Source organism: Herpetosiphonaceae bacterium (genome assembly GCA_036374795.1).
In the GTDB taxonomy this organism is placed as follows: Bacteria; Chloroflexota; Chloroflexia; order Chloroflexales; family Kallotenuaceae; genus LB3-1.
Map to the genome: position 1 here is coordinate 1 of DASUTC010000265.1, position 106,055 is coordinate 106,055.

At 63.0% G+C, this 106,055-nt stretch carries 82 protein-coding genes and 1 tRNA gene; 39 read left to right on the plus strand and 44 right to left on the minus strand.

Annotated features, from left to right (window positions below):
* Nucleotides 1-106 precede the first annotated feature (106 nt).
* Nucleotides 107-394 carry a redoxin domain-containing protein gene (locus VFZ66_19915; GenBank protein HEX6291460.1) on the minus strand — a complete coding sequence of 96 codons (288 nt, stop codon included), beginning with the start codon at nt 392-394 and terminating at the stop codon, nt 107-109.
* Between the two features lie 9 nt (nt 395-403).
* The gene (locus VFZ66_19920; protein ID HEX6291461.1) at nt 404-1,630 is read right to left on the minus strand and encodes a serine/threonine-protein kinase; all 1,227 of its coding nucleotides are present in this window, start codon (nt 1,628-1,630) and stop codon (nt 404-406) included.
* Nucleotides 1,631-1,891: 261 nt separating this feature from the next.
* On the opposite strand from VFZ66_19920, the gene VFZ66_19925 reads away from it, so the two are divergent.
* On the plus strand, nt 1,892-4,066 hold the full coding sequence (locus tag VFZ66_19925) for a DUF5107 domain-containing protein (protein ID HEX6291462.1): 2,175 nt from the start codon (nt 1,892-1,894) through the stop codon (nt 4,064-4,066).
* Between the two features lie 315 nt (nt 4,067-4,381).
* On the opposite strand, the gene VFZ66_19930 is transcribed toward VFZ66_19925, so the two are convergent.
* Nucleotides 4,382-4,456, minus strand: a tRNA-Gly gene (locus VFZ66_19930).
* Between the two features lie 188 nt (nt 4,457-4,644).
* Between VFZ66_19930 and VFZ66_19935 the strand changes: the two genes are divergently transcribed.
* Nucleotides 4,645-4,956 (plus strand): HU family DNA-binding protein, encoded by a 312-nt coding sequence (locus VFZ66_19935; GenBank protein HEX6291463.1) that lies wholly within the window; start codon nt 4,645-4,647, stop codon nt 4,954-4,956.
* 48 nt (nt 4,957-5,004) lie between these two features.
* Nucleotides 5,005-5,529 (plus strand): peptidylprolyl isomerase, encoded by a 525-nt coding sequence (locus VFZ66_19940; GenBank protein ID HEX6291464.1) that lies wholly within the window; start codon nt 5,005-5,007, stop codon nt 5,527-5,529.
* Nucleotides 5,530-5,606: 77 nt separating this feature from the next.
* On the opposite strand, the gene clpB is transcribed toward VFZ66_19940, so the two are convergent.
* Nucleotides 5,607-8,213 carry an ATP-dependent chaperone ClpB gene (gene clpB, locus VFZ66_19945; protein ID HEX6291465.1) on the minus strand — a complete coding sequence of 869 codons (2,607 nt, stop codon included), beginning with the start codon at nt 8,211-8,213 and terminating at the stop codon, nt 5,607-5,609.
* Nucleotides 8,214-8,516: 303 nt separating this feature from the next.
* On the opposite strand from clpB, the gene VFZ66_19950 reads away from it, so the two are divergent.
* From VFZ66_19950 to tyrS, 4 genes are all read left to right on the plus strand, one after another.
* Complete coding sequence (locus tag VFZ66_19950; GenBank protein HEX6291466.1) at nt 8,517-8,786, plus strand: hypothetical protein; 270 nt, start codon at nt 8,517-8,519, stop codon at nt 8,784-8,786.
* Nucleotides 8,787-9,040: 254 nt separating this feature from the next.
* A complete protein-coding gene (locus VFZ66_19955) occupies nt 9,041-11,944 on the plus strand; it encodes a transglycosylase domain-containing protein (GenBank protein ID HEX6291467.1) in 2,904 nt (967 codons plus the stop codon).
* 233 nt (nt 11,945-12,177) lie between these two features.
* The gene (topA, locus tag VFZ66_19960; GenBank protein HEX6291468.1) at nt 12,178-14,790 is read left to right on the plus strand and encodes a type I DNA topoisomerase; all 2,613 of its coding nucleotides are present in this window, start codon (nt 12,178-12,180) and stop codon (nt 14,788-14,790) included.
* 225 nt (nt 14,791-15,015) lie between these two features.
* Nucleotides 15,016-16,188, plus strand: coding sequence for a tyrosine--tRNA ligase (gene tyrS, locus VFZ66_19965; protein ID HEX6291469.1), 1,173 nt, complete (start codon nt 15,016-15,018; stop codon nt 16,186-16,188).
* A gap of 61 nt (nt 16,189-16,249) precedes the next feature.
* On the opposite strand, the gene VFZ66_19970 is transcribed toward tyrS, so the two are convergent.
* The 8 genes from VFZ66_19970 to VFZ66_20005 form a co-directional block, all read right to left on the minus strand.
* Nucleotides 16,250-16,651, minus strand: coding sequence for a DUF4342 domain-containing protein (locus VFZ66_19970; protein ID HEX6291470.1), 402 nt, complete (start codon nt 16,649-16,651; stop codon nt 16,250-16,252).
* A gap of 99 nt (nt 16,652-16,750) precedes the next feature.
* Nucleotides 16,751-17,038, minus strand: coding sequence for a DUF507 family protein (locus VFZ66_19975; GenBank protein ID HEX6291471.1), 288 nt, complete (start codon nt 17,036-17,038; stop codon nt 16,751-16,753).
* A 261-nt stretch (nt 17,039-17,299) separates the two neighbouring features.
* The gene (locus tag VFZ66_19980) at nt 17,300-18,346 is read right to left on the minus strand and encodes a sigma-70 family RNA polymerase sigma factor (protein ID HEX6291472.1); all 1,047 of its coding nucleotides are present in this window, start codon (nt 18,344-18,346) and stop codon (nt 17,300-17,302) included.
* Between the two features lie 605 nt (nt 18,347-18,951).
* On the minus strand, nt 18,952-19,698 hold the full coding sequence (locus VFZ66_19985) for an ABC transporter ATP-binding protein (GenBank protein ID HEX6291473.1): 747 nt from the start codon (nt 19,696-19,698) through the stop codon (nt 18,952-18,954).
* 47 nt (nt 19,699-19,745) lie between these two features.
* Nucleotides 19,746-20,582: an ABC transporter ATP-binding protein gene (locus VFZ66_19990; protein HEX6291474.1), complete on the minus strand. Its 837-nt coding sequence runs from the start codon at nt 20,580-20,582 to the stop codon at nt 19,746-19,748.
* Nucleotides 20,583-20,729: 147 nt separating this feature from the next.
* The gene (locus VFZ66_19995) at nt 20,730-21,698 is read right to left on the minus strand and encodes a branched-chain amino acid ABC transporter permease (protein HEX6291475.1); all 969 of its coding nucleotides are present in this window, start codon (nt 21,696-21,698) and stop codon (nt 20,730-20,732) included.
* Nucleotides 21,699-21,921: 223 nt separating this feature from the next.
* Nucleotides 21,922-22,872, minus strand: a complete 951-nt coding sequence (locus tag VFZ66_20000; GenBank protein ID HEX6291476.1) for a branched-chain amino acid ABC transporter permease — start codon at nt 22,870-22,872, stop codon at nt 21,922-21,924.
* A gap of 92 nt (nt 22,873-22,964) precedes the next feature.
* Nucleotides 22,965-24,293 carry an ABC transporter substrate-binding protein gene (locus VFZ66_20005; GenBank protein ID HEX6291477.1) on the minus strand — a complete coding sequence of 443 codons (1,329 nt, stop codon included), beginning with the start codon at nt 24,291-24,293 and terminating at the stop codon, nt 22,965-22,967.
* 148 nt (nt 24,294-24,441) lie between these two features.
* Between VFZ66_20005 and VFZ66_20010 the strand changes: the two genes are divergently transcribed.
* Nucleotides 24,442-24,984, plus strand: a complete 543-nt coding sequence (locus VFZ66_20010) for a CBS domain-containing protein (protein HEX6291478.1) — start codon at nt 24,442-24,444, stop codon at nt 24,982-24,984.
* 154 nt (nt 24,985-25,138) lie between these two features.
* On the opposite strand, the gene VFZ66_20015 is transcribed toward VFZ66_20010, so the two are convergent.
* The 6 genes from VFZ66_20015 to nth all read right to left on the minus strand — a co-directional run bounded on the left by VFZ66_20015 (nt 25,139) and on the right by nth (nt 34,355).
* Nucleotides 25,139-25,951 carry a universal stress protein gene (locus VFZ66_20015; GenBank protein ID HEX6291479.1) on the minus strand — a complete coding sequence of 271 codons (813 nt, stop codon included), beginning with the start codon at nt 25,949-25,951 and terminating at the stop codon, nt 25,139-25,141.
* Nucleotides 25,952-26,112: 161 nt separating this feature from the next.
* The gene (locus VFZ66_20020) at nt 26,113-27,246 is read right to left on the minus strand and encodes a hypothetical protein (protein HEX6291480.1); all 1,134 of its coding nucleotides are present in this window, start codon (nt 27,244-27,246) and stop codon (nt 26,113-26,115) included.
* Nucleotides 27,247-27,646: 400 nt separating this feature from the next.
* Entirely contained in the window at nt 27,647-28,993 is a 1,347-nt protein-coding gene (glyA, locus tag VFZ66_20025; protein ID HEX6291481.1) for a serine hydroxymethyltransferase, read from the minus strand.
* 127 nt (nt 28,994-29,120) lie between these two features.
* Nucleotides 29,121-32,936, minus strand: a complete 3,816-nt coding sequence (locus tag VFZ66_20030) for a GAF domain-containing protein (protein ID HEX6291482.1) — start codon at nt 32,934-32,936, stop codon at nt 29,121-29,123.
* A 299-nt stretch (nt 32,937-33,235) separates the two neighbouring features.
* Nucleotides 33,236-33,610: a hypothetical protein gene (locus VFZ66_20035; GenBank protein HEX6291483.1), complete on the minus strand. Its 375-nt coding sequence runs from the start codon at nt 33,608-33,610 to the stop codon at nt 33,236-33,238.
* Between the two features lie 25 nt (nt 33,611-33,635).
* Nucleotides 33,636-34,355 (minus strand): endonuclease III, encoded by a 720-nt coding sequence (gene nth, locus VFZ66_20040; protein HEX6291484.1) that lies wholly within the window; start codon nt 34,353-34,355, stop codon nt 33,636-33,638.
* A gap of 808 nt (nt 34,356-35,163) precedes the next feature.
* Between nth and VFZ66_20045 the strand changes: the two genes are divergently transcribed.
* Nucleotides 35,164-37,209, plus strand: a complete 2,046-nt coding sequence (locus VFZ66_20045; GenBank protein ID HEX6291485.1) for a S8 family peptidase — start codon at nt 35,164-35,166, stop codon at nt 37,207-37,209.
* Between the two features lie 228 nt (nt 37,210-37,437).
* Here the strand turns inward: VFZ66_20045 and VFZ66_20050 are convergent, their stop codons facing one another.
* Nucleotides 37,438-37,920 (minus strand): SH3 domain-containing protein, encoded by a 483-nt coding sequence (locus tag VFZ66_20050; protein HEX6291486.1) that lies wholly within the window; start codon nt 37,918-37,920, stop codon nt 37,438-37,440.
* A 206-nt stretch (nt 37,921-38,126) separates the two neighbouring features.
* Between VFZ66_20050 and VFZ66_20055 the strand changes: the two genes are divergently transcribed.
* The 7 genes from VFZ66_20055 to VFZ66_20085 all read left to right on the plus strand — a co-directional run bounded on the left by VFZ66_20055 (nt 38,127) and on the right by VFZ66_20085 (nt 47,457).
* Nucleotides 38,127-41,069: an O-antigen ligase family protein gene (locus VFZ66_20055; protein ID HEX6291487.1), complete on the plus strand. Its 2,943-nt coding sequence runs from the start codon at nt 38,127-38,129 to the stop codon at nt 41,067-41,069.
* A 19-nt stretch (nt 41,070-41,088) separates the two neighbouring features.
* Nucleotides 41,089-43,806, plus strand: a complete 2,718-nt coding sequence (locus VFZ66_20060; GenBank protein HEX6291488.1) for a tetratricopeptide repeat-containing protein — start codon at nt 41,089-41,091, stop codon at nt 43,804-43,806.
* A 111-nt stretch (nt 43,807-43,917) separates the two neighbouring features.
* Nucleotides 43,918-44,331, plus strand: a complete 414-nt coding sequence (gene mgsA, locus VFZ66_20065) for a methylglyoxal synthase (protein HEX6291489.1) — start codon at nt 43,918-43,920, stop codon at nt 44,329-44,331.
* A gap of 82 nt (nt 44,332-44,413) precedes the next feature.
* Entirely contained in the window at nt 44,414-45,694 is a 1,281-nt protein-coding gene (locus VFZ66_20070; GenBank protein ID HEX6291490.1) for an MFS transporter, read from the plus strand.
* Complete coding sequence (locus VFZ66_20075) at nt 45,691-46,101, plus strand: hypothetical protein (protein ID HEX6291491.1); 411 nt, start codon at nt 45,691-45,693, stop codon at nt 46,099-46,101. Before VFZ66_20070 ends, VFZ66_20075 begins: the two co-directional genes overlap by 4 nt.
* Before the next feature lie 131 nt (nt 46,102-46,232).
* Nucleotides 46,233-46,901, plus strand: a complete 669-nt coding sequence (locus VFZ66_20080; GenBank protein ID HEX6291492.1) for a class I SAM-dependent methyltransferase — start codon at nt 46,233-46,235, stop codon at nt 46,899-46,901.
* Between the two features lie 46 nt (nt 46,902-46,947).
* Nucleotides 46,948-47,457, plus strand: a complete 510-nt coding sequence (locus VFZ66_20085; protein HEX6291493.1) for a DinB family protein — start codon at nt 46,948-46,950, stop codon at nt 47,455-47,457.
* Between the two features lie 179 nt (nt 47,458-47,636).
* Here VFZ66_20085 and VFZ66_20090 read toward each other — a convergent pair whose 3' ends face one another.
* From VFZ66_20090 to VFZ66_20105, 4 genes are all read right to left on the minus strand, one after another.
* Nucleotides 47,637-48,419 (minus strand): alpha/beta hydrolase, encoded by a 783-nt coding sequence (locus tag VFZ66_20090; protein ID HEX6291494.1) that lies wholly within the window; start codon nt 48,417-48,419, stop codon nt 47,637-47,639.
* On the minus strand, nt 48,400-49,275 hold the full coding sequence (locus VFZ66_20095) for an alpha/beta hydrolase (GenBank protein HEX6291495.1): 876 nt from the start codon (nt 49,273-49,275) through the stop codon (nt 48,400-48,402). The genes VFZ66_20090 and VFZ66_20095 overlap by 20 nt, the downstream gene beginning before the upstream one ends.
* A 174-nt stretch (nt 49,276-49,449) precedes the next feature.
* The gene (locus VFZ66_20100) at nt 49,450-49,710 is read right to left on the minus strand and encodes a hypothetical protein (protein ID HEX6291496.1); all 261 of its coding nucleotides are present in this window, start codon (nt 49,708-49,710) and stop codon (nt 49,450-49,452) included.
* A gap of 152 nt (nt 49,711-49,862) precedes the next feature.
* Entirely contained in the window at nt 49,863-52,025 is a 2,163-nt protein-coding gene (locus VFZ66_20105) for a hypothetical protein (GenBank protein HEX6291497.1), read from the minus strand.
* 372 nt (nt 52,026-52,397) lie between these two features.
* Here VFZ66_20105 and VFZ66_20110 point away from each other — a divergent pair, with 372 nt between their 5' ends.
* The 4 genes from VFZ66_20110 to acs all read left to right on the plus strand — a co-directional run bounded on the left by VFZ66_20110 (nt 52,398) and on the right by acs (nt 59,593).
* Nucleotides 52,398-55,055, plus strand: a complete 2,658-nt coding sequence (locus VFZ66_20110) for a CHAT domain-containing protein (protein HEX6291498.1) — start codon at nt 52,398-52,400, stop codon at nt 55,053-55,055.
* Between the two features lie 234 nt (nt 55,056-55,289).
* Entirely contained in the window at nt 55,290-56,768 is a 1,479-nt protein-coding gene (locus VFZ66_20115) for an MFS transporter (protein HEX6291499.1), read from the plus strand.
* Between the two features lie 126 nt (nt 56,769-56,894).
* Nucleotides 56,895-57,311 (plus strand): DUF3830 family protein, encoded by a 417-nt coding sequence (locus tag VFZ66_20120; GenBank protein HEX6291500.1) that lies wholly within the window; start codon nt 56,895-56,897, stop codon nt 57,309-57,311.
* A 314-nt stretch (nt 57,312-57,625) separates the two neighbouring features.
* Nucleotides 57,626-59,593, plus strand: coding sequence for an acetate--CoA ligase (gene acs, locus VFZ66_20125; GenBank protein ID HEX6291501.1), 1,968 nt, complete (start codon nt 57,626-57,628; stop codon nt 59,591-59,593).
* Between the two features lie 175 nt (nt 59,594-59,768).
* Here acs and VFZ66_20130 read toward each other — a convergent pair whose 3' ends face one another.
* On the minus strand, nt 59,769-60,362 hold the full coding sequence (locus VFZ66_20130; protein ID HEX6291502.1) for a protein-S-isoprenylcysteine O-methyltransferase: 594 nt from the start codon (nt 60,360-60,362) through the stop codon (nt 59,769-59,771).
* A gap of 314 nt (nt 60,363-60,676) precedes the next feature.
* Between VFZ66_20130 and VFZ66_20135 the strand changes: the two genes are divergently transcribed.
* Nucleotides 60,677-61,264 carry an RNA polymerase sigma factor gene (locus VFZ66_20135; GenBank protein ID HEX6291503.1) on the plus strand — a complete coding sequence of 196 codons (588 nt, stop codon included), beginning with the start codon at nt 60,677-60,679 and terminating at the stop codon, nt 61,262-61,264.
* Nucleotides 61,265-61,329: 65 nt separating this feature from the next.
* Here the strand turns inward: VFZ66_20135 and VFZ66_20140 are convergent, their stop codons facing one another.
* Nucleotides 61,330-62,805 carry a hypothetical protein gene (locus tag VFZ66_20140; GenBank protein HEX6291504.1) on the minus strand — a complete coding sequence of 492 codons (1,476 nt, stop codon included), beginning with the start codon at nt 62,803-62,805 and terminating at the stop codon, nt 61,330-61,332.
* Between the two features lie 253 nt (nt 62,806-63,058).
* Between VFZ66_20140 and VFZ66_20145 the strand changes: the two genes are divergently transcribed.
* Entirely contained in the window at nt 63,059-64,483 is a 1,425-nt protein-coding gene (locus VFZ66_20145; GenBank protein ID HEX6291505.1) for a beta-galactosidase, read from the plus strand.
* Between the two features lie 28 nt (nt 64,484-64,511).
* Here VFZ66_20145 and VFZ66_20150 read toward each other — a convergent pair whose 3' ends face one another.
* The 3 genes from VFZ66_20150 to VFZ66_20160 form a co-directional block, all read right to left on the minus strand.
* Nucleotides 64,512-64,826 carry a hypothetical protein gene (locus VFZ66_20150; GenBank protein HEX6291506.1) on the minus strand — a complete coding sequence of 105 codons (315 nt, stop codon included), beginning with the start codon at nt 64,824-64,826 and terminating at the stop codon, nt 64,512-64,514.
* Between the two features lie 90 nt (nt 64,827-64,916).
* Nucleotides 64,917-65,660, minus strand: coding sequence for a polyphosphate kinase (locus tag VFZ66_20155; protein ID HEX6291507.1), 744 nt, complete (start codon nt 65,658-65,660; stop codon nt 64,917-64,919).
* A gap of 115 nt (nt 65,661-65,775) precedes the next feature.
* Nucleotides 65,776-66,342, minus strand: a complete 567-nt coding sequence (locus tag VFZ66_20160; GenBank protein ID HEX6291508.1) for a type 1 glutamine amidotransferase domain-containing protein — start codon at nt 66,340-66,342, stop codon at nt 65,776-65,778.
* Between the two features lie 100 nt (nt 66,343-66,442).
* Between VFZ66_20160 and VFZ66_20165 the strand changes: the two genes are divergently transcribed.
* Nucleotides 66,443-67,225: a ScpA family protein gene (locus VFZ66_20165; protein HEX6291509.1), complete on the plus strand. Its 783-nt coding sequence runs from the start codon at nt 66,443-66,445 to the stop codon at nt 67,223-67,225.
* A gap of 98 nt (nt 67,226-67,323) precedes the next feature.
* Here the strand turns inward: VFZ66_20165 and VFZ66_20170 are convergent, their stop codons facing one another.
* Nucleotides 67,324-68,841, minus strand: coding sequence for a hypothetical protein (locus VFZ66_20170; GenBank protein HEX6291510.1), 1,518 nt, complete (start codon nt 68,839-68,841; stop codon nt 67,324-67,326).
* A 525-nt stretch (nt 68,842-69,366) separates the two neighbouring features.
* Here VFZ66_20170 and recA point away from each other — a divergent pair.
* From recA to VFZ66_20200, 6 genes are all read left to right on the plus strand, one after another.
* Entirely contained in the window at nt 69,367-70,434 is a 1,068-nt protein-coding gene (recA, locus tag VFZ66_20175) for a recombinase RecA (protein ID HEX6291511.1), read from the plus strand.
* 160 nt (nt 70,435-70,594) lie between these two features.
* Entirely contained in the window at nt 70,595-71,257 is a 663-nt protein-coding gene (locus VFZ66_20180; protein ID HEX6291512.1) for a RecX family transcriptional regulator, read from the plus strand.
* A 47-nt stretch (nt 71,258-71,304) separates the two neighbouring features.
* Nucleotides 71,305-71,826, plus strand: coding sequence for a hypothetical protein (locus VFZ66_20185; GenBank protein ID HEX6291513.1), 522 nt, complete (start codon nt 71,305-71,307; stop codon nt 71,824-71,826).
* Nucleotides 71,827-71,928: 102 nt separating this feature from the next.
* Nucleotides 71,929-72,567, plus strand: coding sequence for an MBL fold metallo-hydrolase (locus tag VFZ66_20190; protein ID HEX6291514.1), 639 nt, complete (start codon nt 71,929-71,931; stop codon nt 72,565-72,567).
* A 395-nt stretch (nt 72,568-72,962) separates the two neighbouring features.
* On the plus strand, nt 72,963-74,642 hold the full coding sequence (locus VFZ66_20195) for a CTP synthase (GenBank protein HEX6291515.1): 1,680 nt from the start codon (nt 72,963-72,965) through the stop codon (nt 74,640-74,642).
* 132 nt (nt 74,643-74,774) lie between these two features.
* Nucleotides 74,775-75,032 carry a hypothetical protein gene (locus VFZ66_20200; GenBank protein HEX6291516.1) on the plus strand — a complete coding sequence of 86 codons (258 nt, stop codon included), beginning with the start codon at nt 74,775-74,777 and terminating at the stop codon, nt 75,030-75,032.
* A gap of 6 nt (nt 75,033-75,038) precedes the next feature.
* Here VFZ66_20200 and VFZ66_20205 read toward each other — a convergent pair whose 3' ends face one another.
* The gene (locus tag VFZ66_20205; protein ID HEX6291517.1) at nt 75,039-75,872 is read right to left on the minus strand and encodes an FRG domain-containing protein; all 834 of its coding nucleotides are present in this window, start codon (nt 75,870-75,872) and stop codon (nt 75,039-75,041) included.
* 244 nt (nt 75,873-76,116) lie between these two features.
* Complete coding sequence (locus VFZ66_20210; GenBank protein ID HEX6291518.1) at nt 76,117-79,830, minus strand: S8 family serine peptidase; 3,714 nt, start codon at nt 79,828-79,830, stop codon at nt 76,117-76,119.
* Between the two features lie 362 nt (nt 79,831-80,192).
* Here VFZ66_20210 and VFZ66_20215 point away from each other — a divergent pair, with 362 nt between their 5' ends.
* The 4 genes from VFZ66_20215 to VFZ66_20230 all read left to right on the plus strand — a co-directional run bounded on the left by VFZ66_20215 (nt 80,193) and on the right by VFZ66_20230 (nt 82,200).
* A complete protein-coding gene (locus VFZ66_20215; protein ID HEX6291519.1) occupies nt 80,193-80,405 on the plus strand; it encodes a hypothetical protein in 213 nt (70 codons plus the stop codon).
* A 622-nt stretch (nt 80,406-81,027) separates the two neighbouring features.
* Entirely contained in the window at nt 81,028-81,255 is a 228-nt protein-coding gene (locus tag VFZ66_20220) for a hypothetical protein (protein ID HEX6291520.1), read from the plus strand.
* Nucleotides 81,252-81,458, plus strand: coding sequence for a type II toxin-antitoxin system VapC family toxin (locus VFZ66_20225; GenBank protein HEX6291521.1), 207 nt, complete (start codon nt 81,252-81,254; stop codon nt 81,456-81,458). The genes VFZ66_20220 and VFZ66_20225 overlap by 4 nt, the downstream gene beginning before the upstream one ends.
* Before the next feature lie 211 nt (nt 81,459-81,669).
* Entirely contained in the window at nt 81,670-82,200 is a 531-nt protein-coding gene (locus VFZ66_20230; GenBank protein ID HEX6291522.1) for a GNAT family N-acetyltransferase, read from the plus strand.
* A gap of 63 nt (nt 82,201-82,263) precedes the next feature.
* Here VFZ66_20230 and VFZ66_20235 read toward each other — a convergent pair whose 3' ends face one another.
* The 3 genes from VFZ66_20235 to dprA all read right to left on the minus strand — a co-directional run bounded on the left by VFZ66_20235 (nt 82,264) and on the right by dprA (nt 87,208).
* Nucleotides 82,264-82,956: a hypothetical protein gene (locus VFZ66_20235; protein ID HEX6291523.1), complete on the minus strand. Its 693-nt coding sequence runs from the start codon at nt 82,954-82,956 to the stop codon at nt 82,264-82,266.
* A gap of 284 nt (nt 82,957-83,240) precedes the next feature.
* The gene (locus tag VFZ66_20240) at nt 83,241-85,979 is read right to left on the minus strand and encodes a GAF domain-containing protein (protein ID HEX6291524.1); all 2,739 of its coding nucleotides are present in this window, start codon (nt 85,977-85,979) and stop codon (nt 83,241-83,243) included.
* 89 nt (nt 85,980-86,068) lie between these two features.
* Nucleotides 86,069-87,208 carry a DNA-processing protein DprA gene (gene dprA, locus VFZ66_20245; GenBank protein ID HEX6291525.1) on the minus strand — a complete coding sequence of 380 codons (1,140 nt, stop codon included), beginning with the start codon at nt 87,206-87,208 and terminating at the stop codon, nt 86,069-86,071.
* Nucleotides 87,209-87,371: 163 nt separating this feature from the next.
* On the opposite strand from dprA, the gene VFZ66_20250 reads away from it, so the two are divergent.
* A complete protein-coding gene (locus VFZ66_20250) occupies nt 87,372-87,911 on the plus strand; it encodes a CAP domain-containing protein (protein HEX6291526.1) in 540 nt (179 codons plus the stop codon).
* Between the two features lie 147 nt (nt 87,912-88,058).
* Here VFZ66_20250 and VFZ66_20255 read toward each other — a convergent pair whose 3' ends face one another.
* Together VFZ66_20255 and VFZ66_20260 are read right to left on the minus strand one after the other, a co-directional pair.
* Entirely contained in the window at nt 88,059-88,466 is a 408-nt protein-coding gene (locus VFZ66_20255; GenBank protein HEX6291527.1) for a transcriptional repressor, read from the minus strand.
* 155 nt (nt 88,467-88,621) lie between these two features.
* Nucleotides 88,622-91,381, minus strand: coding sequence for a transglycosylase domain-containing protein (locus VFZ66_20260; protein HEX6291528.1), 2,760 nt, complete (start codon nt 91,379-91,381; stop codon nt 88,622-88,624).
* A gap of 220 nt (nt 91,382-91,601) precedes the next feature.
* Between VFZ66_20260 and VFZ66_20265 the strand changes: the two genes are divergently transcribed.
* Nucleotides 91,602-92,885 carry a trypsin-like peptidase domain-containing protein gene (locus VFZ66_20265; GenBank protein HEX6291529.1) on the plus strand — a complete coding sequence of 428 codons (1,284 nt, stop codon included), beginning with the start codon at nt 91,602-91,604 and terminating at the stop codon, nt 92,883-92,885.
* Nucleotides 92,886-93,001: 116 nt separating this feature from the next.
* Here the strand turns inward: VFZ66_20265 and VFZ66_20270 are convergent, their stop codons facing one another.
* From VFZ66_20270 to VFZ66_20285, 4 genes are all read right to left on the minus strand, one after another.
* Entirely contained in the window at nt 93,002-93,586 is a 585-nt protein-coding gene (locus VFZ66_20270; protein HEX6291530.1) for an SCO family protein, read from the minus strand.
* Between the two features lie 92 nt (nt 93,587-93,678).
* Entirely contained in the window at nt 93,679-95,028 is a 1,350-nt protein-coding gene (gene folP, locus VFZ66_20275) for a dihydropteroate synthase (protein HEX6291531.1), read from the minus strand.
* A 92-nt stretch (nt 95,029-95,120) separates the two neighbouring features.
* Nucleotides 95,121-95,429, minus strand: coding sequence for a hypothetical protein (locus VFZ66_20280; protein HEX6291532.1), 309 nt, complete (start codon nt 95,427-95,429; stop codon nt 95,121-95,123).
* Nucleotides 95,430-95,513: 84 nt separating this feature from the next.
* Entirely contained in the window at nt 95,514-96,167 is a 654-nt protein-coding gene (locus VFZ66_20285; protein HEX6291533.1) for a DedA family protein, read from the minus strand.
* A 125-nt stretch (nt 96,168-96,292) separates the two neighbouring features.
* On the opposite strand from VFZ66_20285, the gene VFZ66_20290 reads away from it, so the two are divergent.
* From VFZ66_20290 to VFZ66_20300, 3 genes are all read left to right on the plus strand, one after another.
* Nucleotides 96,293-96,478 carry a BrnT family toxin gene (locus VFZ66_20290; protein ID HEX6291534.1) on the plus strand — a complete coding sequence of 62 codons (186 nt, stop codon included), beginning with the start codon at nt 96,293-96,295 and terminating at the stop codon, nt 96,476-96,478.
* Nucleotides 96,479-96,571: 93 nt separating this feature from the next.
* Nucleotides 96,572-96,865, plus strand: a complete 294-nt coding sequence (locus VFZ66_20295) for a hypothetical protein (protein HEX6291535.1) — start codon at nt 96,572-96,574, stop codon at nt 96,863-96,865.
* A 109-nt stretch (nt 96,866-96,974) separates the two neighbouring features.
* On the plus strand, nt 96,975-97,211 hold the full coding sequence (locus VFZ66_20300) for a hypothetical protein (GenBank protein HEX6291536.1): 237 nt from the start codon (nt 96,975-96,977) through the stop codon (nt 97,209-97,211).
* A 113-nt stretch (nt 97,212-97,324) separates the two neighbouring features.
* On the opposite strand, the gene VFZ66_20305 is transcribed toward VFZ66_20300, so the two are convergent.
* From VFZ66_20305 to VFZ66_20315, 3 genes are all read right to left on the minus strand, one after another.
* Nucleotides 97,325-98,344 carry an ATP-binding cassette domain-containing protein gene (locus tag VFZ66_20305; GenBank protein HEX6291537.1) on the minus strand — a complete coding sequence of 340 codons (1,020 nt, stop codon included), beginning with the start codon at nt 98,342-98,344 and terminating at the stop codon, nt 97,325-97,327.
* Nucleotides 98,345-98,601: 257 nt separating this feature from the next.
* Entirely contained in the window at nt 98,602-101,226 is a 2,625-nt protein-coding gene (locus VFZ66_20310; protein ID HEX6291538.1) for a GAF domain-containing protein, read from the minus strand.
* Nucleotides 101,227-101,603: 377 nt separating this feature from the next.
* Nucleotides 101,604-102,581, minus strand: coding sequence for a DUF4349 domain-containing protein (locus tag VFZ66_20315; protein ID HEX6291539.1), 978 nt, complete (start codon nt 102,579-102,581; stop codon nt 101,604-101,606).
* A gap of 173 nt (nt 102,582-102,754) precedes the next feature.
* On the opposite strand from VFZ66_20315, the gene VFZ66_20320 reads away from it, so the two are divergent.
* Nucleotides 102,755-104,935, plus strand: coding sequence for a DUF2298 domain-containing protein (locus VFZ66_20320; protein HEX6291540.1), 2,181 nt, complete (start codon nt 102,755-102,757; stop codon nt 104,933-104,935).
* 57 nt (nt 104,936-104,992) lie between these two features.
* Here VFZ66_20320 and VFZ66_20325 read toward each other — a convergent pair.
* Nucleotides 104,993-106,055 (minus strand): amylo-alpha-1,6-glucosidase (locus VFZ66_20325; GenBank protein ID HEX6291541.1); only part of this gene is annotated, 1,063 nt, incomplete at its 5' end.

Below are 106,055 nucleotides of genomic sequence, written 5' to 3' on the forward strand. Positions count from 1 at the left end.
CGTCGCGCCGCGCCGTTACGGGCGCTGCCATAGCATCATCCGGGAACCTGTGGGACATCCCCTGAGCGAGGGCGTGAGTCATATGGCGGTTTTCAGGCATCTTGTGCTACGGAATATGGCTTAAGAGATTAGAAATCGAAGGTCGATCATCCGAATGCTCGCCCTCATACGACCAAACAATATTGCCATCTTGATCGAGAATGAACACCGACGGCGCGCTCCCGAACTTGGAAATCACCGCTCCACTCGGATCTGCAAGGACTGGAAAGCTGACTCCTGTTTTCTCAACGGTTGCCTGTGCTTCGAAGATGTCCTGTTGGGCAACAGCCACGATCTCAGCGCCCTTTTCTCTAAAAACATCGTAATAATCTTCCAACTCACCGAGTTGGTTAATGCATGCGGCTCAAGTATGTCCAACATACATCACTAACACGACGCTGTTATTTTCCAATACAGAAGCCAGATCGACGGTACTGCCGCTGCTGTCCTCCAATGTAAAATCCAGCGCAAGCTCGTTCGGCGCTGGCTCCTCCGGCGTTGGCTCCTCCGACGACTCAAACGGACTCGGACTAAAGAACGGGCTGGGATTAGAAACGGGTGGGAATTGACTCTGTTGTATTCCATAGCCAGGATTGTCGATAACATTGCCTAAAACGGCAACCACAGCCGCCATAATGGTACAAATACCACCAATCATCGCAACAAGCACGGCGGTTCTGTTCTGAGCCCTGAATCGGATCGTCGTCTTGGAGCCAGGCATTGGGGTAGCGGGTGGCGGGGCTGGTAGAGCAGCGGTGAGCAATTGGAGCGCCTCGTGTGCATCGCTTGGCCGCTTATCCCGATCCAGCTCAAGCAGCGCGAGCAAGGTCTTTTCCAGAGCCGCTGGCACGCCGATCCTGATTTGGCTTGGCGGCGTCAGCGCTACCCCGGCCTGCCGAGCATAGGCGGGCGTGCCAAGCTGGCCCGTCAGCAGATGATAGGCAGTTGCAGCCAGGCTATACAGATCGGAGCGCGCATCGGTCCCCTTTCCCTGAATTTGTTCCGGCGAGGCATACGCAAGCGATCCCATGCTGGCCGCCATGGTCATCGTTGAGGCGCCGTGCTTGGCAATGCCAAAATCAACTAATACATAGCGTCCGCGCGGTGTGCAGATGATATTCCCCGGCTTTATATCACGATGCACGATCGAAACTGCGTGGAGCTGCGACAAACACGCAAGCATGATTCGGAGAAAATCCTCAACCTGGCTGACGGACCAGGGCTGTCCCAGTAATTGCTCCAGGGTTTGGCCTTGGATATATTCCATAGCCAGATAGGTTCTTGCATTATCGCTCCAACGATCGAAAATGCTGGGAATGAAGGGTAATTCGGTTGAGTAGTGGGCTAGAATGCCCGCTTCGATCTCTAGCTGCTTCTGCTCAGCAGGCGTGGCAGATGAAACCTCTTTGATCGCGCATGGCCGACCAACATTAAGATCGAAGGCCTCATAAACTATGCCGCCTCCGCCACGTCCGAGCTCTCGTACCAATCGATAGCGATCACGAAGAACGACCTGTCTCCCGCAGCCAGTACAAAACCGAGAGTTGGGGTTGAGAATCGCATTGCAGGAGAGGCACCGTGATACAGTCATACCCGCCCCCTAGACAGCGCTACGTTGAAGATTCGGATTGATGATTGAGAATGGTTATAAGTAAGGATGAAGGAATGTCTTTTTTATTCTACTATCCTCGTCAAGCAGTGCCGCTCTTGGTCGGCTTTGGCAGCGGCGAGGCTGACAGCATGCTCCTCCAGCGTCGAACGTGTGGCACGATAGTGGCGAGCTGCTAAAATATGAGGAACGACGCCATCGATTTGCCGTTGATCTGAGCGGCTTATCTAGAGAGATCATACCATGCACATCCGAATCGTCCTGCTCCTCCTGCTCGTCCTGCTTGCCGCGACGCAAGCGCTGCCCATGTCGGCCCAGAGCACGAGCAGCAGCGGCTTTGCCGCTAGCGAGTTCCGCAACCTGTGGGTCCGCACCGATCAGCCGGTCGCCAGCGGCAGCGCGGGCCGCTCCTGGGTCTGGGGCGCGGCTCCCGCAGACCGCCGCTACGAGCGCTACGCCGACGCGCCCGGCGGCACGCGCCTGGTGCAATACTTCGACAAGGCGCGCATGGAGATTACCAATCCCGGCGCCAACCGCAGCTCGCCCTGGTTCGTCACCAACGGCCTGCTCGTCGTCGAGATGATCAGCGGGCGGATGCAGGTAGGCGCGAACGTGTTCGCGCAGGCCGGGCCTGCCGATGCGCCGATCGCCGGCGATCCTGTCGGCAGCCCATCCGCGCCATCGTACCGCCAGCTCGCGCCCTTTACCACGATCGAGGGCAGCAATCGCGCGCCGTCACGGATCGGCCAGCGCATCAGCGCGGTCTTCAATGCGGGCAGCATCGGCGATGACCCGGCCCGCGCGCTGCCCGAAACGACGATCGTGCGCTACGAAGCCGCCACCGGCCACAACGTGCCGCGCGTCTTCCACGAGTTTATGAACGCCAGCGGACCCGTGATCGAGGGCGGGCGCACGGTGCGCCGACAGGTGATCGATCCGCTGTTCGCCTTCGGCTACCCGATCACCGAGCCGTACTGGGCGCGGGTGTCGGTCGGCGGCCAGGCCAGAGATGTCCTGTTTCAGGCATTCGAGCGCCGCGTGCTGACGTACACGCCCGCCAACCCGGCGGCGTTCCGCGTGGAGATGGGCAACGTCGGGCTGCACTACTACCGCTGGCGCTACGGGCAATCGTTGACTTATGCTCAGCCGCCCTTCACGCTCGGCGTTGCTACCCGCGAGACATCGATCACCATCCCGACCTACGATCTGTCGGCGGCGCTGGTGCCCACCGCGCCCGGCGATCCGATCTACCCCTATCCGCGTCTGGATCGCAGCAAGATCGGCCCGCTTCAGCCGCGATCGTATCGCGCGGTGATCGTCGAGAATCGCTTTATGGAGCTGACATTCCTGCCTGAGCTAGGCGGGCGGCTCTACCAGGCGATCGACAAGGCCACACGGCAAAATATCTTCTACCGCAACCCGGTCGTCAAGCCCAGCCCCTTTGGGCAGCGCGGCTGGTGGCTTGGCGTGGGCGGCCTGGAGTGGGCCGCGCCGACCGAGGAGCACGGCTATCTGGAAAACGTGCCCTGGGATCTTGCGCTCAGCCGCCGGGACGGCGCGGTCACGGCGCGTCTGACGACGACCGAGCGACAGACTGGGCTGGGCGTCGCGGGCAGCATCACGCTACGGCCCGACGAGGGTCGCTTCGCCGCGCGAATGAGTGTGTCGAATCCTACGGGCGAGGCAAAGCCGCTGCAAATGTGGACCAACGCCACGCTGAGTCCCGGCGGCACGAATACGATCGGCCCCGGATTACGCTTCAGCGCGCCGACAGACAGCATGATCGTCCACGCCACGCAGGACCGCGATCTGCCGGGGCCGCGCGGCGTGATCGGCTGGCCGCTGCACAACGGTCGCGATCTGAGCCGCCCGGCCAACTGGAGCGGCTACCTGGGCGGCTTCACGCCGTCGCCGGTCGGCTACCTCGGCGCGTACGACACCGCGCTGGATTCCGGTGCCGTGGTGCTGCATGGCACCGGCACCGTCGGCGGCAAGTTCTTCGGCTTTAGCCGCAGCTTCGATAAGCAGCTCTACACCGACGGCGACAGCGAGTACGTCGAGCTGTGGAGCGGCGCGCAGCCGACGTTCTGGGACTATCCGCCGCTCGCGCCGGGCACGAGCCGAACGTTTGACACCGCCTGGCAGCCGCTCTTCGGCATCGGCGATCTCAGCCAGGCTACGGGCGACGGCGCGGTTGGTGTGGTGGCACGGCCCGACGGCGGACGAACGGTGACAGTTCAGGCCAGCCGCATCGTCGCGAACGCAACGGTTGTGATACGGCGGGACGGACAGGAGATCTTCCGTAGCGCGGCGCTGGATCTGCGTCCGGATCAACCGCTGGCGATCGAGCTGCCGGCGAGCGCGGCGACAGGCAGGTTGCAGATCGAGGCACCCGGCATCGACATCGTGGTGCCGTAGTCTGCGGGAAAGGACGAGGCTAGGGCCTGACAGCCGGAGCAACAGCAGAAGGATGAATCTGCGCGCCTCGTCCGTTTCGTCATTCGCGCCGGGGGAGAAGGAACAAAGAACCGGGATGATCCTCTCCCCCTCTCCTGTCACAAAAGGAGAGGCGGGTGCCATGCCCAAAGGCCGCCCTGTCTGGCACCGGCGTGGGTGAGGGCCTCGCCGAGAGCCGAGATCCGGAAGCGTGGAGCTCAGAACATCGGTCTTGATTGCGCAATGAGGTAAAGAAAAAGGACGAGACATATGATCTCGTCCTTTTCTTTGTGTGATTGGAGCGGGAAACGGGACTCGAACCCGCAACCCTCTGCTTGGGAAGCAGATGCGCTACCATTGCGCCATTCCCGCGAGATGTAGCGCGATTATAGCAAGTCGGCTGCTCCTTGTCAATCTGCGACGCGCCAGGCTCGTGTCGTGCGCTGTTTTGCGATTTGCATGTTTGCAATGCCCTATTTACCCTTGACACGATCTGGCACGCGCTTATAATGAGCCTATGGCGCGACGGCGTGTGCGTAGCAAGTGCAAGGAGTAGTAACATGCAAAAGACTCAGTTCATCGCCGAGGTCGCAGAGCGCGCAGGCATTTCTAAAAAACAAGCCAAACAAATTGTCGATACCGCGCTCACCATTATTGCCGAAGAGCTTCAGCAAGGTGAGCGCGTTGTCCTGACCGGCTTCGGCACCTTCGAGGTCCGTGATCGCCGCGAGCGGCAGGGCGTCAATCCGCAGACCAAGGAGCCGATGACCATCGGCGCGACGCGAACGCCAGGCTTTTCCGCCAGCAACAGCTTCAAGAGCGTGATCCGGGGCACCAAGTCAACCCAGGATCTGCAACGCGAGATGGAATAGCCGCGCACGCTCTGGCCGTAAGCTTTTATGTTACGAGAAGGGGGATCTATGGCAACTTCACAACGCTGGGACAAACACCCGGAGATGGCGCTCGACTCAAGCAAAGACTACTATGCGACGTTCCACACCGAGAAAGGCACGATCCGGATCAAGCTCTTTGCCCAAGAAGCGCCGATCACCGTCAATAACTTTGTCTTCCTGGCGCGGCAGGGCTACTACAACGGCACCACCTTCCACCGCGTGATCAAAAACTTCATGATCCAGGGCGGCGATCCCACCGGCACCGGCACCGGCGGCCCCGGCTACCGCATCAAAGACGAGTTCCATCCCAGGCTGCGCCACGACAAGCCCGGCATCCTGTCGATGGCGAACGCAGGCCCGAATACCGGCGGCTCGCAGTTCTTCATCACCCACACGCCGACGCCGCACCTCGACAACCGGCACGCGGTCTTTGGCGAGGTCGTCGAGGGCATGGACGTGGTCAATGCCATCCGCGAGCGCGATCCCTCGCGCGACCCGAAGCCGGGCGATACGATCGAGCGCATCGAGATCGAAGAGGTAGCGCGCGGCTAATCAGCGTCGCCGATTACACCCAGGGTTGAGCGTCATGCTCAGCCCTGTCGTTTATGGGAGCCGCTCGGATTGCTCGATCACGAATCGGCAGCGCTAGACGTGCCCAGCGCCTCGAACGTCAGCTCGCCGCGCTCGGCGTCGATCAGCACGGTATCGCCGGAGCGGAAGCGCCTGTCGAGCAGCTCAAGCGCCAGAATATCCAGAATCTCGCGCTGGATCGCCCGCTTGAGCGGTCGCGCGCCGTAGCGCGGATCGTAGCCGATCTTGACCAGATGCCGCAGCGCCGCGTCGGTCAGCTCGATCGTAATCTTCTGGTCGCTCAGCCGACTCGTCACGCGCTCGAGCTGGAGCCTGACGATCTCGCCGATCTGCGCCTGGCTGAGCGGATGGAAGATCGTTACGTCGTCGACGCGGTTCAGGAATTCGGGCGGGAAGAAGCTCTGAAGCGCCTCCAGCACCTCGTCGCGCATCGTTTCGGGATCGTCGAGCGTCTGCTGGATCGCGTGCGAGCCCAGGTTGCTGGTCATGATCACCACGGTATTCTGAAAGTTCACCACGCGGCCCTGTCCATCGGTCAGGCGTCCGTCGTCGAGCACTTGCAGCAGAATATTGAACACATCGGCGTGCGCTTTCTCGACCTCGTCCAGCAGCACCACCGAGAAGGGCTTGCGCCGGACCGCCTCGGTCAGTTGGCCGCCCTCGGTATAGCCGATGTAGCCCGGAGGCGCGCCGATCAGCCGCGCCACGGAGTGCTTCTCCATGTACTCCGACATATCCAGGCGGATCAGCGCGTGATCGTCGTCGAAAAGAAACTCGGCCAGCGCCCGCGCCAGCTCGGTCTTGCCGACGCCGGTCGGGCCGAGAAAGAGGAACGAGCCGAGCGGACGATCGGGATCGTGCAGCCGGGCGCGTGCCCGACGCACCGCGCTCGACACGGCTCGGATCGCCTCATCCTGCCCGACGACGCGCTGGTGCAGGTTTTGCTCCATGTTGCGCAGCCGCTCGACCTCGTCCAGCAGCAGCTTCGAGACGGGCACGCCCGTCCACTTGGCAACCACCTCGGCGATGTCTTCGGCGCTGACCTCTTCGCGCAGCAGCGCGCCGCGCTCCTGCTGCTGATCGAGCGCCTGCACCTCGGCATCGAGATCGCGCTGAAGCTGAAGCAGCGTGCCGTACTGTAGCTCGGCCAGCCGGTTGTAGTCGTACTCACGCTGCGCCTGCTCGATCGCCACCCTGGTCTGCTCGATCTGCTCCTTGAGCTGCGAGATCCGCCCGATCGCCGCGCGCTCCGCCGCCAGACGGAGCTGAAGATTGGCCTGCGTCTCGCCCAGTCCAGTCAGCAGATGCTCGATCCGCTCCAGACGCGCCTGAGCGTCGCGGTTCGTCTCGCGCCTGAGCGCCTGCCGCTCGATCTCAAGCTGCATGATCCGCCGCCTGAGATCGTCAAGCTCGGCGGGATCGCTGGTGATCGCCATGCGCAGTTGCGCCGCCGCCTCGTCGATCAGATCGATCGCTTTGTCGGGCAAGAACCGATCGGCGATATAGCGGTCGCTGAGCTGCGCCGCCGCGACGATCGCATCGTCGGTGATGCGCACCTTATGATGCGTCTCGTAGCGCTCCTTGAGGCCCCGCAGGATCGAGATCGTCGCCTCGATGCCGGGCTCGTCGACCGTCACCGGCTGGAAGCGCCGCTCCAGCGCCGGATCACGCTCGATGTGCTTGCGATACTCGTCCATCGTCGTCGCGCCGATCGCGTGCAGCTCGCCACGGGCCAGCGCGGGCTTGAGCATATTGCCCGCGTCCATCACGCCGCCCTCCGCCGCGCCCGCGCCGACGACCGTATGCAGCTCGTCGATGAAGAGGATGATATAGCCGTTGGAGCCGATCGCCTCGTTGATCACCGCCTTCATGCGCTCCTCGAACTCGCCGCGATACTTGGTGCCCGCCACCATCGAGCTAAGATCGAGCGCCACGATCTTCTTATTCTTGAGCGCCTCCGGCACGTCGCCGCGCACCACGCGCTGCGCCAGCCCCTCGACGATCGCGGTCTTGCCCACGCCCGGATCGCCGATCAGCACCGGATTATTCTTGGTGCGGCGGCTCAAGACCTGGATCGTGCGGCGAATCTCCTCGTCGCGGCCAATCACCGGGTCGAGCTTATTCAGCAGCGCCAGCGCGGTGAGATCGCGGCCAAATCGTTCGAGCGACGGATACTGCCGGTCGGGCACGATGCTGTTCACCACGAAGCTGCCCCGCAGCGAGTTGATCACCTGCATCACTTTGTCGCGTGCCAGGTTGAGCTGGAGCAGCAGACTACCCGCCGGACCCCGGCTCTCGATCAGCGCGATCAGTTGATGCTCGGTCGAAACGAGTTGATCGCCCATGCGCCGCGCCTCGGCCTCGGCAAAGTTAAGCACCTGGGTCAGCCGTGAGCTTAGGGCTGGCTTGATGTTCGAGCCATACGCCTTGGGCAGCCGATCCAGCTCGGCCTCGACATCGCGGCGGAGCTGAATCAGATCGGTTCCCGTGCGGAGCACCACTTCGGGCACGATCCCATCGTTCTGGCGCAATAATGCCAGCAGCAGATGCTCCGGCGCGATCTGCGGATGCCCGTACTCAGTCGCCAGCTTTTGCGCCTCGACGATCGCCTCGCGCGCCTTATCGTTGTACTGATGGATATTCACCAAGACGTTCCTTTCCCATCTCGTGCTGCACTATCGAGAACAAAGAACAACGGAACAGCGAACAAAGGCTCAGGAGCCGGTTGTTCTTTGTCGATCTATTTTTTCGATTGGCCCGCGCTTCGGCAGCGGCGCAGCGTCACTTAGACGCTCGCATAGCGCCGTAGGTTGCTTTACTTTATGGTAACTTAATCGAGCAACCTGTGCCGACGCAAAACGCGGTCCGTGGCATTGTTCCTGCATGACACAGGCCAGCGACACGACAGGACGTTGTACGCCAGGCCAGGTTTGTAGAAGGAGAAGGACATGCAGGATCAGAAGAATCCGCAAAACGCGATCTTCCAAGTTGTCGATCAGATCCCCGGCCAGCTCTGGTACACACTGGGTATCGTCTCGATCTTATTGTCGGCGGGCCTCCAGCTGGCAGGCAAGAAGAACTGGGCGGATTTTGTCGGCAAGTGGCCGCCGACCTTCTTTGCCGTCGGGCTGTATCACAAGCTGGTGCGTCCCGGCAGCGAAGACGCGCTAGGCCAGATCCAGCAGGCCGGCCAGCAGATGCAGGAGCGCTATCGCTAAGGCAGCGCGTCGGGCAGATCCGCCGGGCGAGGGGCTTGCTCCTCGTCCGTTTCTATGCGTCGTGCAACCGAGTTTCAGGTTTCAAGTTCCAGGTCTGCCGAACGTTGAACGTTATTTATCAGGAGTTTATAAGCCTGGGCTGGCGGTCGGCTGCAAAATACTTGGTAGAATAGTGCATAAGCAAGCCGTTGGAGCGTCGTCGGCGCGACAGCAGGATCGCTTTTGCATACAACAATGTTTTGTAGGATAGATACATGGCATCACACTCTAATCGCAGAAATGGACATGGCAACGGACACGGGCCGTATCGCGGCCCGGCGATGCGTCGCGCCGCAAACGGCGGGAACGGGCAGCGGCGGTATAAAGCGCCGCCACACGTGCTGCGGAACGTGGGCAGCCCGTACAGGCGCGGTGCTCGCATCTTCGTCTACCTGCTGAGCGCGCTGCTCTTGATCGCGGTGCTCGTCCCGTCGATTGGAGCGGCTGGCGGCGGCGTCTACTACGCGCAGACCGCCGACGAGCTCAAGCCTCGGCTGGATAAGATCAACGAGTACAAGCCGTTCCAGACGTCGCGGATCTTCGATCGGAACGGCACCCTGCTGTATGAGTTTATCTCGACAGGCCGCCGCGATCCGGTCAAGCTCGACCAGATCGCCGACGATCTGAAGAACGCGACGATTGCGATTGAGGATAAAAACTTCTGGACCAATCCGGGCGTCGATTATATGGGCATCGCCAAGGCGTTCTACCGCAACTACGTCAGCGGCGAAACCGTATCGGGCGCTTCGACGATCACGCAGCAGTTCATCAAGCTGGTGGTGCTGACCGAGGCCGAGCGCCAGGAGGGCTACCAGCGCAAGATCAAAGAGGCCGTCCTCGCGCAGCAGCTTACCGATCAGTACTCCAAAGAGCAGATCTTAGAGATGTATCTCAACGAAATTCCCTACGGCAACCTGGCCTACGGTATTCAGGCCGCAGCCAAGGGGTATTTCGGCGTGGATGCCAAAGATCTGAATCTGAACCAGGCGTCACTGCTGGCGGGCATTCCGCAGCTTCCGACGCTCTACAACCCGATGCAGTATCTTGAGAACGGTCGCGTGCTCAAGGGCGTCCAGCTCAAGAGCGGCTGGCTCGACCCGGAAAGCCCGCTGCCGCGCGGCATCACTCCCACCCGTGCCCGCCAGGTGGACGTGCTGCGCCAGATGGTGCGCAACGGCATGGTCAAAGAAGACGAGGCGCGCCGCGCCATCGCTCAGGATCTTGAGTTCGCCGACCAGCAGGTCAGTCTGCGCGCGCCGCACTTTGTGTTCCATGTGCGCCAGGCATTGGAGAACGATCCTAAGATCGGCCCGCTGCTCGCCAACCAGGGCGGCCTGAACATTACCACGACGCTCGATCTGAACATTCAGGAGATCGCCGAGCGCGAGGCCAAGAAGCGCATCGAGGAGCTCGAGGCCGAAGAGCGCAACATTCATAACGCCGCCGTGGTGATCCAGCAGCCCGGCACCGGGCAAATCCTGAGCATGGTCGGCTCGATCGACTACAACGCGGTGAAGAAGACCGAGACTGAGGGCGAAGAGGGCAACGTGCTCGACGGCAACGTCAACGTCGCCACGCGCGAGCGGCAGCCGGGGTCGGCGCTCAAGCCCTTCACCTACCTGTCGGCGCTGGTCCAGGGCACGCTCACGCCCGGCTCGATCTTGTGGGATGTGGAAACCAGATTCCCGATCCGAGGCGGTGCCAGCGATCGAAACCTCAAGAAGTGCGCGCCCGGCGCGGATGCCTTCTGGTTCTGTCCCAAGAACTTCGACCAGAAGTGGCACGGCCCGCTGCGCATGCGCGAGGCGCTGGCGAACTCGCTGAATATTCCGGCAGTGCTTGCGCTGAAGCAGGCCAGCATCAGGCCGACGCTCGATCTGCTGCACAAGCTGGGCATCGGCGGCCTCCAGCGCGAAGAGGGCTACTACGGCCTGGCGCTGACGCTCGGCGGCGGCGAGGTGACGCTGCTGGATCTGACCACCGCCTACAACACGCTGGCAAACGACGGGCGCTACGTCAAGGCCGAGTCGATCCTCAAGATCACCGACCGCGACGGCAAGGTGCTGCGCGATTTCCAGGCCGCGCCGAACGAGCAGGTAGTTGATCCCCGGCTGGTGGCGATCGTGCGCGACTTCATGGGCGATAACACCGCGCGAACGCCAATGTTTGGCCGCAACAATCCGCTCAAGCTGTCGCGACCGGTGCACGCCAAGACCGGCACTACCGATGATTTCCGCGATGCCTGGGCGCTCGGCTACACGCCCTATGTCACCGTCGGCGTCTGGACCGGCAACAACAACAACGAGAAGACCGAGCGCGTCGAAAGTACGCAGGGCGGCGGTATCATCTGGAACCGGATCATGGAGGCGCTCTTTGCCGATCCCAAGATCGACCGCTTCCTGCGCGGCGAGGATCTCAGCAAGCCGCTAGAGTTTCCCAGCCCGGAAACCTATGGCGCGGTCGAGCGCAAGGTCTGCAAGATCGGCGGGACGTTCGGGCAGCGCACCACCGAGTGGTTCACGCCCGAAATGCTCGACGGAGACAAGGGCGCCGAGTGCGATCTGTACCGCACCGTCAAAGTCGTGCGCACCACCGACGGCGGCTACTGCCTGCCGCAATCCGGCGTAAGCTACGGCGATCAGCTCGTGACGATGAAGGTCTGGAACCTGCCCAAGTCGAACGACGAGGAAGGGATCAAGGTCATCGATACCGAGTTTAGCATCGGCGGCGACGAGGACGATCTGCGCGGCAGCGCGCCCAGCCGCACCTGTAGCAGCGATCTGGTCGAGCGGCCAACGCCCACGCCGGAGCCAACGCCCGACGCGGTTCAGCCGACGCCGCAGCCGGGCGATCCGGGATCGCCCGGCGGACCAGCGCCGGAGCCGCCCTCCGCGCCGGTGGCGCGTATCCCGAACCTGATCGGCCTGGGCGAGAACCAGGCGAAGGCCACGCTGGCGAATCTTGGCGTGACCAACGTGCTCGTCGATTACCAGGGCCAGGATCGGATCGGCGATCTGTACAATGCGTTCCCGCCGTACGCCGTCGTCAGCCACAGCCCGTCCGCAGGCACGCCGATCGAGCCGGGCATGACGGTGGTGCTCGGCGTCCGCGCGCCGTAGAGCGCCGGAGCCGGGCCAGATTCGAGAACCGAGCAGCGCAGCAGTGCGGGGTTGGCTGAGCCAATCCCGCGCTGTTGTTCTCACCCGCCCCGGCCTAGCGGCGCATCAGCCAGGCTGCAAGGAGTTTAAATCCCTTGACATGGGTACTGCGAGGCAGTATAGTGCAACAGCGAGGCCGGTCGAGCCGTCGGTTCCCCGGCTTCCTTGTTTCTCCGAGAGGAGCAGCGTAGCTCATGACATATAAATTGCTTATCGTTGAGTCTCCCGCTAAGGCGAAGACTATTCAAAAATATTTAGGCCCTAACTTCAAGGTCCAGGCATCGATGGGCCATGTGCGCGATCTGCCCAAGAGCAAGCTCGGCGTCGACCCCGACCGCAACTTCTCGCCGGAGTACGAGATCCCCAGCGATAAATCGAAGGTCGTCAGCGAGCTGCGCAGCGCGGTGAAGGGCGCGGACGCCGTGTATCTGGCGACGGACCCCGACCGCGAGGGCGAGGCGATCGCGTGGCATGTGCTGGAGGCGACGCGGATTCCGAAGAGCAAGCCGGTGTATCGCGTCACCTTTCATGAGATCACCAAGAACGCGGTGCAAGACGCCGTGGCGCATCCGCGCGAGATCGACACCCGGCTGGTCGATGCGCAGCAGGCGCGGCGGGTGCTGGATCGTCTCGTGGGCTACCGGCTCTCGCCGCTGCTCTGGGACAAGGTCAAGCGCGGCCTGTCCGCCGGTCGCGTCCAATCGGTGGCCGTGCGGCTGGTGGTGGATCGCGAGCGCGAGATCGAGGATTTCAAGCCGCAGGAATACTGGACGATCGAGGCCGATCTGCGCAAGCAGCAGGGCGACAGCCGCGTCTTCCGCTCGGTGCTGGTCGAGCGGGGCGGCAAGAAGCTCGGCAAGTTCGACATCGGCAACAAAGAATCCGCCGACGCGATCGTCGCCGACCTGGATGGCGCGGCGTTTCAGATCCAGAAGATCACCCGCAAAGACAAAAAGCGCACGCCAGCGCCGCCGTTCATCACCTCGACGCTGCAACAGGAGGCCAGCCGCAAGCTCGGCTTCGGCGCGAAGAAAACGATGCTCGTCGCGCAGCAGCTCTACGAGGGCGTCGACATCGGCAGAGAGGGCACCGTCGGCCTGATCACCTACATGCGTACCGACTCGCTCAGCGTGTCTCAGCAGGCACAGAGCGAGGCCCGCGCGCTGATCGCCAAAAAATACGGCGAGGAGTACGTTCCGGCCAGGCCCAACGTCTATAAAACGCGCGCCAAGGGCGCGCAGGAGGCCCACGAGGCGATCCGCCCGACCGGCGTGCAGCGCGAGCCAGCCATGCTGCGCACGGCGCTAAGCCGCGATCAGTACCGGCTCTACGATCTGATCTGGAAGCGCTTTCTGGCGTCGCAGATGGCGGCGGCGATCTTCGACAGCACCAGCGTGGACATCGCGGCGGGCAGGCATCTGGGCAGCGGCACTCCGCCGTACGTCTTCCGCGCGACCGGCTCCGTGCTCAAGTTTCCGGGCTTCCTGGCGGTCTATCACGTCGATCTGGACGAAGGCGAGGAGGACGAGGACAAAGAAACGCTCCTGCCGCCGCTGACCGAGGGCGAGCTGCTGCGGCTGATCGAGCTGCTGGCGCTTCAGCACTGGACGCAGCCGCCGCCGCGCTACACCGAGGCATCGCTGGTCAAAGAGCTGGAGAAGCTGGGCATCGGGCGGCCCTCGACCTACGCGCCGACGATCTCGACGATCCAGGCGCGCGAGTACGTGCAGGTCGTCGATAAGAAGCTGGTCCCGACCACGCTGGGCCGCGTCGTCACCGATCTGCTGGTGCAGCACTTCTCGGACATCGTCGACTACAACTTTACCTCGCAGATGGAGCAGCAGCTAGACGACATCGCCGAGGGCGCGCGGCAGTGGGTGCCCGTGATCCAGGGCTTTTACCAGCCCTTCGAGCACACCATCGCGAAGGCGCAGCGCGAGATGCGCGGCGTCAAGGGCGAAACCGTCGAAACCGATATTCCGTGTCCGACCTGTGGCGCGCCCCTCGGCATCAAGTGGGGCCGCAACGGCGAGTTTCTGGCCTGCACGCGCCATCCCGAATGCAGCTTCACCGGCGATCTGGTGCGCGACGCCGAGGGACGGGTGCGGCTGGCCGCGCAGCCGAAGCTTGCCGAGGGCACGCAGACCTGCGATAAATGCGGTCGTGAGATGGCGGTGAAGCAGGGACGCTTCGGGCCGTTCCTGGCCTGCACGGGCTACCCTGAGTGCAAGAACATCCGCAACCTGGCAAAGACCAGCGACGGCGCGCTGGTTGTCGCCGAGCAGGTCACGGAGCATCGCTGTCCCAAGTGCGACAAGCCGATGATCCGCAAGTCGGGGCGCTGGGGTCCATACCTGGCCTGCACCGACTATCCCGAATGCAAGACGATCCAAAAGCTGGACCGCAGCGGACAGCCTAAGCCGCCCGCGCAGATTACCGAGCGCGTCTGCCCTGAATCCGGCCATCACCTGGCGCTCAAACAGGGGCGCTACGGCCCGTTCCTGAGCTGCACCGGCTACCCGCGCTGCCGCTACATCGAGAAGCTGCCCGCCGACGGCACCATGCCGCGCATCCTGAGCGATGAGGAGGTCGCGGCGCTGCCGAAGCCGGAGCCCGCCGCCAAGACGACCAAGCAGAGCGCCAGGCGGACCACCAAGCGCGCGGCTGCCACGAGCGACGGTAAGGCGAAGACCACGAGCAAGACCAAGACAACCAGCGCCAGAGCCAGCGCGAGCAAGACCACGAGCAAGACCACGACCAAAAGCGGCACCAAGCAGCCCGCTCGCGCCAAGCGGCAGCCCGCCTGATTGACACGGGCGGGCGCGTCTGCTAAGATGACACGCACGGTGGCAGAGATGCAAATACAAGAGTTCTTCAACCATCCGCATACCCTGATCGGCATGTATGCCTACGCTTATCAGCGACAGGTGTAGCAGGCGTGTTCCACGATCAGCGGTAGCGAGTAAGCCAGATAGACGAGCGTGGAACAAGCCCACGCTCGTTTTGCTTTGCCCACAGCTTCAGGAGGCCGAATGGACATCGATCAGCTTCTCACTCGGGGTGTCGCCGAGGTTATCGTCGAGTCGGAACTGCGCGAAAAGCTCAAGTCCGGCAAACAGTTGCGGCTCAAAATGGGCTTCGATCCGTCCAAGCCCGATCTGCATGTCGGCCACGCGGTTGGCCTGCGCAAGCTGCGCCAGTTTCAGGAGCTAGGCCATACCGTCGTGCTGATCGTCGGGGACTGGACTGCGCAGGTGGGCGATCCCAGCGGACGCGATCAGTCGCGGCAGATGCTCACCGCCGATCAGGTGCGCAGCAACGCCGAGACGTATGTGCAGCAATTTTTCCATATCGTCGACCGGGATCGCAGCGAGGTGCGCTGGCAGAGCGAGTGGTACAACACGTTTACCCTGGCGGATGTCTTCAACCTCACATCGCGCTTCACGATGCAGCAGATGATGGCGCACGAGACGTTCCGCAAGCGCTTCGACTCCGAAAGCCCGCTCTCGATGATGGAGCTAATGTATCCGCTGCTGCAAGCCTACGACTCAGTAGCGATCAACGCGGATGTCGAGTTCGGCGGCACTGACCAGAAGTTCAACATTCTGGCCGGACGCGAGCTGATGAAGTCGCTGGGCCTTGAGCCGCAGCAGGTCTTTCTCACGCCGCTGCTGGTCGGCACCGATGGCCGCAAGATGTCCAAGTCGTTCAACAACACCGTCGATCTGACGATGCTGCCGCACGAGATGTACGGGCGCGTCATGGCGATGAGCGACGACGTGCTGCTGCCCTACTTCGTCAACGTCACCGATGTGCCCCTGAGCGAGATCGAGCAGTTGCAGGAGGCGCTGCGTGGCGGCGCGAATCCGCGCGATCTTAAGATGCGCCTGGCCCGCGAGATCGTGACGCAGTTCCACAGCGCCGAGGCCGCGCGCGCGGGCGAGGAATACTTCGTGCGGACGATCCAGAAGCGCGAGATTCCCGAAGACATGCCGGAGTACCGCATCGGCGCGCCGACCAGCATCGTGGACCTGCTGGCGGGGGCGCAGATCGCCGCGAGCAAGAGCGAGGCGCGGCGGCTGATCGCCGGGGGTGGCGTGCGCATCAACGGCACGCGCGTCGAAAGCCAGGAGACGATGGTCGAGCCCGGCGGCGAGTGCGTGGTCCAGGTGGGCAAGCGCAAATTCGTGCGCGTCGTCTCGTAGCAGCCCAAGGGGCGTTCGCAATGGAACGCCCCTGTTTATCTATTCAGCGCTATAAGAACCGCTACACCTGCGGCAGCGCAGCCTCATCGGACTCCGTCTCGGAGATCGTGGTCAGATTGGGATCGAGCGTCAGCGCCCTGGTATCCGCCGGGTTGATGTCGACCGTTTCGGGCCGCTCGCCCTCGCGCTCCACCACCACCTGCACCCGCGCCACCAGCCCGGCCAGCGCGCCCAGCGCCGCCAGCAGCGGAGCCATGTAGAGCGTCGCGACACCGGCAATCGCGGCGATCGTCACCGGGACTTCGAGGATCGTGGTGCCCTCGTGCTTGATGATCAGGCGGCGGACGTTACCCTCACGGATCAGGCTTTGCACCTGCTCGATCACCTGATTGGCGGCAACTTCGATCTCTTCGGTCCAGGAGCGAGCGCTCGGCGTGGACTCAGGATTATTATTGTTCGACATGTGGTATTCCTCCTATGGGCGTGCCGGTCTTGGTGCGGCACGTGGCATAGGACGCCCCAATCGGCGCGCGTGTTGCAGCCGATACCGGGCACCACGCCGTCACAGCACGAACTTGCGTTTGCGGGCGACCTCTTCCTTATGCTTGCGGCGCAGCACATCCTGCTCTACGGGCTTGAGCGTCCGCGAGTACGTCGCGAGGATACGCTCGACCTCGACGTCGATCTCTTCTTCGGCCTGCAAATCGGCGACGATCACCTCGTAGACCGCCTTGACCCGCGTAGCGCGCGCGTCGGGCGAGCGATTGGTGTAGGAGACTAGCCCGCGCTCGGCCAGCCCGTCGATGATCCGCTCGGCGATCCGGCGCACTTTATCTTCACTTAGTCGCATCTGCGGCTCCTTTCATTTGGCTGGTTACAGGATACCACACCAGCCGCAGTAGGCCGGGGACGATAGAACCAAGAACCAAGGAAGAACAAGGGAACAAACCGGGTGCCAGACCCAGAGGGCGCCGGCATGGTACCCCGGCGCAGGGGCGGGGGGATGAGGCCCTGAACTTGAAACTTGAAACTCGAAACTCGAAACATTGCGCGCAAAAAAGGACCGACGAGCGTGTGCTCGCCGATCCTGCCATCTGGCTGAGAGCGTCCGCTATTCGAGGTAGCCGCGCAGGCCAGCGCCCATCTGCGATACGCGCAGGCGGCGGAGCGCCTCGCCCTCGATCTGCCGCGCGCGCTCACGGGTAATCCCCAGCGAGCGGCCAACCTCTTCCAGCGTCCGGCGCTGACCGTCGTTGAGGCCGTAGCGCAGCTCCAGCACCGTGCGCTCGCGATCGGGCAGCTCGCTCAGCGCCTTGAAGATGTCGCGCTCAAGCATCGTCCGGCTGGCCTGCTCCTCCGGCGGCGCGATGCGGTCATCCTCGATGAAATCGCCGAACTGCGACTCGCCCGACTCGCCGACAGGCGTCGAGAGCGAGATCGGCTGGCGGACCGCTTCGAGCATACGCTTGATCTGCTCCTCCGGCAGACCGAGCGCCGTGCCAAGCTCGGCGTGCGTCGGCTCGCGCTGGAGCGCGATTGCCAGCCGCTCGGCGGTGCGGCGCATCTGCCCCAGCGACTCGCCAAGATGGACCGGCAGGCGAATCAGGCGGCTCTGCTCGGCCAGCGCGCGGGTGACGGCCTGCCGAATCCACCACGTGGCATACGTCGAGAAGCGGTTGCCCTTGCGCCAATCGAACTTCTCGACGGCGCGCATCAGGCCGATGTTGCCCTCCTGGATCAGATCCAGCAGCGGCATGCCCCGGCCCATATACTTCTTCGCAACGCTGACCACCAGCCGCAAGTTCGCCTGGATCAACTTCTGGCGGGCCTCATCGCCAAGCTCGCGCAGCCGAACCAGCTCGTAGCGGTCAGTGGGCGGCAGCTCGCCATTCAGCTCGGCTAACTGCGATCGCGCATGCTTGCCGTTCTCGATCGCCTGTGCCAGATCGATCTCTTCTTGCGCGTTGAGGAGCGGCGTTCGACCAATTTCACGCAAGTAGCGTGTAATTGCATCGGTAGCTGCGACCATCTCGTGCAGCTCCTCGACATCGTACTCTTCCTCTTCTGTCGCTACCTGCTGCAGCTCCTGGGCCGACGGCTCCTCGAATTCATCAAGTGCGGCGTCCGGAAGCGCAGCAGCGCTCTGGGGAGTCGTCAACCTGCTCGACTCCTCAGTCGCAGCCCCTGGCGCAGGCATGCCCAGTGACTGCTCCTTCGGCAATTGCTCCTGCTTTTGCTTCTTGGGTGCCATGTTTCCTATACTTATGGCCGTTTGGTCGAGCCAAAGCAGCACAAACTAAGAATGAATCAATGCATTTCCGTCACATCACTAGCCGCCATGCTGCAAGATGCAGACCGTCGACTATGGTCGACTATGCTGGATGTGCATAGGCGCTTGCACAGCGCGTCACGCAGACACGTCGTTGACCGTTGCTCACCAAGGGGGGAGGTTGATCGATCGTATGGTGATCGATCGTGTGGTGGGGCAAGGCTACGCTGCCGACGATCTAGGCTTGCTCTCCGATCCGCGCAAAGCACTGCGGCAAGCGACACATCTTGTCAACCCCTCTAGCATAAGTCAACTAAAGAGTGCTTGTCAAGAAGCGCGTGTCGCGCCGGTTGTATTATCTTGTACAGATAGAAACGTGAATTTAACAGTTTAGTAACGGCTGGATTGCCGCAATAGGCCGATCACCTACCCCGAATCCAGTCGCAAAGATCATACGTATCCGGCGCGCACCTGGATTGCCGTTGCCGCAGCCTTTAACCTTGCTGACGCGCAGGCGGCGGCGCTGGCGGCGCTGCTGCCTCGCCCAGGTAGGCTTTGCGCACCCGGTCATCGTCGATCAGGTCGGCGGCGCGTCCGCTGATCGTGATCTGGCCGGCCTCCAGCACATAGCCGCGATCGGCGTTCTGGAGCGCAAGCTGCGCGTTCTGCTCGACCAGCAGAATCGTGACGCCCGCCGCGTGCAAATCCCGAATAATCGCAAAAATTTCACGGACGATCAGCGGTGCCAGGCCCAGGCTCGGCTCGTCCAGCAGCAGCAGCCGGGGGCGGCTCATCAGCGCCCGCGCAATCGCGAGCATCTGCTGCTCGCCGCCGCTGAGCGTTCCGGCAAGCTGGCCGCGACGCTCTTTGAGCCTCGGAAAGCGCCGAAACTGCTGCTCGATATCGGCCTGGATCGCGGCGCGATCCGAGCGGGTGTACGCGCCCAGCAGCAGGTTATCCATCACCGTCAGGCGCGTCAGCATGCGGCGGCCTTCCGGGCTTTGCGCGATGCCGCGCTGCACCACCTCGTCGGGCCGTAACCTGGTGATGTCGTGTCCATCGTAGACGATCTGGCCGCGACGCGGATTGAGCAGCCGCGAGATCGTGCGCAGCGTGGTGCTCTTGCCCGCGCCATTCGCGCCGATCAGCGTCACGACCTCGCCCGCGTTGATCACCATGCTGACGTTTTGCAACGCCTGAATCCCGCCGTAGTTGACCGACAGATCGCGGATCTCAAGCAGCGGGCGAGCCGTAGCGCCGGTATGTGCTGTATGTGACTCAGAAGCGCTCATGCCTCATCTCCCAGATACGCCTCGATCACCGCCGGATCATGCTGCACTTTGGCGGGATCGCCCAGCGCGATCAGCTGCCCGAAATCGAGCACCGCGATCCGATCGCAGAGGCCCATCACCAGCGGCACGTGATGCTCGATCAGCAGGATTGTTAGGCTGAACTGATCGCGGATCTGGCGGATAAACTCGCTCAGCCCCAGCTTCTCGTGCGCGTTCATCCCGGCGGCAGGCTCGTCCAGCAGCAGCAGCCGGGGATCGAGCGCCAGCGCCCGCGCGATCTCCAGGCGGCGCTGATCGCCGTAGGCAAAATTGCGCGCCCGCAGATGCGCCCGATCGGCCAGCCCGACCATATCGAGCAGCTCCAGCGCGCGCTGGCGCGTGGCGCGCTCTTCTTCCGTGGCGCCCGGCAGGCTGAGCATGCCCGCCAGCAATCCCAGCGGCCCGCCACGGGTATGCACATGGCGCGCGATCATCACGTTCTCCAGCGCCGAGAGATTGCCGAACAGACGAATATTCTGAAACGTGCGCGCGATGCCCAGCGCCGCGATCCGGTGTGGCCGCAGCCCGGTGATCTCCTGGCCGCGATAGCGCAGGCTGCCGTGCGACGGCGGGATCAGGCCCGTGATCAGGTTGAACAGCGTCGTCTTGCCAGCGCCGTTCGGCCCGATCAGGCCGAAGATCTCGCCCTGCTGCACGACAAACGACACATTATTGACCGCTACCAGACCGCCGAAGCGGCGCGTCATCGCGCCGACTTCCAGCACCTTGGTGTCGTCCACAGGCTGCCTGCGCTGTCGAAGCTCGGCCTCGGTAGGTTCCCATGTAGGTGGCATGGCTGATCTTCACTCACTTCAACGTTTCGAGTTCCAAGGTTCGAGTTCCAAGGTTCAAGTTTCAAATTCAAGGCTCCCATGTTCCCTTGTTCTTTTGCCCAAAGGGCACCCGCATGGCACCCGGTTCTTGGTTCTCCGCTTGGTTCTTCACGGCTTCGCGCTGTCCCGCGTACGTCCCGCTCCGGCTGGCTCTACCCGTCGCCGTCGCCGTCGCCCCTCGAACAGCTCCGGCGTGACCATTCCCTGCGGAAAGAAGATCGTGCCCAGCGCGATCAGCACGCCAAAGATGATCAGCCGACCATTGCGCAGGAACTCGGCCAGCCACACCGGCAGCCCGCCGACATCCGCGACCGCCCGCAGCAGCTCAGGCAGCGCCGTCAGCGTCATCCCGCCGACGACCGGCCCGATGAAGGTGCGCGACCCACCGATCAGGACGTAGGCCAGATAGTTGATGCTGTTGTCGAAGGTGCCCTGGCGCGCGTTCCAGGTGTTGAGCACATGCGCGCTGAGCGCCCCGACGACGCCAGCCAGGATCGCGCCGAGGGTAAAGGCCAGCACCTTGTTGTAGGTCGGGTCGATGCCCATCGCGGCGGCGGCCAGTTCATCCTCGCGGATCGCGGCAAACGCGCGGCCCGTCCGAATCCGCTCCAGGCGATAGATCAAAAACATGCTCAGCAGCAGCAGCGGCCCGGCGATCCACAGATATTCGATCCGCGCGGCGAAGGGCTGCGGAATGCCAAAGATCCCGACCGCGCCGCCGGTCGCTTCCAGGTTGAGCGACAGCACGCGCAGGATCTCCACGAACGCGATCGTCGCCAGCGCCAGGTAGATGCCGCGCAGCCGCAGCGCCGGAATCCCGACGACGATCGCTACCACGCCGCAGACCACACCCGCGACCGCCATCTCGGCCAGCACGTACGGCACCGGAAACGCGCCGCCGGTCGGGCTAAAGAATCGAGTGGACATGATCGCGGCGGTATAGCCGCCGAGCGCGTAAAAGCCCGGGCTGGCGAGCGAGAGCTGGCCTGCCATCAGCGGCAGATAGAGCGACAGCGCCAACATCGCCGCCAGGATCATTGAGATGAGCAAGAAGCCATTGTTGTAAAGTGCCGCCATGTTGTTCAGCTCCCAACGACGTATCCGCCCTACAGTGCAGAATCAAGGCGCATTTTGGGAAACATTGGTTTCATGTTTCGAGTTCTGAGTTTCAAGCCCTCACCCCCAGCCCCCTCTCCCGTCGCCTTCGGCACAGGAGAGGGGGAAGTTCGGTTCTTGGTTCTTGGTTCTCCGTCTGTTCTTTGTTCTTTGTTCTTTCGCGTATTTCCTTCGCCGCCAAACACTACACCTTCTGCACCACGGCGCGGCCAAGCAAGCCCTGCGGCCTGACCAGCAGCATGATAAAGAGCAGCGCGAACGCGACCGCGTCTTTATACGCGACGTACTGCGCCGGAACGAACGACTCGGCCAGGCCGATGATGAAGCCGGCCAGCACCGCGCCCGGAATATCGCCCAGGCCGCCCAGCACGATCACTGCCAGGCCCTTCAGCCCGAACGCGATGCCGAAGTACGGCCCCGCGATGCTGACGCTCATCCCGACCAGCGTGCCAGCGATCCCGCCCAGGAAGCCGCTCAGAAAGAACGTCAGCAGGATCAGCCGATCGGTGTTGATGCCGAGCAGGCTGGCAGTCGTGGCGTCCTCGGAGACTGCCCGCAGCGCACGACCGACGTTGGTGCCGTTGATCAGATACGTCAGCAAGACCACGATCACCATCGAAACCGCGAAGATAATGATCTGGACCGTGCGCACCGGCACTGGACGAGTGTCGCTGCCGAAGTTGATCGCGACCGGCAGGCCGCCCAGGATGCGCGCCGGAAAGGTGTAGATCTCCGCGCCGACCAGATATTGGATGAGATTGACGATCGCCACGGCCACGCCCAGGCTTGACACTAGCGTCAGCAGCGGATCGGCACCGCGCGCGCGCAGCGGACGAAAGGCCAGCCGCTCCACGACCACGCTGCACAGGCCGGCCAGGATCGCGCCCAGCAGCAGGGCCACCGGAAACGGCAGACTGATCGGCACAGCCAGATTCGCCAGCACGCCATTGAAGCCGAAGCGCGAGCCGATCAGCACATAGGTGAAGTATGCGCCCAGCGTAAAGACCGCGCCGTGAGCAAAGTTGATAATGCGCAGGATCGAGAAGACCAGTGTGTAGCCCAGAGCAAAGATCGCGTACACGCCGCCGATCGCCAGGCCGTTGAGGATTTGTTGCAAGAGCAGGGTTATGTTCATGGCAGATCCCATCGCCAGCAAACGAGCGCAGCCGCGCTCAATCGGTAAGCGAGGCAGGAGCGCAGCGCTCCCACCTCAGGCAGCGAATCGGGCTATTTGACAAAGACGAACGTACCGTTGGTGCCGTCGGGGTCCATCTTGATCTGAGCGACGTAGAACTGCTCCTGGTTGATCTCGCCTTCGGGAGTGAACGAGATCTTGCCCAGCGGCGTCTCATACGATCCCTTCAAGATCTGCTGGTTGAGCTGGTTGCGCAGATCGGCCAGCGCCAGCGAGCTGAGCGGCGAGGTCGTATCCAGCTCGCGCAGCGCCTCGACCACCACCTGCACACCGGCAAACGCCTGCGCGCTGAACTGCGGCGGCTCCTTGGTCTGCTTTGCTTTATAGGCCGCGCGGAACTCGTTATTGATCTCGTTTGCGGTTTCGTAGCTGTACGCCTGCGCGATCAGAATGCCGTCGCACTGCGCGCCGCAGACCGGGAAGATATTCGCCGTGTTCAAGCCGTTGCCGCCGACGATCTGCCCCTTGTAGCCGAGATCGCGCAACTGCTTGACCAGATTACCGCCGTCGGCTGCCAGACCTGAGATGATCACCAGATCGGGCTGCGCCGCCAGCGCGTTCGTCACCTGGGCGGTGAAATCGGTATCGGTCGTCTGGAACTGCTGCACCGTCACCAGATCCAGCTTGAAGGTATCGGTGACAGCCTGCTGGAACGTCACCGTCTCCGACTTGCTGAAGGCATCGTTCTGGGCGAAAAAGACCGCGACCTTTTTGATGTTCGGGTTGGCGTCGAGCGCGGCTTTGACCGCGTTGGGCGCGACGACCGCCACCGGAGCCGAGACACGCGCGATATACTCGCCGATCTGTGGAATGCCCTTGGCGGTGTTGGATGGCGCGAGCACCGGCACCTTGGCCTGCTCGGCAATCGGATCGGCGGCAAACGCCTGCTGCGAGAGCGTCGGTCCCACGATGGCTACGACCTGATTGTTGTTGATCAGCGTCTGGAACGCATTGATCGCGCCGGCCTCATCGCCGCTGGTATCCTGAAAGATCAGCTTGATCGGGCGACCATTCACGCCGCCGCGCTCGTTGAAAAACTCCTCGGCGATCTGCGCCCCGACCACCTGCTCCTGGCCCAGCAGCGCGACGTTGCTGGTCTGCGCCACGGCAACACCGATCGGAATCGGCTCGCCGGAAGCCGTGGTCCCGCCCGTGGTGGCAGCGGGCGCGGCGCTCGTGGCGGGCGAGCCGCTCGCGGCGGGCGCGGCGCTGGCAGCAGGCGCGGCGCTGGCAGCAGGCGAGCCACTCGCGGCAGGTGAGCCGCCGGTAGTGTCTGTGCCGGTCTGTGGAGCGCTACCGCAGCTTGCTAGCAGTGCCATGGCAACGACCAGCAACATCAGCCGGTACACAAAACGAAACATCTGAGTACCTCCTCCTGAGTAAAGGCATGGCCTGCGATTGTAGCACCGCTGTAGAGCGAGGGTCAACTGGCAACGCTCGATCCCACGGCATTCATTCAAGCGGCAATTCCGTGGCGGAATCGTCACCCGGCATAGTCGAACGTTCTCCTTGTGGATCTGCTCGCTACGGTACGCTGCACAAGGAATCGGCGCGCAGCCGTTTCGTCGCGCGGCCTGGCCGATTGATTGGGAAAGAGAGATAGACGATGGAGATCGTTCGTACCTGGATGAGGCAGCCAGCGATTGTTGCGCTGGACTGGAAACGACGACGCTGCCCGCCGCCCGGCACTTGATGCAGGAGCGACATATCCGGCGCTTGCCTGTCGTCAACGCCGCCGGAGAGCTGGTCGGCATTGTCACTGAGGGCGACATCGGCAAGATCTCGGCAGCGCCCGCCACCGATGTACGCGACTATAATCTATATCACCGTGCGGCGGATCTGCCGCTGCGCGACTTTATGACCCGCGAGGTCGTGACGGTGACGCCCGACACGCCGATCACGACCGTCGCGACGCTGCTGCGCGACCACCGCATCGGCGGTGTGCCGGTGCTGCGAGGACGGCGGATCGTCGGCGTGATCACCGCGAGCGACCTCTTCTGCTACCTGATCGCTGGACAGGATCTTGAGGTCCAAGAGGTTGCGGCGATATGACCGGTTAGTGATTGTTCGGTAGGGGCGTGATGATGGTGTTTGAACACATCTTTGGAAAAAGGGCGGTAGAGGCGTATTGCATACGCCCCTGCGCGTGATGAATCACACACCTGCGATCCGAATCCCGGTATAGCGCGGGCTGAACGCTCTTGGCCTAGACGTGGACGGCCTTCACCACCAGCACAGGCACCGGGCTCTGGCCTAAAATATCCTTGGTGACATCTTCCAGCAGCAGCCGCTCGACCAGCGTCTGCGATCGGTGCGCGCCGATCACCAGCAGATCGTACTGGCCCTCCTGGAGCTCGGCGACGATCTCCTCGATCACCAGGCCGACGCGGACCTTGATCTCAGCCCGCACACCGACCTCACGCAGCACATCGACCGCCGCGTACATGTTGACGATTTCGGGAGAGCCGGTTGCCGCGAACGCCTCCGTGACACGCTCATGCGGCGAGCGCACGCCAAAGACCATCGGCATCTGCGAGAGCACATGCAGCACCGTGGCGTTCGCGCCCGTGCGCCGCGCCAGCCGCGCCGTCAGACGGGCATCGACGATCACGCTTTCATCGCCGCCAGCGCAGATCAGCACGCGCTCGATGTGCTCGGCGGTGCCGCGCACCAGCAGCGACGAGATCGGCAACTGCGCGCTCAGCGACGACCGGGGCCGCAGCAGCATCCAGCGCGACCAGCGCTCGCGCATCGGGCCGAACACGGCCAGATCGTAGTCGCCCGCCCGCGCCTCATTCAACAGCGCGCTATCGGCCTCCTCGACCGCGTTGACATGCCGAATCGCGGGCGCGAAGAGCTTCCCTGCCATCCGGCCAAAGAGATCGGCGGCGCGTACCGTATCCTGCATAGCCGTCAGCAGCGTCACCGTGACATCCGGGTCACGGGTGATCGGCGCGATATACTCGACCGCCTGCTGGCTCGCCACGGAGCCATCGATATAGATCAGCAGTTTAAGCATATTCTCTCGTTAGCCGGAGGTAGCTAGCCGCCTCCTCGTACCACCCATCGCCGGCGTCCATGCTCGGCGAACCGGCTGGCAATTCCCTGGTCTGTCCCCGCTTCAGGATACGAACGCTGTGGAACATCCCGAAGCATACCGGCCCCCAGCCTGAGCCTGTACTACGGCCAGAACAACAGCACCAGGGGTGTGATCAACATAACTGCAACAAACATGCCCAAAGTACGATTGTCGTGCATCACCAGGTTGAGCATCCCGATCACCACCCGCTCGTACAGCCGGTAGATCGTCAGCAGCACGATCAGCGACACCAGCGCGACGCTGACCATCTCGACCAGGACGATCGTAAACGCGGCGGGACCGCTCATCACCAGCGCGGCAAACAGCGTATCGATGAACGTCGTGATGTTTGCGCCCATGATGTAGGGCAGCATATTCTCACGCCGGATAAAGCCTTTCGCCGAGAGCGGAACCAGGATCGACAGCGACACCGAAACCGAGAGTGTGACCGACGTTACCGCCATGCCCAGGACGAACATCGCCATGGGACGGTAGACCAGCCGCCCGATCCCTTGAAACGCCGAGCGCTCGGCGCTCATCTCCGGCAGCGCGCGGTCGAGCAGGCTAAACGAAAGAAGCAGGGTGCCGATCCCCGCCAGGAAGATCAGCCATGGCAGCGAGCCAAGCCAGCCAGTGACAAAGGCCAGGATTGGATCGTAGATCACATCAAGAACGCCTGTCAACTGCGAGCCCTCCGCGAGCCTGAACCGATCCAGCCAGCCGCCGGTCAGCAGCCAGTAGCCGATCGCCATCGCCGGAAGGTAGATCGACGCGGTGACAACCAGGCACAGCACGCCGATGGCGATACTCGCGCCGCGCTTATGCCCGCGCAGATAATACAAGAAGCCCACGAAGAGCACGATAAACGACGCGCCCAGCCGCGAGCCGGTGATCATCGAGAACGTCTGCACATCGGTGATCACGTGCTGGTCGAAGAACGAGAGCGCAATCGCGGCGACCGGCGAGCCGCTCAGCACGCCGTAGGCGACCAGCCACCCGAAGCCGAGCGTATTGGTCGCGTTCTTGATGCCGAGCGTATCCTTGAGGAACGGGCCAAGCGGCCCGGCACCTTTTTTGAGCAGCTCAAGCGCCAGCACGAAAAAAAAGAGCGCCACGATTGCCAGCACGGTTTTACGCAGCCATGTCGGGAGCAGCGATCGTTTGTGCTGATTGGGCGACACAGGCGTTGGCTCAGCCGATTCGGCGACCAGCGGTGGCGTTTCAATATCCCGCATACCCATCTACCTGCCAGGTAGTCTGCCTTCAGCAATCAGGGGCACTGCTACCCGTATCTGAGCTATCAATCCAGGCTACAGCTCCAGCGGAAGCTGTCTACTCATCGTTTGATAGGAAACCATGCAAGAGGAATACCAGACCGCAACAGCACGGCGGATGATCGGCGCACGACGCATCACGCGATGACAGGAGGTACGCGCTGGCCTGAGCGGGCCGTCAGCAGAGCGATGCTTAATCTTGTTCGTCGATCGGTTCGGCCTTGCAGCGCGAACCGATCCACTCTGGCCTGGCCCGCGAGCCAGCGCTCATCCGAACAACCGGATCGAGCCGCTTGCCGCCACAGGCAGCGCCGTGCCGCCAGCGCCTCACCGCGTCAATCGGGCGGTGCCGCGTGCGCGCTTACGACGGCGATGGCACCGACGCTGGCTGAGCGCCCTGCCCGACCGCGCTCTTGTCGAGATCGATAGCGGCGTAGCGCGCGTGGGCGGGCACCGGAAACGCCGCGCAAAGATCGCGCACCTCGGCGGCGATACGCCGCTGGAGCTCGGCGTTTTCGATGTCGCGCAGCACCGTCGCAATCCAGTCGGCGATCTGCTCCATCTCCGACGGCCCGAAGCCACGGCTGGTGACGGCGGGCGTGCCCAGCCGCAGGCCACTGGTGATCATCGGCTTGCGCGGATCGAAGGGGATCGTATTCTTGTTGACGGTGATGCCGGCCTCGTCGAGCGCTTTCTCGGCCTTCTTGCCGCTGATCTCCTCGGTGCCCTGCGAGCGGCTGAGGTCGATCAGCATCAGATGATTTTCCGTGCCGCCTGAAACCAGCCGCAGGCCATGCTGCGTCAGCCGATCGGCCAGCGCGCGCGCATTCTCGACGATCCGCCGCTGGTAGTCCTTCCACTCCGGCTGGAGCGCCTCGCCGAACGCGGCGGCCTTGGCGGCGATCACGTGCATCAGCGGGCCGCCCTGCACGCCCGGAAAGACCGTGCGGTTAAGATTGTAGGTTTCGGCGATCTCCTGCGAGCTGAGGATCAGACCGCCGCGCGGGCCGCGCAGCGTCTTATGGGTGGTGGACGTAGTAAAGTGCGCGTGCGGAATCGGCGATGGATGCAGGCCAGCCGCGACCAGCCCCGCGATATGCGCGATGTCGGCCCAGAGCAGCGCGCCCACCGCGTCGGCGATTGCCCGCATGCGCTCGAAGTCGATGGTGCGCGGATAGGCCGACGCGCCCGACGTGATCAGCTTGGGCCGGACCTGCGTGGCGATCTCCAGCAGCGCGTCGTAGTCGATCCGCTCGGTTTCGCGATCGACGCCGTAGTAATGCACGTCGAAGTACATGCCCGAAAAATTGAGCGGGTGGCCGTGGGTCAGGTGGCCGCCCTGATCGAGCTTCAAGCCGAGGATCGTATCGCCGGGCTTGAGCGCCGCCAGGTAGATCGCCATATTGGCCTGCGCGCCCGAATGCGGCTGCACATTGGCAAACTCCGCGCCGAAGATCTGCTTGGCGCGCTCGATCGCCAGCGTCTCGACGACATCGACATACTGGCAGCCGCCATAGTAGCGCCGCCCAGGATACCCCTCAGCATACTTATTGGTCAGGATCGATCCCTGAGCTTCGAGCACCGCTTCGCTGACATAGTTTTCGGATGCGATCAGCTCGATGCCGTCGCGCTGACGGCGGGCCTCAGCCGCGATGGCCGCAGCAAGCTCAGGATCTTGGTGTTGTAGCGCAGAAAGTGCATGGGCCATAGGTTGCCTCCTTGCTCCGCGCTAGTGTACCACGTTTCGAGTTGCGAGTTCCAAGTCCCAGGTTTCGAGGCCCTCAGCCCCGGCCCTGCGGGGCCACCCCCTCTCCCGCTAACGTAGCACAGGGGAACTAGCCGCCTGGTTCTTGGTTCTTGCTTTGCCGGGTGCCCCTCGCGCCGACCGGCAGATAGATCGTGAAGGTGGTGCCGAGGCCGGGCGTGCTCGCGACATTGATCGTGCCGCCGTGACGCACAATGATCTGGTGGCAGATCGACAGGCCCAGCCCGGTGCCCATGCCTGCCGCCTTGGTGGTAAAGAACGGATCGAAGACACGCGCCTGGACTTCGGGCGGCATGCCGAGGCCGGTATCGACCACCGTGACGCTGACCGCGTCGGGCGCATCCTGGGTGATAATCTCCAGCGTGCCGCCGTCGGGCATGGCATCGATCGCATTGACGATCAAGTTCATCAGGACACGGCGCAGCTCCGAGGCGCTCCCCCGGATCAAATGGGTCGCATCAAGCTGAAGCTTCGATTGGGTCAGCTCTCGCCAGCGCGCCTGCGTCATCGCTACGGCATCGCGCACGATCACATTGATGTCTACCAGATCGGTGTACGGCCCGTGCTGCATGCGCCCAAACTCTTGCAGGCGCTTGATCATCGCGGCGCTATCGCGGGCCGCGCCCTCGATCGCCCGCAGCGTCGCGACCCGCTCAGGATCGGTTTCGTCGAGCAGCAACCACTGGCTATTGCCGAGCACGCTCGCCAGCGCATTATTGAAATCATGGGCAACTTCAGAGGCGAGCTCGCCGAGCAGACGCAGCTTGTCGATGCGGCCCACCTGCTCGTTTGTATGCTCAAGCTCCTGAAGCACCGCCTGCATCTCCGCAAGCGAGCCCTCGGCGTCGGCGCGCAAGATGCGCTCGCGCTCGAAGCGCCGTGCATGATCCACCGCCTGCGCGGCCTGCGTGGCGAATAGCTCCAGCAGGCGTTGATCGCGCTCCGTAAAACGCTTGGCGGGATCGGTCAGCGCGAGGCCGACGGTGCCCAACACCTGATCGCCGATCAGCAGCGGCACGCCCAGCACCGACAGCCACGGCAGCCCGGCGTAGGCGTCCGCCGGGTCCGGCCACTCCTGATAGTTGTCGAGGCGGATGCTCTGGCGCGTCTGTGCTACCCGTCCAAGCACGCCCTCACCCAGCTTGATGCGGGTATGGAGCAATTCTTCGGGAATGTTCACGCCGACGATCAGCTCCAACTCCTGAGTCGAGGGATCGAGCAGGCTGACGCCTGCGCTGGTCGATCCGATCAGCGCATGGGCGCGCTTGACGATCTGCTGTAAGATCTGCCACACATCCTGATCGAGCGACAGCGTGACCGCGTTGGCATAGACCGCTTCCATCTCGACGTTACGGCGGCGCACGTCCTCCAATAGCTGCGCGGTGTCGATCGCCTGCGCCGCCTGCGCCGCCAGCAGCTCGATCAGCCGCCGATCAGTTGGGCTAAACTGCTTATCGGCGCGGGTATGCGCCGTCAGCAGCGTCCCGATCACGCGATTGTCGGCGATCAGCGGCACGCCCAGCGCCGCGCTCAGCCGCGAAAAGTTGAAGTTGGGATCGCGCAGCGGCCACGTCGAATAATCCGAAACCAGATAGCTGCGTGTCGCCTTGAGCGTCTGCCCGACCAGACCCTCGTCGGCTCTGACGCGCGAGCCCAGCAGATGCGGCGGAAGGTTGACCCCGACTCGCAGCTCGGCCTCCTCGCCGTTGGGCAGCAGCAGATACAGCGATGTGCAATCGGCATCCAGCAGCGCGCAGGCCCGATCGACGATCGCTTGCAGCACAGCCTCAAGATCGTGGTGGGCGTTGATGTCGAGCGCGGTTTGATAGACCAGCTCCAGCTCGTGGCGGCGCTGTGCCTCCTGGGTGCGGAGATTGGCCTGGCGTAGCGCCACCGCCAGATGCTGCGCGACACGCTCCAGCAGCGCGATGTCCTCATGCTCCCAGCGCCAGCGCTGATAGCGCGAGACACCCAGCAGCGCTACCAGCGTACCCTCGACGATCACCGGAACCACCGCCAGCGCCACCAGGCCCTTCGCGATAAGCTGGCGGCGAAACGGCGAATGCGTCTCAGGATACTCGGTCAGATCGCTGAGGTAGAAGCTACGGCCATGCCGAAAGATCTCTAGCACCTGCGGGTCGAGAGCCGACAGCGGCACCTGCTGCGTCCTGTCCTCGCTGGACAGATGGTTCTGCGCCTGCCAGATGTTGAGCCGCAGCGTCTGATCGGCCTCGAACAGGCCAATCGCGCACACATCGACCTCCAGCAGCGCGCCCAGCTGCACCGCCAAGCGCTCCCAGACATCGCGCCAATGATCAGGCTGTGTCTGGTTGATCGCCGAGAGCAGCTTATTCAAGAACGATTCACGCTCACGTGCCCGCTGCGCCGCTTCGATCCGGCGGCTTTGCTCAAGCGCCGCCGCGATCTGCTCCCGCAGCGACACGACGATCTCGAAATCGCTCGTCGAGAGCGTCGCGCGCGACTCGATGCTCAACGTGCCCAGGATCGTGTGCTCATAGACCAGCGGCACGTAAATGCCCGACGTGATCCCTTCGGCCACGCCGAGATACCCCGGCTCGTCGTCGATATGTTTGATCAGCAACGGCTGCTGTTTGCGCAGGCATAGCCCGTTCAAGCCTTGATCGAGCTTGATGCGCGACGTTAGCCGCTGGTAATCGCCGCACCAGGAGCGGAGGCAGAGCGTATCATCCTGAAGCAGGAACAGCGAAACAAACTCGAAGTGAAGCTGATCGCGCAGCATCCGCACGATCGTCGCGCCCAGCGCATCGATGTCGAGCTGCGAGGCAATCGCGGCCCTGAGCTGCTCGATCACCGCAAGCTGCTGCGCCTGGCGATGAGTCGCGGTGTACAGCGCGATCCGCTCGATGGCGACGCTCAGCTCAGCGGCGATCGACTCAAGCAGCGCCCGATCGCCCGGCCCAAGCCGCTGCTCATGCGTCGACTCGACGTTGAGCACGCCGTACACGGTTTGCTCGCAGTACAGCGGCACGGCGATCTCGGACATTACGCCCGGCATCGCCGCGAGAAACTCAGGATACCCGCGCACATCCGCCACCCAGATGGTCTGCCGCTGCCGTACCGCGCGGGCCATGATCCCGGTTGTGATCGGCACGCGCTGAATAATGTTGGTGTACCCCACCTGATGCTTACAATGCAGGGTGTCGGACTCCAGAAGATAGATGCTGACGAGCGAGTAGCCGTAGCGCAGCGCGATCTGCTCCACGGCCTGACTTAGCAGGGAATCCAGGTCAAGTGTGTGACCGATCATCGCACGGATGCTGTCGAGCAGACGTGCATTACACTCCATCCGCTGAAGCCTGGTGTTCGCCACCATTCGCTGGAGCGAAAGCTGAATGCTGCGGCTGGCGAGCGTGAGCGCGCGCTGCTCGTCCTCGCGCCATGCCGCCACCAGCCCGGAGCCGAGACATAAAACTGCGGAGCCGTCCGCTACCGACAGCGGCAAGACGGCATAGCGGCCTTCGAGCGCTGTGCATGAGCGCGCGGCAACCTGGACTATCTCCGGGGCCTGTCTCACGTCCTCGCCGATCAGGCGGGCTGTCAGCTCGAAGAGGGGCTTGATCCCGGCAGGCACGCATACCTGCTCGATCGAGGTTGGCGGATCGAGCTGCCAGCAGTACACTTCCAGTTCGGGCAAGCTCAGCAGCAGCGCAGCCCATTCATGAGCTATGAGGTTGGGCAGGCAGGCCTGGATCGTAGCGCAAAGACCGGCTACATCAGCAACGGATGCGAGCGCGTTCAGCAGGCGAGCTAGGGGGTCGGCATCGTCTTCAGAGAGCGCACCACCCGATGAGCATGAGTTGAGCAGCGTAACATGCGCAGGTGGTGCAGGACGATGCGCAGACATACTCTTCTGCTCCAAGTATAAGACAGCGGCTCGTCGTTCAGCCGCATCGTGAAATAAACCAGCAGTGGCGTAGCGTGGTGCAACCTTGAGCCGATAGCCCGCCATAGAGTAGTGTACCAGCCGCCCACGCTTCGCTCAAATCGCTGTCGTGCGACATGCTTGATTTTTGCGGCTCCGTTGGTCTTAGCTTAGCATGACCAATCAGCCTTGCCCACGCAGGACCTTTACTTTTTGTTAACAGCGCCCATGGCAACAACCGAGCCACAGCAATCGCACAGCGCGGCCAGACAGCACCAGCATTATCCACCACCCGTCAAGCGCGCGCGGATCGACACGCCCGCCAGGAACAGCGCGACGATCGCGTAGATCAGCGTCTCGTAGCGCGTCGCGCGGCCACGGGTAAACGAAAATGCCGCCGGGAGCGCGACGATCGAAACCGTGCCGTACAGGATGTGCAGGATGCCGCGCGCGGGAGCGCCGCCCATGATATACAGCAGGACGCCCAGCACGCCCTGGGCGATCACCAGGCCCTCCCCGACCGCCAGGCCGCCCCAGTAGGAGCCGGTCACGCCCTCGCCGCGCACGAAATTCCACAGGCCCCACAGCCCAAGCGCCAGCATGAACAGCAGCATTGTGATACTCAGGCGATTGTGGATGAAGATGATATTTTCCATAGCTCTTTCAACTCGCAGACAAAACTCAAGATCGCGTCGCAGCGCCATCCGTCGTCGAGACGGCAGACCATCCGGCGACGCGCTGTGCGGCATAATCGCATAGATCGGCGAGCGGGCAGCGACCGCAGGCTGGCCGCTGCGCGTGACAGATCTGGCGACCATGCAAGATCATGTTGACGTGGAACGCATAGACCTGCTCAGGCGGCAATGCCCGCTCCAGCAGATCGTGGGCCGCGTCGGCGCTCACGCTGGGGCCGATCAGGCCGAGGCGTTGCGAGACGCGATGTACATGCGTATCGACCGGCAGCGCGGGCATGTCGCAGGCAAAGCACAGCACGCACGCCGCGGTCTTCGGCCCGATACCCGGCAGCGAGGTCAGCCAGCGCTTGGCCTCGGCCATCGGCAGATCGCGCAAGAAGGCCAGATCGAACGCGCCGCGCCGATCGAGGATCTGCTGAAGCACCTGCTGGATGCGCGGCGCTTTGATGTTGCCTAGGCCCGCCGGTTTGATCACCTCGTACAGCTCGCGCGTATCCGCCGCCAGCACGTCCTCCCAGGTGCGGTAGCGCGCCCTGAGCAGCCGCCAGGCTCGACCGCTGTTGCGATCGGAGGTGTTCTGCGACAGGATCGTCAGGATCAGCTCGTCGAGCGGATCGCGGGCGCTGTAGCGCTCACGCGGGCCGTAGCACTCGGCCAGGCGCTGGTTGACGAGGGCAACTTTAGCTGCGTCGGCGGCAGGTGACATACGTTCTGCCTTTCTAGCGTGCCGTCAGACCAGAGAACAAAGGAACCGGGTGCCAGGCGGGTGCCCATGCCCAGAGGGCACCCGCCTGGGCACCCGCCTGGGCGCCCAGCGCACAAGAGAACAAGGGAACAAAGGGGACGGAGAACTAAGCACCAAGAACCGAGGGGACGACAACGTGGAACTTGAAGCCTGGAACTTTCGACTTCCTGATCCCCGACCCCTGACCCCTCGCTATTTCCCCAACATGCTCGTTGATTCTGCATGGCAGACGACAAAGCGGCTGACAATCTGAAACTGCTTTTCAACATTATTATACCCGGTTTATCCGCGCCGGGCTGTCGGCTCAATCCTACCACAGCGATCGTTATGCTCGTAGCAGCTCATGGCATGGCCGCGCGTAGCGAGCGGGAACGAGCGCGCAAACCTTCTTCTGCTTTGGATTGTCTTCTTTGTGGTTGCAAGCCAGGAAAGGTTAAGAAATCTTGATTCGTCTAAGGGCTAGACGCAGCCAAAAGCGGGTATTACCCATCGATCGACGACGTTTGACCGACGGGGATGCCCTGGTAGAAGGAGGTGATACGACAACTGTACGTTAGCTAGCCCAGTCGCGTATGAGGCGATGCACCGCCCACCAGGCACGCCTCACATCGACGCTGCATGCACCGGACGTTAAGCCTGTACATCGGCCCCCCAGAACGTTCCCCCCAAGCTGCGAATACAAAACCGATGACAGCGCGCACGCTGCGCGCCCAATCAACCGCGCATTCGCTGGTTTTTCCTATGGCATGGTACGTTTTGGAGACACTTCATGAAACGATTCGTCCGTTTGTTCACTGTTGGCCTGTTCATGACGAGTGCCCTCGTCACGCCGGAGGTCTTTGGACAGCCGACCGCCTCGACGCTTGCTCCGCTGACCCGCGCGAGCAGCAGCGCGCTTCCCGATCAGTATATCGTCGTGCTGAAGGATAGCCCAACCGCCAATGCAAGGGCCATAGCCGCCGATGTGGGCACGAGCCCGAAGTATGTGTATGCGGCGGCGATCAATGGATTTGCAGCGGAGTTGAACGCCGGGCAGCTCAATGCCATTCGACGCAACCCCAACGTCGCCTACGTCGAGCAGGATCAGGTGGTCCAGGCCGACTCGACGCAATTCATGGACCCCAACGGCGATCCGTGGGGCCTCGACCGCATCGATCAGCGCAATCCGCCGCTGTCGGGCAGCTTCAGCTACTACCGAACCGGCGCGGGTGTTCATGCCTACATCATCGACACGGGCATTGCTCAACATACGGACTTTGGCACGCGCCGGTCAACCATTGGTTACACGGCGATAGCCGACGGCAACGGTATCAACGATTGCAACGGGCACGGCACGCATGTCGCCGGTACCGTAGGCGGCACGATCTACGGCGTCGCCAAGAGCGTTACGCTGCATTCGGTGCGCGTGCTCAATTGTTCTGGCTCTGGCACCATCTCAGGCGTAGTTGCGGGCGTGGACTATGTGCGGCTGAACGCGATCAAGCCGGCGGTGGCGAATATGTCGCTGGGTAGTGCGGCCAGTACGGCGCTCAACTCGGCGGTCGCCAACCTGATCGGCTCCGGCGTCTTCACGGCGGTCGCGGCTGGCAATAACAACGCCGATGCCTGCAACTATTCGCCCTCTGGCGTCGCAACCGCCTACACGGTCGCCGCATCGGACAAGAACGACAATCGCGCGTCATTTTCCGCCTACGGGCCGTGTATCGATGGCTACGCGCCGGGCGTTCTGATCAAGTCGGACTGGCTGAACAACGGCGTTAATACCATCAGCGGCACCTCGATGGCATCGCCGCATGTCGCGGGCTGCGCCGCGCAGTACCTCCAGGCCAATCCCAACGTGACGCCTGCGCAGATCACGACCTGGCTCAACAATACCGCGACGCCGAGCGTGATCATCGGCAACCCGGCGAACACAGTAAACCGGCTGCTCTACTGCTATCGCGGCGATGTCTGGATCAAAGATCACGCACTCGACACAGGTCTTGAACCCGATCCGGCGGTCCCGGCAGACATCTGGCACAGCCCGGACATCTGGAACCGTCACAATCCCGATAGCGGATTGACGCACCAGGCACCTCAGCTCGGATCGAACAATTTCTACGCCTACGTGCGCAACCGTGGCCTTGGCCCCGACACCGGAACGCTCGAATTCTATATCCACAAGTCCGGAACCAATTCAACGTGGACGTGGGTCGGCTCGATATCGCTCACTCTGCTGCCGGGCCAGGTCCAACTGGTGAGCGTGCCCTGGACCGCCACATCAGCAGGAAAATACTGCGTCCAGGCCCGCTGGATTTCGAGCACCGATCCGATGGCCTATCCGGGGCCGATTGACTCAAACTTCGTTCGCATCAACAATAATGTTGCGCAGCGGAACATGGAGAAGATCTTTCCAGCCTTTGGATCTCAAGACAATATTGATCTCGTCGTTCGGAATCCAGCGCCTCTTCTCGAAGCACAGCGCCTGGTCTTCGGCGAGCCGCGCGAGCAGTGGCAAGATCCCTTCGTCCGCCGTGGGCGTCTGACGATCGATCTGGGCCAAGAGCTGTTCGATCGCTGGATGCAGGGCGGCGGTAGAGGCCAGGGCTTCGAGCGCGTCGGTGCGACCCAGTTCGTGCTGGTCGATCCCGCAGGCGCGGTCTTCGACGGCCTGATGATGGAGCCGGGCAGAGAGTTTGCGGTGCAGCTCACGTTTGAGGCGCTGGCTACCGCAGCAGACGATCAGCCCTACATCGTCGATGCGGTGCAATACACATCGGGGAAGGGCGAGCTTGTCGGCGGAGTGCGCTACGAAGTGTATCTTCCTAGGCAGTAACGCCCGTAGTGCCGCAGATGGCTGAGTCTCCTCGCCACCGTCTCAGCCGCAGAACAGCCAGGAGGCAGCGCATGCTCTACCCTGGCTGTTCGTTTTGTGCGCGTGCTGCTGCGTGATCCAGAGGCGTATCATCGGCAAACTCGTAGCATGCCGGTGCTCGGCGATTAAAAGTATGTGGAGCACGCCTACGACGTGCTCCACGTATGCAACTGATGATCGTAGCGGCGGCTACTTCAACAGCTTCTCGCTGACCCAGCCCTCGGTTCCGGCGGGCACCGCGCCCTTGGGCTCCGCCACGCGCACCCGGTGCCAGATCGCGCCCTCAAGCGTGCGGTTTTCGAGCAGCACCAGCACATCGCCGGGCGCGACGATGCCGACGACCGTCTCCGGGGCGATCCGTGGCTCGGAGCGCAGATTCCCGCCGTTGACCACGGTCGCGCGCGTCTCGGCAGGCGTCGGCGTGATCTGCTGCGCCTGCGCCGTCGCGGTCTGCTGCGCGTAGTATTCTTTCCACAGCGGCGTCGCCGTCAGCGTGCGCGCCTCGACGTAGTCGCCGTACTTGCGCGCGCCGAAGCCGGAGCCGACCATCACCACGCCGAGCAGGCAGATGAAAATGGAGATCGTAATGAACAGGGCGATCGGGCCGCGTCGGCGGGGAGCTTCTGGATCGAAGAGTCGATCCCAGTCAGATGAATGGAGCTTTTGGGACATACGAGCAACCTCATGGCAATGCCTACGGCATTCGTCACGTGGGCGCGCGATACGGGAATTCCCGCCAGTGTCCATCCCACCCAGGACGGAGCGCGCGACATGCCAGGGATTGTGGCATATTTTCGGGCAGCAGATGGTTCGATCTTGGCCTATCCTTTCAGCGAGTCATCATCTGGTACCGCCGTTCCGTCTGTTATAGTATCGCCGTGAGAGCTACATCCCTACGTTCAAGCATCATTCGCGCCGGGCTGCGCCTGCTGCTGCTCGGCTGTGCCGCGCTGCTCTTCGCGGGCAGCATCTGGTGGGACAACGCCGCCAATCGCGGCGTCACGCCCCGCCCCGCCCCGCCGATTCCCTTCACCGACGTGCCGCGCGGCGGCGTCAACGCCTATCTGCTGCACGCGGAGGTCATCTTCAAGCCCAACGGCTCGGTCGATCCCGACAACAAAGTGAAGCGCACGTTTGAGATGATCGCCGCCGCTGGTATGCACTGGGTGCGCGTGCAGTTTCCGTGGGAAGACATCGAGATCTGCGGCAAGGGCAACTTCCGCGATTGCCGCCACGCCGACGCCGATGCCTGGGCCAAGTATGACTACATCGTCGAGCAGGCCGAGCGTAACGGCCTTGAGCTGATCGTGCGGCTCGACAGCCCGCCCGACTGGGCGCGCGAGCGCTTCCGGGCCACGCCTGAGGTTCAGGCAGCCGCCGCCGACGGCAGGCGCGTCACCGGCCCGCCCGACAACCTGGACGACTTCGGCGGCTTCGCCGCGACGGTGGCCGCGCGCTACCGGGAGCGGCTGCGCTTCTTCCAGATCTGGAACGAGCCGAACCTGCCGGGCGAGTGGAACTACCACCGCCAGGACCCGGCGGAGCTGGTCGAGATGCTGCGGCTCGTCCGCGCGCGGATCAAGGCGGTCAATCCCGACGCCGCGATCCTCTTCCCGGCGCTCTCGCCCACGGACGGACGGGGCGACGGCGTCAACGATCTTGCATACTTGCAGGGCGTGTACGACGCTGGAGGCCGCGAGCTGTTCGATATTATGTCGGCGCAGTTGTACGGCCTGGGCCAGCCACCGACCGAGCATCGCTACATCAAGCCGGGCGACTCGCCGCTGCATCCGATCGACACTAAGACCGATGTCGGGCGGGTGGTGCTGCTGCGCGAGATCATGGTGCGCAACGGCGACGAGCGCAAGGCGATCTGGGTCAGCGAGCTTGGCTGGAACAGCGCGCCCAAGACGCTCGGACCCGCTGCGCTGACCTGGGGCGAGCCCGTTTCGGAAGAGCTGAAGGGCACGTATCTCGTCCAGGCGATGCAGCGGGCGGAGCGGGAGTGGCCCTGGATGGGGCCGATGTGCATCTGGATGTTCCGCTGGGGTGGCGAGCCGCCCAATCCCAGCGATCCAACACCCTTCTTCCAACTGGTCGACTTCGACTTCAACCCGCTGCCCGCCTACACCATCGTCAAAGACCACCTGACCACGGCGGGCCAGGCGCAGCCCGACGCGGCGCGGCGCAATCCGGTGGCGACGGCGGCGACCGCCATCGGCGCTGGGCTGGTGGTCGCGGCGGGCGCGTGGCTGCTTCCGGCGCTGGCGGCGCTCTCGGCGGATGTGGAGCGGCGCAGCCGTACCCGTCGGCGGGCGGTCGGAGGGCAGCTCGCGGGCGGGCTGCACCGGCTGCCGCTGCCCAGCGATCGGATGATGCTGGCGCTGCAAGCGCTGGCGCTGCTGCTCTTCTACTTCGGCTCGGCCCAGCTTCCGATCACCGCGCTGGGCGGCGGAATCTTCCTGCTGCTGGCGCTGCTGCGGCCCAACCTGGCGCTGCTCTTCATCCCGGCCACTGTGCCGCTGTACCTTGCGCCCAAGGGCGTGTGGGATCAGCGCTTCGGCCTGTCGCGGCCTGAGGGCTACTTCATGCCCGCGCACGAGTTTGTGCTGCTGTGCGTCGTGGCGGGGACCGCGCTCGTTCTGCTACGGCGGCGTGCGTGGCGGGCGCTCGAACCCCGCAAGATCTTCGCCGCGCCGCTGTGGCCGATCCTGCTCTTCGGGGTCGTCGGGACACTGGGCGTGATCGTCGCGGCTGCGCGGGGCGCGGCGCTGCGCGAGTGGCGCTGGCTGATCGTCGAGCCGCTGCTGTTCTACGGGCTGGTACGCTACTGGGCGGTCGCTCCGCAGCAGCGCTGGCGGCTGATCTGGGCCTGGCTGATCACCGGCGCGGTCGTCGCGGCGATCGGCCTGTTGCAGCTTGGCGGGATCGATCTGGCGGCGCTGCTGCCGCAAGGCCAGTGCTTCAGCGAGCGCGTGGTGCTGGCCGAGGGCGGCTTGCGGCGGATCAGCTCGGTCTACTGCCATCCGAACAATCTTGCGCTGGCGCTCGACCGTGTGTGGCCCGTGTGGGCAGCGCTGGCGCTGCCGGGCATCGCGCTGCATGGTCGCTGGCTGCGCATCCTCGATCGGCGGGCGTGGCTGCTGGGCGGCGCGCTGCTCTGTCTGGCGGCGCTCGGCGCGACCTTCTCCAAGGGCGCGTTTTTGGGCACGTTCGTCGCGCTGCTGCTGCTGGGCCTGCTGCTATGGCGGCGCGGCCATGCGCTTGGGGTGCTGCTGCTGGCCGTTGCATCGCTCGGCGCGGCAGGCGTGCTGCTGCTGGGCCTGGCGCTGGGCATCGAGCGGCTGAATCCGCTGGGCGGCTCCTCCGGCGCGCGCGTCGAGCTCTGGACCTCGGCGCTGCGGATGGCGCGGGATCGCCCGCTGACCGGCGTTGGTCTGGATCAGTTCTATCACTACCGCACCGCGCCGGAGTTTGGCGCGCGCTACATCGATCCGGCGGCGCGCGCGACCAACGAGCAGTATGCCTCGCATCCCCACAACCTGCTCCTCGATCTGCTAGTGCGCACAGGTCCGCTCGGCCTGATCGCGATGGCCTGGCTCGTGATACACTTCTTCCGGCAGGGTCGGTGGCTGATCGCGCTGCCCGGCGACGACGGCGCGCTGATGCTTGGCCTGATCGCCGCGATGGGCGCGGCCCTGACACATGGACTGGTGGACAACTTCTACTTCGTGCCCGACCTGGCCTTGAGCTTCTGGCTGATGCTGGGCCTTGCAGACACGCTGACCGCGCACCGATCGGCACCGCCTCATCGTGACTAAACCTAGCGGGAGCAACAACGTGTTGAACAACCTCCTTGAGCGCTTCAGAACCGCCCGCCCGCCCGCCACCCCCACCGCACCGAACAAAGCTACTGCTCGAATGCTGGCAGCCGACATGCTGCACCAAAGCACGTTCGATCCCGGCGAGATGCTGGCGCAGGCCAGGCACCTTATCGCCGAGAACAGCTTCGGATACGCCCGCCGGGTGCTCGATCGGGTGCGGGCGCTACCCACCCTGAGCCGACATCCGGCGCTGCGCCTCGAAATCTATCAAACGTCTGCGCTGTGTACCTATCAAGACGCCGACCTACCACCCGACGATCGCTGCGACCTGGCGCTCGACATCCTGTGCCAGGTAGAAGACCTTGAGACGACGACGAATCAGGAAACGCTAGGGCTGGCTGGCGACATCTACCAGCACAAATGGGAGGCCGATACCCAGCGGCAGTATCTTGAGCGAGCGCTCCACTATTACCTGCGCGGCTATGCTCAAGGCCCGGCCAACGATCAGGGATACACCGGAATCAACGCTGCTTTCATTCTGGACCTGCTGGCGCACGAGGAAGCGGCGGGCATGCTGCAAGCCGACGGCATCGCATCGCAAGCCGAGCAGCGCCGCGCCGAGGCCAGCCGTATCCGCGACGATATTGTGCGCAGCGTCGCTCCTTTGATCGAACAGCCGGAGTACGCACGCATGGCTACGACCTGGGAACTGTATAGCACGCTTGCCGAGGCGCTGTTTGGGATTGGACACTACGACGATGCCGTCGCCTGGCTGGAGCGTGGCAGGGCCGCCGTGCCGCACACACCCGAATGGCAATACCAGGCGACGGTGCATCAGCTTGCGACGATCGCGATCTTGCAGGCCGATCCTGCGCTTTCAGACCAGGGCTTCGAGGATTCAGCGCCCTGGCGCGCGCTCAAGCAGTTTTTGGGCGACGACGCTGCTGCGGTGCGCAGCGCGTTCATCGGCAAGATCGGGCTGGCCTTGTCGGGCGGCGGCTTTCGGGCGTCGCTGTTTCACATTGGCACGCTGGCAAAACTTGCCGAGCTAGACCTGCTGCGGCATGTCGAGGTGCTGTCGTGTGTCTCAGGCGGCTCGATCATCGGCGCGCACTACTACCTCGAAGTGCGGCACCTGCTGCAATCGAAGGCCGATCACGAGATTACCCGGCAGGACTACATCGACCTCGTCGCGCGGATCGAGCGGCAGTTTGTCACGGGCGTGCAGCGCAATATTCGTATGCGTGTCGGCGCGGAGTTTTTGACCAACCTGATGATGCTGTTTCGCCTCCACTACTCAAGCACGCAGCGCGTGGGCGAACTCTACGAGCGCGAAATTTTCTCGCGCGTCGCGGACGGCGAGGGCAATCAGGCGCGCTGGCTGAGCAATCTGTTGATCAAGCCGGTAGGCGAGCGTGACAACTTCAATCCAAAGTATCACAACTGGCGACGCGCGGCGAAAGTGCCGATCCTGATCCTCAACGCCACGACACTTAACACCGGCCATAACTGGCAGTTCACGGCATCGTGGATGGGCGAGCCGCCCGCAAGCATAAACAGCGAGATCGACAGCAACGATCAACTCCGGCGCATGTATTACTGGGAAGCGCCTGAGCCGCACAAGTCTGTGCGCCTGGGCCATGCCGTCGCGGCCTCAGCGTGCGTGCCCGGCCTTTTCGAGCCGCTCGCGCTCGACAAGCTCTACCCCGACCGCGTCGTGCGGCTGGTCGATGGCGGCGTGTGCGATAACCAGGGCGTTACCGGTCTGCTTGAAGAAAACTGTACCGTCGTGCTGACCAGCGACGGCAGCGGCCAGATGGAGTCGCAAAACGTGCCCAGTCATGGCCTGCTGGGCGTGCCGCTGCGCACCATCAGCATCTTGCAGGCGCGCGTGCGCGAGGCGGAATACAGCGATCTGAAAGCTCGTCGTCGCTCGGCCCTGCTTCGCGGGTTTATGTTCATCCATCTCAAAGAGGATTTCGATGGCGTGCCGATCGACTGGGTGGACTGTCGCGATCCGTACGATGTTCCCACCGACGGTCGCGTCGCGAGCCAGAACGCGGACCAGACGTGCTACGGCATTGCCAGGCCGATCCAGCAGCGATTGGCTGCTATTCGGACCGACCTCGACTCGTTTTCGGATGTCGAGGCGTACACCTTGATGACGAGCGCCTACCGTATGACCGAGTATGCCTTCGAGCATGGACAGCCGATCCAGGGCTTTACACCGACCGCCGCGCCGGTCGCGTGGAAGTTCCTGGCGGTCGAGTCGGGCATGAAAGGCAGCGGCCAGGCGTATCAATGGCTGAATCGATTGCTGAGCGTCAGCAACCAGGTGGCCTTCAAGACCTGGAACCTGCTGCTGCCGCTGCGAATCGTGACGGGCGTGCTGGCGCTTGGATTGGCCGCGCTGGCGATCTGGGCCTACTTCGCCTTCGATCTGGCCCGCTATCAGGTTGTGCCCGCGATCACGCTTGGCTTGATCAGCGCGTGGCTTCTGGCGGCGACGCTTACCGCGCTTGTCACCTATTTCCTTGGTAAAAATGCTGCACGTGTCATTCACTGGCGCGAGACGCTGCTGCGGATCGCGATCGGTATTGGTATGTGCCTGCTGGGATGGATCGTCATCCGCATCCAGCTCCACATTTTCGACCGCTGGTTTCTGAAGCTTGGCAGCCTCGCAGCGTTTCAGCGCCAGGAGAACGAAAGCCCTTCGTCGCTGCATGGCTCGTAGCTGCCGTGCCACCTGCCCAGTCTTCAGCACTTGTGCGGCAGCGCCGACCCGACGCGATTTGCTATAATGCAGCCGGTCCCGCCTGGCGGGCAACGCACAAGTGAGTAGCTCATGACCATCGATCAACCGGCTCAGCAACATCCACGGACGCTCGCGCTGATCGCGCATGACCGCAGGAAGGACGAGATGCAGGCGTTCTGCCAGCGCCACCGCGAGACGCTGCGCCACTTCGAGCTGATCGCGACGGGCACCACCGGCCAGCGCATCCACGAGGCGACCGGCCTACCCGTCACGCGCTATCTGTCGGGTCCGCTCGGCGGCGACACCCAGATCGCCGCGCGGGTGGCGCTGGGCGAGGTCGAGGCGGTGATCTTTCTGGTCGATCCGCTCTACGCCCACCCGCACGAGCCGGATATTCAAAGCCTGCTGCGGGTTTGCAACGTCCATAACGTGCCGCTGGGCACCAATCTGGCGACGGCGGAGCTGATCGTGCGCGATCTGGCAGCGCCAACCATAGAAAAGTAGGATACGATGATCGGCGCAGCGTTCCCGCCGCCTGTTGCACGCAACGCCAGGACCACGCTGTAGTGCCGATTCAAACATTCTTATGTCAATCAAAACACCCTCCAACCAACGCGGCGCGCGGCAATCGTCGTTCGTCGCGCTGCGCCACCGCGATTTCCGGCTGCTCTGGTTCGGGCAACTCGTCTCGCAGGCCGGAACGCAGATGACGATCGTCGCGATCAGTTGGCAGCTCTACAAGCTGACGAACAATCCGCTCTCGCTTGGCCTGATCGGACTCTTTCGGATCATCCCGCTGCTGACGTTTTCGCTGGGCAGCGGCGTGCTGGCCGACGCCTTCGACCGGCGCAAGCTGATGCTCTTCAGCCAGACCACCGCGATGCTGCTGGCGGCGATGCTGGCCGTGACGACCTATCTCGGCATGGCGACGACAGCGCTGATCTACGCGACGATCCTGCTCAGCTCCACTGCCAACACCTTCGATCTTCCGGCGCGGCAGGCGCTGATCCCCAGCCTGGTGCCGCGCGAGCACCTGACCAACGCGCTCAGCCTCAACATCATCGCCTGGCAGATCGCCACGATCGTCGGGCCGACCATTGCGGGGCTGCTGCTGGCCTGGCGCAAAGATGCCGACGTGGTCTATGCCATCGACGCGCTCTCGTTCGGCGCGGTGATCGTCTCGCTGCTGCTGATGCGCACCCGGCACGTGATCACCGAGAAGCGCAACGTCTCGCTGGGCGCGGCGCTCGAAGGGCTGCGCTTTGTGCGCGGCACGCCGATCCTCTTCTGGACGATGGGGCTGGACTTTATCGCAACCTTTTTCGCGGGCGCGATGACGCTCCTGCCGGTCTTTGCCAGAGATATTTTGCTGGTGGACGAGCGCGGCCTGGGGCTGCTCTACGCCGCGCCGTCGGCGGGCGCGGTCGTCACCGGCCTGTTGATGGCGCGCATCGGCAACGTGCGGCGGCAAGGCCCGGTGATCCTATGGTCGGTGGCGATCTACGGCATCTGCACGGCGATCTTTGGCATCTCGACCTCGTTCGTACTGTCGTGCCTGATGCTGGCCGGTATCGGCGCGTCGGATACGGTCAGCATGGTCATTCGCAACACACTGCGCCAGAACCTCACGCCCGACGAGCTGCGCGGGCGGATGGTTTCGGTCAACCAGATCTTCTTCGCCGGTGGCCCGCAGCTTGGTGAGATCGAGGCAGGCGTCGTCGCGCGGCTGCTGGGCGCGTCCGTCTCGGTCTGGACCGGCGGCGTAGCCTGTGTGCTGGCCGTCCTGATCGTCGCGCTGCACGTGCCACAGCTACGCAACTACCAGGACACGCCCGTAGAGCTTGAAGCTGGAGGAGTACCCTCATGAGCTACACCGACGAACCGCAGACCAACGCCGAGCAGCCGGAAACGACACAGAGCAGCGCCACGCCCGGCGCGCTGCCGCCCGACGCCGAGCAGATCGGCCCGCTGGTCTTCGTGCCCAACCCTGAGTATCCCTACCCGTTCAAGGTCGCTACGCCGCCGCGCTTCTGGATGGAAGAAACGACCGGCGCGCTCAACGAGGCCGTCGACGCCTACATGAACGGCGAGAAGCTATCGGCGGAGCAGATCGATCTGATCAGGCTGTATCTGCGCCAGTACATCGAGCGCGCGCTGCTGTCGGGCGAAGCCAACAAAAAGCTGCTGCTGAGCAAGATCGACAAGCTCAAAACAACCGCCGACGTTGAGCGCTACGCCGATGAGCTATCCGAGTACGGCGCGGAGGTCTTCTAGCCGCTCGCCTGACGGAGAACCAAGAACCAAGAACTAAGCGCCAAGAACTAAGGAGAACCGAGAACAAAATGAAACCTTGAACGCGGAACTTGAAACTGGAAACTCGGAACCCAGCACAGAAAGGAGAGCACATGGACCGCGTTGTCGAGCCTGAGCTGATGGACGACGACGAGCAGGCGCGCGCCTACGCCGGGATCGACTTCGGCGAGGCGCACCAGAACGTTATTACCTTCTTCCACCAAACGTTTCCGGGCGAGGATGTCACCGGCTACGTGCTCGATCTCGGCTGCGGCCCCGGCGACATCACCCGCCGCTTTGCCCTGGCCTTTCCCAACTGCATCCTGCACGGCCTGGACGGCTCCGAGTCGATGCTGCGCTACGGACGCGAGCTCTTCGCTCAGGATGCCGCGCTGCGCGATCGAGTAGCGCTGATCCAGGGTATGCTGCCGGGCGCGACGCTGCCGCGCGTCCACTACGACGTGGTGATCAGCAACAGCCTGCTGCATCATCTGCATGATCCGCAGGTGCTCTGGCAGGCCGTGCGCCAGTATGCCGCGCCGGGAGCGCGTGTCTTCATCATGGACCTGCGCCGTCCCGCGACGGCTGATGCCGCGTGGGCGCTGGTGGAGAAGCACGCCACCAGCGATCCTGAGGTGTTCAAGCGCGATTTCTATAACTCGCTGCTGGCCGCATTCACGCCCGCCGAGATCGAAGCCCAGTTGCAGACCGCAGGGCTGGATCATTTCACGGTCAGGCCGGTGACGGATCGACATGTGATCGTCGCCGGACGAATGGGCTGAGCAGCAGATGACCGGCCAGTTCAGCGATGTATCAGGAGAGCGAGGCATGAACGCAGCGATCGATCGGCGCAGCTTGCAGGTGATCTACGGCTACAACGCCCACGCCAACGACCTGCTGCTTGACACGGCTGCGCAACTGAGCGCCGAGCAGTACGACGAGGTCGTCAGCCCAAACTACACGTCGATCCGCAAGCTGGTGCAGCATATCTTCCTCACCGAGGGCTATTTTCTGGCGAAGTGCCAGCAGCGCCCGTTCGAGCCGATCGTGCCGGCGACGATCGCCGAGCTGCGCGCGGCCTGGCACGCGCTGCACCAGGAGCGCGACGCCTACCTCGCCACTAGCGGCGACGACGAGCTAGGCCGCGTGCTGACGGTGCAGATGCGCGACCAGATGTTTCAGTTTTCGCCCTGGCAACTGCTGATGCAGGCCGTGATGCACGCGGCCCACCATCGCGGCGAGCTGGCGATCATGCTCGGAGCGCTCGGCCATCCACTCGCGAATATGGACATCATCGTGTATTTTTCGGAGCAGGCTGGCCAGCCCTGGCCGTGGTAGTAGCAGACGAAAGAACAAAGAACAAAGAACAACGGAACAACAGAACAAGCGAACAACGGAACAACGGAACAACAGCATTCGCCGCTCCCCCTCTCCCATGGCTTTCAGCATAGGAGAGGGCGGGTGCCCTCTGGGCCCGGGGTGAGGGCCTGAACTTGGAACTTGGAACTACCGCGCCCTTAAGCCTCAGCCTCCGCCAGAAACTCCTCGATCAGCCGGTTGACCGCAGCCGGACGCTGCAAGTGGATCTTGTGTTTGACCCGCAGCACCACGCGCAGCCGCGCATTGGGCAGCTCGCGCACCATGCGGGCAACCGCCTGCGGCGGCGCGACCACGTCGAGCTTGCCCGCGATTGCTAGCACCGGCTGCCGGATCTCCGCCAGATGCTCCCAGCCACGCCAGGGCAGAAGCGCCTGCGCCATCAGCGCGCGCATCACCTGAGCGGAGGCGTGGAAGCGCCGCGCGAAGAATCTACGCCGCGCCCATTCGAGGATGGCACCCGGCACCGGAGCGATCGTCGCGAGCCTGAACAGCCGCCCATAGTTGAACGCCGCCGCCACGCCGATCAGCACCACATGCGAAACCAGATCGGGATGCGAGCGTGCCAGCTCCAGCGCAATCGCGCCGCCGTACGAGTGCGATAGCAGCACCACGGGCGTGAGCATCTGCCGCGCGCCGATCAGTTGCCGCAGGTCGTCGACGATCCGCCGCATCGAGTACGGCCCCGCCGTGTCGGGAGTCGCGCTGTGCCCGCGCAGGTCGGGCGCGACAACGCGATAGCGAGCCGCGAAATGTTCGATCTGCGGCATCCACTGCTCTTTCATCCCGCCCACGCCATGAATGCACAGTAGCGTCTGCCGCCGATCGAGCGGCTCCCCGGTGTCGAGCACGCTCATGCGAACCGGCGGCGGGCCGGGCAGCGCGGCGACGACCGCCGCGAATTTAGAGGGCTGCTGCTGCATCGGCGGTCACGGACGCTGCCTGCGCGGGCGGCACGCTGTCGAGAAAATCGAGCAATGCACGGTGAAAGGCAGCCGGTCGATCGTCCATTGGCGTATGCAGCGCGCGCGGGATCAGATGCAGCCGCGCGTTGGGGATCAGCTCCGCCGCCCGACGAGCCTGGCGCGGCAGCACCAGCGGATCGCGCTCGCCGCTGAGCACCAGCGTCGGCTGTGTGATCTCCGCCAGCCGATCGTCGAGCGATTCTTCGTACAATCCCATCGCATACTGATGCAACATCTGCGGATTTGCCAGCGCGGTGTAGTAGGCGCGACGCAGGAAAGGCCGGATCAGGCCGCCCCGGTGATCGTGCGGCGCTGGCCGTAGCAGCCGTCCCAGGCCATGACCCAGGCGGCGGCTGAGCGCAATCGTCCGCTCGATGTCGCGCAGCTCAAGCATCCGCCTGCCGAATGGCGCGATATGCGCCGGATCGAGCGCGGCGTCTACCAGTACCAGCCGCGCCACCAGATCGGGATGCAGCAGCGCCAGCAGCGCCGCGACTCTGCCGCCCATCGAGTGCCCGACGACGGTAATACGCTCCAATCGCAGCACATCGCAGGCATGCACGACCAGATGCGCCAGATCAATCAGCCGGACTCGCTCAAGTGGCCGCGAGCGGCCGTGGCCCGGCCACTCCGGCGCGATCCCGTGGTAGCGCGGCTCGATGGCCCGCAGCGTGCCCCACCAGATCTCTTTGAACGCCGCCCAGCCGTGAAGCAGGACCACCGGATGCCCAGCGCCCGCCTCAAGATAATGCAGATCCAGCCCCGGCAGCACCGCCTCGGTCGGCTGCCACTGCGCTGTTGCTCGTTTCATCATCGCATCCGCCTCATCACTCCGCTGCTGGCCTCTTTCAGCAAACTGCACGCCAGGATCGAAGCAGGCGCCGATCGTGTCGATCCGGCTCATGGCGCGGAGTATAAGCCATTCGTCGCCGCCAGATCCACACCGATCGCTGCCAGAAGGTGTTTCTCGCGGATCAGGCACGCCTGCTCACGCGCCGGAGGATGCCGCCTGCCGCTCGACATCGAGCAGCAGCGTCGCGCCGAAGCCGACGACTGAGAGCGCGGCTGCGAGGCTGAAGATCGCCAGCATGCCGAGCGGCGACAGCAGCGCGCCAAGCTGCTCCAGATACGGGGGCGTAAATGCGTTCAAATGTCCAAACGCGAACGACTCGACGATGCCCGTCAGGGCAAACAGCGCCGCCGTGACGCGCCAGCTATTGCGATGCTGCGACATGACCTTCCGAATCATCGTGCAAGCTCTTTGTAGAGCACAAGGCGGATATTGTACATCACGTCGCGCGCCACGCTACGCCGGTTGAGGCAGCCCAACAGCCGACGGCAAGGAGCAGGCCGTACCGTCAGCGAGCCGGAGCCTAGACCAAGCTGGATGCGCGGGCCTGGCTACTCCAGCAGGTTGGGCTGCCCATTGGTCGAATGAGCGTTACGAGGCTTCCAGTAGAGCCGGTAGCGCTCGACCCGCACAGGCGGATTAGTGGCGACCAAGCGGCTGGCGCTCTCGACGTTCAGCGGCGCGGCAACAAAGAACGAATTCTTGGGCTTGTAGGTCAGCACCGGCTTCCAGGTCTTTCCGTCCAGGCTCTCCTGCCGGTAGACGACCAGATCGCCGCCCTCAGCCGCCGACTCGCGATCGAAGTACAGGATCAGCGTTGGATCGATCTCGGTCGGCAGCGGCGTGTTGCAGGCCAGGCTAAAGGCATAGCTGCGCGCCTGCGCGCCATCGGGCAGCGTGTCCAGTGAAGAGTCGACATGCACCAGCGTTGTCACCACCTTGGTGTTGCTGTAGTCGCGGATCTGGTTCTTATCGGCGAAGAACAGCATGCTGTTGCCCTCTGACGAGCCTGCCGTGATCGGCGGGCCGCCGGTCGGCGTGCCGGTCTGCGGATTGCCGCCCTGCGAGAACGAGCTGATTGCCACCTTGCGGCCCTGCTCCCAGATGACAAGCACATGTCCATCGAGCGTGGGAACATCCAGAAATGTGTCGGGCTGGATTTGCAGCCGACCGCCCACGCCGAGTGGAAAGACCCACGCCGGTCGATCGTACTGGCCCTCGATGCGCACCTTGATCTCAGCCAGTTGATCGTCAGGCAGCAGATCGAAGCTGGGAACAATATCGATCATCGGGAAGTGATCGGGCGTGGCGTCGAGCCACTGCTGAATGCATACCTCGGCATCACCGCCCGGCATGGACCTGATCTCCGCGATCGTGCCGCTGACCACAACCGCTCGGTCGCCGTAATCCCTGCCGATCAGCACGACCGTATCCTGAGCCGCGACGCCCAGCAGCCGGAAGCCGTACTCCTCGGCCCGCGAGTCGATCGAGCCCTGGGCGATCAGGTTTTGTGGATTCGTCGGGTTGCCCTTGATCACATAGACCCAGCAATGATCGAACTGCACGTCTTTGGGAAAATCTTTAAGAACCGCCTCGGCTGGCATTTTCCCAGGCCGATCGTCTGCCAGCGAGCCGACCACGTGGCAGGTTGGCAGCGGCACCGGCACGCGACCCGGCCCTTGCAGCGGCTGACGGTGGGGATCGAGATCCAAAAACTTGTAGCGATTCTTGCGCTTGATCAGCTCCCAGGGCGTCTCGTCGTGCCACGGTCCTTTCGGCGTCATACGCGGCACCAGCTCGCTCGTGCCCTCCAGCGAGGCCATGATCGACTCGGCGGTGATGCTGATCTGCGGAATCACCACCGGATACGTGCCGCGCACCAGGACATTCGCCGCGCTGTGGGCGTGATTGCTGCTGGCCGGAGCGACATGGTGCGTCTCCAGGTAGGCGTCGCGCAGCTCCAGGCCATAGTGCGCCCACTCATGCACCAGCGTGCGAAACGCCTCCGGCTCGTCCCACGGGATCGACACGCGATTGTTTTTGTGCCACACGCCGCGCCCGACGCGGATCGGCATGTACTTCAGCGACTCGTGGAGGCCGCTGACCCAGGAGCGCGGCAGCAGACGGTTAGAGGCCATCACCTGCACATCGGCGCAGCTCATCAGCTCCGGCCCGCCGATCACAATCTGGCCGAACGCAAAATAGCCGTCGGTGACATCGTAGAGGAAATCGGATGCGCTGCGAAACGCCCACTTGAGCTGCTCGATATACTCCGGCGTCGCCTCCCACTCCAGCGCCACGATCACGCTGAAGAGGCAGGAGTAGGCGTAGGGATGATGGCCGTCGGTCGCTGCGATCTCGGAGCCGTCGGGCACCGGCTGAGATGGCGCTGTGCCCCACACCTCCGCCGGAGTCGACGGCGCTTCCGGCCCCGGCTTGAGCTTGGAAAGATTGGTCACTTTGTACTCGTAGAACGGCCAGTCAAGCGCATTGCCGAACACGAGATCTTCGAACTTGATCGTGCCCTGGCGCTGAAGCCGCTCCAGCTCCTCACGCTGAGGCTCGACGCGCTGCGGTACGTCGTTGGGCTGGTACGGCGCAACCTCCAGTTGAATCACCGGATCGTTCGAGCGTAGATACACGGCGGAGTCGCCCGTCTGCGAGGCGTGGCTTGGACAGGCGTTGAAGATGATCCGCTCAGGACGTGTATTCATTCCCTTCCTCCTTGACTGGTCGCCGACAATTGATGGGCCTGGGGAGCAAAAGCTTAGCGCACATCGGCACAAACGAATCAGGTATGAACAGATGCGCGATCCTTCGCGCTTAAGGCGTCGAGGTGATACACTATATAACCACTTGATGACCTTCCGATCGGAGCTTGCCGCGAAGCGGACAATCGGTAGTAGGTCTATTCAAGGTATCACAGGTGATCAAGTCTGCCAAATTAAGGGCCTTTAGCCATTGACAATAACACAATTAAGGGCTAGTTTATACGTCACTTGTTCGCATCCCGCGGCGCAGTATTCGTACACGCAGACCCCCGGCGTCATACAGTAGGCACGCTGGCTATACAGGAAGTGCTATCTGTGCTCCACGAAATCGAATCTAATGAGTTCCCGCTCCTTACGTTCTGCGCGATTCTCCGCCGCTTCGATCGCGATGCGCTGATGACCATGAGCGGATGCACACCAGAACAATGGACGGCCCTGATCGCAAGCGATGCCGTCGTTGCCCTCGCAGAATGTCCGGGCACGTACCGGCTGCGAGCGGAGGTGCAGGCGGATGCGCTGGCGCTCCTGCGCGCGACACGTCCACACGAAGAGCTGACCCTGCACACCTATGCGCTTGAGTACTTTTTGCAGCGCATGGCACAGGCAGGTCCCGCCGAGCAGCACGATCTCGATGCCGAGGAGTGTCTGCACCATCTCGGCGAGGCATTTTTTCACCTGCTGCCGCGCAAAGAATGGCGCACCATCACCAACTACGTCGCTACCGTGCGCGCGGCTCGTCCGCGCCTCACCCACCATCTGCAACGGCTGGCGCTCTACGAGGGCTACGTCGCGGTGCGCACCCAGCGCTATGACGAGGGCGAGACGATCTTGACCGACCTGCTGGCGCAGCCGGAGTTGGATACCTACGCCCGCATCCATACGCTGAATGCGCTGGCGCAGGCTCAGTGGTACCAGACGCGCTACGATCGGGCGCTGGCGCTCTACCAGCAGCTCCATGATGTCGCCTCGGAAACCGACAATCTGCTCTACCAGGGCGTCGCGCTGCTCAACATGAGCTGGGTCTATGCCGAGCTGAACTATCACGAGCAGGCGCTGGACTACGCCTCGCAGAGCTTGGCGATCTTCCGCGAACTGCACGATTCGTCGCGCACCGCCGACGCGCTGATCGCCATCGGCAACTTTGCGATGGGCCTGGGACGCTGGCATGTGGCGCAGAACCACTTTCAGGAAACGATCAAGCTCTACGAGAAGCTGGGTATTATCGCGCGGCTGGCGAACCTGTACTGGTGCCAGGGCTTTCTCCATCACATGCTCGGCGAGGAAGAAGCCAGCGAGTCGGCGTACCGTCGCGCGCTGGAGATCGCCCGCTCGTCGGACTATGCCGATCCGGCGGTGGCGCTCGATACCTACACGCAGCTCGGCTTTTTGTACCAGACCCAGGACCGCTGGGCCGAGGCGCAGACCGCCTACGCCCAGGCGATCGACCTGGCGACGCATCTGCGCAACAAGCACTGGCTCAGCCTGATCTACTATCGCGTCGGCAACGTCTTCAAAGCGCAGGGCCGTCTCGACGCGGCGGAGATGTCGTATCGCAAGGCGATCCAGGGCATCGAGGCGCTGCGCGGCGATACCGAGGGCGAGGAGATCAAGATCGGCATCCTGGGCACGACCCAGCAGGTCTACGAGGCGATGGTGCTGCTCTGCCTGGAGCGCGGCCACTTCGCCGAGGCCTTTGCCTACGTCGAGCGCGCCCGCTCGCGCGCCTTTCTCGACACGCTCGCCAAGAAGTCGCCCACGCTCTACGCCGAACTGGATCAGCCCGTGGCGACGCTCCCCGATGTGCAGGCGCGGCTGCCGGAGCGCGCGCTGCTGATCGAGTACTTCACGATCGGCGTGGTGCCGCGCGGCGAGCACCTGATCAACAAGCTGCCCGCCGACAACACCCGGCTGCGCGCACACCTGGCGTTTCCGCCGGAGGTCGTGCTCTTCGCGCTGACCCGCGACGGCTTCGAGGTGCATCGCACGCCGCTCGATCCGAACTCGCTGCGCCCCATGCCCAACGATCCGGGGCCGGGCCGTCGGCTGCTGCTGCCCCGGCTGCTGACCTCGCTCGCCAAGAGTTTGATCGAGCCGGTGCAACATCTGCTGCGCGACCGCAGCCAGCTCTATCTGATCCCGCACGGGCCGCTGCACTACGTGCCGTTTATGGCGCTGCGCTCCGAGAGCGGCCATCACCTGCTGGATCGCGACGGCCCGGCAATCGCGATGGCACCGAGCGCGACGATCCTGCTGCACAACTGCTTGAATCGTCCACACAGCCAGGCGACCGACTTCCTGGCGCTCGGCTACAACGACGTGGGCGAGCGCGCGCTGAACTACGCCGAGGCCGAGGCGCGCTCCGTCGCGCGGCTGATGGACGGCGAAGCCTGGATCGGACCTGAGGCCAAGAGCGAGCGGCTGATCGCCGAGGCGCATCGGGTGCGCTGGCTGCATATCGCGGGCCATGCGGTCTACAAGCCGCAGGACCCACCGGCCTCGGAGCTGCACCTGGGCGCGGACGATGCGCTGACGGCCCGCACGATCATCAGCCGCCTGGATCTGGAAGCCGATCTGGTGACGCTGAGCGCCTGCACGAGCGGCCTGAGCCACGTGGTTCCCGGCGATGAGCTGCTGGGCCTCCAGCGCGCGCTCCTGTACGCGGGAGCGCCCGCGGTGGTCTGTACGCTGTGGGAGGCCAACGATCTGGTCGCGCTGCTGGTGATGGAGCGCTTCTACACCGATCTACGCCGGGGGCGCTCGGCGGCGGCGGCGCTGCGTGATGCGCAGGTGGCCGTGCGTGAGTTGACCGGGCACGAGCTGGCCGCGACGGTCGAGCGCTGGTGTACCGAGAACGCCGAGTATACGACGATGCTGGAAGAGATCAAGGGCATCGCGCAGCAATCGGGCGATGAGCGCCTGTATGCCGATCCGTTCTACTGGGCGCCCTTTATGCTGATCGGTCGTCCAGACTGATGCGACGATTCGCGCGTGCCAGGCCCGTGGCCTGGCACGCGGCGCTGAGATCTGTCATCATCGCCGCGATGGCGAAAGGAGGGATACCGCAGCGTCCGTCTGATACGTCCTGTACATCATTCCACCAGAGGAAGGCTCTATGGCGAAAGAGCATCCGTTGAGTGATCGTTCGGTCGAGATAGACCGCAGGCCATGTACGATAACTGCCACCCACGCTGGAAAGGGGTATCGTCGATGAGTGCTAACACCGCTACGAGTGCGCCAGGCACAGCCGTTCAACCCGCTGCGCAAATCTGGAAAGTGATTGCCGCCTCCGCCGCCGGAACCGTGATCGAGTGGTACGACTTCTACATCTTCGGCTCGCTCGCCTCGATCATCGCGCCGCTCTTCTACCCGCCCGGCAACGATACGCTGGCCCTGATCGCCTATCTCTCGACCTTCGCCGTGGGCTTTGTCGTGCGTCCGTTTGGCGCGCTCTTCTTTGGCCGCATCGGCGATCTGGTTGGACGCAAGTATGCCTTTCTGGTGACGCTGCTGATCATGGGCGGCGCAACTGCGGCGATTGGCATCCTGCCGACCTACGCGACGATCGGCATGCTCGCGCCGATCATCTTGATTCTGATCCGCATCCTCCAAGGTCTGGCGCTCGGCGGCGAGTACGGCGGCGCGGCGGTGTATGTCGCGGAGCATGTGCCGGACGGCAGGCGCGGCTTCTACACCAGCTTCATCCAGATCACCGCGACGCTGGGATTGTTCGTCTCGCTGGCGGTGATTCTGCTGGTGCAATCGTCGATGTCCAGGGAAGCATTCGCCACCTGGGGCTGGCGCATCCCGTTCCTGCTCTCGATCCTGCTGGTCGGCATGTCGCTCTACATCCGCCTGCGCATGAAGGAGTCGCCGATCTTTAGCTCGCTGAAGAAAGAAGGCAAAACCTCCAAAACGCCGCTCAAGGATAGCCTGGGCAACTGGCAGAACTGGAAGGGCATGCTGATCTCGCTCTTCGGCGCGACGGCGGGCCAGGGCGTGGTCTGGTACACCGGGCAGTTCTATGCCCTGTTCTACCTGCAAAACATCCTGAGGGTCGACCCCCGCACCTCGAATATTATCGTCGCGACCGCGCTGGTGCTGGGCATGCCTTTCTTCGTGGTCTTCGGCGCGCTCTCGGATCGCATCGGGCGCAAGAAGATCATGATGGCGGGCTGTCTGATCGCCGCGCTGTCGTACTACCCGATCTACATAGCGATGGAGGCCGCCGCAGGCAACAACATCGTCAGCGTCGGCTCGACGCGCAATCCGGTCACGGGCGAGATCAAGCTCGCGGCGCAGACGATGGTCAATGGCGCGCTGGTTCCAGCAGAGATCGCGGCCAACCCGAACATCCCGCTGCTGATCGGGCTGATCTTTATCCAGGTGCTCTTCGTCACGATGGTCTATGGGCCGATCGCGGCGTATCTGGTGGAGGCGTTTCCGGCCAAGATCAGGTATACCTCGATGTCGCTGCCGTATCATATCGGCAACGGCGTCTTCGGCGGATTGCTGCCGGTGATCGGCCTCTCGATCGGCGCGGCGACCGGCAACATCTACGCGGGCCTGCTCTACCCGATCATCGTCGCGCTGATCACCTTCGTAGTCGGATCGCTGATGCTGCGCGAGACGCACAACGTGCGCATCTGGGACGAGACGAGCGAGTCGTACCCGACACCGGTTGGATGATCGGGCTGTGTCTATCGGCAGCAGGGCGGAGCCGCGCGGCTCCGCCTCTGTGTGCAAGGCGGCAAGCAATCCCTGCTATCATGACCACATCGACCATCTCGACCGTCCAGAGGAGGGCTTAAACCTGTGGAGACTTTACTACGGATTACGGCAGGGCCGTTTCAGTTCAGCGCCAGACTAGAGCAGGAGAGCGCGCCGCAGACCTGCGCGGCCTTTCGGAGGCTGCTACCGTATCGCCAGAAGCTGATCCATGCGCGCTGGAGCGGCGAAGCGTGCTGGATTCCGCTGGGCGATTTCGATCTCGGCGTGGGCTACGAGAATCACACGAGCTATCCCTCGCGCGGCGACATCCTGTTTTATCCCGGCGGCCTGAGCGAGACAGAGATCCTGCTGCCCTACGGCAGCGCGCGCTTTGCGGCTAAAGTCGGGCAGCTCGCGGGGAATCACTTCTTGACGATCGTCGAGGGGCGCGAGCAGCTCTATGATCTTGGGCGACTGGTGCTCTGGCAGGGCGCGCAGGATATTGTGTTTGAAGCGATGTGATCGCGGGCCGACGCAGATGTCCGGCTGCGTCGGCAAGGCCCAATGACGAAAAGTACTGGTCGGTGAATAGGCCGTTTTGACAGGCTGCCGGGTCGGCGCTCGTCTGCTATACTCCAGACATCCGTTACCGATGATGCTCGACCGACTGGGGGGTGGGCCGAGCGCCAAAGGTAACGGTTTTTTTATATCCCACCGGGCGCTCCTCGACACCAGGCATCGCTTTTGACACATAGCCTGCACCCGACCTATAATCGAACCAGCCGCAGCCTGAATATGCTCCTGATGTATCTCATCATCGAGAGGAGTTCGTCTGTATGACCACCAGCAATCAGAACCCCGCGACCGTCTCCCAGCTTTCCGCGCAGGAAGGCGATCAGCAGAAGTTCTACTATCCGCCCGAAGCACTGGTCGAGAACTCGAACATCATGGCCTACGCCCGCGAAAAAGGCTTCGCGAACGTGGAAGCGCTGTACGACTGGACGATCGCCCATCCGCAGGAATTCTGGAGCGAGATGGCAACGCGCTTCCTCGATTGGTTCCAGCCCTGGCAGCAGGTGCTCGACGAGTCGCAGGCTCCGTTCTACAAATGGTTCGTCGACGGCAAGATCAACATCGTCCACAACGCGATCGACCGTCACGCCAACGGCGCCAACCGCGAGAAGGTCGCGATCATCTGGGAATCGGAGCAGGGCGAGACGAAGACCTACACCTACGCGCAGCTTGCCGCCGAGGTCAATCGCTTCGCCAACGTGCTCAAAAAAGAGGGCGTCCAGAAAGGCGATCGAGTCACCATCTACATGTCGCGCGTGCCGGAGCTGCTGATCGCCATGCTGGCCGTCACCAAGATCGGCGCGATGCACTCGGTGGTCTATGGCGGCTTCTCCACCGAGGCGCTGCACTCGCGGATTGTCGATGCTCAGTCCAAGGTGCTGATCACCGGCGACGGCGGCTACATGAACAACAAGATCGTCGAGCTGAAGCAGATCACCGACGAGGCCGTCGATCGCGCGGCGGACGTGGTGCAGCGCGTGATCGTCTTGCGGCGCACCGGCCACGAGATTCATATGCAGGAGGGCCGCGATGTCTGGTGGCACGATCTGGTCGCGCAGCCGGGCATGGATGATCCCTGCCCGACCGAGCAGATGGATGCCGAAGATCCGCTGTATATGCTCTACACCTCCGGCACCACAGGCGCGCCCAAGGGGCTGGTGCATACCACGGGCGGCTATCAGGTGCAGGTGGCGACGACGCTCTCGTTCGTCTTCGACATCAAGCCCGACGACATCTGGTGGTGCGCCGCCGATCCCGGCTGGGTCACGGGACACTCCTACATCGTCTACGGCCCGCTGATCCTGGGCGCAACCGAGGTGATCTACGAGGGCGCTCCAGCCTATCCCAACCCTGGCCGCTGGTGGGAGATCGCGCAGAAGTACGGCGTGACGATCCTCTACACCGCGCCGACCGCCATCCGCAGCCTGATGCGCTTCGGCGATGAGTGGCCCGACAAGTACGATCTCAGCAAGCTGCGGCTGCTTGGCTCGGTGGGCGAGCCGATCAATCCGGAGGCCTGGCGCTGGTATCATCGAGTCGTCGGCAAAGGCCGCTGCCCGGTCATGGATACGTGGTGGCAGACCGAGACGGGCGGGTTCATGATCACGCCCAACCCGACCACGCCGCTCAAGCCCGGCTCCGGCACCAAGCCGTTCCTCGGCATCGAGGCCGACGTGCTGAACGAAGACGGGCAGCCAGCGGGGCAGGAAGACGACGGGCTGCTGGTGATCAAGCGGCCCTGGCCCTCGATGCTGCGCACGATCTACGGCGATCCGCAGCGCTACATCGACCAGTACTGGTCGCGGCTGCCGGGCTACTACACCGCAGGCGATGCCGCGCGCAAAGACCAGGACGGCTACTTCTGGGTGATTGGCCGCATCGACGACGTGATCAAGGTGTCGGGCTACCGCCTGGGCACCGCAGAGGTCGAGTCGGCGCTGGTGTCGCATCCTGCCGTGGCGGAGGCGGCGGCGATTGGCCTGCCGCACGAGCTGAAGGGCAACGCGATCCACACGTTTGTGATCCTACGCAATGGCTTCGAGCCGAGCCCGGAGCTGGAAAACGAGCTGCGGATGCATGTCGGCAAGGAGATGGGGCCGATCGCGCGGCCTGAGGCGATCAACTTCGTGCCGAGCCTGCCCAAGACTCGCTCCGGCAAGATCATGCGCCGGGTGCTCAAAGCGCGGGCGCTGGGCCTGCCCGAAGGCGATCTCAGCACGCTCGAAAGCTAGCTCGCTGCCCTCACATGCGCGCCCTCGCCTGTTGCGACAGGCGGGGGCGTCGCGTGCTCGCCGGATCAGCGGCGACGGAGAACAAAAGAGCAAAGCGCCTCATGTCTTTATTCCCTTGTTCCGTGCTCGCCTGTTTCCTTGCTCCCCTGAACAAGGACCCGCCGCGCAAGCCCTGTTACCCGATACGCGGCACGACGCGGCCCGTACGCTCCATGTAGGCGCGGTAGGCATCGCCAAAGTGGTCGATCATCATCTGCTCCTCGCGCGGCACCCGCAGCAGGTAGAGCGGCAGAAAGAAAAGGAAGCTGGTCGGCCCCACGATCCAGTTCTGGAGCAGCAGCGATTGGGCGACGCACCAGAGCCACTGCGAGGCGTACATCGGGTGGCGGATCGAGCGGTACACGCCGTCGGTGACAAGCGCATGCTCCTCCGCTACCTGGAGCGTCGGCGACCAGTTGCGCCCCAGGTCCTCATGCGCGCGCCAGAAGAGCCACAGCGCGCACGCGAGAATCGCCGTGCCCGCGCCTCCGGCCCGCGCCCTCGCCTGTGCCGACCAGCGGTAATCGGCGCGGTCGAGCCAGGGCGTGAAGCTGTAGCACACGGGCAGAAAAAACATGCCGAGAAAGAGCACGGCCAGCACCCAGCGCTCTTGAGCGGTCACGCGCTCGTCGGTCATCGTCGTCTGGCGGCGCTGGCGTTCGTGGGGTAGCCGAATCACTATTTCCGCGATCACACCGCTGAGATACACCGCTTTGAGCAAACGATCCATCGCGTAGCCTCCTGCATAGCTGCACCTTAGTATGCCTCACATTGTACGCCGCGCGCACCTGCGCGTCGCCTGTCCAATCGAGCCGTGCGCGGCACGTGATCGCGCAGATCGGGGATTGTCAAAGGCTTGACGTGTGGAGTACACTAAGATCTAACAACACTTCACTTCAAACTCCTTTTCCCAGACACATCGTTAATTCCCCCCACGAAGGCAAACTGCCACCGCACGATCGACCCTACGTGGGATATGCTCAGGAGGAACGCCCCAGACTATGGCCGTAGCGGGTCAGGCGATATCTGAAAAGGAGCAAAGCCATGCCCAGCTTGAACGATCCTTCACCGGCTATCGTCCGTGCGCGTGAAGGACAGCCCCAGGCCATTGGAGAATTGTACGGCAGCTATGCCGATCCGCTGTTTCGCTACTGCTACACGCGGCTCCACGACCGGGAAGCTGCGCAGGATTGCGTGCAGGAAGTATTTGTCTGCGTCTGGAAAGGTATCAAAACCTTCGAGTACCGGGGCGAGATCTCCCTGATAGCCTGGCTCTACACGATCGCCAATAACGTTGTCGTCAGCTACATTCGCAAGCGGCAGCGCACCGACTCCATATCCCTGACGATCTCGCTACCCGTCGCCGATGCGCGCAGCGCTGATCTTGCCAGCGCTATCTGTGATCGCCTGGTGATTCGTCAGGCGCTAGCAGAGCTGACCAGCGAGCAGCAGCATGTGGTCACGTTGAAGTTTTTTCTTGGCCTATCGAACCGCGAGATCGCAGCGGTGGTCCGGCGCTCGGAAGGCGCGGTCAAAGCGCTCCAGTACCGCGCGCTCCATCGGCTGTATCAGATCCTGACAAACGAGCAGGTAAGCACGATCGCGGAGCATGGATTGACCGCATCGGCATGAGCCAGAGCCAGATACTTGCTCAGGCGCAAACGCAGCCTGACACATGTGATGCGAGATTGGAAGGCTTAGCGCTGACAACTGCGGGACTGAGAGCAGAGTGTATACTGGATGAACACCCCTAAGAGCACCACATAGAGCGGATCGGTCCCGAAGCGAATACGATTGTTCTCGCCAATTTCAAACACCGTTGCGATGAGCGCCACGTACAGCAGATTGAAACACACATAGCCGATCACGATTCGCTGATGGCTGCTCAGACGGATAGCAGCGTCGCGCCACACTGCCAGCTTTAGCCCGTTGACGACCAGCAAGGGCAGCCCAATCAACAGGAAGATGTAAAAAAACTGTGGCTGATCGGAATCAATCGGCACCAGCCCGGTCGCCAGAATATTGTACGGCACTTTACCATAGAGCAGATAGTTGTAGATAGTATCCATAAGCCGGATACGCTGTTTATTTTTAGCTAAAAACTCTAAATCACTGCTTGTCTTGAAGTATCCAAAACTGGCACCGGAAAGACCAATCAAGAATGCCTGTGGATGATGACGCAGCACATACATCGCGTCCGTACGATACTGATGCGAAACTGCGACGATCGATATATGATTCAGATTCTTCGCGCCGGTTGATTTTCTAAGTTGGCTCAGCGCTGGAATATGGGCATATTGACGTGTCGCTCGATACTGCGCCGGATATGCCTCAGGCGCCGAGTATACATCGATCAAAGCGAGCGGCGAAAGTCTGTCGGCGGCTACTAGCTGCCGTAGCTGCGCCTCCGGCAATTGTCGTCCAGATATTTTCCATAAGCTCATGCCAAACCAGGAGCTCGCTGTACATTCGCCAAAGAGAACAGCGTTCTTGAGGTAGAGCGAGCCGACAAACAGGCCCGGAATGATCAGCGCCAGCAGCAGCGTACGACGGTATTGCGGCAGCTTGACGACAAGCGCAGCGCCGATCAAGACATAGTAGCCGATGTGAAACAGGCTGCGCATACCACACAGCAGCGCTAATGTTACAAAGAGCCCGCATGCATACCACTGTTTGCCCGTGCTGAGAAACCGCTGCAACAGCAGCGTCGAGAGCGTCAGGATCGTAGCGATCGGAAACGTATAGAACAGCCAGTGCTCGTATAGCACAAACGAGGGGCTGACCATCAGCGCCGTGCTCACGCCCAGCGCGATCAAGCGCGAAACGCCCAGCCCACGGCAGATCGAGAACACAGCCAGGTAGAGCACAAAGCCCAGGCCTAGATACACGCTTTGAAAGGCAATCCCCTCATTGCCCGGAAACACCTTCAGCATCCCCCCCAGGAACAAATTGAAGAGCGGCGGCTGGCTATGCAGATACCAGAGGCTTTCGAGGAGCCGCGCTCTGAGCAGCGCAGGGTCGAGGTAGTGCCAGCCCCAGACGAGCGGAAACGCATCGAAACGAATGCCCGCCGCAAAATACAGCGTATGCGCAGCGATGAACGCCAGGCTCATAGATACGAGCACGCCTCTCGCTGAGAGCGTATCGATACGGGTGGTCAACCGCCGCATCATCACATCCTCCTGCTACAACCTTATGGCCGATCCCGGCGCAAGGCTAGGGTCTGAGGCATGGCTGTGATCAGGGTTGAAGCTGGATTGACGCACAAAGAGTCAGGGAGTGCCAATCGTTGAGAGGGTAAGACGGTAGCTCTAGTATAACCATCGAAGCAAGCGGCAAACACAACCAGGAACATGCTCCGGCACATAGCGCGCTACTCCACGGCATCGCTGATGCTGGCGTACGTACAGCACGAAAGGAGGCTCCATGACGAAAGCGTCCGGCATCAACGTAGCGCTGCTTGCGCTGGCGCTTGGCTTGCTCGGCATGCCCGCGATCGAGGCGGAAACGCCGCCCGCGCTTCCACTCGCCGAAGAACGCAGGCGCTTCCTGCCGCTGATCTCGGCCAGCGCCGATCGCCTGCCCGATCCCACACCCACGCCATCGCCGCCGGATTTATCCTCGCCCTTCGGCATCGTGATGTACGGCAACGTCGATCAGACCAGCGGCGTACGTGAGATGCAGGCGGCTGGTGCCCGGCGTGTGAGCACCATGCTCGACTGGGCGGCGATCGAGCCTGCGGAAGGCGTATTCAACTGGTCGGGCTTTGATACAAAAGTGCAACACGCGCAGGCGGCGGGCATGGAGGTCTACGTGCTGTTCGTCAACGATCCGCCGTGGGCCTGGAAGCCGGATCGCTCGGCGACGATTCCGGAGAAGCGGATCAATATTGTGCGCGCGATGGTTCGGCGCTACGATTGCGACGGCAGCGCGGACGCGCCCGGCCACCTGTGCATCCGCTACTGGTCGTTCTACGGCGAGCCCGACTATTACCGAGATTATTATCAGGACGATCCCGGCAGCAAGGGCTACTGGGGGCACCGGGGCAAAGAGTACGCCACGATGCTGGCAGGCGTTGCCGAGGTGATCCACGCGGAAGATCCGGACGCGCACGTGCTGATCGGCGGCATCGCCTACGACTGGTTCGAGTCGAGCGGCGGCCCGTTCGTTCGCTCGTTTCTGCCCGATGTGCTGGGCGAGCTTAACGCCAGCTTCGGCGGCGCGCGCCAGACGATCGACGCCGTAGCGGTTCACTACTACCCGCTTGAGTTTCCAAGCATCCGCGATAAAGTCCATGAGATTCGCGATATGATGCAAGCCCACGGCGTGGCCGATCTGCCGCTGCTGGTGCCTGAGGCGGGCTACTGGAGCGCTCCTGAGCGCGGCAGCAGCGAGGCAAAGCAGGCCGAGCGTCTCGTCCAGATCTACGTCGAGGCGTTCTCCGTCGATGTCAGGCAGCTTTCCTGGTTCGCGGTCTTCGACTACCTGCCGGGCACCGGAGAGTCTGGCCTGTTTCGCGGCTTCGACCTGAGCAGCCCGAAGCCGGCCTACTTCGCGTATCACACGCTGACCCGCGAGCTGGCTGGCGCGCAGTATCTTCGTCCGCTCGGCCAGACTGACGTGACGGGCTACGTCTTTCGGATGCCGGACGAATCAGAAAAAACGGTGGTCTGGACCGCTAGCGATTCCGGCAGAGCGACCTTTCCGTATTCCTGCCTCCGGCTTGTCACCGTCGGCGGCGGCGAGCACCAAACCAGGGACGGCGATCCGCTGGGGGATCGCGATGGGCTGGTCAATGGGCGGGTAACGCTGGAGCTGAACGAGCCGCTCTACGTCACGGCGTGTACCTGAGATCCGGCGCAGATAATATGCACAGCCATCACGATCCGGCCTCGCTCAGCCGCTCGCGGTAGGCAGCCGCTTTCTGCTCCAGAAAAGCGCGACCGCCGCAGGCGTCGGCGTAGGCCACGGCGTGCCCGGCAAGCTCCGAGTCGTCGCCGGTGTAGTAGGCACGTACGGCAGGCGCCAGCGCCTCGACCGCCGCTTTGATATGCGGCTTGATGCGCGTGTTGGGTCGTACCACCAGCAGGCACGCGCCATAGAGTACCGAGCGATCGGCCTCGCGTTGCAGCGTCTCCGGCGTCGCGTCTACCCGGCAGGGCGGCACGATTCCCGCCTGTGATTGATCGATCATAGCTTACTTTCCAGGTTCAGAGCTTCGAGCTTCGAGTTCCAAGTTGCTCCTTTGCTCTCTGTTCTTACAGTGCCCCATCCCAGCGGCGGATCAGTCCGAATCTGCACTGTAGGCGGTCGTCGGCGCTGCCACGCCCAGGCGCTCACGCAGCCGCTCGACCACGCTCCGCAGCACGCTGATGCGTGCCCACCGCTTATCGTTGGCCTCGACCAGCATCCACGGGATCGGGCTTGCGGTGCGCTCAAGCATGTCCTCGATCGCGGCCTCGTACTGATCCCACTTCTCGCGGTTGCGCCAATCCTCATCGGTCATCTTCCAGCGCTTGCTCGGATCGGCCATGCGCGCATTGAAGCGGTGAAGCTGCTCCTCCGGCGAGATATGCAGCCAGAACTTGAGCAGGAGCATGCCGTCGTCGTGCAAGAGCTGCTCGAAATCGTTGATCTCGTCGTAGGCGCGCTGCCACTCGGCGGGGCTGGCAAAGCCTTCGATCCGCTCGACCAGCACGCGGCCATACCAGGAGCGATCGAAGATCACTGTGCTGCCGCGCGACGGAAGTTTGTTCCAGAAGCGCCACAGGTAGTGATGGGCAAGCTCTTCGGGCGTCGGCTTGCTGATGGCGTGGACGGTAAAGAAGCGCGGGTCCAGCCGCTCGGTCAGCCGCCGGATGTTGCCGCCTTTGCCCGCAGCGTCCCAGCCCTCATAGACGATCACGATCGGCACTTCTCGATCGCGGGCTTGAATCTGCAAGGTGTGCAGCTCGGTTTGCAGCGGTGCAAGCTGCGTGCGGTAGTCGGCTTTCGAGAGGCTTAAGTTCAGATCGAGCGTTTCGAGCATACCAATCCCCCTGGTGCATGATCGAGCATCTATTGTAGCCGCGTCCTGGCCCGCAGCACAAGCGGCATGAATAAGCCTCCTCCCCGCGTGGGAAGGAGGCGTCGATCGGATCGTCCTACACCGTGCGCTGCCGCTCGTGGCGGCCCTCGGCAAACTCTTCGATCATCTTGCGGTTGAAGGCCGGAATATCGTCGGGCTTGCGGCTTGTCACCAGCCCCTGATCGACCACGACCTCTTGATCGACCCACTGCGCGCCCGCGTTCTTGAGATCCATCTGGATCGACTCGTAGGATGTCAGCGTGCGGCCCTTGACCAGACCCGCATCGATCAGCGTCCACGGGCCGTGGCAGATCGCCGCCACGGGCTTGCCCGCCGCGAAGAACGACCGGACGAACTCAAGCGCCTGCTGGTTGCGGCGCAGCTTGTCGGGGTTCATCACGCCGCCCGGCAGCAGCAGCGCGTCGTAGTCGTCGGGATTGGCCTGGCTGAGCGGCACATCGACTGGGAACTGCTCGCCCCACTCGGTATGCTGCCAGCCTTTGACCTGGCCGCTTACCGGCGAGACGATCTGCGTCTGCGCGCCAGCCTGCTCCAGCGCCTTCTTCGGCTCGGTCAGCTCTACCTGCTCAAACCCATCGGCGACCAGGATCGCAACCTTCTTGCCGTTGAGCTGCTGATTCATCGCTTGCTCCCTTCTTCTACCCCGCGCCGATCCACGCCGCCGCGCGACGTGTGCGCCAGGGTATGCTACACTACGCGGCATGTGCAGCAACAACTAGACCATGCTCGAATCGACAAAACCACAGCTTCAACTGGATAACTACAGCGGCCCGCTCGATCTGCTGCTGAGCCTGATCGAGCAGCGGCAGCTCGATATTACCGCGATCTCGCTGGCGCAGGTCACGGAGCAGTATATGCAGGCCGTCACCGGCGTCGAGTCGCCCGATCCCGATGTGATCGCCGAGTTCCTGGTGATCGGCGCGAAGCTGCTGGTGATCAAAACCCGCGCGCTCCTGCCGCGTCCGCCCGCCGAGGTCGCGCCCAAAGACGAGGAAGATGTGGGCGATCAGCTTGCGCGGCAACTGATCGAGTACCGGCGATTCAAGCAGGCCGCCGCCCAACTGCGCGCCTGGGAGCAGGAAAACCACCGCGCCTACACCCGCCACGCCGCGCCGCCGCTGCCGCCGCGCAAGCCACCGACCACGCTCGACGTGAGTCTGGCCGATCTGATCGTCGCCGTGCAGCGCCGCCTGCAACTGATGCTGCCGCTGACAGATGAGCCTGTGGCGATGCCCGCGCCCAAGATCATCACGATCGCTGACGTGCGCGCGCGGCTCCACGACGTGCTCCGGCAGCAATCCTGGATCAGCTTCGAGGATCTGCTCAGCCTGGCGCTGAGCCGCAACGAAGTGATCGTCACGCTGTGGACAGTGCTGGAGCTGTTCAAGCGCGGCGCGATCGTCTTTCAGCAGGAGCAGCTTTTCGCTCCGATCAGCATCGGACGCGGCCCCGCATTTGATACCACCTCCACGAGCATGCCGCAACCCGACGACGAGGCCGCGTAGCGGGAAGCGGGAGCTTGGTTCCTGGTTCTTCCTCTTAAAACACAAGGGCAGAAGCGATCAACTCCTGCCCGTGCGCTATGTTGAAGCCGCCTGATGTTCTAGCGAGCGCGGAAGCCCTGGCTCGTGTTATCGCGGCTAAAGAGCACAAAGTCGGTGCCGTCGGACGCGACATCGAAGAGCAGCGGCATGCTGCCGAAGGGCGCGCCCGGCTGAAGCTGCGCATCGGCGGCGTAGTCGCCAGCGCCGCCGGGGCCGGTGCCGCCGAAACGGTTGATGTATTCGACCGACGCGGCGCGGTTGAAGTCTGCCGTTCGGCCCTGCGCATCTTTGACCACAAAGAAGCCATCCGGGATCTGCTGCGGCGTTGCGCCGACATTCCGCACTGCCATCAGCACGATCAGGTATTGACCGCGCGCAGGCCGCGAGCCGCCGTAGCTGCCCGTCGCAATGTTGCTCAAGCCCAGCGAGTAGGTGTACTCGAAGTCTCCGGCCCGCAAGACCTGTGTATTGGGAACGATCGCGGGATTGGCGCTGGCAACATCCGATCCTGGCGCGGGCGCGGGCGACGTGCCCGGTTGCTCGCCCCCCGGTGCTGGTGCGGGCGACGTGCCCGGTTGCTCGCCCCCCGGTGCTGGTGCGGGCGATGCGCCGGTTTCCCCACCGGGCGCAGGTGCGGGCGATGCGCCTGTCTCGCCTCCCGGTGCGGGCGATGCGCCGGTTTCCCCGCCCGGTGCCGGTGACGCGCCTGTCTCGCCGCCGGGTGCGGGCGACGCGCCTGTCTCGCCGCCTGGCACGGGCGACGCGCCTGTCTCGCCTGCGACCGTCGTGCCGGTCAGCGGCGTAGTTCCTCCTAAATTAGTATCTGCTGTGCTTGTTTCCGCCGCGCCTACGCCACCTGTGCCATTTCGGTTCGCCCGCCGATCGCCGGTGAACGTATTCCACACGTACAGGCCGCCGAGACACACCAGCAGCAGAACCACCACTAGCGGCAGCCAGGCCATCAGCCCGCGTCGCCGTGGCTCCTCGTCTTCGACGATCACCGTCGTGCCGCGATCACCCTCACGCGCCGCAATGTCGTCGGCGGTGACGCGCGGACGATTCTGGTACTCGCTCAGATCGTAATCTTCGTCGCCGAAATCGGGCGGAACATAGCCGCCGACCTGCTCCGGCTGCTCGTAGGTGCGCGCGCGGCTGCTTTCGGGCGCGGCGGCATACGTATCGATCGAGTCGAAGGCGTCGGCGATGTCCTCGTCGGACGCGGGGCCGCTGGGCGGCGGCGTTCGCCTGGCTTCCGGCGTCGGCTCAGTGAAGAGCGGCGCTGTCGTCCCGGTATCGCGTGCCTCGGCGACCGGAGGTGTGGGAGCGGCTCCACGGGGACCGCCCAAGGCCGCCAGGCCCTTCTGCGCAAGCTGATTGGAAGGATCGGCCTGAAGCACACGCTCAAGCGCGACCCGTTTTTCCTCGCGATCTTCAGCCACACCGGCGAGCCACAGCCAACCCTGAGCGTTGTTCGGATCTTCGCGGGTGACTAATCGGAATAATTCGCGTGCCTCGGCTTTATTGCCAGCACGCGCCGCCTCGATGCCAAGCTGCAAAATACTTTGGGTATCGGCCATATCCGGCTCCTTAGTCGTGTCACTGTCCCGGTAGTTCTGTGTCGGTTCGCCGTATTCTAGCACAGGACGCAACCGCGCAAGGCGAAACGTCCATGACGCGATTGTCCTACGCGGAGCTAGAATATCGGATAAGAAAGAGCTAGATGTCGCGTGTCGAGCGAAGCCGGAACGACCGGAGCGTTTCAACTGCCGTGAGTCGCAGCACGCGCGGCAAAGACCGAAAAAAGCACCTCTAAAATAGATACCTGTCCGATCAGTACGCATATCTCACCTAGCGGACCAGAAAGCTTCAGCAATGACACAGTGAATTGTATGGATGAGCGTTTTACAGCGGACAATAGCATAAACCCATTTTTGACAGTCGGGGAAAATGACGCAATCGGCGCGCAGCTCGTGCTTGCAATGAACGAACAGGCGTGCTATACTATCCCTGCGCCACCGCAGGCGTCGGCCACATGCCTCTTGTGGTCTGGTCATGAATACGAGAATAGACACGAGTACGAGTACGTACACAAGGAGTGTGAGATGCCCATCAGTCCTGAGAAGGAAAAGGCACTGGCGGCGGCGATGAGCCAGATCGACCGGCGGTTCGGCAAGGGTTCGATCATGAAAATGGGCGAGGCCAACTCGCGGCTCGCGATCGAAACCATTCCTACCGGCGCAATTTCGCTGGATCTGGCGCTCGGCGTTGGGGGAATTCCACGCGGACGCATCACCGAAATTTACGGCCCGGAAAGTTCGGGCAAGACTACGCTGGCGCAGCACATCATCGCCGAGGCGCAGAAGATGGGCGGCACGGCGGCCTTCATCGACGCTGAGCACGCCTTCGATCCGGTCTATGCGACAGGCTGCGGCGTGAATATCGACGATCTGCTGGTTTCGCAGCCCGACACCGGCGAGCAGGCGCTTGAGATCTGCGAGACGCTGATCCGCTCCGGCGCGGTCGACATCGTCGTGATCGACTCGGTCGCAGCGCTGGTGCCGCGCGCCGAGATCGAAGGCGACATGGGCGACTCGCTGCCCGGCCTTCAGGCGCGGCTGATGTCGCAGGCGCTGCGCAAGCTCGGCGGCGCAGTTTCCAAATCACGCACCGCGCTGGTGTTCCTGAACCAGCTTCGCATGAAGATCGGCGTGATGTTCGGCAACCCTGAGACGACTACCGGCGGTCAGGCGCTCAAGTTCTACTCCTCGGTGCGCCTGGATATTCGCCGCATCGAGTCGATCAAGAGCGGCACCGACGTGATCGGCTCGCGCGCGCGCGTTAAAGTCGTCAAGAACAAGGTCGCCCCGCCCTTCCGCCAGGCCGAGTTCGACATCATGATGAACGAGGGCATTTCGCGCGAAGGCAACGTGCTGGATGTCGCCGTGAACATGGAGATCGTGCGCAAGAGCGGCGCGTTCTTCTACCTGGGCGACGACCGCATCGGTCAGGGACGCGAGAACGCCAAGAACTTCTTGAAGGCCAATCCGGCGCTCACCGAAGAGATCGTGGGCCTGATCCGCGCGCAGATGGTCGCGGCGGCACCCGCTGTCGTACCAGCGGACAACGGCGCGGAAGAGGACGACGAGGGCGGCGTTTTCGAGGAAGCCTAGCGCTGACAGGCCGGGGGTTGGGGCGTTCCCCAACATTTCCCCGTGTCCGAAGATGCTCCCCGATTCTGCACGAGCTATTAGGATACATCGACCTACCGTAGGGGCGTTCGATCGAGCGCCCCTACGTCGGCATGAGCGCCGGTCGATCTGGTATTGAACCATGCCACCAGGAACAATCACAGCGCTGGTCGCGCAGGCGGGCGATAAAGAGCGCGTCAACGTCTTTATCGACGGGCAATTTGCGATCGGCGTCAGCATCTACGTGATGCAGGACGAGCGCCTGCACAAGGGCCAGGTGCTATCGCAGGCCGACTGGGAGCGCCTGGAGCGAGCCGAGCGCGGCGTACAAGCCTGGAACGCGGCGCTGCGCCTGCTGGAAGCCCGGCCACGCTCCGAGCGCGAGATCCGCACCCGGCTTCAGCGCAAAGAGTTCGCGCCCGAACATATCGACGCGGCGATTCAGCGCCTGCGCGAGCTAGAGCTGCTCGACGACGCGCAGTTTGCCAAGCTCTGGATCGCCAATCGCCAAAACCTCAGCCCGCGCGGCACACAGGCGCTCCGCCAGGAGCTACGCGCCAAAGGCATCGACCGCCAGGTCGTCGACGAGACGATCGAGGCCAGCGTCGACGCGGATGCCGAGCGCGAAGCCTGCGCTGCCGTGGCACGTCGCGCGCTGCCCAAGTATGCGCGCGAGCCCGATCGCATGACATTCCAGCGCAAGTTCGGCGCGTTTCTTCAGCGGCGCGGCTTTAGCTTCGAGACGATCAAGCCGATTCTGGCCGAGCTATGGCAAGAAGTCCGGGGCGAGCCGCTCGACGATTGAAGCGCTGGCCCATGCCCCGCAGCGCTGCTACCTTTGAGGAGGACGACGTGCAGCGGAACGAAAAATTGATGGTGATTCACGACGTACCGGCGGCGATCGTCGACGCGCTCGATGGCGTGATGGCGGCGCAAGGGCTGGTGCGGGTTGTGGTGCGCGAGATCGAAGAAGACTTCACGCCCCTGCTCAACGAGCCGGGCGGGCCGCTCATCTTTGTCCTCTCGCAGCCCCAGAACGATTGGACCGCCTGCTTCTCGTCGCTGGAGCCCGACGCCGAGTGGCAGCTTATCGAGGCGCTGTCGGTCGCGCTGGAGCAGCCAGCGGTCTACGCGCTCTTCAGCGATACCACGAGCGTCTACGCCTACCGCTACTTCGAGAACGGCGTGCTCCACGAGGAGTACACGCCCGACGAGGGCGAGCGTTTCAGCGCCGATATGTTGCTCGAACGGCTGGCGAATCATGGTATTTCGCTCGACCTGATTGACGATCGGACGCTCAACTTCGGCGCGGAGCATATTCTGGTGGGCTACAGCGGGGAAGAACAAGGAAACAAGGGTACAAGAGAACAATAGAGAACCAAGAACCAAGAACCGGGGGATGAACCAATAAAAGAACAAGGGAACAAAGGAAGCCCTGGACTTGCAACTTGCAACTCGGAGGAATAAGCAGCAGCTATGCCCGATATACAATACATAGGACGATCGTGCGTGCGCGTGCGCGGCAGGGAAGGCATCATCGTCTATGATCCTTTTCCCAAAGCCAACGGATTCGATCCCGGCAAGATCACCGCGAATATCGTCACCGTCAGCGGCACGGACCGCGAGCGCTTTCACCCTGAGGCGATCAAGCCCGCCAAAGAGCGCGTCGTTGTGGTCGACGGGCCGGGCGAGTACGAGGTCGGCGGCGTGATGATCGCCGGTGTGCGCACTTACCGCGACGATCAAAAAGGCGCGCAGGGCGGCTACAACACAATCTACGTCGTGCAGCTGGACGATATGCGCTTCTGCCACCTGGGCGAACTCGGCCACGACCTGACGACGCACCAGCTCGAAGAGATCGGCGTGATCGACGTGCTCTTCGTTCCGGCGCACAGCAGCCTGGGCGCGGCCAAGCTCACCGAGATCATCGCCAGCATCGAGCCGCGCGCGATGATTCCGCTGTATGAGAGGCCGGAGCAGCTCGACAGGCTGGCGCATGAGCTTGGGATCAAAGAGTGGGAGGCCCAGGAGAAAGTGAGCGTCACGCCGTCGTCGCTGCCAGCCGAGGGCGAAGAAATGCGCGTGATCATCATGAAGCCGCTGATGAGCGGCTAAAAGGACACACGCTACCAAGCGGGCCATTGGCAGAGCAGGAGATCATCTTTTGTGTTGGGCGGTGCGCGCTCGGAGCGCGCACCGCCCAGCTTTAACCCGCCTTTCCCCCTGCCGCCGCAGGTTCAGACGAAGTCCTGTAGTATCAAGGCTGCCGCTGGCGGTAGCAGAATAGCGTCCGATCTGCTATAATGTAGGCCCGTGGAGGTGCGGCATATGCCAACCCAGCGGGTTCAAAGCGATAGCTTGTTCGGCAACACGCCGTCCAATGTACCCAATAGAGGGGAAGGTTGCGCGACCTTCCCCTTTCGGTTTGTAGAGACGAGAATGGCTTGCGAAGATCCAGCCGATCGCGGCGATCACGGAAGCCAATCCGGGTTGAAGGTGGGTAGAGAGGTATGACCAAGTACATTTTTGTCACCGGCGGCGTCGTTTCGAGCGTAGGCAAAGGCATTTCGGTCGCGTCGCTGGGGCGCTTGCTCAAGGCGCGCGGGCTTTCGGTATCGATCCAGAAGCTCGATCCGTACATCAACGTCGATCCGGGCACGATGTCGCCGTACCAGCACGGCGAAGTATTCGTCACCGAGGATGGAGCCGAGACTGACCTGGATCTCGGCCACTACGAGCGTTTCATCGACGAGAATCTTTCCAAGCTGAACAACGTCACCACCGGCCAGATCTACAGCTCGGTGATCCAGAAGGAGCGGCGCGGCGATTACCTGGGCGGGACGATCCAGGTCGTGCCGCATATCACCAACGAGATCAAGGCGCGCATCGCCGCCGTGGCGAAAGCGACCGGCGCGGACGTGGTGATCGTCGAGATTGGCGGCACCGTGGGCGACATCGAGAGTCTGCCGTTTCTCGAAGCGATCCGCCAGATGCGTAAGGACGCCGGGCGCAACAACGTCTTCTACATTCATGTGACACTCCTGCCGCATGTCGGCGCGACCGGCGAGCTGAAGACCAAGCCGACACAGCACTCGGTGATGGAGCTGCGCCGCGTCGGGATCACGCCCGATGCGCTGATCTGCCGCTCGGACCACGCCATGCCCGACGAGGTGCGCGAAAAGATCGCGCTCTTTGGCGATGTGGACCTTGAGGCGGTGATCGCGCTGCCGACTGTCGAGACGATCTACGAGGTGCCGCTGGTGCTCCACGAGGCCGGCTTCGATAGCTACGTCGTGCGCGAGCTTGGCCTGCAAACCGAGGAGCCGGACCTGACCGACTGGCAGTATCTGGTCGAGACGATCAAGCGGCCCAAGCGCTCGCTGCCGATCGCGCTGGTCGGTAAGTATGTGCAGCTCAAGGACGCTTATATCTCCGTGGCCGAGGCGCTGCGGCACGCCGCGATTGCGCAGGGCATGGATGTCGACATCAAGTATGTCTCATCCGAGGAGCTGGAGCACGGCGACGCGAACAAGCTCCTGGGCGGCGTGCATGGCATCGTCGTGCCGGGCGGCTTCGGCTACCGGGGCGTCGAGGGCAAGGTGGTCGCCGCCCGCTACGCGCGCGAGAACGACATTCCGTACCTGGGCCTGTGCCTGGGCATGCAGTGCGCCTGCATCTACCTGGCGCGCTGCCTGCCCCACGGCGAGACGGCCAACTCGACCGAGTTCGATCCGCACACGTCGCTGCCGGTGATCGATTTCATGCCCGACCAGCTCGACATTACCGACAAGGGCGGCACGATGCGGCTGGGCATCTACCCCTGCGTGCTGGAGCCGGGCACCAAAGCCGCGCAAGCCTATGGCCGCGAGCTGGTGCTGGAGCGGCATCGCCACCGCTTCGAGTTCAACAACAAGTACCGCAAGCTGCTCGAAGCGATGGGCTTTGTCGTCTCCGGCCACTCGCCCGACGGACGGCTGGTAGAGATCGTCGAGCTGCGCGACCACCCGTGGTTTGTCGCGTCGCAGTTCCACCCGGAGTTCAAATCACGGCCCAACCATCCACATCCGCTGTTCTGCGGCTTCATCACTGCCTCGGCGCAGACCTACCGCGACGGCGATCAGCGCTCGCTGCCGCTGGAATCGATCGAGCGCGGCGACGATCGGGTTTACTCGACGCAGCAGCAGAGGTAGGGGACGAAAGAACCAAGGAACAAAAGAACAAACAAAGAACCGGGTGCCCTCTGGGCGGCGATTGGGGTGAGGGCCTCGCCAAGAACCAAGAACTCGGAGCTTTGAACTCGAAACTGTGATAAGGAACAAGCCGTGGCACCTATGCGGAAACAATCCCAGACACGCACGCTGAGCGCCGTGCTCGTCCTGATGCTGTTCGTCGTCGTCAACACGTCGATGCAGCTTTTGAACACCTACAGTGAATGGTTCGCCTGGGCGCTGTACGGCCTGATGCTCGTCGTGGTCTTTGTGGCGCTGCGCTACCAGCAGCGCCTCACGGGCGCAGCCAGCGCCGCGATCCTGGCACTGCCGTTCGTGCTGGCGCTGCTTGGCGTCGTAGTGGGGATCTAGCGGGCCTCAACCGCGCTGCCGCTCCGTCGTCGGGCCGGAGGCCGCATAGTAGCGCCGCACCTGTTCGGCGACGCCGCTGAGATCGGGAAAGATTTTGCGCTCGTCGATGCCGCAGAGATCAAGCTGATCGCGGACACGATCGACGTGCGCAGCCGGAATAACATAGCGCGTCAGCGCCGACGACAGGCCGCACTCGTGCAAGAATCGATCGAACGACCGGGTTTTGTCGGAGCAGAGCGTAAACGCCGCCGACTGTGTCACCAGCCGCGTATCGACGGCGGGCGGATCGAACAGACAGGCAAAGGCGGCGTGATCCGCTCCGTCGACGTTGAACAGATCCCAGGACGACGTGTGGCCTTTGCCGCGCAGCACCTCATCCAGGTCCTCGATCAAAAAGGCAAGCGGCTGAAAATCGAAGTGCTCGTGGACGGCCTTCCAGTCGAGCTTCCAGACCACACAGTCGCAGCCGGGCCTCGGCTTGAGCGTGGCAAAATGCGCGGCGATCAGCGGCGAGTACGACCAGTCGAGCAGGCGCGTGGGCACGCCGTGATGCTGCGCGATCACCAGCAGCTCCCACTCGTTGGGCGGCGGCTGGACGTACGGGCGCGAGTAGCGAATGAACGTGCGCAAAATGTGCTCTTCGAGATGGCTCTTGGTATGCGGCGGATCGACGCCGCCCAGCCGATCCAGACTGGTCAGCAGCGGCCACTCGCGGTTTGCCGCCCCCCGGTACACCGACCAGTCGCGCAGCCGACCGCTGTCGGGATCGGGTGTTGCCGGAGTGACCGCCTCCAGCAGATCGCTGAGACTCCTGATCTCAATCTCTTCGATTTCGTGCATAATACTTCTTCAGCACAAGAGCAAGGGATGGTGTGGGGTCAACCCCCATACCCCCGGCCTCGCGGCGCTCTGCGTAGTTGAATCTCCTGCTGCCTTTCACCACGACAATCTGCTCTCCCGTCGTAGCAAGCTCAGGACCACAGTTGCCCATCCACCGATGAGCGCGGCCAGACAAACGAAAGAGCGCGCCGAACGCACACTCTTTCGAGAAGACATCAGGTTGTGGACGGCCTAGGCCGCGTGCTTACGAGCCGACCGCGAAGGGCACCCAGACGCGCGGCATGTGGTAGGTAGCCGCCCGCACTCGGACATTGATCGGCTGGCCGTTGACGGTTGCCGCGTTCTCGGCGCTCACCTGATAGCCGTCGTTGACCAGCATCGTCTCGTCCGGCGTGTTTTCCGGCACGAAGACCGTCAGCGTGCGCGTCGCCGTCTGACCAACCTCCAGCGTGCCGATGTTCCAGGTGATAATGCTATTGTCTGCGCCTGAGCGCGTGTAGGCACCGCTGGCCGATACAAAATCTGTTCCTGTCGGCACAACATCCCTGAGCACGACGCCCTCAAGTCTGGCCCCTTGCGCCTGCACCGTCAGCGTGTAGGTTAGCACCTGGCCTGCGATGATCTCCGTATCGGGATCGACCGTGCCGCTCAAGAGCAGCGTGCCGGTGGGTAGCCGCCGCGCCGTCACGTTGACCGGTGGGCCGCTCACGGTCGCCGCGCCCGTCGCCGACGCCTGGTAGCTCGAATTGCTGATTGTCGCGCCGTCCGCCGTATCCGGCAGCACGCGCACCGTTAGCGTCCGCGTGGTACGCTGCCCCGACGAGAGCGCGCCGACGTTCCACGAGACGATGTTGTTGTTCGGCCCCGACAGCGTGTAGCTTCCGCTGGCCGAGACAAACTCCGTGTTTACCGGCACCACGTCGGTCAGCGCCACGTCGCTGTAGCTCGTGTCTTGCGCGCCCACCGTCAGCGTGTAGGTGATCAGTTTCCTGACAAAGACCTCCGTACCCGGATCGGCGGTCTTGCTCAGCGTCAGCGCGCCGGTCTGCGGTCGGCGCACGGTTACATTGACCGGCGTGCCGTTGACCGTGGGCGCGTCCGCCGCCGATACGCGATACGTCGCGTTGCTGATCGTCGCGCCATTAGCCGCGTCGGGCGATACCTGCACCGTCAGCGTGCGTGTGGTCGTCTGGCCCTGCGCCAGCGTGCCGACGTTCCACGAGACGATGCTATTGCCGGGGCCGGAGCGGGTGTACGCGCCGCTGGCGGAGACGAAGGTCGTATCGACCGGCAGCGTATCGGCCAGCACAACGCCGCTGACCGCCGCGTTTTGCGCGCCCACCGTCAGCGTGTAGGTGATCAGATCGCTCGGCGCGACCTCCGCCGATGGATTGGCGGTCTTGCTCAGCGTCAGCACGCCCTTGGGCACGGTCCGCACCGTCACCGTGACCGGCGCGCCGACACCCGGCACGTCGAAGTCGTTCTCGGCGCCGTAATCGGCGTTGACGATCTGGGTATTTTCGGGCGTGCCCTGGTTGACGCGCACCACCAGCGAGCGCGTGATCGTCTCGTTGGCCGCCAGGCCGGGGATCGACCATTTGATCACCGAGCCGCCCGCGCCGGTACGCACGCCGCCGTTCGAGGCGCTCACGAAATCGACGTTGAGCGGCAGCGTATCGGTCAGCACAGTCGGGCGGGTGATCGCTTTACTGCCTGCGCTGAGGCTCAGCGTGTAGGTAATCAGGCCGCCCGGCTCGACCTCGACCGCCGGGTTGGCCGCCTTGGTGACGGTAAGCTGGCCCTGCTGGTTGATCGGCCCGCCGACCGTCAGGCCGTAGGGCTGCGTGGCGATCGGCACGTTGAAGCCGCGCACCTGCACCCGGTAGAGGCCAAGCGCGGGAGCGTTGATCACCACGCCCTCGACGTTGTTGGTGCGGTCGCCGGTTGCGATGTTGTTGCCGTAGTACTGCGTACCATCCGGCCCGATCACCACCAGATCGAGGTCGTTGACCAGTTGTTTGGCTGCCGAAAGCGACGCTGCCGGATCGGTCCAGGTCAGCATCACGCGCAGCGGCTGATCGCTGCTCAGCACATCCAGCGGGCGGTTGAGCGTGTGGCTATACTCGACGATCTGCCCGGTCGACAGGCCCGCCGTGTGGTCGTCGGCCCACAGCTTGTAGGGCAGCGGCGCGGCGATAAAGCCCACGTCGGTGCGGCCCCAGCCGGCGACAGTGTTCGGGCGAACGTTTGGCATCTCCTGCGTGGTTCCGGTGCCGTACTGCCCGATGCCCATATCGGCGGTCGTGTTGAGCATCGTCGCCTTGACAACTGCGGCGCTGGGATTGGCGATGCCCTGCAACGTCAGCCATTGCCGCGTCAGCACGCCCGCACCGGCAGTTAGCGGCGTTGCCATCGAGGTGCCGCCCGAATAGACGTAGTGCGCGTTCGTCTCGTGGTTGCCCCACTGTGGGCTGGCGTTCGGATAATGCGATTTGTTCGAGACGATGTTGGTGCCGGGCGCGACCAGATCAGGCTTGATCCGTCCGTCGTCGGTCGGGCCGCGCGACGAGAATGCCGCCATGCCGTTGACGTTGTTCGAGATCAGATCGGTGGCGATGGGCTGTGTGCCGAAGCACCAGTTGGGATGCAGGAAGAACCAGGGTGTGTCGCTCATGCCGCCCTCAAGCCGCAAGTTCTCCGACGCGCCCACGGTGATCACGTTTTTGGCGGTGCCCGGCGCGAGCAATGAGTCGGGATCGATCACGCCGTTGCCGCCTGAGCAGAAGCCGTTGCTGCCGACCTTCCCGTCAGTGCCGGAGTTGCCCGCCGCGAAGAAGATCGTCATGTCGGGATGATCCCACATAAACTGATCGACGCGCTGCGAGCCGTAGGGATAGCCGCCGAACTTGGCCTGCGGATCGGTAGCCGGGCCGGTGTAGTCGCCCCAGCTATTGGTATGCAGCCGCGCGCCGTCGTTGTAGGACTGTGTGAAAAGCTGGTAGTAGTCGGGGTTGAGGCCAACCACAGCGCCGTTCGACAAGACCTCGAACGCCTGGATCACCAGCCGGGCCTCAGGCGCGGCGCCCGCGAACGATCCCGTGTACTGGCGCTGCGCGGGATTGGCTCCCGACTGGACGCCCGCGCCCGCCACGGAACCGGCAACGTGCGTGCCGTGGCCGTGCTGATCGGCCAGATCGCCGCCGTCCGACAGCACATGTGTCGCCACCAGACGGCCCGCGAAGTCGGGGCTGATCGTCGCAGGATCGCCGGTATCCATTCCGGAGTCGGTCACGGCGATGGTCTGCCCCGCGCCGTACAGACGTCGATTCTGCCAGACCTGATCGACGCGCATGATCGTGCGCGCCACGTCGTTCAAGAGGCGCGGCTGGCCCTCCGGCTCGATCCAGCGCACGGCGGGCAGGCTGGCAACCTTGACCAGCGCGGCGGCGCTGAACTCGCCCGTGGCATTCACCGCCACCGAGCGCAGACCGCGCTCAAGCTCGCCGCGATCTCCCGGCCAGCCGACGATGCGCAGATTTCCAAGGATCGTCTCGCCGCGCGACAGGGCGCTGAGCAGCGCCGGAGCGAGCTTATCGGCGTGGGTGAAGGGCACCCGCGCGTAGACCTGCGGCAGCCGCGCCGCAGCCGCAAGCTCGCTAGCGCCGCCGCGCACGAGGTACGCATAGTCGGGCACGTACTCCAGCACCTCGACACCGGCCTGCTCCAGCGCGGCGCGATCGGCAGGCGTGATAGGGCCTCGGAATTGGATGATGGCGTGCGATCCGGACGCGGCATTCAGCGCGGCCTGCGGCACGGAGCCGCCAGCCGCTCTCGCATCGAAGGTCGCGCGGTGGAGGCGCAGGTGTGGAACTTGAAGTGCATTGACTTGGGTTGCGCCAATGCCGACGAAGGATAGGACCAGCGCAGTGAAGAGGACGAAAAGTGCAAATACGCGCATCCCAGTACTCCATAACAATAGCCTGCGGGCGCGAACAAGCCGCCCGCGAATGGAGGAATTGGAGCTATTGTAATGAAGATGTTAACAGCGCCGCTATAGCCCGTGGCTCCTATGTCGGGATGATGCGCGATGGCATGGGAGGCGGGCCAGGGAGTATAGCGGCGGCGTACTTGCCAGGATGAGCGGCGAGGCTACGGGATGGGCGGTTAGATAGATTCCTGAGTATCGTTGAGGGACCAGAAACTCGGCTTCACTGTTCGATTGCATACTCAGTTCTACCTTGGAACAGTCAGCGCCATGAGCCATAGCACCACACGCTTTGAGGACATATGGTATGCTCGTTAGAAAAGGCAGGTGACATCATGAGCAACAGTATCGTCCTTGATCTTCCTGATCGCGTGCAGGAAGCCCTCGCTGAGGCCACACGTGAGGAAGGAGTATCAGCAAACGAACTCGTCACGGCGGCGCTCGAAGACTACCTATTCATCCGTAAATTTCGACGTCTCCGAGAACGGATGCTTGCCCAAGCGCCGGAGCAGTATACCGACGATGACATCTTCGAGCAAATTTCGTGAGACTCGTCCTTGATACCAATGTGCTTATCGCGTCCCTTATTGCACGCGGTACTGCTCATACACTATATGAATATTGTGTGCGGCAGCATACGATCGTCGGCTCACAGTTTATCCTAGACGAATTACACGAAAAGTTGATTAAGAAGTTCAAATACTCAGTAGGCATAGCGGATGAGGCGATAGGCTTGCTCCAATCGAGCATGGAGTTGATTGTACCTGTCCCACTAGATGAACCCGTATGCCGGGATCCAGACGACGATAATATCCTTGCAATAGCGATAACTGGCAATTGTGAGTACATTGTTACTGGTGATAAGACTTACTCTCTCTACAACAATTCAATACCATTGTGATCATCAGTCCTGCTGACTTTCTGGAGCAGGAGACAGCGGCATGATGCTAGATCTGAAATGATATATGCCTTTCGTGTAATCTCCCCTGGAATGGTACGTATTCGCCCAAACCAGTAACGCCCTCGGCTCCTGCCCAAGTACGCCTCTGGAAACGACGCGCGCACATGCAGCGAATGGTGGTATCGTTGAGTCGAATCAACGTCTTTTGAGCAGCCCTTGCGCACATGCTACAATAAACGAAGATAGGCAGTTCGTACGAGGTACAAGGTATGCAACAGGTCGAGCTTAACGAGGTACAAACCCAATTATCACGTCTTATCGAACAAGCGTTACGAGGCGAAGAAGTCGTCATTACGCAGGTGGATAAGCCTGTATTGAAGCTCGTACGTATTCCGAGTAGCGTACCACGACGCAAGCGTGGAAGCGCAAAAGGGCAGATCCAGATAGCACCAGATTTTGATGCGCCATTAGATGATTTTCAGGCGTACATGACATGAATCTGCTCCTTGATACCCATACCTTCCTTTGGTTCGTGAATGACGATCCACAACTCAGTACATCGGCAACAGCCCTGCTTGAGTCGGATAACACCGTGCTGTTAAGCATCGCCAGCCTTTGGGAGATTGCCATCAAAGTGAGCATCGGTAAGCTCACACTCTCCACCCTTCGAGCAGTTCATTCCAGAGCAACTGACGCTTAATGATATTACTGTGCTACCAATACGCATCGTTGATTGCCACCAGCTTATTCGGCTGCCATTTCACCATCGAGATCCATTTGACCGGATCATCATTGCACAAGCCCTGGTTGAAGATATACCCCTTGTCAGCATCGATGCCGCCTTCGATGCGTATGATCTACATCGACTCTGGTAAGCTGTGCAGCTTTAATCCTTCGGAGGAGCAATCACGATGGTCGATCCGCAGGTAACGATCCTTGAGACGGAGCGGCTGATCCTTCGGCGGCTCACGATGGACGACCTCGACGCGCTCTTTGCGCTGTACCGCGACCCAGAGATCAGAAAATATTTTCCCGAAGGCACGCTGACCTACGAAGAAACCAGAGAAGAGCTCGCCTGGATCATCGACGTGTACTACGGCCAGCACGGGTTCGGGCTGTGGGCCACGATTCACAAAGTGACGGGCCAGTTCATTGGCCGCTGCGGGCTGCTGCCGTGGACGATCGAAGGGCGAGCAGAGGTGGAGGTGGCCTATCTGCTGGCGAAGGCGTACTGGGGGCAGGGCCTGGCGACCGAGGCGGCGCGGGCGATTGCTAGCTATGCCTTCGAGCACTTGCCGATCGAGCGGCTCATCTGCCTGATCGACCCGGAGAACGACGCCTCACGCAGAGTCGCGCAGAAGCTCGGCATGACGCTCGAAAAAGACGATCTGCTGGACGAGCACGGCCTCAGCCATCTCTACGCCCTGCCGCGACCGCAATAAACGACCCGCCGCACGGCCCTGTGCGACGGGCGCTTTTCTGTCAGCATTCACTCGCGGGCTTTATCAGTCCTCAGCGTGGCCCAGCTCCTCCTCACCGCCGGGATACACGAACGAGTCGCGCGGGGCATAGAAGCAGGCGGTGGGCACGACCTCAAGCGGCGACGCGGGCCGCAGCGCGTACACCGGGTGGCTCGGCTCAAGAAACTCGATCGAGAGCACCTTGAACGACGTGACCAGATCGCCAATGTACGGGTACAGGCCGCTGACCAGCCGATCGCCGACGCGGGTAAGATAGCGCAGATGCCCGGCGGCGACAGCCGTCTGATCGCCGACCTCTGCGCGCGTGCGAATGATCGGCGTGCCATCGACGGAGGTCGTCGCGGTGACAACGCCGCCGTCAAGCTCAAGCGTGGTCGAGCCGGGCGTTGCGGGCACGCCGCGCTCCGTGGCATAGGCGCGCATCACCTCGGACGAGTTGAAGTAGTGAGTAAAGAAGCGCGCGGGCGTCACGCCATCGGGAGCGAGCAGCTTCGCCACATCCAGACCAAGATACGTCAGCGAGTACGCGCCGAAGCCGGTCGTCTGCTCGGCTGAGTCCACGACATACTGGTTCATGTAGATCGCGTGATTTTTGGCGGGCTTCAGCGCTGGTGGCAGGAGCCTCGCGCAGGCATGAGGATCGGCAGGAATCCAACTGGTGTACAGCATCCGGCTGTTGATCACCAGTTGCGGCGCCGGGAGAGAACTGTTGGTCATACGCGCGTCCTTTGCTGATACAACGCTGCTCGTTGCGGACGCCAACACCAGCGTCGTCTCCAGTGATGGAGCGGCTGCGGTGGCGGCAAGCAGTGCGGTGATCCAACTATAGAGCGTCCTCGCCTCAGCGTCTATCGGTCTTTAGGCCGAACGTGGATGCTTAACGTCGGATCAATGAGCCTGTTGGGAAACAGCCGCTCCCAAGTTTCGCGTGCAGGCCCTCACCCCGGTCGCGGTGCCCATGCTCTAAGGGCACCCGCATGGCACCCGGTTCTTAGTTCTGTTTAGCTCTTGGCTCTTCGCTCTTCGTCACGGATCGGCAGCAGCGGCAGCCGGATCAGGAACGTCGACCCACGCGCGCTGGTCGATTCGAGCGTCAGCGTGCCGCCGTGCCTGGTGACGATCTCGCGGCTCAGCGCCAGCCCGATCCCCAGGCCGCCGTACTCGCTCGCCACGACGTTCGCGCCACGGTAGAAGCGCTCGAAGAGCCGCTCGCGGCCCGTCTCAGGAATCCCGATGCCCTGATCGCTGACGCGCATGAGGGCCTGTCCAGCTTCACGTGTCAGCGCCAGCGTGATCGTGCCGCCTTCGGGCGAGTACTTGATCGCATTCGACAGCATATTGTCGAGCACCTGCTCCAGCCGAGTCCGATCGGCGCTGACAAACATCGCGGCGGATGGAGCCGTCCGCACCTCGATCGTATGGCGCTCGGTCATCGACTGTGCGCGCTCGCCTGCCTCCCTGGCGAGGATCGTGAGGTCGAGCGGCGAGAAGAGCAGTGGCAGCGCGCCGGTTTCGAGCCGACGAATATCCAGCAGATCGGCGATCAGCCCTTCCATGCGCAACACCTGCTGCGACACACCCTCTAAGTTGCGCAGCACCTCCTCCGGCGCCGCACCGCGCAGCAGCCGCCGTCTCGCCAGATCGTTCAGACCCCTGATTGATGTGAGCGGCGTTTTCAGCTCGTGGCTCACAATGGACAAAAACTGATCTTTCTCGGCCTCGATTTGACGTCGCTGCGTGACATCCCGCAGCACCAGCACCGCGCCAAGCTGCGCGCCGTCCGGCCCGATGATCGGCGACGCGCCGCCGCTGGCGATCACCTCGCTGCCATCGGCCCGGCGGATCTTCCATTCCGCATTCGTCACCGTCTCGCCATACAGCACCGCCCGGCTCAGCGGCAGCTCCAACGAGGGATAGGCTGTACCGTCAAGACGAAGCAGGTGATACGCCGCGCTATACTCATCGGGCGCTACATCCAGCTCCGAGATACCATGCAAGGTTGCGGCGTAGCGATTGATCAGCACAATCTTGCCATGCCGGTCGGTGATGATCACGCCCTCGCCCATCTGCGAGATGACGGCCTCTAGCTCAGCAGCCTTGGCCCGGAACAGCTCCACCAACTCCTCGTTTTCGCGGCGAGTGGCGACTACATCCGTTATATCGCGCGTCACCGTCACCGCCGCGCGGATCTTCCCGCTCGTATCGCGCACCGGGCCGCTGGAGATCAGCACCGGATGATCGACGCCGTCGGGAGTCCTGAAGATCGCCTCCATATTGGTGACAACCTCGCCAGCCAGCGCGCGGCTAGTCGGCGCTGTCTCCCGCGTGACCGGCGTACCATCCGGCAGGCGCACATTCAGCAGCGACAGGCGGGCGTCGAGATTCGCAAACGAGCTATCGTGACCGGCGATCCGTAGCGATGCCGCGTTGACGTTGAGCGTCCGGCCCTGCTGATCGGCGATGACCACGCTGTCGGTCATCGCGTCGAAGATCGCCTCTAGCTCGGCGGCGCGAGCATAGGCCGACTCCAGCAGCCGGGCACGCTCGATCGCCAGCGCGCACTGCGCCGCCAGCAGGCTGGTGAAACGAATATCCTCTGGCCGCAGCATCGGCGGCGTGTCGAGGTAGTTGACGAAGGCCATGCCCACAAAATGGCCCTGCGCCAGCAGCGGCACGAATAGCGACGCCTCTACGCCCAGCGCCTCGAACCAGCGGCGCTCATCGCCGCGCCGCTCCTCGAACAGCACCAGCAGCGGCTCCTGCGCGGTAATCGTCCGTGCGATATTTGGCGAGCTTTTGATCGACACCGTTGCGCCGATCCGTGTCAGGCCATCAGCCCGCGTCTGAGCAGCGCCGACAAGCGACGTACCATCCTCGCTCGCCAGCCAGATCGCGCCCTCGTCGGCGTTAAGCTGCTCGATCAGGCTGGCGATCGTGCGCTTCAGCGTATCGTCCAGATCGTGGCCGCCATTCACGCCCGCTACCACATCGCTGATCACCGTCGCCCGCGCCCGCTCCTGCTCGACCTGCGCAAAGAGCCGCGCGTTCGACAGCGCGACCCCGGCCAGCGCCGCTAGGGACTGAGCGAAAAAGACCTCGTCCTCGTCCACCGGATGCGGCTGATCGGTCCAGATGAACGGCATCAGGCCAAAGACCTTGCCGTCGGGGCCGGACAGGCCGACGTTGATCAGCGTGCGCGTATTGAAAAAACGAAAGGCTTCGGGATTGCTCAGCGGATGCGTCTCGGTATCGCCGACCACGATCGGCTCAGGCTGCGTCAGGGCATAGCGCAGCAGCGGAATATCGTCCACGTGGATCGTATTGGCATAGAACAGGGTGTGGACCGTGATGGGATCGTTGACATCGACGGCAAAGAGCGGCTCAAGATACGTCCGGGTCTGATCCACCAGATAGATCGCACAGCGATCACAGCCGACGATGCGGGCGGCGGCGTCGACGACCGTCTCGGCGACGGCGTGCAGATCGAGCGAGCTGCTGATCGCCCGCGCGACATCGACGACCACCCGCTGCGCGTCGCGCTCGCGCCTGGTATCGTTGCGCGATTGGGCGAAGCGCAGAATATCTTGCCGGGCATAGCGGCGCACACCGCGCGGCCCGATCCGATGCGACCGCAGCTTGCCCTGCGCATCCCAGCGCCGTAATGTTTCAGGATGCACGCCAAGCACCGAGGCCGCTTGACGAATCGTTAGCACCTCAGGCAGATGTTCCGCCAGCGTCATGCGCAGCTCCCAACATTCGACATTCTTCAACAGGAGGTATTGTAGAACGAATATCGGTAGCTCACAAGGGACGATCCGTGGAGGAGACGTTATCCGGGCGTGGGTGGATCACACTCGCTCGCGGCAGCCTGATACGGCTCCGGCTCCTCGCGCACCAGCACATAGTGCATCCCGCCGACCTGCCGCACGACGCCCTTTAGCTCAAGCAGCGTCAGCGTCGCGGAAACGACCGGCTGCGGCAGCGCGCTCTCGCGGGCGATCACATCGATATGACGCGGCTCGGCCTCGACCAGCCGCAGCAGCGCGCGCTCTTCGGGAGTCTCAGGCATCGCCGCTGCGATCGTCTGCTGCTCGTAAGCCGATTGCAGGTTGAGCGCCTCCAAGATGTCATCGACACACGTCGCCAGCGTCGCGCCATCCTTGATCAGCCGATGCGTGCCCTCGGAGCGCTGCGAGAAAATATTGCCCGGCACCGCCAGCACCTCGCGGCCCTGCTCCACAGCGAACTGCGCCGTGATCAACGCGCCGCTCCGAGATGCCGCCTCGACCACCAGCACGCCCAGCGCCAGCCCGGCGATCAGCCGGTTGCGCGGCGGAAAGTTGGTAGCCGCAGGCAGCGTTCCAATCGGATACTCCGAGATCAGCGCGCCCTGCTGCACGATCGCGGTGCCAAGCTGCTGGTTCGTGAGCGGGTAGATCTGATCGACGCCGCTGCCCAGCACCGCCAGCGTGCGACCTCCAGCCGCCAGCGCCGCGCTGTGAGCTACCGCGTCGATGCCCAGCGCCAGGCCGGAGACGATCGTCACGCCTGCCGCCACCAGGCCGGAGACGAGCTTGCGCGCTGCCTCTTTACCGTACGCGCTGGCCTGCCGCGTGCCCACCACCGCCAGCGCCCAGCGATCCATCTCGGTGAGCGTGCCGCGCACATACAGCAGAAACGGCGGATTGGTCGTCTGCGCCAGCAGCGCGGGATAGGCCGGATCGTCGCGCGAGATCAGCCGAATGCCAGCGTCGATCGCCCGCTCGTACTCCGCCTCCAGATCGAGCGTGCGGCGCGTCTGCACCAGCGATTCGATCGAGCGCTGATCAAGACCCGCCGCGATCAGCTCGCCCGCCGATGCGTTCCACGCCGACTCAAGCGAGCCGCAATGTGCTATGATCCGGTCAAGTCGCGCCGGGCCAATGCCTGGCACGCGATTGAAACCAAGGTAATACAAAATCGAGTCCACGCTTCACCGCCTCCCGCCACGTCGCGTTGTGCGGCAAGCGTAGCAAATCTGTCGGAACAGAGCCAGCAGAAAAAGCAGGACTTCCGAGCTATTGGTTGCTGGGTAGTCGGTGGTTACACTACATCACCACAGACCTGGCACACCAACGAAAGGAGCTGTCGCCATGCGTCGATGTGCTCGCACCGGCCTTGCCGCCGTGATCGTTAGTATAGTTCTCGTGCTTGTTGGAGCGCCGCAGGCCGTCTCCCCGGCTCGCGCTGCCTCGACCTACCGCATTTTTACTCCGATTGCTACCGCGCCGCCGCCGTTCTGGTCAACTCCTGAGCTACAGGCTGTCGATCTGATCAACCAGCACCGCCGTGCGAATGGCTGCGCGCCGGCCCAGCTTAGCTATGAGCTGAGCGTCGCCGCCAAAAACCACAGCCGCGACATGGCCGAGCATAACTATTTTAGCCACACCGGGCGGAACGGCAGCACCTTTGGCGACCGCGCCAGAGCCGCAGGCTATCCCTACTGGCCCAGCGGCGAGATCATCGCGGCGGGCTACGCCTCGGCTCAGGATGTGGTCAACGGCTGGATCAACAGCAGCGGCCACCGCGCGATCATTCTGGATTGCAACAACGACGACATCGGCATCGGCTTGCATGTTCATGCGGGCAGCCAGTGGCAATACTACTGGACCGGCGTCTTCGGGCAGCGCTAACGCGCCGTGGGGGCACGGTTTGGTGAGGCCCCAAAAATTCCGCTGTTTCTACAGTGACCGGGGTGTATGCCATACGTCTTACAAGGTTAATAAACGACCGGCTGAGCTAGCTCAGCCGGTCGCTTGTTTCAGATCACAGACGCGATATTACTGCTGTGTGGCACAGCCCTCGCACAAGCCGGTAAACGCCGTCGCGTGCCAGTCGATGCGGAAGCCCGTCGCGCGCTCGATGATCGCGTAGGCCAGCGCGTGGAGCGGCGCTTCGACATCCAAAATCTTGCCGCAGCGATCACAGATGGCGTGATCATGGCGTGTTACATTGGCATCGTAGTGAGCAGCGCCGTCTTTATCTCGATATACTTCTTGAGCCAGGCCATGCTGAACCAGCCAGTCCAGCGTGCGGTACACCGTGGCAAAGCCGATCTGCGGCTGCCGCTCGCGCGCTGCAATAAACACATCCTGCGCCGTAGGATGGGACTTTGTAGAACGCAAAACTTCTAGCACAACCTGGCGATTGCCGGTCATCCTTAGCTCAGTTGTCGGCTGCTTCTCCATGGGGGTTTTGCTTCCTCTTTAGCACAAGCACAACCAAGTTGCTCGTCGTGAACCAGTTTCATTGTAGCGTCCGCATCAGGCGTTGTCAACCATATGTGGCCGTCTCGTGATGAGTTTCACGAGGTCGATGCCCGGCGTGGCTCAACAAGGGGCGGCTACTGGACCAGCACGACGACGGGCGGGCTGACGACGCGCTTACCATCGGCGTTATAGACCGCAGCCTCCAGCGTATGCCGACCCCGTCCGGTTGCGCGCCAGTTCCAGCTTGCGGCGGTATGCGCCGTGCTGCCGATCATCTGCCCATCGACAATAAACTCGACGCGCGTGACTGGCCCGCTGGCCTCGACCATCAGCTGCACAGTGGTGCCCGGCGCGATCGTCGTGTCCGGCGCGGGCTGGATCAGCCGCACCGTCATCTGCTCATGGTCGATGCGAACCGTGGAGCGGGCGGTCTGCGGCGGATTGCCGGGCAGCACCACCTCCAGTTGCAGCGTATAGATCCCGCTCGGCAGCGCGTCGGTATTCCACATGCCCAGCAGCCCGTGTGCGACACCGCCGGGGCCGCTCGCGATCGTCGTCCAGCTCGTGGGCTGAGCGCCCGCGCCGTAGAAGAGCGTGTACGCGCCCGCCGCGCTGCCCTTGATGCTGATCGTGCTGCCGACCGTCATACCAGCGGCAGGCGACTCGATCGCCGCGACCACATCGGGGCTAGCCGGCGTCTGCGTGCCAGCCGCCGAAGGAGCGGCGCACGGCTGCGTTGGCGGCTGCTCGCCGCGCCAGCCGCGCGCCTCCGGCGGCGCGACCAAAAACGTCTTCTGGCGGCGCTCCGACTGAGGCGTGAAATCCGTCGCCAGGCACGAGCCGTCGCCGCCGACGGTGACGGTGATATACTGGCCCGGCTGCGGCTTGGGCTGCGCGCCATCTACAAAGAGCTCCGTGATCGCGTCCGCGCACCCGTTGGCGATCACGCCCGTCGAGCGGCAGATCTGCGCCTCTTTGACGTTCGGCGGACGCTCGAACTGCTCCGGCGGCTTGCCCTCGTGCGTGCGCTCCATGATCTCGCGCCAGATCGTGCCCGCGCCGTTCGAGCCTGCAACCTCCTGCATCGGCGTGTTGTCGGTGTTGCCGACCCACACCCCGACGACCAGATCGGGCGTGTAGCCGACCGCCCAACTGTCCTTGAAGTCGTTCGAGGTGCCGGTCTTGACGGCGGCAGGCCGATCATCTTTGAGCCGCATCACGCTGTTGGGTCCGAACATCGGCGTGCGCGCGTCGTTGTCGCTCAGGATGCTGGTGATCAGGTAGGCAATCGCATCGCCGTACGGGCCGAGCACCTGCGTGCCGGTTGGCGGCTTGTAGCTGTAGAGCACCTCGCCGTGATTGGTGGCGACGCGCAGGATCGACACGGCTGGCCGCGCCCGACCCGCGTTGGCGAAGGTAGTGTAGGCCGTCGCCAGATCGAGCAGCTTAACCTCGCCCGCGCCCAGCGCCACCGCCAGGCCGTAGCGCTCGCGCTCTTGCAGCGTGGTAATGCCCATGCTGTGTGCCAGATCGAGAAACGCATCCACCCCGATAAATTGCAGCGCTTTGACCGCCGGAATATTGAACGAGTTCGCCAGCGCCTGCCGTAGCCGCTGCGGGCCGTGGAAGCGGTTATCGTAGTTCATCGGCTGATAGCCGTTGACGTTCAGCGGCGTATCCCAGATCACCGTGGCCGGAGTCCAGCCGTTGGGCTGCATCATCGCGCCCGCGTAGACGATCGGCTTGAGCGCGGAGCCGGGCTGTCGCGGCGCGAGCGTCACGTTGACCTGCCCATCGATCGCCGCATTGTTGTAATCGACCGAGCCGACCATCGCCACGATCTCGCTCGTCTTGGGATCGATCACCACGACCGCCGCGTTGTGCGCGTCGCGGGCTTGCAGCTCCGCCATCCTGGCCCGCGCGACTTCCTCAGTCAGCGATTGGATCGCCGGATCGAGCGTGGTGATCACCCGCAGACCACCCCGGCGCAGCAGATCCGCGCCGTACTGCTGCTCAAGCTGATCGAGCACATAAAAGACCCAGTGCGGCGCGCGAATATCGACCGTCGATGGGCGCAGCGTCAGCGGCGCGGCATAGGCCGCGTCGGCCTGCTGGCGCGAGATGCGGCCCTGCTTGACCATCAGATCCAGCACGATGCGCTGGCGAGCTTTCGCTGCGTCGGGCGCGTTGAGCGGGTTAAGTTCCGAGGGCGACTGTACCAGACCGGCCAGCAGCGTCGCCTCAGGCAGATCCAGCTCGCGGGCGGGCTTGCCGAAGTAGCTCTGCGCGGCAGCCTCGATGCCGTAGGCCATATTGCCGTAATAGACCTCGTTGAGGTAGAACGACAAGACCTGCTCTTTGGAGTACTGGCGGCTCAGATGAAACGCCAGGATCGCCTCGCGAATCTTGCGGTCGTACGATTGCTCGGCGCGCTCCTCCGGCGGCAGCAGCACGTTGCGCGCCACCTGCTGCGTGATCGTCGAGCCGCCCGACATGATCGTGCCCTGCCGGTTGAGCCAGAGCGCGCGCACGATACCGCGCAGATCGACGCCCGGATTATCGAAAAAATCCGCGTCCTCGACCGCAATCGTCGCCGCCTTGACCGCCCAGGGCACCTGATCGAGCGGCACAACCGTGCGCTGGCCCGCGTCGAAGACCTCGTAGAGCAACGTCTGTCCGTCGCGGGCATAAATCCGCGTCGTCTCGAACGGGCGATGCGTCGCAAGCTGGCTGGGGTCCGGCAAGCCACGGCTATAGTAGCGATACACCGACAGGCCAATCACCGCCGCGATCAGGGCGCCCAGCAGGATCGCCTCGCACAGCCGCAGCAGCGCCAGGCCCAGCAGGCCAAGCGGTGACGAGCGATCGGTGCGATCTGTCAATGGAGCGCGCATCTGTACCCACCTATCTATCAGTGTACCCTCAGATCGGCAGCGCCGGGTAGCCGCCCCGGTACCATGCTCGTGCCTGAGCGCAGGTTTTCAGCTTTGCCAATCGAACGCTTGACCATAATCGAACATTTATTTTACCATGCATATAGAAATCACCTGGGTTTGAGTGGTAAAATACAAGAACGTACCCTGTAGAGGATACCTTTCACGATAAGAGGTTTGCATGTCACGTCGCGCAATCTTGCTGCTACCATTGTTGATTGTACCTGTAATTATCGGCGGCATCGTCGCCGGTCTGAGCTTTGTATTGCCGCAGCTGGCAGCGCTGCCCGCCGCGCCCGCCGCGCAGCCAGTCGGGGCTTCCACCAACTCGATCTCGGACGCGCGCAACGAGTCCAAGCCCGTGCCGACGCTCCAGCCCAACCAGACGGCTACCTTCGACGCCGAAGATCAAATCTTGACGACGCTCTTCAAAGATCGCAGCCCGGCGGTTGTCGCCATTCGTATCCAGGGCACCAGCCTGGATGAAGCGGAAACGCCGTTCAACTTGCCCGACGAATCGCCGGAGCCGGGAGCGCCTGATTTCAACTTCGAGGCACAGGGATCGGGCTTTTTGCTGGATAGCGAGGGGCATATCGTCACCAACAACCATGTCGTCGAGGGAGCGAAAATCATCGAGGTTTCGTTTACCAACGGCATGGTCGCCCAGGCCCAGGAGGTGCTCACCGATCCCGACTCCGATCTGGCGGTGCTCAAGGTCGATCAGGCGCAGATCCCAGACGGCGTGCAGCCGCTACCCCTGGGTGACTCGAAAGAGGTGCAGGTGGGCCAGCGGGCAATCGCGATCGGCAACCCGTTCGGTCTGCGAACCACGCTCACGGTCGGCGTCGTCAGCGCGCGGGGCCGCACGGTTCAAAACCGGCGCGCGACGACCGGCGGCGCGTACAGCATTGCGGACATCATCCAGACCGACGCGGCGATCAATCCTGGCAACTCCGGCGGCCCGCTGTTCAACAGCCGGGGCGAGGTGATCGGCGTCAACACGGCGATCCGCTCCGAGGGCGGCACGTTCGAGGGCGTGGGCTTTGCTGTTCCATCGAACACCGTGCGCAAAGTGACGACCGCGCTGATCACCAAGGGGCGCTACGAGCATCCGTATCTCGGCGTCGGCTTCGATCCCAACCCGGTCACGGCGGTCGTGGCAGACGAGCTGAAGCTGCCGGTGAAAAGCGGTGTCTTTGTACGCAGCGTGGTCCAGGGTGGCCCGGCGGACAAAGCGGGCTTGCAGGCCAACACCGACGAGAGCGCAACCGTCAACGGCACGCAGTACCCGATCAAGAGCGACATCATCATTAAGATCAACGATCGCACGGTGATCACCAGCGAGGATATTATCGACTACCTGGCGACGGATACCGAGGTCGGGCAGACGGTAACGCTGACGATTTTGCGCGACGGCAAGCAGCAGGAGATCAAGGTGCAGCTCGGAGCACGTCCGCGCAACTAGGCTCGGAGCACGACCGGCTCGCAGCCTCACGCTTGAGTATCCTCGACAAAGCCGCTGGCAGATGACCGGCGGCTTTGGTGTGTTTGCTCATCGATCGGTGTCGGCTTGCGCGGCGGCTAGCTTGAGCGCAGCAGATGCCGGATGTCGTCGGCCATCTGCTGCGGCTGCACATCATGGCTGAAGAGCAGCCGCAGTTGTCCCGCCGGATCGATGACGTACACATACGAGCTGTGCCTGGCCGGATCGAGCGCGCCGTGCTGCGCGTTGGTATCGACGCCCGCGCCGTACTCGCGGCTCAGCTGCTCAAGCTGCTCCGGCGTTGGCCGCAGCCCCACAAACGACGGATCGAATCGATCGAGGTATTGCTTGAGCGCCTGCTCGGTGTCGCGCTGAGGATCGACCGAGATCAGCGCAAAGCGGACCTTCTCGGCGTCGCTGCCTAGCTGCTGCTTGACCTGCTTCCAGTCGCCCATGGTCGTCGGGCAAAAGTCGGGGCAGTTGGTATAGCCGAAGTAGAGCAGCGTCACGTTGCCGCGCTGCGCGCTCAACTGGAAAGGCTGACCGTGCTGATCGGTCAGCGTGAAATCCGCGACCGGCTTCGGCGGGTTGAGCTCGGTGCCGGTGTACTGATAGGGCTGCCCGCAGCCTACCAGCACCAGCGCCGCGATCGTCGCCAGCAGCCGCAAAACGATTGGCTTCATACGATTCCTGTGTCCTGGTACAAACACTGTGAATAGCATCACAGATCAAACGTACCAGCGGTTGCCGGATGCGTCAAGCGGACGGTGCAGGCTTATTCGCTCGTTGCCTGAGCGTCCTGCTGCTCCGCGCTGCCAGCAGTGGCCGGGGCATCGGCTGTGGTGAGACGCTGCCACGCGCCCGGTCGGATGATCGCATCGGTCATACGCGCCACGCGCGCGATCGAGGCGACATCGTGGACGCGCACGATGTCCGCGCCCGCCTGGATGCCGAGCGCCGCAGTCGCCGCCGTGCCCTCGACACGCTCGTGCGGCGGCACTCCGCCGAGCGCCAGCCCAATGAACGACTTCCGCGAGGTCGCAAGCAGCAGCGGATAGCCCAGAGATTTGAACTCGCTGAAACGCCGCAGCAGCTCGATATTATGCGTCGGCGTTTTTCCGAAGCCGGGGCCGGGATCGACGATGATCTTCTCCGGCTGAATGCCATGATCCAGCGCAAACTGGATCGACTCGCGCAGCTCGCGCAGGATCTCGCCCAGCAGATCGGTGTAGGCGACGTGGCGATAGTGCCCGATCTCAACGACGGTCGGCTGTGCGCGCCGGTTATGCATGATGATGATCGGCACCTGACGCTCGGACACCAGCCGTGCCAGCGCCTTATTCCAGCCGCCGCCCGGCAGCCGCAGGCCCCACACGTCGTTGACGAGATCCGCGCCAGCATCTAGCGCCGCCGCCGCGACCTCGGCCTTCCAGGTATCGACCGAGATCGGCAGGTCGAGCGCCTGGCGCAGCGCCGCGATCACCGGCAGCACCCGCGCGCGCTCTTCGTCGGCGTCCACCTGGCGCGCGCCAGGCCGCGTGGACTCGCCGCCTACGTCGAGGAGATCCGCGCCGCTCGCGGCGAAATGCTGCGCCCGCGCCACCGCCCGCACCACTACATCTGTATCGCCGTCGCGAGCCAGGCCATCGCCCGCAAACGAGTCGGGCGTGATGTTGAGAATGCCCATGATGTAGGTCCGCTCGCCCCAGCGAAACGCGCGACCGCGCACCGCCAGCGATCCGCGCTCGGTCGCGTCGTAGGCCGTGAACGTGGCCGCAAGCTGCGCCGCCAGCCCGTGCAGCTCGTCCAGCGGAAACGCGGCCAGCCGCTCCACCAGCGAGCGGTACTGTCGCAGCGTCGCAAAGATCACCATATCGGTCGTCGCGGCTCGATCGCCAAGATAGACGGCGGGACTGATCACGCCGTCGGCGTCCAGCGCCAGCAACTCCTGCTTGACGATGATCGCCGCGACATACGAGAGCTGATCGACGCGCACAACGCGGAAGATGCCTTTGCCCGTCGTCGCCGCGACGCGCTCAGGATACGACTCGATGCGGGCGATTTCGGTCGCCAGCGCGCTGGCCTCGGCAGCGGCCAGCACCCGAACGTTGAATTGCGTAGCCATAGCTTCCAACCGTGCCCTCCAAAAAAGAATGACGCTCCACACGGGAGCGTCGCCACCATCGATCGCGTTTTTTGTACCGCCTGCCGGGAACGCTACGCTCGTCGCGTTCGCCCTGGCAGCAGCCTGCGGAGCCTGCCGGGAGCGCCGCTTTTCTCGCCGATCTCACGCACAAGCTGCCGCTCGACCTTCTCGAACATCTGCTTTTCTTGCTTGATCTCGCGCATGCGCTCTTCGTGCATCTTTTTTAGCTCGCCCTGATAGGATCGCACAAAGACCACCAGCAGCGCCGGTACCGCGATCGGCCACCAGCCGCGCACATCTTCTGCCTGCTTCGCGAAGGTCTTGAGCTGATGGCGCGCGCCGCGTATCAGCGCCAGCCGTCCAGCGATCGTTCGATTCATGCGATACTCCGTGCGCTACATGTTGAATCTTTCGGGCGGAATCTGCCACAGCCTAGCTGTAGCAGATGACATGCCGCCAGCCGCCTACTTCTGCTCAAGCGATGCCGATCGCATGATGCGCGGCTTGACCACGCGCATGTACAGGAAGACGACCACGCCCAGCGCGACCAGCGCCAGCACGAGGTGCTCGTACTGCTTGACGTAGCCCAGCACTAACTGCCAGTTTGCCTGGAGCAGCCAGCCCGCGTACGACAGGATCGCGCTCCAGATTGTGGTGCCGAGCACCGTGTACAACAGGAACTTCGACAGCGGCATGCGATCCATGCCCGCCGGGATCGAGATCAGGCTTCTGATGATCGGGATCAGGCGACCAAAGAAGATCACCAGCTCGCCATGACGATTGAAATAGCCTAGCGATACGTCGAGATCGTTCTCGGAGATGAAAGCGTAGCGGCCCCAGCGCCGCACAAAGCGGCGGATCACGGTTTCGTTGGCCCACGCGCCGAACCAGTAGAGCACCAGCGCGCCGATCACGGAGCCGAGCATGCCCGCGACGATGACCGCAAAAATATTGAAGGTGCCCTCGCGCGCCATAAACCCGGCGAGCGGCATCACAAGCTCAGAGGGGATCGGAGGAAAGATATTCTCGGCGGCCATCACCAGCACGATGCCAGGATAGCCCAGGCCCTCGATGATACGTTGAATCCATTCGCCCAAGCTGCCTAATAGTTCGCCCACGTGTAACCTCACAGGTAATAATCAGCGCGTGCATTGTACGGAGTTGCATCGGGGCTGTCAATGCAGCCCGGCTGATACGCGCTGCACCTCTAGCAAGCCTCTCCAAAGCCATGTACAATGACGGGATGGATGTGGTGTATCGCCTACAAGGTAGCGAGTTTGAGTGGGACGACGAGAAGGCGCAAAGCAATATCGTCAAACACGGAGTTACGTTTGAAGAAGCGGTCGAAGCATGCTTCGACCCGTTCTATCAAACAGGTGATGCATTGGTTGATGATGAGCAGCGTGACTTTATTCTCGCTATTCTGTAGCGCTGCGGTTACTGTTAGTCATTTACACCGAACGTGGAGAACGCACCCGCATCATCTCGGTGCGTCCCGCGACACGGCACGAAAGGAAGCTGGATGAAGAATCGTGATGAAGCGGAGACGCTTCGTATCCGGCCACGTGCGGCAGAGGAAGTGACCATCAATATCCCCGTCGATACGATGCAGACGCTCAAGAAAATCGCAGCTAATCGAGATATGTCCATACAAGCCTTGCTCAAGCTGTATATTGGACAAGGGTTACGCCAGGATGCCGCGCAGTTGTACGCTGACCGCGTATTGGAAATGACCGCCGAAGTGCTCGCACGCCATGTCGAGTCGCAAGATGAGATCGCGGCTATTCTCCATGAGATCCGTAGTAAGGCAGCATAAGCTACCGCTCGACGCCGACGACTTGGCGGCTTTTCGTGCTGTTTTCGTACGGTAAGTATAGCAGTGGGTCGCTCTTGGGGAAGAGTATAACCTTAGTTATACTAGAGGCATGAAGACAGCTATTTCTATTCCTGATGAGTTATTCGAGTTCGCCGAGCGGTTTGCTCAATGGCACGGCTTATCACGCAGTGAGCTGCACGCTACTGCCCTTCGCCAGTATTTGCAGGATCATCGCAGCGAGGCGATTACGCAGCAGCTTGATGCCATTTATGCTGAGGAGCCAGGTACGCTTGATCCCACGCTCACGCGCGCACAGACTCGTACCTTATCAAGGGAAGCATGGTAATGCAGCGCGGCGAGATTTGGTGGGTAGATCTGCCAGAACCCGTCGCCTCCAACGAGGGTATCGGCGACCGATTTTGATCATCCAGTCAGACGACTTTAAGGACACAGCCCGCCCTACCCCGTCACCTCGGCCTCGCCGACAGTCCTGCGATCGGAGCTCATGCCGCCGCTGAACAGCTCGCCGATGATCTCCTCGACCGGCGGCTCCTCGATCGTCACGTCCACGATCGGCAGATCGCGCAGCAGCCGCGCCGCCACCCGCGATGTCTCGTCGCGCCCGACCAGCAGGCTGCCCTCGACGCCATTCAGCGTATCGAGCGTGCCGTAGCGCTCCAGCACCGCACGCTCGATCGGCTGCTCCATCTTGACCCGCACGATCTTATGCGGCGCGACGCGCTCGACCAGCGCCTGGAAGTCGCCGTCGTAGAGCAGCCTGCCGCGATCGATCACGATGATCCGCTTGCAGAGCGCGGTAACATCGGCCATGTAATGGCTCGTCAGCAGCACCGTCGCGCGATGGCGCACGTTATACTCGGCGATGAACTTACGCACATTCGCCTGCATCGTCACATCCAGGCCGATCGTCGGCTCGTCCAAGAACAGCACCCTGGGCCGATGCAGCAGCGCCGCCGCCAGCTCGCACTTCATGCGCTCGCCCAGAGATAGCTTGCGCACCTGCTTGGTCAGCAGCGGCTCAAGGCCGAGCAGATCGCTGAGTTCGGCGACCGTCTGGCGATACTGGTCGTCGGGGATCTCGTAGATCGCGCGGTTGACCTCGAACGTCTCGATCGCGGGCAGATCCCAGATCAACTGCTGCTTCTGGCCCATCACCAGTGTGATCTGGCGCAGAAACTCATTGCGGCGCTCGAAGGGCGTGTAGCCCAGCACGTGCAGCTCGCCGCCGGATGGATGGAGCAGACCGGAGAGCATCTTAAGCGTCGTCGTTTTGCCCGCGCCGTTCGGGCCAAGAAACCCGACCACCTCGCCCTCGTCGATTGTAAACGAAATATCGTCGACCGCGCGCACGTCCTCGTATCGACGACTCACGAACGCGCGCAGCGAGCCGAGCAGACCCGGCGCTTTATGATGCACGCGATAGTATTTCTTGAGATGGGCTACGTTGATCTGCGGCATACACCACCTGACGTTTGAGACGAACTACTGCATGGCAGGATACCACAAGCGATCTCGTGTTGACGCTGGCTCGACCAGCATCGCGATGTTAAAGCAACACAATCGGGGGTTCCTCCAAAAGAGGAAAAACGCCTGGTGATGAGCGTCCGGCAGAGGATAGATGTTCCCAGGCCACCCGATTGCGCTTCAGGTACCATACCAAATCGAGCGCACGCGCGTCAAGCCCTACGCTGCGCTCATACTGCCCGTAACATGTGCTACGTCATCGCTGGCAGCGCAAAGCCGAACACACTACCGCTACCCTCGGTCGATTCGCACCACATACGCCCGCCGTGGAGCGCGACGATCTCCTTGGAGACGCTCAGCCCCAGGCCCATCCCGCCGACCTCGCCCACTGTTTCGCCGTGGGCCTGATACCACGGCTCGAAGATCTGCGCCTGTTTGTCGCGGGGAACGCCCACGCCATGATCGCGCACGGTAACATAGACATCGTCATCGCGCCGCGCCAGCCCAACCTCGATCAGCCCGCCCTCAGGCGAATACTTGATCGCGTTGTCCAGCATATTCTGGATCACATGGCTGATCCGCAGCCGGTCGGCCATCACCTTAAGCTCCGCCGGAGCCTCCAGCGTCAGCTCATGGCGCGATGTCATCGTCTGCGCCTGTGTGACAGCGGTATGCGCCACCGCCACCAGATCGACCACTTCGAGCTGCAGATCCAGGCGGCCTACCTGCATCCGGCTCACGTCCATCAGCTTCTGGACGATATGCACCACCCGATCGGCCTGCGCGTCGATCGTTTGCAGCGCGCGCTGGAGCCGCGAGCGATCGAGATTGGAGCGTAGCCGCATCAGCGCGAGCTGCGTGTAGCCTTTGAGCGTCGTGATCGGCGTTTTCAGCTCATGCGCCGCCGCCGCGATAAAATCGACCCTGAGCTGCTCAAGCGCTTTTTGCTGTGTCACATCGCGCACCACCGCCACCGCGCCGACGACCTGGTCGCTGCTGTCGCGCATCGGCGTAGCCGTGACGGCGACAACCACGGGCGCGTGTGGCCGCCGCTGTGGCTGAAGTGTCAGCTCGGCGCGCACGCTGCGCCCTTCCAGCGCCGACCGCAGACCGAGCGAGTGATGCCGATCAGCACAATCAGCCGCGAACAAGGGCGGAATATCGTCGATCGTCGCAAGCTCGATCGACTGATCGGTCAGGCCGAACATCGTCAGCGCGGCGCGATTCACCGTCAGCAGCCGACCCTCCCGATCGCACGTCCAGACGCCATCGCCCATCGCTGTGAGCGTCGCGCTGAGCTGCCGGGCTTTATCCCTGGCGAGACGGGCCTGTGCCTGCGCCTCACGCCGGGCCGCTACTTGCGCCACGTAGAGCTGTGCCCGCTCAAGCGCCAGCGATACCTGATGCACGAACGGCTCCATCATGCGGATCAGATCGTCGTCCAGGGGCTGCCGGTGGAAGAAGCCGACTACGCCTAGCAGACGATCGCGCGCGATCAGTGGATACCCCGCGAAGCTGCGGATGCCGGTCTGCTCGGCCCAATCACGATCGCCCAGGCCGCGCTCGTCGGGCACATCGTTGGTGACGAACGGCTGGCTCGATGCCGCGATCCTGCCGACGGTGTGCTGACCGAGCTTGATCCGGCCAAACGGCCCACTGGTTTGGGTGTACAGACCAGCGCTGGAGCGCAGCACCAGCTCTTCGGCGATATTGTCGAAGAGCCAGACGCGCGCAAATGTGAATCCCAGCCGATCGACCAGGACATTCGTCACATACTCCACGATCGCCTGGGTGCGTAGCTCGCTCCCAAGGTGCTCGCCGACCTGATTGAGCAGGCGCAGCATCTCGCTGCGGCGACGATCCCGCTCGAAGCTGCGCGCGGTCCGAATCGCCACGGCAGCCTGATCAGCCAGCGACACCAGCAGCGAAACCTGGGCTGAGTCGAACGCCTGCGGCTGCGTCGCATACACCTCCAGCACGCCTCTGACATCATCGCCCAGCAGCGGCAGCGCTACGACCGTGCGTGCCGCTCCGCTGTCGAGCGCCGGGAAGACAAGGCGAGACGTTTGCCGCGTATCCTCGACCACCTGCATCTGCCGGGTGCGTAGTGCCTGCCCGGCCAGCGAGGTTTCGCAGGCAAACGCGCGCGGATCGCTCGCGGCGATATTCACGCCACAGGCCCCGACCGGAACACAGCTCTGGTCGGCATCCGATACCAGATAGACGGCTGCCGCCTGCACGATTCCTTCCGTCACCGCCGCCCCGGCAATCACTTGCAGCATCTCCGCCAGCGACCGCATCGAGTTCAACGCCTCGGCGATACGTTGGAGCAGATTCGCCCGCGCTTCCCGCTGGCGCAGCGCGACGGCCATAGTTTGCAGTTGCCGGTACTGCGCGTTGACCTCCGCCTCCAGCAACTTCTGCGCGGTGACATCGCGGCAGGTAAACGTCGCGCCGATGATCGCGCCATTGGCAGCCCGAAGCGGCGCGATCTCCAACTGACAGAGCAGCGGATCGGTCGCAGAGCAATCGACATCCAGCGTATGTCGCCGCAGCCGCCCCTCGAAGATCGCCTCGCAGACCGTGCGCGTCATCTCTCGCTGCTCGCCCGCGATACAATCGAGCAAATGTTTGCCGATGATCCCCGCGCTGGTAATCGTCGCGCCGCCATGATCGAGCGCAAAACGATCCCACTCGCGGTTAACCATCACGATGCGGAAGTCGCGGTCGATGGCATACACCACGGCTCCAACCGCGTCGAGCGCCCCGCGAGCATACTGATCGGCACTCCACAGCTTGCCGTAATATGGCAGGACGTCTGATAATCGGTCGCTTACAGCATAGACTCTTGCCTGCTTCAGCTTTACACGTTCCATGTATTATCAAATCCATATAGCGATCTTATGTCCGATTTACGAACGCAGAGATAATCGCAAGAAGCGAGCCAGTGGTTGGCAGACAGCGTGTAAAAGAAAAGCAAATCCTTTACTCGATCGACCGCCTCCTGCCACGACCGCACCTTTGCGCTGACATAGCAAAACCACGAGCGCTGCGCTGCAAGCAATGCCCGTGGTGTGTCGGGGAGGAGATGTGCTGATACTTAACTGTGTCTGAAAGAGCCTGCGGCAGCGCGGTACAGTATCCTTTTTTGTGTGCCGGTTCGGGCTTTCAGCGCGAACCGATACACTGATCTCCCTGCACCATGCTGCCGCAGGCTAAACCATCTTGTAGAGCAGCGACCGCGTAGCTTCTGTTAAGGTTGCGGTGTTGGCTGAGTGGGCTGTGGCGCTGGCTGGGCTGGCTGGGCCGTCGGCGTGTTCGGGCGCCGTGATCGCCGCCAGAACCAGAGCACGAGCAGCAGCAGCGGCAGCCAGATGGGCGACCAGATCGCCAGGACGATCAGCACATCGGCGATGACCTGCCCAAACTCAATCAGGTTTTTCGCGGCGGCGGCTGCCGTAGCGCCCGGCGACCACGTCGTGTCGGGCGCGACCACGACGACCGGCTTGCCGCGCAGTGAGACGTTGATCGTCGAGTAGGACGCGCTCTCCTTGAGATAGGTGATGCGGCCCTCCGCCTGCTCGATCTGGCCCTGGATCTCGGTAAGCTGCTGATTGACCTGGAGCGCCTCCTCAACTTTTTGCGCCTGCTTCAAGAAGTCGAGCAGCCGCGCCTCGACCGCGCGCAGGTTACGTAGCCGCGACTCAAGATCGACGAACTCGTCGGTGACATCCTGGCCCTCGACATTCTGCGTCTCGACCTCAAGCGCCAGCTTGGAAACCGCCGCGATTGCCTCATCAAAGCGAGTGGCCGGGACTTTGAACGAGATCGAGGCGCGACGCTGCACGCCGTCGCCGTTGACCTGGGAGCCGAGCACATAGCCGCCGCGACTTTCGGCGATCTGGCGGATCTGGGCTTCGGCGGTGTCGACGTTCTCGACCACCACCGACAGATTCGCGGTCCGAATCACCAGCCGGTTGAACTGGGCCTGCGTATTGCGCGCCGCGACCAGTTGCCCGTCGTTGGCACCGGCGCTGCCTCCGGCTGCCTCCTCTGCGGGCTGCTGGGGAGCGGGAGCGCCGCCGGTTGCCTCGCTGTCGTAGCCCTTCTCGGCGCTTCCCGCAGCCGGGCTGGCAGCCGGAGAGACGGCGCTGGTGCTGGTTCCGGCGCTACGGCCACAGGCTGCCAGCAGCAGCAGCACCAGCAGCGCGATGAAGATCTTGCGTCCCATGATGGACCTCCGCGTGAGTATCTGTGTGATAGCTAGATAACGCTTCGTTTTCGATGAAAGTTCCATGATATACTGGCGCTAAGTGCATTGATCGTATACACCGCAAAAACTGCGCATCCCTCCTTCTCTCCACGCCACACTCCTATGTACCCCGCTAAAATAGGAGATGTTGTATGACTCAGCATCAGTCATCCGATCAGCCTGATCCCGCTCCGCCCAAACCAGCAGATCCGCCTGATCAATCCACTCCGACCGATCAACCCGCTCCGCCCAACCCCGCCGATCAACCCGCTCCGCCCACGCCGCCCGATCCGCCGGACCAATCCACTGCATCCGCTCAACCCAGTCAATCCGGTCAATCAACTCCGACCGGTCAACTCGGTCTGTCCACTTCGACCGGTCAATCCGGTCCGCCCAAGCCGCCTGATCAAACCGATCAACCCGCTCCGCCTACTGCATCTGCTCCACTCGGTTCAGCCAATCAATCCGATCAATCCAATCAATCCGATCAATCCGATCAATCCGATCAATCCAATCAATCCGATCAATCCAATCGACGAGGAGCACGCCTATCAGCCAAGACCATCGTTCGGGGCATTGCCGTAGTTATCGGCCTTATCGCGCTGATCCCATTTTGGCTGATGCTGCAATCGGTGCGCGGCTTTCTGTTTTATAACGCCCAAAACATCCAAGATCCACACACGGGATACGCCTGGCAGTTCATACTGAGCTTTGGCGCAGTAATCGCGCTGCTAGTCCTGATGCTCGCCGTGCTCGACTCGGCCACAGAGGGTGGCCCGATCGGCCATTATGCAGCCGCGCTCACCATCACCGCCGTTTGGATTCCCGCCGTAGCCGCCGCCATCACCGTTGTAGCCTACATTGCGCGCATCGATGTCAGGCCAGCTTGGAATATCCGCTTGAACGACCTGGCGGTGCTTGTCGGTGTGTCGGGTGCGCTCTTCGTCTGGCTACTAGCCGCGCTGCTCATGCGGCGCTGCACCACTCCTGAGCGCATGAACTCGCGCACCTATAACGAGCTTCGTCTGCGGCTATCGCAACTCGACGCGCGGCTGAAGACACTGCGCTCCGAGACGCGCACGGCGAACAAGGATACCTACTACAACGAGGCGCTTGAACACCGCAATGCTATCGCGCACGAGTTTGGATTGGAGTCGCGCTTCAACGAATCGCAAGACAGGATGAAAGATGAGCCGGTTGAAGCGCTGCGCTGGGTGCTTGGCAGCGGATACCTGGGCCTGTGGAGCCGCGTCCACCGCGCCGATGAGGCGCTGTTCGAGGTCAACCCGATCGAGCATGTGGTGAGCGATGGACTCTACGACGATCTGCGCCTCTCCAAATCCAATATCCCTGGACACGAGGAGTTGCAAAAGAAGGTGCAATACGCTCTAGAGGAGCTGAATCCTGCAATCCACAAATATTTCACTCAATGCCCTCCCAGAGCGCGCGATAAGGAGAACACAGGCGGTGAGCAGCAGCAACGAGACAATCACCAGCACGCAGTTCAGCATGCTCCCGGTATCGTCAATGCAGGCACGCCTAGCGTAGTTACTACGCTTCAGGCTCCGAGCGAAACGCCTGATCATCTCCAGCCTAAACCGGAGGGTACGGCGGCGACAGCAGTGGCGCAGGAGGTCGCAGCCTCGAATGGACACGACGCGAAGGCCCTCGGCGAACATGCGCAGCCAACGACCAAGGATCATATTACCGAGCAGCAGGCGCGCAGCATCCTGCGCGAGGTTCGCTGCTCGATCAACACCTACCGTGATAGTCGCTGGGATGGGCTGGTACGCGCGCGCAACCGGCTGATGAAAACAGGGATATTTACCGAGCTATCAACCTACATTCTGCTCTGCGTCGCCATCATCGCCGGTGCTCCCCCGCAGACGATCATCGCGGCAGTAGCCTTCTACCTCGTCGGCGCGATCGTCGGGCTGATTGGCCGCCTGCGCTCCGAGGCCAGGAACGACAAGGCGATCGAGGACTACGGGCTGACCACGGTGCGTCTGATCCACACGCCGCTCTTCTCCGGCCTGGCCGCCGTTGGCGGTGTCGTGCTGATCAACATGCTGCCTGCGGTGCTCAATCAGTTGGCACCCGTCGACGCGGCTCAGAACCGACCGCTTGAGCTTGTACCGCTCGATCTCATCTTCAGCCTCGAAAGCAACCAGATCGGCATCATTATCGCAGCGGTCTTTGGGCTGACGCCCGGCCTGCTGCTCGACCGATTGATGAAAGTGTCCGATCAGTACAAGGCCGATCTCCAGAGCAGCGAGGCATCGGGCACCGCTCATGTGCCGCCATCGACCGGCGGTACACCACGGACGGCCTAGCTCTCCTTACGGTGGGTGCTGCTCCGGCACCCACCGCCCGCGCCTCGCTGCGATCGATCACCGCCCAGGCAGCAGACTCATCAGCGCATCCTTCATCCGCTCCCCAAAGCCCGCCGTCAGCGACCAGGGACTCGGCTGGCGCACGACATGCAGCGTTCCCTGCTGGTCGAGCACGCGATAATCGCTGGCTCCATGCTCCGTCCGGTAGCAGCGCAGCGTGACCACCGCCTGACCGACGTGCAGGTTGCGCAGGGTGATCTCAGGCAGCCACTCCGGCAGATGCGGATCGAGCAGCAGCAGATTCAGAGGCGCGTACGGGTACAGGCCCAGCAGCGATTGCAGCAGACAAAAGACCGCCGACGCCGACCAGGCTTGCGGCGAGTTGGCCTGCGGGTAGAGCGCCGGAAACGGATGATCGGCGTCGCGCTGGTGGCCGCTGAACAGCTCCGGCAGCCGATAAAAATCGAAGAGCGCCGCCGCCTCGAACTGCGCGCGACACAGCGACTCGACATGCTGATGCAGACCGTAGCGCAGCAGGCCCAGCGCGAACGTCGCCTGCTCGACGGGCCAGACCGAGCCGCGATGGTAGCTATACGGATTGTAGGCCGGATTCTCGCTTGACAGCGTGCGGACGCCCCAGCCGGTGAACAGATCGGGAGCCAGCAGGCGGGCAGCCGTACGCTCCACGAGCGACTGATCGACAATGCCGGTAGCGAGACAGTGGCCCGGATTCGAGGTGATCGACCGGATCTGACGTTTCTGCGAGTCGAGGCCGAGCGCAAAGAAGCCCTGCTGCTCGATCCAGAAGCGCTCGTTGAAGCGCTGCTTGAGTTCGCCCGCCTCGTGGAAGAGCCGCCGCGCCTCGTCCTTGCGGTCGAGCCACCACAGCACCTCCGACAGATGCAGCTTGGCAAGATAGACGAAGCCCTGCTCCTCGCACGTGGCGATCGGCGGCTTGACCTGCGCGCCATGCTCGTCCACGATCGCATCGCCCGAATCCTTCCAGGCCTGATTCTCGGCGCCCTGTGTGGAGCGCGTCTGGTACTCGTAGAAGCCATCGCCGTCGAGGTCGCCATCACGATCGAGCCAGCGCAGCGCATTCAAGGCAGGCTCGATTAGC

Coding starts and splice junctions, on each gene's coding strand:
- VFZ66_19920 (HEX6291461.1), bottom strand. CDS start 1,630: ATGACTGTATCACGGTGCCTCTCCTGCAATGCGATTCTCAACCCCAAC.
- VFZ66_19925 (HEX6291462.1), top strand. CDS start 1,892: ATGCACATCCGAATCGTCCTGCTCCTCCTGCTCGTCCTGCTTGCCGCG.
- VFZ66_19935 (HEX6291463.1), top strand. CDS start 4,645: ATGCAAAAGACTCAGTTCATCGCCGAGGTCGCAGAGCGCGCAGGCATT.
- VFZ66_19940 (HEX6291464.1), top strand. CDS start 5,005: ATGGCAACTTCACAACGCTGGGACAAACACCCGGAGATGGCGCTCGAC.
- VFZ66_19950 (HEX6291466.1), top strand. CDS start 8,517: ATGCAGGATCAGAAGAATCCGCAAAACGCGATCTTCCAAGTTGTCGAT.
- VFZ66_19955 (HEX6291467.1), top strand. CDS start 9,041: ATGGCATCACACTCTAATCGCAGAAATGGACATGGCAACGGACACGGG.
- topA (HEX6291468.1), top strand. CDS start 12,178: ATGACATATAAATTGCTTATCGTTGAGTCTCCCGCTAAGGCGAAGACT.
- tyrS (HEX6291469.1), top strand. CDS start 15,016: ATGGACATCGATCAGCTTCTCACTCGGGGTGTCGCCGAGGTTATCGTC.
- VFZ66_19970 (HEX6291470.1), bottom strand. CDS start 16,651: ATGTCGAACAATAATAATCCTGAGTCCACGCCGAGCGCTCGCTCCTGG.
- VFZ66_19975 (HEX6291471.1), bottom strand. CDS start 17,038: ATGCGACTAAGTGAAGATAAAGTGCGCCGGATCGCCGAGCGGATCATC.
- VFZ66_19990 (HEX6291474.1), bottom strand. CDS start 20,582: ATGCCACCTACATGGGAACCTACCGAGGCCGAGCTTCGACAGCGCAGG.
- VFZ66_19995 (HEX6291475.1), bottom strand. CDS start 21,698: ATGGCGGCACTTTACAACAATGGCTTCTTGCTCATCTCAATGATCCTG.
- VFZ66_20000 (HEX6291476.1), bottom strand. CDS start 22,872: ATGAACATAACCCTGCTCTTGCAACAAATCCTCAACGGCCTGGCGATC.
- VFZ66_20005 (HEX6291477.1), bottom strand. CDS start 24,293: ATGTTTCGTTTTGTGTACCGGCTGATGTTGCTGGTCGTTGCCATGGCA.
- VFZ66_20015 (HEX6291479.1), bottom strand. CDS start 25,951: ATGCTTAAACTGCTGATCTATATCGATGGCTCCGTGGCGAGCCAGCAG.
- VFZ66_20020 (HEX6291480.1), bottom strand. CDS start 27,246: ATGCGGGATATTGAAACGCCACCGCTGGTCGCCGAATCGGCTGAGCCA.
- glyA (HEX6291481.1), bottom strand. CDS start 28,993: ATGGCCCATGCACTTTCTGCGCTACAACACCAAGATCCTGAGCTTGCT.
- VFZ66_20030 (HEX6291482.1), bottom strand. CDS start 32,936: ATGTCTGCGCATCGTCCTGCACCACCTGCGCATGTTACGCTGCTCAAC.
- VFZ66_20035 (HEX6291483.1), bottom strand. CDS start 33,610: ATGGAAAATATCATCTTCATCCACAATCGCCTGAGTATCACAATGCTG.
- nth (HEX6291484.1), bottom strand. CDS start 34,355: ATGTCACCTGCCGCCGACGCAGCTAAAGTTGCCCTCGTCAACCAGCGC.
- VFZ66_20045 (HEX6291485.1), top strand. CDS start 35,164: ATGAAACGATTCGTCCGTTTGTTCACTGTTGGCCTGTTCATGACGAGT.
- VFZ66_20050 (HEX6291486.1), bottom strand. CDS start 37,920: ATGTCCCAAAAGCTCCATTCATCTGACTGGGATCGACTCTTCGATCCA.
- mgsA (HEX6291489.1), top strand. CDS start 43,918: ATGACCATCGATCAACCGGCTCAGCAACATCCACGGACGCTCGCGCTG.
- VFZ66_20070 (HEX6291490.1), top strand. CDS start 44,414: ATGTCAATCAAAACACCCTCCAACCAACGCGGCGCGCGGCAATCGTCG.
- VFZ66_20075 (HEX6291491.1), top strand. CDS start 45,691: ATGAGCTACACCGACGAACCGCAGACCAACGCCGAGCAGCCGGAAACG.
- VFZ66_20080 (HEX6291492.1), top strand. CDS start 46,233: ATGGACCGCGTTGTCGAGCCTGAGCTGATGGACGACGACGAGCAGGCG.
- VFZ66_20085 (HEX6291493.1), top strand. CDS start 46,948: ATGAACGCAGCGATCGATCGGCGCAGCTTGCAGGTGATCTACGGCTAC.
- VFZ66_20090 (HEX6291494.1), bottom strand. CDS start 48,419: ATGCAGCAGCAGCCCTCTAAATTCGCGGCGGTCGTCGCCGCGCTGCCC.
- VFZ66_20095 (HEX6291495.1), bottom strand. CDS start 49,275: ATGATGAAACGAGCAACAGCGCAGTGGCAGCCGACCGAGGCGGTGCTG.
- VFZ66_20100 (HEX6291496.1), bottom strand. CDS start 49,710: ATGATTCGGAAGGTCATGTCGCAGCATCGCAATAGCTGGCGCGTCACG.
- VFZ66_20105 (HEX6291497.1), bottom strand. CDS start 52,025: ATGAATACACGTCCTGAGCGGATCATCTTCAACGCCTGTCCAAGCCAC.
- VFZ66_20115 (HEX6291499.1), top strand. CDS start 55,290: ATGAGTGCTAACACCGCTACGAGTGCGCCAGGCACAGCCGTTCAACCC.
- acs (HEX6291501.1), top strand. CDS start 57,626: ATGACCACCAGCAATCAGAACCCCGCGACCGTCTCCCAGCTTTCCGCG.
- VFZ66_20130 (HEX6291502.1), bottom strand. CDS start 60,362: ATGGATCGTTTGCTCAAAGCGGTGTATCTCAGCGGTGTGATCGCGGAA.
- VFZ66_20135 (HEX6291503.1), top strand. CDS start 60,677: ATGCCCAGCTTGAACGATCCTTCACCGGCTATCGTCCGTGCGCGTGAA.
- VFZ66_20140 (HEX6291504.1), bottom strand. CDS start 62,805: ATGATGCGGCGGTTGACCACCCGTATCGATACGCTCTCAGCGAGAGGC.
- VFZ66_20145 (HEX6291505.1), top strand. CDS start 63,059: ATGACGAAAGCGTCCGGCATCAACGTAGCGCTGCTTGCGCTGGCGCTT.
- VFZ66_20150 (HEX6291506.1), bottom strand. CDS start 64,826: ATGATCGATCAATCACAGGCGGGAATCGTGCCGCCCTGCCGGGTAGAC.
- VFZ66_20155 (HEX6291507.1), bottom strand. CDS start 65,660: ATGCTCGAAACGCTCGATCTGAACTTAAGCCTCTCGAAAGCCGACTAC.
- VFZ66_20160 (HEX6291508.1), bottom strand. CDS start 66,342: ATGAATCAGCAGCTCAACGGCAAGAAGGTTGCGATCCTGGTCGCCGAT.
- VFZ66_20165 (HEX6291509.1), top strand. CDS start 66,443: ATGCTCGAATCGACAAAACCACAGCTTCAACTGGATAACTACAGCGGC.
- VFZ66_20170 (HEX6291510.1), bottom strand. CDS start 68,841: ATGGCCGATACCCAAAGTATTTTGCAGCTTGGCATCGAGGCGGCGCGT.
- recA (HEX6291511.1), top strand. CDS start 69,367: ATGCCCATCAGTCCTGAGAAGGAAAAGGCACTGGCGGCGGCGATGAGC.
- VFZ66_20180 (HEX6291512.1), top strand. CDS start 70,595: ATGCCACCAGGAACAATCACAGCGCTGGTCGCGCAGGCGGGCGATAAA.
- VFZ66_20190 (HEX6291514.1), top strand. CDS start 71,929: ATGCCCGATATACAATACATAGGACGATCGTGCGTGCGCGTGCGCGGC.
- VFZ66_20195 (HEX6291515.1), top strand. CDS start 72,963: ATGACCAAGTACATTTTTGTCACCGGCGGCGTCGTTTCGAGCGTAGGC.
- VFZ66_20205 (HEX6291517.1), bottom strand. CDS start 75,872: ATGCACGAAATCGAAGAGATTGAGATCAGGAGTCTCAGCGATCTGCTG.
- VFZ66_20210 (HEX6291518.1), bottom strand. CDS start 79,830: ATGCGCGTATTTGCACTTTTCGTCCTCTTCACTGCGCTGGTCCTATCC.
- VFZ66_20215 (HEX6291519.1), top strand. CDS start 80,193: ATGAGCAACAGTATCGTCCTTGATCTTCCTGATCGCGTGCAGGAAGCC.
- VFZ66_20220 (HEX6291520.1), top strand. CDS start 81,028: ATGCAACAGGTCGAGCTTAACGAGGTACAAACCCAATTATCACGTCTT.
- VFZ66_20225 (HEX6291521.1), top strand. CDS start 81,252: ATGAATCTGCTCCTTGATACCCATACCTTCCTTTGGTTCGTGAATGAC.
- VFZ66_20230 (HEX6291522.1), top strand. CDS start 81,670: ATGGTCGATCCGCAGGTAACGATCCTTGAGACGGAGCGGCTGATCCTT.
- VFZ66_20235 (HEX6291523.1), bottom strand. CDS start 82,956: ATGACCAACAGTTCTCTCCCGGCGCCGCAACTGGTGATCAACAGCCGG.
- VFZ66_20240 (HEX6291524.1), bottom strand. CDS start 85,979: ATGACGCTGGCGGAACATCTGCCTGAGGTGCTAACGATTCGTCAAGCG.
- VFZ66_20250 (HEX6291526.1), top strand. CDS start 87,372: ATGCGTCGATGTGCTCGCACCGGCCTTGCCGCCGTGATCGTTAGTATA.
- VFZ66_20255 (HEX6291527.1), bottom strand. CDS start 88,466: ATGGAGAAGCAGCCGACAACTGAGCTAAGGATGACCGGCAATCGCCAG.
- VFZ66_20260 (HEX6291528.1), bottom strand. CDS start 91,381: ATGCGCGCTCCATTGACAGATCGCACCGATCGCTCGTCACCGCTTGGC.
- VFZ66_20265 (HEX6291529.1), top strand. CDS start 91,602: ATGTCACGTCGCGCAATCTTGCTGCTACCATTGTTGATTGTACCTGTA.
- VFZ66_20270 (HEX6291530.1), bottom strand. CDS start 93,586: ATGAAGCCAATCGTTTTGCGGCTGCTGGCGACGATCGCGGCGCTGGTG.
- folP (HEX6291531.1), bottom strand. CDS start 95,028: ATGGCTACGCAATTCAACGTTCGGGTGCTGGCCGCTGCCGAGGCCAGC.
- VFZ66_20280 (HEX6291532.1), bottom strand. CDS start 95,429: ATGAATCGAACGATCGCTGGACGGCTGGCGCTGATACGCGGCGCGCGC.
- VFZ66_20290 (HEX6291534.1), top strand. CDS start 96,293: ATGGATGTGGTGTATCGCCTACAAGGTAGCGAGTTTGAGTGGGACGAC.
- VFZ66_20295 (HEX6291535.1), top strand. CDS start 96,572: ATGAAGAATCGTGATGAAGCGGAGACGCTTCGTATCCGGCCACGTGCG.
- VFZ66_20300 (HEX6291536.1), top strand. CDS start 96,975: ATGAAGACAGCTATTTCTATTCCTGATGAGTTATTCGAGTTCGCCGAG.
- VFZ66_20305 (HEX6291537.1), bottom strand. CDS start 98,344: ATGCCGCAGATCAACGTAGCCCATCTCAAGAAATACTATCGCGTGCAT.
- VFZ66_20310 (HEX6291538.1), bottom strand. CDS start 101,226: ATGGAACGTGTAAAGCTGAAGCAGGCAAGAGTCTATGCTGTAAGCGAC.
- VFZ66_20315 (HEX6291539.1), bottom strand. CDS start 102,581: ATGGGACGCAAGATCTTCATCGCGCTGCTGGTGCTGCTGCTGCTGGCA.
- VFZ66_20320 (HEX6291540.1), top strand. CDS start 102,755: ATGACTCAGCATCAGTCATCCGATCAGCCTGATCCCGCTCCGCCCAAA.